Raw genomic sequence first — 106,790 nt, forward strand, 5'->3', positions numbered from 1 at the left:
ACCATAACTTCCCGCCGGGACTGAAGACTCATCCATCCAACCCACTCCCCCGTCCGCCGTCTTACAGAGGCGTCCTCGCATCTCAACTAAATCCCCATATTCACAGGCACTTCAGGTATCCTTCAACGCATCCCCCTGCTAACTGCAGCACCGTTTTTCAAATGAAACAACGAAAAGCACGCTTCGCGAACTTCTCATTGCCACTCAATAAAACCAAAGAGAGTATCCGACTATAACATGAAATCAAAACAGATTCATATCAGGTCCGATACTCTCTTTTCAAGAAAACGATTAACTGGCAATCATTGACGCCAGACAATTTGTAATAAACTATCCTGAAACACTAACTTTAAAATAACTTTAACCGACACCATTTATATGTTCCGGAACAGACAACCGCTCAGGCGCATTCCAGCCATAGACTCAATCGCGCCAGGCCCCGTCATATCTTCTCAGAACCATACCGGCCGCATCAAAGCTTCCACAATTCCGTATTCGTCGTAGAGATCGCATCCGCTCCGGCGTCAATCGCCTCTAAAATATCCCCCTTACTTCTCAAAAGGCCGCCCGCAATAATCGGCATATCGGTATAACTGCGTATTTCCTTCATCACGCGGGGCATAATCCCGGGCATTACTTCCACGAAATCCGGCCGGAATGTTTCCAACTGCTTTTTCATGTTGCTAAGCGCGATGGAATCAATCATAAAAGTCCTGAAAACACCGTAGAGGCCGTTATCCATTGCATGCTTGACCAAGACAGGCCTGGTGCTGATAATTCCATCGGCCTCCGTGTTCTTTTTCACAAAATCCACAGAAACTTCCCTGGAGCTTAAACCCACTACTAAATCGAGATGGACGATGGCCAACTTATTTCTCCGCTTGATCCGTTCTACAATTTTCGCTATATTGCAGACCGTTCCGTACAGGATGAAAATAATCGCGCAATCCGTCTCCAGAGCCTCTTCCAGGGTACCCTCCTCTTTAACAGCCGCTATCACAGGAGAGCGTTCCAGTAAATCCCTCGTTTTCATACTCATTTTTTTCTTCTCCAAAGCCAGTTGATAAAACGCACAATAGGAATGCTGCTTCGTCGGATTGTCTGTCGGGTCCTTTCTTCCAGAAAATCTCGAAAGGCATCCGTACTATCGCCTAAAGCTGCCTTGGGTATCATATATCCACCATATTCATCGCGAAAAATATAGAAATAGCTTCCGTCCTCCGCTATCCCGCGCACCTCGGAGTATAACTCAGAACCGTCTCTGTTACCCTCCGGCAGGCAGTAAATATCCATTTCCTTTTCACCGAAAACATAGCGTGATGAAGGGAAAGGCCTGCCCGCTTTCCTAAGCTGTTCCGACAGTTTATGCGCGGTCCGGTTGCTGGAGACATAGGTGCTGGTGGCCAGATAACCGCCATATGCCACCAGCAGGATCCCCCACCATTCAGAGAAGCAGACCACGCCGGTCATCATCAGCATCAGACTGAAAGCGGTCCGCCACATGCGGTTGCTTTTGCAGAACATATCATACTGCATATGGGCGAGAGCCTTGAAGCTCTCCTCCGAATGCTGCATTTCAATCTCGTAAAAAGAAGCCATAAATTTCTCCGTTTCAAACTGGAATCAGCCGCCACTCCTCCCCAGAGCCATATCAGCCCGGCGCCGTGCCGTAAAGCAGATCCGGTACACAGGTGATAAGGAACGGACAAAAGGTAAGCAGCAGTAAAACAATGAAGAGGCATAGGATAAACGGCCATACCTCCTTTAGGAAATCTCCGATTGGACACTTCGTAATACCGCAGGTGGTGAACATCATGGAACCAAACGGAGGCGTAATTCCGCCAATCATGATATTTACAATTGCAACCAGTCCGAAATGGTAATCATTGATTCCAAGCTGTCTTGATACGGGCAGCAGTAACGGAGTGATAATCATCAGCGCCGCTCCGCCTTCCAGGAACATACCCATAACCAGAAGAATCAGGTTACAGAGCAGAAGGAAAATATATTTATTGTCGGTCAGTCCCAGCATTCCTCCTGCCACAATTTTCGGCAGATTGATCCATGTCATATAGTAACCGAATACCTTAGCCGCCACCATGATCAGGACAACGCTGGAGGTACCCGCAATCGTATCAAGCACAATAGGAATCAGATGCTTTCTCAGGGAGAGCCGTTTGTATACCAGCCCGCCGATAATAAAGCAGTAAAGCACGGCAACGGCGCCGCCCTCGGATGGAGTAAACATACCAAGACGCATACCGATGATGATTCCGAATGGGAAGAAAAGTCCCCAGAAGGAAATGAACGCCTGCTTCAGGATCTCTTTTGCAGCCGGACGTCTGTCACGGGTTTTCGGGTAATTTCTCTTTTTTGCAATAATAGCCACGGTAATCATCATGGAAACCGCCATGAGAATACCGGGAACATATCCGGCCGCAAAGGTCCGCCCCAGTGAAATCTGGGCAATCAACGTAAATACAATCAGATTGACTCCCGGAGGAATAACAGGGGTGGCAGCCGAAGAGGCAGCCGTGATAGCCGCCGAAAAGGCTTTGGAATAGCCGCGCCGTTCCATCTCGGGAACCAGCATCTTACTCTGCATCGCGCAGTCCGCATTGGCTGAACCGGAGCAGCCGCCCATCAGCATACTGAGCAGTACGTTAACCTGGGCAAGCCCGCCTTTCATATGGCCGGTCACCATCTCGGCAAAGTCCATCATCTTCTCACTGATTCCACCGTAGTTCATGACGGAACCCGACATGATAAAGAATGGGATAGCCAGCATGGAGAATGACTGCGTAGACTTCATTACCGTCTGCAGAATCAGCCAGCTCTGTGAGGTTGTATCAATAAATGTAAAGTAGAAAAATGTGGCGCCGAATAGAGCGTAAACAATGGGCATACCTAAAAAGTAGAAAATAAACACAAGGAAAACAGGGATCAATTGAACTATGCTAATCATGCAGTTTTTCCTCCTTTCCCTGCCATTGCAAATTTCATTAAATCTTTAACTATAAAGTAAATACAGTAAATCAGAGATAATCCAAAACCAATGGGTACGGCGATTGAAATGTACCAGCTCGGCACACGAAGTGTGTTGGTCAGTTTGCCCCATGTATTGACAACGTACTGCACGCTGATATTGGTCAGCATAATCAGAACGCCCAGCTCCAGAATCTGAACAATTACGGTTACAACTTTTTTCATTTTTGCCGGCATCATATTGACTAAAATATCTACGCCCAAATGAGCGTGCGTACGGTAAGCATACGCACTACCGATAAAAACAGTCCAGACAAAAAGCCCCGTCACGACCTCCTCACACCAAAACAGCGGACTTCTCATGATATAACGCATAAGAACATTGATGTTAACCAATAGAGTACACATAACCAGGCTCGTGCCGGTAACAATCGCATCAAGATTCTTCAATATTGATTTAAAAGAATACTTTTTCGATTTTTCTTCCATACCTACCTCCACTTTATTCTGTATCAGGGAAGCAAAATGTTCCCTGTGTATTCCGGCCCTGCCGTTTAACAGAGACTGCCCGAGGAATCGGGCAGTCTGCTTGAGCGGTAATTATACCATTTCGTACAATCACCGGTACACTTACTTATTCTTTGAACGATAGTCGGTAAGGAACTCAACAAGCTTTCCGTGCAGTTCCGGATCTGCCTTATACTCCTCTACGATCCAGTCGTAAACAGGTGTACATGCTTCTGTAAAAGCGTCGATGTCAACATCGTTCCACTTAACGCCCTGCTGCTCCAGGAATGTAATCATATCGGCTTCATCTTCCTCTGCATGCTCCTGCTCCCAGATACCGGCCTCTACACAGCACTCATCCAGAATGTCTCTCCATTTTTTAGGAATTGACTGATAAACATCCTCTGCCATAAACAGCCAGCGTGTAGCGATAAAGTGGTTGGTATTGGCTACATTCTTTGTGTACTCATATGCGCCCGTATCTTTCAGAGTTGAAATGGAGCCCTCAAAACCGTTAACAACGCCGCTGGACATCGCGGAGATACACTCGGTAAAGCTCATTGGAGAAGGTGTTGCTCCCAGGGCGGTAATCGTCTGGATAAACAACGGAGACTCGGTGGAACGAAGGATCAGACCACTTAAATCTGCCGGTTTTTCAACAACCTTGTTCGTACAAACGCTTCTGAAACCAAAGGAGTAATGGGTATCCAGCACGTGGATGTTGAACTCTTTGGCAAGACGGTCATTTAAAGCTTTTACAATATCGGTTTCCATAACAGCATTGTACTCTTTGTTGGATGTGTAAAGCATCGGTCCTACCAGTACATTAAAGTCACCTATGTAATCGGCGAAGTATGACGGCTCCTCAAGACCCATCCAGATAGCGCCGTTATGCGCCTGCTCTACGGATTCTCCGTAACAGTCGAGCTGGTTCTGTCCGTAATATTCAAGGACAATGTGGCCTTCCGTCCGCTCCTTTACTATCTCGGCGAGGTACTCGCTGGCCTTGTAGTTCCACTCTGCCGGCTGGAACACGTTTGAAAACTTAATTGTAATCTGATAGTCATCGGCTTCTTCATCCGAAACTTCCGCTTTTGGGGCCTCAGCCTCAGCTCCTCCTGTAGTTGGTGTACTGGCCGCCTGTTTTCCACTGCCGCCGCATGCGCTCAGCGAAAGCGCCATTGTAGATGCGAGAAGTATCGCAATTGCTTTTTTCATAACAACCTCCTTGAGATATTTGATTAAATTCAGGAACCCTGAACCTCCGTTTTTCAAAGACAGGGGCACTTTAAGCCATTGGTTTCGCCTCCTTTTTTGCATAATAAAATGCAGCTCCTTCATAACAGTCTCTACCTCTGTGTAGACTGTCCCGAAGCTGCATTGCTCATCTCTCATTTGCAGAATATTTAGTTGCCTGTCTTCTAATAAATTAATTCTATCACTTTTTTAACTCGCAATCAAGTGTTTTTTATCTATTTTCCACATTTTTTTCGAGTTTCCATCGCATGTTATGTGTATTTTATACAAATTGTGTGGAAATTTATGTCAGATGACATCACAGCTTGTCTCTAACTTCTTCACGTAACATGGAAAGCCCGTCCACATCGTGCCTATCAGAAAAAGAACATATCCTTTCCCATAAAGAAGCGTGCAGGCCAAGTCATATTAACTGCCTGCACGCTCCGGATAAATAGCCGCGGATAAAACTGACATTACTTATCCGGGCTGTATATTGTAAAACCATTTTTTCCTTTCTTCTTTGTCTGATAAAGTGCGGTATCCGCGCTTTGATAGAGCAAATCAAACCGGCTCCCTTCCCTCGGAAATATGGAAATCCCAATGCTGGCTGATATATGGCAGCTCGCTTGCTGCCTGATACAAACCATATCCAACGCTTTCGTTAGTTCTGCCGCTTTTTCCTCAAGCCAGGTTTCGTCAGGAAACGGAATAAAAGCAACAAATTCATCACCGCCGATTCTTCCCAGAATATCCCCGCTGCGGAAGTGTTCCCGTATGATCGCTGTAAAACTGTGAATGCAATAATCACCAAACAAATGACCAAAGCGGTCGTTCACCTGTTTAAAATTATCAATATCAAAAATAAAAAATGCGTGCAGAACCTCCGGCTTTTCTATCAAGAGATTTTCTATCGTCCGTTCTGTAGCGGCTTTTGTAAGGAACCCCGTCATTTCATCTGTCTGCGCCTGCAATTCTTTTTTCTTTTCCATGTCGATATTTTTTCGATAGGAAAACATATGTATACAACGGTCTTCCTCAGAATAAAACAGATAGGTTTCAACTCTCATCCAATAATAATCCGTCCCGTTCTGCGTAATCATAAAATCGTATCTTAAATGATTATTTCCCGATTCATATTCCCGAATTGCGTTTTCAGGAGTAAACATCGTTATATAACCTTCCCGGTACTCCGCCTTGATTTGCTTTTCTGCAATAATTCTCAGTCCCTGGTCAAAGGGAACCCCGCCTGCGCCAAGGCTTGTAAAATACTCCTCCGTCGTTTTTCCAACATAACAGTTTTTTGTAAGATTCAATTCATAGATACCCTCATAAAGCTCTTCTGTTGCTACTTTGAAAACTGCCTGCCGTTCTTCCATCAGGTCTGTGATTTGCCGGTTGAATTTCCGGATTACCGAAGTGACGATAATTAAAATTGTAATGACAACAAGCGCAAGAACGAAACAGGTCCTGTATAACTGTATATACATCTCATGAACAATCTTTCCTGTGTCCTGCTCCACGATCAGATTCCATGATAATTCCGGTATGTAACGGCTTACTACAAACCGCTTTTCCTGATCATTTAAACCGTTATCGGTCCAAATCTCCAGGTTCTTTATTGGCTCCTTCCAGTTTAATACCTGTTTGCGAATACTATCCTGATTATAAACCTCAAACCAGTCGGCTGCCTCGTATCCTGTATACGTTGTAGAGATTTCAATTTCTCCATTTTCATTGATTAGACTGGCTTTTACGTTATAAGTATCTTCATACTCCTGAAGCAGCTCCTTTATATAATCCATCCTGATTCCGACACCCACTATCCCAATTACGCCGCCGTCTGATCCCTGTACCTTACAGTTGACAAATGTCGTAATTTTATTGTCGGCGCCGTTCACTTCGTCATTGTCTACGTTTAAAGAATACTCTGTATTATTGTCAAGCATATCAAAGTACCATGTATTTTCCGGATTGTCTCTTTCCATTACGCGGTCAAACCCATTAAAGTTGTAATATCTGCCTGAAACAGTTGAAACCAGAAAAACGGAGTCAAATCCGTATTTTTCCTGGTAGGCTTTTAAATATTCTTTGGTTGTCTCAACATATGCTTCGTCATTCATTGATTTTGATTCTTTTTCCAAGTGCTCCACCAACAGGCTGTCGTGGGACATTGTCAATGAAATGTTGACAGGTTTGGAAAACAGCGACGACAATTGATAGTAAATTCCCCCGGCAGATAATGAAGATACCTGCTCTATGTTATTTAGGGATACCTGATAATTTGCCCGATAGCTGAATACAGCCGTGGCAACGAACCCTGCAATTAGAATAATGCTAATGATCAGGTTTGTTTTTAAAAGTTTATTGTTCTTCACATTTTCCCTCCAATCCTGAGTAAGGCGTATCGATAAGCAGCCCTGTCCCGTCCGTGGTTTCCCTACTGCGTTATCAGATGAAATATGCTGTCTCTTTCACCATTATACAACCCCATCCTGACAGCCCGCTGACAAATCTGTTGTTTTTTCGCCCTATTAAAACTTTTCTCCAGGTCTTCCGCTGTCTTTCACCATGTCTGCATGGAGTTTCCCGAGCAGCCGGGTGGTTGTCCGTAATCACATAACAACGGTTATGTTATCAGTCACATGCAAAATGGTAAATGGTAATGGCCGACATTTTGTAATTCCCGAAAACAGGTATGAGAAACAGACCGGGCTGCAGCAAAATTTTTGCTCCGGTCTGTTTGCCGCGCACATATGTAAAAAGGAAGTCCTCCCGGCTTCAGTTTGAGCGCGGAATATTGTATTTTACCTATCCCTGTGCTATACTTTTTATGTATTAATCCGCCCCGTGTCCATTCTTTTGACTGCATAACCGTTGTTATGTGGTCTTTATTTTTTTGCCCAAAACCAGCCCCATGCGTTCAAGCTGTTTTATATGCTCCGTGCCGGATTCCATCGTGTAGATCCGAGTAGTCGTTACGCTGGTGTGGCCCAATAAATCCGCAAGGCGGGACAGGTCTTTTTCCAGTGTGTAATAGATTCTGGCAAACAGGTGACGGAGATTGTGGGGGAAAACCTTGCTCCGCTCCACACCTGCGCTTTCACAGAGCTTTTTCATATCCCGCCAGATGTTGCACCGGTCAAGCGGCGTGCCGCCGGCTGTACGGAACACCAAACCATCCGTGATGTTTTGCGCTCTGCAATACCGGGTCAGGGCCTTACAAAGCTCTTTCGTCAGAAAAACCGTACGTGTCTTACCCTTGCAGTCTACCGTCGCCCTGCCGGTCCGCACAGCCTCCGCCGTGATGAACCGCAGTTCACTCACCCGGATTCCCGTGGCACAAATGGTTTGGAGCAGCAGTGCAAGGCGGTCATTGTGTTTGGCTTGTGCAGCCCGTACAAGGCAGTTGTATTCCTGCTTTGTCAGCTCTTTCTCGGGCTGGATAAAGATTTCCCGTTGAATTTTAAGGGGCTTCACCTTAAATTGCGTCAGGTTCATCCACTCGAAAAAACTATTGACCGCCGCCAGCATACTGTTCACGCTCGCAGGAGCATATCCCTTAGTCAGTGCGTCTTTCCAGGCCAGGACCGCCTCTTTGGAAATTTCACCGCAGCCCAGAAAAGAAAAAAATGCCCGAAGATCACGGACATACTTTGTGACAGTATTCTCACTTCGTTCCTCGCTGCGCAGATAAATTGCATATTCACTTATTTTGAATAACAGGTTTTCATTGTCCATTCTGTTTTCCCTCGCTTTAAAATAATAAATATTATTGTTCCGTATTTTTGCAAACCCATTCATGAGCCGCACATACTCAAAAGCTGGTTTCAGCAGGGAACAGACCCGGGAAGTCATCTGGAAAAGCACGCTTCGCGAACGTTTCATCGTCACTCAACAACGAAAAGCACGCCTCGTGAACGTTTTTCCCACTCAATAAAAAGCGCCGCGGATTTAAATACCGCAGCGCTTTCCCTTATAATTTCATGTTACTTCTTTGAATTTTTATGAGTTCCCCCAGCGTAAATTCCGCCCAACTGTAATTGCTCATGTACTCACCGGTAAATGTGTTCATCCATGCCATATCGCCTTGGATGGCTGAATAGTAATCACAGTCCACTTTTGATGTATCAATTGCGATCTCTAAGCGGCTTCGGAAAACAATCTCTGCCGCGCCTGCTTCTCTCAGTGTTTTCATAAGATCGGAAACCACCTTGTTTGTGCTGTTCCGCACATTGCCGCCGGCAGGCTGGCTCTCCCAAAGCACGGAGGACAGCTGCGCGTAGGTAACGCCTGCCCCCTTTCGGTCAGTCAGATAAGCAAGGCATTCCTTACACTTTGACCGGGGGAATTTTAACGGCCTGCCATCAACAAATATCTCAAAATCTCCAAAGGCCTGTATGCGCACACGCCTGGAGGACAAAGAAATCGGAGGATGGCGCAGGTTTTCCAACTCCACAATCAAATCATCTTCCCTTACAGGTTTCATCAGATAGCCGCTGGCATGGAGCCTCAGCGCGTCCATTGTATATTGGGAGTAGCCTGTCGCGAAAATAATATTGACCGTTGGGCAGCAGTCCTTGCATTTTTTCGCAAGTGCGATTCCTGAAAGCTCCCCCATCTCAATATCCAGAAAGGCAATATCCACCGGATGGACAGACAGATAATCAAAAGCATCCATCGGCTTTAAAAAAGTGGCAATCTCCGACTCCGGAAGAACCTTTTGAATTACTTGGACAAGGCTTTCCACAGCCAATTTTTCATCGTCAACCACCAAAAGTTTCATTTTTCTCCTCTTTTCCCGGCAATGTAATCCGCACCACAGTTCCCACGCCCTTTTCGCTCTGTATTTTAATGGAACCGCCGCACTGGACTTCTAAGCGGCTTCTGACATTTTCAATTCCCGTATGAGTGCGCCCGTCCTCTTTGGGAGCGCCCACATCAAAACCCACACCGTCATCCCGGATTATGATTTGTATCTGTCCGTCCTGCTTTTCACTTTTGATTGTAACTGTTCCGCCGTTGTCCTTTTTCGTGATGCCGTACCGTACCGCGTTCTCCACAATCGGCTGTAATGTAAGGGGCGGCAGCATAAAATCCTGAAAATCAAGTTCCATTTTTAGATTTACCCTGTCCCCGAAACGCATTTTTTCCAGATAGAAATAGTCTTTGACATGGCCGATTTCCTTTGTAAACAGAATGAGCCGTGTATCAGTAAGTGAATCCAGATTACTGCGCAGGAAATAAGAAAAATGCTCCATCGCATCCATTGCCTTTTGCGGGTCACTGCCGCACAGTGCTTTAATTCCCGTCAGGGCATTATAGAGGAAATGAGGCTGTATCTGGGAGAGCATAATGGCGGTTTTTGCTTTTTCCAGCTCCAGTTCCTTTCGGCTGACTTCCCGGGACAACGCTATCTGTATGTTAATATAGATGCAGATTAGGCAAATGGTAGTGGCGAGGTAGAGCACGGCGATACTGTAAAACAGGATTTGAAACAGCAGTGCGGTAACGGGAAGACAAATATAAATACTAAACGCCCAGAACTCTGTTCGTTTCATTTTGCTGCGATGATAGAACAGCAGGCAGGCATTCAGAATCATTCCGGCAATTCCAAACATCTGGGACATCCAAAACCAGCCTTGACGGTGATAAATGTTTTGTTCATCAATGAAATAATACATATGATTGAAATGAGAAATTACAGTTAGGCACACAGCCAGAAACATCAAGCCGCACATAAGGTATAACGGGATTTTTGAAATATATCTGTCCTTTGTTTCCAGAAAACTGACAAGGTAATGGGTGAACAGCAAAAGCATAAGGTATCCCAATGTGAATACAAGGAAATTAGATATATGTACGATATAACGGCTGAAAATTTCGGGCTTTCCTTTAAAAAGCCATGCGGCGGCGTCACAAAAAAGGAGAATGGTATTGCAGGACAACAGCCGGATATAGAGCCGGTCCAGAGGCTCATTTTGTGAGCGGCCAATGCGTAAGCAGATAATAAAGATCAATGAAAGCAGCCCTCCGAATGTCTCCAGAGAAACATTGATATATCCGATGGTACTCATATTGGTCCTCCTTTCACCGGTATACACAGCACCGCAAATACGAATTTGTGGATTTGCACTGGAATCAGTATATCATATCAGGTAAAAAACACATACATTTTTTGACGGCATGAAAACGGTACTTTTTTCATGTCGTCCACGCTAAAAAAGGACGCTCGTTCTGAACGTCCTAATCGCTGCTATTTATTCGTAACAGTAGTATTTTACCAACAGGAATGGAAAACCTATCAAAATTCTTCCCGTGAACGCAGTCAAACCTTATTTCATCAGCGTAACCATAACCGCCTTCTGCGCATGGAGCCGGTTCTCGGCCTCCTCAAAGATTTCATCCGCATGTTCCTCAAATATCTGATCCGTTATCTCCTGGCCGCGGTAAGCGGGCAGGCAGTGCTGTACCATGGCTCCCGGTTTTGCGGCGGCCATCAGTTTATCGTTCAACTGATATCCCTGGAAGGCCTTCATACGCACTTCCTTCTCTTCCTCCTGGCCCATGGAGGCCCAGGTATCCGTAATCACAATATCGGCATTTTCCACGGCCTTCACCGGATCATCGGTCAATGTAAACGCATCGCCGCAGCCGTTTGCAAAATCCAGAACCCGCTGATCCGGTCTGTAACCTTCCGGAGCTGCGATGGAGACGTTCATCTTCATCTTTAGCCCTCCCACGATCAGGGAGTTTGCCATATTGTTGCCGTCACCGATATAGCAGAGTTTCAAGCCTTCCAGCACACCGTACTTTTCGCGGATAGTCATCAGATCGGCCAGTACCTGGCAGGGATGGCAGAAATCGGTCAGGCCGTTGATGATCGGGATGGAACCGTATTTTGCAAGATCCTCCACCTCTTTCTGTTCATAGGTGCGGATCATGATTCCGTCCAGGTATCTCGACAGGACGCGTGCCGTGTCCTGAACCGGTTCGCCGCGGCCAATCTGCAGATCTCTGGAAGATAAAAACAGCGCCTGGCCTCCCAGCTGGAAGATTCCCGTTTCAAAGGAAACCCTGGTTCTTGTGGAGGATTTCTGGAAAATCAGGCCGATGGATTTTCCCTCCAGAAGACGGTGGGTGATATTGTGTTTTCTTTCATATTTAAGCTGATCCGCCAAGTCGAGAATGGAAGTAATCTCCTCCGGCTGTAAGTCCAGCAGTTTTAATAAATGGTTCATGCTCCGAATACCTCCTTCATAACTGCAACTGCGCTGTCCATCTCCTCATAGCTGATAACGAGAGGCGGAAGAAGGCGGATTGCCTCCTCGCCGGCCGTGAGCGCCAGCACGCCCTTTTCAAGCAGCTGATTGACCAGAGAAGCGCGTATTTCTTTATCCACAACGATTCCGAGCATCAGTCCCATGCCTCTGACCGTCTTCACTTTTGAAGAGCCGAGTGACTGGATGGAATCTTTCAGATATTCGCCTTTATCACGTACCTCTTTCAAAAATTCCGGTTTATTTACAATGGAAAGCACCGTCTGTGCCGCCGTACAGCAGAAAGGGTTGCCTCCGAATGTCGTTCCGTGGGTGCCTGCGCCCAGTACATCCGCACATTTCTCCGACGCCATAACCGCGCCGACCGGCACGCCGCCGCCGAGTCCTTTTGCCATGCTCACCGCATCCGGTTTGATCCCGTACTGCTCATAACAGAACAGGCTGCCGGTACGGCCGATTCCGGTCTGGACCTCATCGATTAAGAAGAGAATGTCTTTTTCCTTACAGATGGCTGCCGCCTGCTCAACATATTCCGAATCCAGAGGAAGAACTCCGCCCTCTCCCTGAATCATCTCCATCATAACAGCGCAGACGGAATCATCGATTTTTGACTTCAAATCCTCTATGTCATTGGCAGCAGCGTAATCGAATCCTTCGGTAAACGGGAAGAAATACTGGTGGAATTTTTCCTGTCCGGTTGCCTTAAGTGTTGTCACAGTACGCCCGTGGAAGGACTGTTTGAGTGTGATAATCTTGTTTCTTCCCTCCCCGTATTTATCAAAGGAATATTTCCTGGCAAGTTTGATCATTCCTTCGTTGGCCTCCGCCCCGGAGTTGGAAAAGAATATTTTTCCCATTTCGCAGGAGGTAACCAGTTCTTTCGCCACCTGCACCATCGGTTCCGTCAGATAAAGGTTGGAGGCGTGCATCAGCTTATGCGCCTGGACGGTTAATGCATCCACCAGCGCCGCGTTGTCATGGCCCAGGCTGTTGACACCGATTCCGGATGTCATGTCGATGTATTTTTTTCCTTCGGTATCCCAGAGAGTGGCTCCTTTTCCATGGTCAAGCGCAACCGGAAAACGTCCGTATGTATGCATTAAATAGAGCTGTTCCTCGTCTTTTAGTTCCTGATATGTCATAATCTGTTCTTCCTCCTGCCTTTTCATGCCTTCCCCGTCCTATGAGAACATGGTCCCTACGCCGTCTTTGCTGAGCAGCTCGATGAGAATCGAGTGCGGAACACGTCCGTCCTGGATATTGGCTCTCTCAACTCCTTGGCGCACCGCCTCGACGCAGCAGTCCACCTTGGGGATCATGCCTCCCGATATGATGCCCGATTTAACGAGTGCCGGAACCTCCGATACCTTAAGTTTGGGAATCAACGTACTGTCGTCCCCCGGCTCCCTCATCAGTCCCCTCACATCGGTCAGCAGAATCAGTTTTTTCGCTTTCAGCGCTACGGCCAGCTTCTCCGCCGCCGTATCCGCGTTGATATTGTAATTGGTCTCCTCATCGACTCCGGCCGCCACCGATGAGACAACGGGGATATATCCTTCCGCCAGCATATCGAGAACCAGTTTTTCATTCACCTCGGTTATCTCGCCCACATATCCATATTCCGTGCCGTCGGAATCCTGCAGACGCACCGCCTTAAACAGGCCGCCGTCCATTCCTCCGAGACCGACGCCTTTGCCGCCCGCTTTTTCAAGCAGGGACACAAGGTTTTTGTTGACCTTGCCGCAGAGGATCATCTGGACAATATCCATCGTCTCCCCGTCCGTATAACGGAGTCCTTTGACGAATTTAGACTCTTTTCCGATTTTCTTCAGCATATCGGATATCTCCGGGCCTCCTCCGTGGACGAGAACCACCTTGATTCCCACCAGATTTAAAAGGACGATATCCTGGATCACCGCTTCCTTCAGCTCTTCATTGATCATCGCATTGCCGCCGTATTTTACAACAATGACCTGACCGGCGTATTCCTGGATGTACGGCAGCGCTTCCACCAGGATTCCGGCTCTTGTTTCAGGGGTTAAATTCATCATGTCCGATAATCTCCGTTTATTTTCACATAGTCATAAGTCAGGTCGCAGCCCCAGCATGTTACCTTGCCGTCGCCTTCCTTCAGCGTCACATTAATTTCCACTTCCTCTTCACTCAGTATCTTTTTCGCCGTCTCTTCACTGAAATCAAGCCCTCTGCCTTTTTCACAGACAGCAATGCTGCCCGCTTTGGAGGCAAATTCCACCGTCACCTCTTCGGTGTTAAACGGTGCGCCCGAGTATCCCATGGCGCATAGCACGCGGCCCCAGTTGGCGTCGGAACCGAACATTGCGGCCTTCACCAGTGAGGAAGAACAGATGGATTTGCTGAGCAGTTCCGCCGTTTCTTCATCTAAAGCCCCGGCAACGGTACAGGTCATCAGTTTGCTGGCGCCCTCTCCGTCCCCCGCAATCTTGCGGGCCAGGTCTTCCGTTACCGCATGGAGGGCCTCACAGAACGCATCGAAGTTTTTGCCCTCCTGTGTGATTGTTTCATTGCCCGCCATTCCGTTTGCCAGGACGGTGCACATATCGTTAGTGGAGGTGTCTCCGTCAACCGTGACACGGTTAAATGTCTTTTTCACATCCGCTTTCAGCGCTTTCTGTATCATCTCCGGTGAAATGGCGCAGTCGGTTGTGATGAAGGACAGCATGGTCCCCATATTCGGATGGATCATGCCGGAACCCTTGCAGATTCCGCCGATACGGCAGGCCGTTCCCTCTAATTCAAATTCCACCGAGGCGGTTTTTACCTTGGTGTCCGTCGTCATGATCGCCTCTGCGGCGGTCAGAGAATTGTCGTATTTCATTTCCATATTTCCGGCATTTTCTTCAATGCATTCCACATTCAGCGTCTGGCCGATTACACCGGTGGATGCCACAATAACGTCCTCTAACGGAACATTAAGCGCTCTGGCCGCGGCCATTGCCTCTCTTCTGGCATTCTCAATTCCAAACGGTGCACAGGCGTTGGCATTGCCGGAATTGACAATCACCGCCCTGGCCTTACCGTTTTTAAGATGCTCCATTGTCAGAAGAATCGGGGCCGCTTTGACGCGGTTTGTCGTATATACCGCCGCAGCGCTGCATTCGCAGTCGGAAAGAATCATCGCCAGGTCCTTCTTGGTCTGGGACTTTCTGATTCCGCAGCGCATTGCCCCCGCTTTAAATCCCTTTGCCGCGCAAACGCCGCCATCTATGATTTTCATATTCTAAGCTCCTCCTCATAACACTAAAAAGTTAATTAATCCGGCTGTTTCAGATTCAGCCCCCTTATCTCTTCGAATCCCAGCATCAGGTTCATGTTCTGTACGGCCGCTCCCGAGGCTCCCTTTCCCAGATTGTCGAACAGGGCCGTGATGATCGTCTGGTCATCGTGGCCGTTCACAATCAGTTCCAGGCTGTCAAAACCCGCCATCGTTCCGGCTGCAATCATGCCGTCGTATCCGAAGGGATGCACTTTTATCATCTTCTGCCCTGCATAGTGGGCGGAAAGCGCCGCATGGATCTCCTCCGCCGTCACCTTCCCGTTCAGCATCCCGTTCTGAAGCATCACGGTCACAGCCATTCCCTTATAGTAATCGTCAACGACGGGACAGAAAACCGGGGGACTGTCAAGTTCACATATCTTCTGCATCTCCGGCAGATGTTTATGTTTCAGGTTCAGGCCGTATACTCTTGGGGTACCGTAAAGCTCCGGTTTCCCGGGTGACTCATACTCCGCTATCATCTTCTTTCCGCCGCCGGAGTATCCGGTCAGTGAAAACGCGGTCAGAGGATAACCGGACGGAATGATTCCCATAGCCGTCAGAGGATAGACCGCCGTGATAAAACCCGTCGCATGGCAGCCAGGATTGGCAACCCGTTTTGAAACTTCCACCAGTTTCCGGTGGCCCTGCGAAAGCTCCGGCAGGCCATAGGCCCATCCGGGCGCCGTCCTGTGGGCAGTGGAGGCGTCGATGATACGGGTATCCGGACTGTCGGCCAGTTCCACCGCCTGCACCGCGGCCGCATCCGGCAGGCACAGGAAAACGATGTCGGCCCTGTTAATCAGCTTTTTTCTCTCTTCCGTATCTTTCCTCTTCTCCTCATCTATCAGAAGAAGTTCAATATCATCACGGTCCGTGAGGCGGTCATAAATCTGAAGTCCTGTCGTTCCTTCTTTTCCGTCTATATATACTTTTGGCTTACACATAAATCCTTTTTCCTTCCTCATGCCTGTAATCCTTTAAACGGTCCGTCAGTTTTCACGCTCCGTAATAAAACGTTCAATCACCGCAATCTGGCGCGACACTTCCTCCGGTGAAGGCCCTCCCGTCACATTTCTGCCTTTCACGCATGTTTTCAGGTCGATGGCCATATAGATATCTTCTGCAAACAGTTCCGAATGTTCCCTGTACTCTTCCAGGGTCAAATCCATCAGTGACTTCTCCTGTTTTACGCATTCCGCCACCAGGCAGCCGACCGTCTTGTAGGCATCCCTAAACGGCATTCCCTTCTTGGTCAGGTAATCGGCGCAGTCCGTGGCATTGATAAATCCCCGGAGGGCCGCTTTCTTCATATTATCCTTACAGAGTTCCATTGTTGCAAACATCGGAGTCAGGACTCTCAGGCACTGTTTCACGGTGTCGATGGCGTCAAATACGGCCTCCTTGTCTTCCTGCATGTCTTTGTTGTATGCCAGGGGAATTCCCTTTAACACCGTAAGGAGTGTCATAAGAGAACCGTAAACGCGGCCCGTCTTGCCCCTTACCAGTTCGCAGACATCGGGATTCTTCTTCTGCGGCATAATCGAGGAGCCTGTGGAAAACGCATCATCCAGCTCTACAAATTTAAATTCCCAGGAGCACCATGCGATAATCTCCTCCGAAAACCGGGACAGATGCATCATCAGGATGGAAAGTGCCCCGCAAAGCTCCACACAGTAATCGCGGTCGGACACGCCGTCCAGGGAGTTATCCGTCACTCCGGCAAATCCCAGCTGTTCCCGCACAAAATCGCGGTCGATAGGGTAGGTCGTAGAGGCCAGCGCTCCGGAACCAAGGGGCATATCGTCCATTCCTTCCAGACAGTTTTCCAGGCGGATGACATCGCGCTTCATCATATTGGCGTAAGCCATCATGTAATGGCCGAATGTCACCGGCTGCGCCCTCTGGAGATGGGTGTATCCCGGCATTACCGTGTCCAGGTTCTTTTTGGAACTGTCACAGAGCGCTTCCATAAAGTTCAGGATCAGTTTCTTTATCTCGCCGATCTCTTTTTTTACGTAGAGACGCATGTCGAGCGCTACCTGGTCGTTCCGGGAACGGGCGGTGTGGAGACGTTTTCCCGCATCCCCGATCCGCTCCGTTAAAATCTGTTCCATCGCCATATGTATATCTTCATATTCCGCCGTGAACTGGACTTTTCCCGCCTCAATATCTTTTAGAATTTCTTTTAAACCTTCTATTATTTTGTCTGATTCCTCTTTCGCAATGATTCCCTGCTTTCCCAGCATGGCCGCATGGGCCATGGAGCCGGTGATGTCTTCTTTATAAAGACGGCAGTCAAAGGAAATGGAGGAATTGAAATCATTTACTTCCAGATCCGTCTCTTTCCCGAAACGCCCTGCCCATAACTTTGCCATTGTAAGTTTGACTCCCTTCATCGAATTGCCGCCGTCTTAAGCTTCAGCGGAAACTGCTGCGCCTCAGACGGCAGTCAATGATTTTTTACTCTAAATCTTTTTACTCTACATCCGGAAAATGTTTTCCTGTCTTTGCGGCCAATGCCTGATCGTTCAGCGCCCGCACCTTGATGGGAAGTCCGAAAAGGTTGATAAATCCGGCGGAATCTGCCTGATTGTAGCAGTCATCCTCGTCAAATGTCGCCATATCGGCGGAATAGAGTGTATAGGGCGAGGTTACGGAAGCCGGAATGATATTTCCTTTATAGAGTTTCAACTTCACATCTCCCGTCACCGTCTCCTGTGTGGAATCCACAAAAGCACTCATGGCCTTGCGGAGCGGCGTGTACCACTGGCCGTTGTATACCAGGTCTGCAAATTTCAGGGCAAGCTGCTGTTTGTAGTGCTGTGTTTCTTTATCTAATGTGATCTCCTCCAGCTTTTCATGCGCCTTATAAAGAATCGTTCCGCCCGGTGTCTCATAGACGCCGCGGCTCTTCATTCCTACCAGACGGTTCTCCACCAGATCGAGAATGCCGCAGCCGTTCTCTCCGCCCAGCTTGTTCAGGACTTCAATGACCTTCTCGCAGTCCATCTCCTCGCCGTTTACTGAAGTCGGAATGCCTTTTTCAAAATGGATTTCCACATAGGTTGGGGTATCAGGCGCCTGCTCCGGTGAAACGCCGAGCTCTAAGAATCCCGGTTTGCTGATGGGGGCCTCGTTGGCCGGATCTTCCAGATCCAGTCCCTCGTGGGAAAGATGCCACAGGTTTTTGTCTTTGGAATAATTTGTTTCTTTTGTAATCTTCAGCGGGATGTTGTGCTGCTCTGCATATTCAATCTCTTTTTCACGGGAATTCAGTTCCCAGAAACGCCATGGCGCGATCACATCCATCTGAGGCGCAAATGCCTTGATTGCCAGTTCAAAACGTACCTGGTCGTTGCCTTTTCCCGTACATCCGTGACAGATTGCGTCGGCTCCTTCTTTTTTGGCAATTTCCACGATCCGTTTTGCGATAATTGGACGTGCGAAGGAAGTTCCCAGCAGATAATGCTCATAGGCGGCTCCCGCTTTCATCGTCGGGATAATGTATTCGTCTACAAATTCTTTTTTCAAATCTTCTATGTATAATTTGGAGGCTCCCGTCTTTAACGCTTTCTCCTCCAGTCCGTCCAGCTCTGCACCCTGGCCCACATCGGCTGAAACTGCGATGACTTCACAGCCGTAATTTTCTTTTAACCACGGAATTAAGACAGATGTGTCAAGGCCTCCTGAGTATGCCAGTACGATTTTGTTGTATTTCTTTTCCATAATAATTTTCCTCCATTTGCTTTACTGTTTTATTTTTCTTTTCTGCTATTCTGCGAAACAGCTACGGTCCCTTCGAAAGGCCCGCTGTGAAATTGGCATAATTATACCTCTACAAGAATAATTATGCAATACCTTTTTTGAATTTTTATTAAAAAATATTGTATATATAGTGTATATTTCTTTTTATTATGCATAAATGTGATAAACCATTCAATTTTATGCATAATTCTGTGCATTTTTTATGTGTCTGCCCCGCCACTTTTCTATAATTTTAAAAAAGGCCGCCGCAAAATGCGTTTTCCGGCAGGAATTTGAGGCCGTACGGTGTATTCCGGACGTTATCCTGTTGGAAGCCTGCATTCTGTGGCAGTCTCTTCTTTTATTTCTTTATTTTCTTAAATTGTATCTTTCCGAAACTCATCAAAATTAACAACCGGGTTTCCATTTTCATCCCGGCCGACCTCATATAAACCGGCCGACTGTGACTCCGGCTGCGGTTCGAATGTATCATACCGCTGCTTATCACCGGAATATTGTTCCGGCAAATCCGCCTCCTGCTCTTTCTGAATCCGGTCCGCCTGAACAGCGTCAGTGACTTCCTCACTGACTTCTCCGCCGTCCGCCTTCTCTTTGAGCCGTTCGATCTGGTTCTCAAGATTCTCAATTCGTTTTTCCCGCTCATCGGGTGATAATTTGTGGTTGGTTTTTACTTGTTTCAACTGTTCTTCTAACTGTTTAATTCTCCGCTCGATGGAAGAAGGCGATTCCTTACCGCCCTGCTGGATGTTTGACGCTCCCCCGCTGTTTCCAATTAAGTTGACACTCATCGGTGTTTCCCCCTTTGTTCAATTCCAATTATAAGGATTGCGTCTTATCCTCCCAAGGCGTAGATCCCTGTGCTTTCTCAATTGTAATCTTTTAACATCTGTCTGTCAATTGTGCCGCAATTTAACTCCTGTTTCTAAGACACGCTGGTTACTGTTCACTCCGTGCCCAGCAACCCGCTTCGCGATGCACAGAAACGGCTAAAAACTCCGTTGATTGTAATGAAAAGTCCACATCGCGCACTTTTCGTTGCGTCGCGCCGCTTAACTCGGGATTTTCACGAAAAACGCGTGAAAACACCTCGCGGGATACATCCGTGTGAACAGTAACACATGCTGTTACCCTTCACTTCGTGCCAGTAACACGCTCCAACACACCGGCTTTTTCCTCAAGCCTCTCCTTTCCCTGATAATCAATAACCAGAACCTTCTTTCCCATCTTTGCCACAAGAATCTGGTTTTCTCCGTCTTCCATCAGAGAATAGTGTTCATACCCCTCTTTGGAAAGACGGCTGTATGCTTCTCCGTACTTAGAGAGGTGCTCCCGTTCCAGGTCACTGTACAGAAGCTCGGCCAGCCAGTTAAAACGCGCGTCGTACAGATCAACTTTCAGCAAAGAAACACTGCTTTCCCCGGTCTCCTTCTCTCTCACGGAGGCCTGCTGGCTGATTTCGTATCTTTCATTCAGCAGCAGGCTGAAGTAATAGATCACATCACTGTCCTTATCAGGATTCTCTTCCACGGTTCCCGTTTCCAGAGCCTGAAGCACCGGGAGGGGTCTGTCCTGTATCTCCTGGTGAATCGGTCCGCCTGTCCCTATCGTCAAAAACAGCGAAGCGAAAACCGCCACAATTAATATGGTAACGATGTGGTTGGTCAGAGAGCTGTAGCGTTTCTTCTTCCCCGTCTCCACGGGCAGCTCCTCATCCTCGCCTGAGCCCAGTTTCTCACGCCATTTTTTTATCCTTCTGAATGCCGATATATTCTGATACCCAAAAATGATAAGCAGCAGGATGCCGAGTGCATAGTACAGAAAGAACGGATTTGCAATGAAAAGTCCGATTCCCCTTGCTTCCCTGGATATCGTCTTGTAACAAATAACGAAGAAACTGGAGAAAGCGACAATGCTTGAAATTCCCAGGCTCCGGAGTTTCTTTTCATATCCCTTCAGCGCAAGATTCCTGACAAGAGGATCCGTGTGGAATTCTTCGGTTTCCTCCGATTCTGCCAGAAATATGTGATACATGCTCTTGTGGCTTGTCACATACTTCCATCCCATCGTCTCATAATCCTCTTTTTTCTGAGGATCCAGTTTCCCATTCTTTTCATCGTTCGGTTCGATGCGGTACCGGACATTGGCCGGCTCGCCGATGTTAAAATACCACCATGACCAGGCGGTCTCATCCAGGAAGTATCCCTTACCGGCCATCTGTCCGAGCCAGTCTTCCACCGCTCTTAAATCCATTTCGTTGACCGGCAGTTTTTCCAGATGCTGCCCATTTGAATGTTTTACGTTCAAAATCCCCGCCTCCTCTCCGAAACCAGAATCTCTTCTATCAGCGATACCTTATCGTTTAACTTAACGCCTCCGGAATACTCTGCCAGAAGCAGCCGGCCATCCAGCATCGCTGCCGCAACCTGGGTTCCGTCTTCACGGGTTCCCGTCACAATGTGAAAATCTCCCGCCCCGCCCGGCAGCTCCCGTATTTCCATGACACAGCCGGCCAGATACTTTTTCTGCAGCTCCGAGTATAATTGAGGCGCCATAATCCCGAAGCGGGGACGGTAGTATATCACGTGGAGGGAAGAGGAATTGCCGCCCTTCTTCCCGCTTTCCCCGGCAGCTTCGTCTCCCTGATCATAAATCTCATAATTGTTTCCAGCGAACAGGCTGAACCGCCTCCACATGATATTGTCGCCTTCCCCATCTATGCTTTGTTCTTCTTCCCGGACGTTCTGTAAAGTCTCGTCTTTGTCTCCCTCCAGCTTTTCCAGGGTCAGCACGGTCCTGACTTGTTCCTCCATGGAAACCGTCTGGCCGCTCTTATCCGGAAACAGGGACAGGACCAGCCCTGCAATCAGAAGAATTACACTGAGCCTCTCCAGGGAGTGCCAGAGTCTTTTCTTTTTGCTCTCCCGGTTTGTATGTACGGTTTCGCCATCCGGCATGATTCCTGCTGCCAGGCATTTTCTCCGTCTGCATATTTTTATGCAAACACTGATCCAGCCCACAAACCAGATAATATAGAATATCTGATAAAATATCATAGCCGGCCTCATTTCAATTAAGGTCAGCACCGGATAGCGGATCAGAGCCTTCAGCACGGAGAAACCGTTGAGCGCCATCAGCGCCACTACCAGTACCCCCTCCATCAGCTCATTTCTGAGCCTCTTTTCCAGCATCCTGACGGAAAAGCTCTCCACCACCGCATCGGTATGCAGTTCTTCCGTCTCCGGGTTATCGGACATAAATATATGGTAGAAATCCCGTTGGGTTGCCGCATAGCGCCAGCCCATCGCCTCATAATCCAGCCGTTTTTCTTCGTCCAGCTTTCCCTTCTTCTCCGTCGCCGGATCGATTCGGTAGCGGACATTCTCCGGCTCCCCGGCTTCAAAGAGCCAGGCATAAGGCCCCGCTTCTTTCAGGAACCATCCCTCTGCAGCCATTTCTTCCAGCCAGTTTTCTATCTCTTTGATATCAAACGTACTGACGGGAGGATATTTATAACGTTCCGTCTTCATTGTCCGCACCTCATTCCCTGCTTTCCAGGACATCCTTTACTATCTCTGTCTTTTCCCGGAGATCGCTCTGTCCCTCATATTCGAGAACCAGTATTTTCTTTCCCTCCAGAACAGCCAGCACCTGCTTTCCTTCTCTCTCTGTAAAAGCGCAGGAATCGAAGCCCGTGTCGGCTATCAGATGATTTTCCAGATCCTCCCCGTGAATGCCCGCATATTTTTTCACCGCATCGCGGTACATGGCCTCTGAAAAGGAAGCAAACCTTGGTTCAAAATAGTAACCGGACAGGGAGGTTTCTTTCCCTTCCCCGTCTCCTGTTTCCAGTACCTCCCGTGTCTCATGCAGCTCATAATTGTCGTCCATCAGCAGATTTCTGCGTTTTCTGTAGTAATTCATGTCACCTTCTGAATACCAGAACTTCATTTCCCTTACTTCCCCTGTCTCAAGCGTTTCAAGGACAGGTAGTTTTTCCGTCAGGAGGGCTTCATCGATCCCGACTCTGTACGGACGGAACAGGAAACTGAGCGCAATGTATACCAGGAAGCAGACCGGCATATAAAACCGCCTGAACTTCTCGTTTGGATATGCCGCAAGGGGTTTTGTCTCCAGTTCCCCGGTCCTTCCCTCCGCAATGCAGACCCGCATCTTCTTTACTTCCTGAAAAGAGGAATATCCGTTCCAGATGCACCCGGCCGTCCAGAACAGCATGAAAATAAACCGCAAATCGGGCGTCATCAAGGTGAGCACCGGGTAGTTGAAAAGGCCATGACCCAATCTCACATAGAGGAGAAACCAGAAAGACGCGGCAACCGCCACGAGAATCAAATCCACCCCTAAGGATTTCTCAAGCTGTTTCAGGGACAGGCTCTCGACAAGGCCGTCCGAGTGAAGTTCCGCAGCCTCGGGGTCATCCGCCCGAAAGATATGGTACATCCTCCGATGGGTGAGCACATAGTTCCATCCCATTGCCTGATAGTCTTCTCTCTTCTCGGGAGACGGCATTGCCCCCTTCTCCGTGACGGCATCCAGCCTGTAACGGATATTTTTCGGTTCACCCTCTACAAAATACCATGATGTCCCGGCCGTGTCGATTAAGAAATATCCCTCCAGCGCCATCTGATCCAGCCAGGCTTCAATCCCCGGTATATTGATCTCTGTAAATGGAAGCCGCTTCATAATCTCCTTTTTCATAGATATCCCTCGCTTTCCGCATCGGCTATACACTGTCTCAGCCGCAGCACTTCCTCCCGGTAGGCCTGCAGCCCCTTCTCCGTGATCCGGTAGGTTCTCTTTCTGCCCTCCACCTGAATCTCTTCGATGAACTTCTCTTCCTCAAACTTGCCCAGGATTGTGTAAAGAGTTCCCGGTCCGATTTTTAACCGGCTCCCCGTCCTCTTCTCCACAAATTCGGCTATCTCAATTCCGCACATCTCTTTTCCAATAAAAGACATCAGTACATAAAACATGGATTCCGTCAATATTTCAAGCGTTTTCTTCGCCATAATGCATGCACCTTCTTTTCCTGCAAATCCACTTAACCGGCCAATCCACTAAACCTTTAAATCCGGCTGAATTTCCCTCATCTGTGAATCCGTCAAATCCAATATCGTTTCTCAATATCGATAGTCGATATCGTATATTGATATTATAATACAGGAGACTCTTTCTTTCAATAGCCGTTCCTGACAATTTTCTTACGGAAAACCGGCTAAATTGATTACCGGAAATTATTTCCCGGCATGTAAGAAGCCGGAGACGCGCATAAATCCCGCATGTCTCCGGCTTTTCAAACCAAAGAAACTCAATCCATCGAAATACTGAAATAACCGCTCTCCCGTTTACGCCAGTTCAAACATTCCATTATACAACTGGTAATAAACGCCTCTTTGTCCGATCAGGTCCTCATGGTCGCCTCTCTCGATAATCTTTCCCTGTTCCAGTACCATAATTGCATTGGAATTGCGTACCGTGGACAGGCGGTGGGCAATTACGAATACGGTCCTGCCCTCCATGAGGCGGTCCATTCCCTTCTCGATCAGCCGCTCCGTTCTCGTATCGATCGAGCTGGTCGCCTCATCCAGGATGAGGACGGGCGGGTCGGCCACGGCCGCCCTGGCGATGGCCAGGAGCTGCCTCTGTCCCTGGGACAGGTTGCTTCCATCCGCCGTCACCATCGTGTCATAGCCCTTCGGCAGACGGCTGATAAAGGAATCGGCGTTGGCCAGCTTTGCGGCCTCCACCACCTCCTCCATCGTGGCGTCCAGCCTGCCATAGCGGATATTGTCCGCGATTGTGCCGGTAAACAGGTGGGTATCCTGAAGAACCATCCCCAGGGAGGAGCGCAGAGCATCCTTTTTGATATTTCTCACATCGATCCCGTCATAGGTAAGACTTCCTCCATCAATGTCGTAAAAACGGTTAATCAGGTTGGTGATCGTCGTCTTCCCGGCGCCGGTGGAACCGACAAAGGCAATCTTCTGCCCCGGTTTTGCATAGAGGCTGATTTTCTTAAGTATCAGGTGATCCCGGTTATAACCAAAATCCACATCCTTAAACTGTACGTCACCCCGGAGCCGGGTTAACGCCCCGTCCTCCGCTTTCCAGGCCCAGATTCCCGTCTTTCGGCCGCATTCCTTTAAAGAGCCGTCTTCCGTCTCCTCCGCATATACAAGAGTAACCTTTCCCTCGTCGGTCTCCGGCTCCTCCTCCATCGTCTCAAAGACACGTTCCGCTCCGGCAAGAGCCGCCAGAAGGAAATTCGACTGCATGGTAAACTGGTTGATTGGCATTGCGGTCTGTCTTACAAATACAAGATAGCTTGCAAGACTTCCGATATCGGTCCACCCCTTCAGAGCCATAAACGCCCCGATCATGGTGACAATCGTATAATTGATATAGGAAATACTGACCACCATCGGTATCATGGTGCCGGAATAAGTCAGGGCGCTGACAGCCGCCCGCCTAAGCTTGCCGTTTTTCTGCCGGAACTGTTCGATGTTTTCCCCTTCGTGATTAAACACCTTTACCACTTTCTGGCCCGCCGTCATCTCCTCAAGATATCCGTTCAGTTCCCCCAGGTATTTCTGCTGGTAATTGAAATAGTATTTGCTCTTCTTCCCACTGTAACGGATGTAGGCGAACATCAGGATATAGCAGGCGAACACGATCAGCGAAAGGCGCCAGTTGAGAATAAAAATCAGGGTGAGCGTCCCCACGATCTGGATGAAGCTCTGGATGACCATTGCAAAGCTGTTGTTTAAGGCATCCGAAACCGTGTCGACGTCGTTGGTAAACCGGCTCATAATATCGCCGTGGGTCCTTGTGTCAAAATATTTCAGCGGCAGCTTCTGGATATGCCGGAATAAATCCTCCCTGATCTCGGCCGTAATCTTCTGGGCCGCCCTTACCATGAGCTGCGTATAGCCGAACGACGATAAAACACCGGCCAGATAGACGACGCCCATAAACAGGACCGCATAAAAGAGGCCCTTCATGTTACCCGGCACAATATAGTTATTGACGATTGGTTTCAGCATATAGGTACCGAACAGGCCCGAAAGGGCGCTGATTGTCGTGAGTATGGCGACGAGCAGGAAGAGGAACTTGTGGTTTCCCATATACCCCAGGAGCTTCTTTATCGTTCCCTTCAGGTTCTCGGGCCGTTTTGCGCTAAGCTGTCTTGCCATTTTCATCCGCTCCTTTCTGCTGGGAATTGTAAAGCTCCTGATAAATCGGATCCGACGCCAGAAGACTCTCATGGGTTCCCGTGGCATGGACTTTTCCGTCCTCCAGGATGATAATCTGGTCGGCATCCATGACCGAAGTGATTCTCTGCGCAATGATGAGCTTTGTCGTATCGGTCAGCTCACTGAGCTGTTTTCTTATCTTCGCGTCGGTGGCCGTATCCACGGCGCTGGTGGAATCATCGAAAATCAGTACTTTGGGCCTCTTTAGAAGCGTCCTGGCAATACAGAGCCTCTGCTTCTGTCCGCCCGACACATTAACGCCCCCCTGCCCCAGATCCGTATCATATCCGTCCGGGAAACGCCCGATAAACTCATCGACACAGGCGGCACGGCAGGCCCATTCTATCTCTTTCTCATCCGCATCCCGATTTCCCCACAGCAGGTTTTCACGTATCGTCCCGGAAAAGAGCACGTTTTTCTGGAGCACAATGCCGATGGCATCGCGCAGATGGATCAGGGAGTATTCGCGGACGTCTCTCCCGTCCACCTTCACGCTGCCCTCCGTGACATCATAGAGACGCGGTATCAGCGAGACAAGGGTGCTCTTCGCTGAACCCGTTCCTCCGATTATGCCCACCGTCTGTCCTTCTTCTATATGAATATTAATGTCCGTCAGAACTCTGCGTTTCGCTTCCTTCTTATATTTAAAGGAAACGTGTTCAAAATCGATTGTGCCATGTTCGATCCGCGCCTCCTTCTCACTGCCGTCCATCAGATCCAGGGGCTCGTCGAATACTTCCCCGATTCGTCTTGCACTGGCCAGGGAGCGGGTCAGCATCAGGAATACGTTGGATATCATCATCAGGGAATTCATGATCTGCATGACATAGCTAAGAAATCCCGTCAGTTCGCCGACCTGCATTCCTCCCACCTGGATCATCTGCCCGCCGAACCACAGAATCAGGATAATGGCCGCATACATTGTGAGCAGAAACGAGGGCATGTTGAGAACGGCGAAATGAAAGGTCCTCTCGCTGTTTCTCTTCAGATTATCATTCACCCCGGCAAATTTTTCTTCCTCGTATTCCCCTCTGACAAAGGCCTTCACTACGCGGATTGCCGTCAGGTTCTCCTGGACGACCGCGTTCACATGGTCGACTGCCTTCTGCAGTCTGCCGTACATCGGGGCAACCTTTAAGATGATTCCAATCAGAATAGCCGCCAGCACGGGCATGCATACCGCAAACACCAGAGCCAGCCGCGCGTTCAGATAACAGGCCATCAGAAGGCCCAGCACCATCATGACCGGTCCGCGGATCATCGGTCTCATTCCACCCACGATTGCATTCTGCATTACAGTCACATCGGTGGTGAGCCGTGTAATCAGGGAAGAGGTTTCATAGTGATCCAGGTTTCCGAAGGAGTATTCCTGCAGCTTCTCATACTCCGCCTCCCGCAGTCCCGCGCCGAATCCCCCCGCGGCCCTGGCCGAATAGCGGGCATACAAAAGGCCGGTGCACAGAGAAATGAGCGAACATACCACCATCAGTCCCCCTTTGGAGTATATGTAGTTCAAATCCCTCCCGGCTACGCCCACGTCCAGAATCCCCGCCATAATCATTGGGATAATCAGTTCAAAGCTGGTCTCTATCACAACGAAAAAGATGGCCAGAAGAAAATCCGGCCGGCATGGCTTTGCAAATTGTAAAATACGTTTGATATCTTTCATTATTAATGCCTCCGCTGAGTTGTTGTCGCGCATTCATTTAGCCGTCTTATAGTTAGAATACTAACTATTGTCTAAAATTATTTTATGACGGCTCTGCCAAAATGTCAACCTGTCAAATGAAGAGGATGCCCAAAAGTCTGTTTCCACCGGAAACCTTCTTTCAGAACATCCTCTTTATCCCTCATCTTTATATTGTTTCGGAGACACTCCCGTCATATTCTTAAAAACGGTGCAGAAATAACTGACACTGCTGAATCCCGTCTGCATGGCAACCTCATTTAACGCCATTTTCTGTGACAGCAGCTCCTTGGCCCTCTCAATCCGGTAAATCGATATATACCGGTTAAACGCCACCTGATACAGCCGTTTGAACAGGCGTCCGAAGTGGTATGGGCTGTAGTGGAAAATCTGTGCGGCTTTCTCAAGGTTAAACTGGCTGTCGGAGTAATTCTGTTCAATTGCCTCGTCAATGTAGCGCACCAGCAGTTTATCCCCGTTCTGCATATCTGTGCCGACACAGCTCATCACGCTTTTACAGTACTGCCAAAGGAGATTTTTGATCTCTTCTATGAATCTGCAGTTTGTGATATTCCTGGCAGATTTAAAATAGATATTTTCCAGCTCCCCTTCTTCCGAGGCCATCTCCACAAAACGGCTCTTGATCAGCCCCAGCATCTCTATAAATACAAATCTCACATCCACCGGATCCATCAAAACGGTCTGCATATAGCCGACGCTTTCATCCGCCAGGCGCCCTATCTCCTCTTCATTGCCTTCCAGCATTGCGGTGATCACTTTTCCGGAACAGGTGCGTATCACATCGGGTTCGTAGAGCACCCTCGGCATTTTTAATTCTCTGAAGTAGGCGTACTGGTTTTTCTTTCCCCTGAAGCCGTCGAGAAGCGCGCTCTTGCACTCCGCATAGGCCTGCGGAAAGTGATCAAGGCCGCTGCAGTAGGAGCTGATGCCGATGGTAATGTCTTCCCCATCCTCCTCATTCACCTGGGCTATGATCGTTTCTGCCAGTTTTTTCAGTTTATCCGCATACTCCTTCTCCTCGCTGTAGCGTTTTTGGGGAGTACATAAAAATATACCGATAATTCCCCGTCCCAGATAGTCCGCAACAAGCCCTTCCACCTGATTGCGCAGAAGGCTCCTCTGAATCGACTGGATGATATGGAACATCCTCGGAAAATGGTTAAAATCGGGATAGACCCAGAAAACGTCCTTGTGATCGGTCTGTACGAGCATCATGCGGTTCGGAACTTTGGACAGGCCGATAACCCCCAGAATGTTCTGGAGGTTATCGGAATTTAAGTTTCCATAGATTATGCTGTATGCAAATTCCTGGCAATATAAATCGTAATTGCCGTTTTTCGTATTTCCACAGAATTTGCGGAAGAAATGGGGAATATCACTGACATTCGTAAGCTCATTCTTTTCATCTGATTTCGCCAATTGTGCCACCTCGTTCAAATCCTGCAGCCCGCATATTATATTAATTTGCGGGCTTTTACAGCACCCAGGATATTATATCACACTTTTTCTGCCTTTTAAATATGAATCTCCGTCTTCTTATTTCCTCTCCAGGCATAAAGGCCCAGCGCCAGTCCGATGACTCCGTACACCATAAAGGTTCTGAAATATTCACCGAGCAGCGGCTGGCCGAATACGGCCTGGCCTACCTCGGGCGACATGATGAACATCGCGTTAAACAGCAGTGTTCCAATCATCGCCTGTTTTATCGTGGCCTTTGAGATGGATGCCCCGCCCACTAAGAGCGCTGCAACCGAGAACATGCCAATCTGTGTATGGGCGCCGTAACTGTTTAAGGTACCCGTGTTCTGCAGGAAAATAATCTGTCCCCAGGCGGCCAGGACGGTGGATAAAATGACTGCAATCATCCTCGTTCTGTCCACATTGATTCCGGAAGCTTCCGCAATATGCTGGTTTTGTCCCACACTTCTGAAGTCCTGCCCCAGCTTCGTCTTCATGATGGCCTGCGTAAATACGCACAGAGCCACGATAAACAGCCCGGTTGCCATCGGAACCTTGATAAGAATCAGTCCGGAGCGTGTTGTGATTGCCCATGCGCTGAAAGCGATGGCCGCAACGCATGCCAGTGCATTTCCGATAAAGGCATTTCTGTCTTTCTTCTTTAAATAGCGGAAAACAAGATATGCAAGGATTAGAACCGCACTGATGAGTATTACCCACATTAACGGCACTTTCCACACATTATCCAGCGCGTATTTAAGTCCGCCCTCTTCCACCGGCACCAAATCCACCGTTGTCCTGATTCCCGTTCCGGTCGGTCTGATTAACGGGTTTGTGGCCGATACATGGATGATATAACCAATGACAAACAGGAAGAGAAACTGATATAAACCGTTTGCAAAGTATCCGACGATCAGGCCGGAAATCATTTCCTGTCCTTTTGTATTATTGTACAGTTTACCTGTGAAAAATCCGAACAGAACCGCCAGAGGCGTTGCTACCAGAAGGCAGAGGAAGAAACCGCCCAGCCCTCCTATGTAAAAATACCTGACTGCGACAATGGCAATCTGGCCCGCCATCGCTCCGATAACAATACCGAAGTTGAGGCCCAGGCCTGCCAGTACCGGAATAATCAGAGACAGCACGAGGAATGCGTTTCTGAAAAACCGGGAGCTCAGTTCCGAAATCAGGAACGTGAATCCTTCACCGTTTGAGAGCATCAGGCCGACGATTGTGAACGCCAGGAAAATAACCATGACAATGTTGTCCATCAGCCAGTTCTTCCAGTTAATTTTCTGTTTCATGAACGGGCGCCTCCTTTCACCTGGCATAAAGCGTATAAAATAATGCCGTTCTGAATTACCATACGAATCATTTCAGACAAATCGGTTCCCGCGAACACCACGTTGGCCACGGGGAGGGCTGATGCCAGCAGTCCCTGGAATAACAGTGTACCGATAAATACATGGGATACCTTTGCCGCATTGGGAGTTGCGCCTCCAATCAGGATTCCTGCTACCGCGGGGAATGCCATCATTAACGGAGCCGTATATAACTGGACAAAACCATAACTCTGCGCATAGATAATGATTCCCACCGCGCCCAGGACCGTTGACAGGATATTTCCGATAATCCTGTTTTTGTTGATATCCATGCCCGAGGCCACGGCAAATTTGTTGCTTTTTCCACATGCAACCACCGCCATGCCCGATTTGCTCTTAAAGAACAGCCAGATCAGGAAGCAGAAGAAGCCAAGCACGAGAAGAAGTCCGGTCGGAACGGTAAAGTTTCCGATTGTGATTCTGAGGAAATCGTTAAAAAGGCCGTCGGCTCCTATGTTTTCAAGCTGAATGGTTTCCCTGAGTCCGTCTCCCAAAAACCATTTCATGTTGGGGCTCTGGAACGGGAGCATCAGCCATACGAGACACATTACCGCTACTGCGGCAAAACCCGTATAGGTTGCGATCGCCATCTCGGAACCCTTGATGCTGTTTAAAAGTTTTCCGTATAATATGCCTACGACGACGGCAATCAAGGTAGCGATAATCATGGCAACAAGCAGAAATCCAAGGCCCGTCAGGCCGATTTCAATCGAAATGACCATGCCCAAAAGTCCGCAGCAGATTCCCAGGGGCAGGGCGAAATTGGGTCCCATACCCGCCTGGATGGACGGCACCATCGCAAGAACCAGGACGCCGTTCATGCCGATTCGCTTTATGATATCGGAAAGCGTCATCGGAAGTGAAATATCGAGAAAGCAGCTCATTACAAGCGTAATCAGGAAAAATGTCCCGATAATCAGCCTGGGGGTACCGACTTTACTGACCACTTCGTTCACAAGACTTTTTTGTCTATTTTCGTTTTCAGATAATTTCTTTGTCATTCACTCAGCACCTCTTCCTGTATTTTTTTGCTTCCCGACATCATCAGGCCGAATTCCGCCTCCGGCGCGAGCGGTGAAAGAATTCCGTTCACCTTTCCGTCACAGATGATTGCAATCTCGTCACAGACGCTCCGCAGTTCCGCCAGTTCGGAGGAAGTGATAATGATCGTCATGCCGAATTCCTTGTTAAGCTGCACCAGTAAATCCAGAATCAGCTTTTTGGCGCCGATGTCGATTCCTCTGGTCGGTTCCGAGACGAGCAGCAGCTTCGGGTTCAGCGTCAGCGCCCTTGCCACACAGACTTTCTGCTGGTTGCCGCCGCTTAACTCGCCCGCATCTTCCTGGGAGGAGGTGCAGCGGATATCCAGATCCTGGATCATTTTCTCCGCATGCTTGCGGATGGCGGAGGGATCCTTGAAGCTGAAGGGACCCACTTTTCTTAAAAACTGGTTTGTAATCTCAATTGCCGTTATTACGATGTTCATCTCTATGGATTCATCCAGGAGCAGGCCAATCCCCTTTCTGTCCTCGCTCACAAAGCCGAGTCCTTCCTGAATCGACAGGCGGGGATTGTTCAGTTCCAGTTTCCGTCCTTCAAAAAGCACTTCCCCCCTGGATGGATAAATTCCCATTAATCCGTTTGCAATGCCGAGTTTTCCCTGTCCGGCCAGTCCGCCGATGCCGAGAATTTCTCCCTTTCGGACCTGCAAATCGACGCCTTTGACACGCTCTCCCGGCATTCCTACTTCAAAATTTTTTATTGAGAGTATGACTTCATCCGAGATGCTGCGTTTTTCATCACCCACGCGGCTTATCTCGACCTTACGGCCTATCATAAGCTCTGCGATTTCTTTTGCATTTGTATCCTTGATATCTTTGGTGGCCACCCACTCGCCGTCCCGGAGGACCGTGACACGGTCGGCGAGACTCACGATCTCATCCAGCCTGTGGCTGATAAATATAATTCCGATTCCAAGCTTCGACAATTTGCGCACCGCATCCATCATGTTCTCCGCTTCTTTTTCGGTCAGAACAGCGGTCGGCTCGTCAAACACCAGGAGCTTGACTCCCTTTTTATCAATTTCTCTGGCAATCTCAATAAACTGCATGTATCCAACGGGAAGACCTTCCACAAGCACCTCTTCATCGAGTGACATTTCCAGCGTGTCCAGCGCTCTTCTGGCGTCCTGGTTCATCGTCTTCATGTCAAGCGTCTCCAGCCTCTGGCCGAATACGCCGCTGAATGCGTTCTTTTTCGTAATTTCCCTGTTGATTTTAATATTCTCGGTGATTGTAAATCCGGGAAGCAGCATAAACTCCTGATGCACCATACCGATGCCGTAATCCATCGCCTCATGAGGAGATTTGATGACCGCCTCTTTTCCGTCGATTATCACTTTCCCCCCGAATCCTCCCGTAGAGTGTATCACCGGCATTCCGAACAAAATGTTCATCAGGGTTGATTTACCTGCGCCATTCTCTCCTATCAGCGCATGAATCTCACCCTTTTTAACTTCCAGGCTAACATCTTTCAAAACCTGGTTCCCATAAAAATCTTTTGAAATGTTTTTCATTTCGAGAAAGCATTCACTCACAAGTCTCCCTCCCGCCTGCATAATAATATCAGCAACGAAAAGCACGCTTCGCGAACTTTTCATTGTCACTCAATAAAAGAGGGGCACGGCGGCCTCCCGCTGTGCCCCCAGGTTCCAATCAGAAATGGCAAATCATATTAATACTCCAGGAATGGCATGGTAATAAGCTGGATCTTGTCGTAAGTTTCTCCGTTTTCCGTATAGGGAGCCAGTGTAATCTCTACGCCCGCATACTCTTCCATACATTTCTTAAGAGCCGCAACGTCGCTTCTCTCTGTTATTTCGCCGTCGATCCATTTAATTGCATAATTGGTGCAGGCGGCTGTGGCCATCATGGAGTTTGGTACCGGCCATGTTGCAAAACGTCCTGCGCAGCCGGCCTCTTTCAGTTTCTCTTTTGTCTGTTCGATAATATAGCTTACGTCACCCTTCTGGTCGTCGGATAATTCCAGGCCGAGTGCGGTCGGATAACCGTGCAGAGGAGACGGACAGCACTGAAGTGACATGATTGCGTGTTTTTCCATAACTGTTTTGATGATCGGCACCTGCATTCCGCACTGTGCGCCCCAGATACATGTATTCTCGCCGTATTTTTCAATCTGCTTCGGGATATCTTCAAACATAAACTGCTGCATGCCGGACACGCCCGCATCACCGGCAGGATCCGGAGCCGTAAGCTCTACGAATGTCATGCCCAGTTTTTCGCTTGTTGCTTTCATGTCGTCTCTCTTGCGGATCATAATCGGGTCGGAGAGGAATCGTGGGAATGAATAGTATAAAAATGTGTCGGCGCCCATTTTCTGAGCTTCTTCCACCGTCAGGTGCCCTAATTCCAGTTCGTTCGGCATCATTCCGAAATCCACTCGCTTCGCCACGTCGGGAGGATTCTCACCCATTCCTGCAACCAGGAGGAGGATTTCATCGCCGCGGAGCTCTTTCAGTTTGTCAATCGCCGCGTTGGTTCCAGGGAATCCCGGGATAAATACAATGGCTTTTACATCCGGGTCGGAAGCGACTTTGGTAACTACGCTTATCATCTGCTCCTGCTCGGTGCTGTAGTTCTCAGGCCAGGTCACATGCGTTACACGGCCGGGGAATTTCTCAACCATCTGATCGGCAATGCGGTACTCTTCCTCGTTTGAGGATACGGTAGATGAGATAATAACCACTTTTCCTTTACCGGAATCGGCAGCAGCGGATTCACCCGCGCCCGAACCGGAAGTGCCCTTTGCTCCGCAGCCGGCCAGCCCCATACTCAAAGAAAGTGCCAACAAAACCGCCATCATTTTTTTCATACATTCTACCTCCTGATTTTCAATTTTTCTTTGAAACGCCAATCTCTACTTTTCTTCAATGAGTTATCTGAATATAATATTTTTTTATGTAATTATTTTCAAAACTCATACCATTATAATACACAGGATGTTTTCTAAAGTCATTCAAAAAAGTGGACAGTTAATTTTAATATTAGAATAACAATTTCTTAAATGGTATAGTGTACTAAAAAGGATCCAGGCGGAGGGATTCTCCGCATCCGGCTGGCCTCCCAAACACCGTAATTCCCTTACACCGCCTGGTTTTCCTGCCCGTAGAGCTTTTATCCCGCCGGGTATTTTTTTAGCGTTCCGGTAAAATAAAAATGCCGTCCGCCAGATAAACGGACAGCATTTTTATTATAATTTTTGACAGAAGCGCGCAGTTTTTCTAGAAAAACCGCCCAAACTGATGGGTTAAAGGCGGATATGACAGGTTTTTGCCCGCATAGTATCCGTCTTTCACGGCCTCCAGCACTTTTCCCGCCTTCTTGCAGTCTCCTACCTCAATAAACTGGGACACACAGTTTCTGAATTCTTCACTGGCCGATTTTCTGGCTTTCATGCCGGCAGACAGCAGCACCAGCTCCGCGGTGTAGGAGCACTCTTTTCCGTCTTTTTCCACGTAAACAGCGCCGTTTTCATCCACACGCGTGCACTTCGCCTCCGTCGCCGTATGAAGATTCGGATATTTTGCAAATTCCAGTAAAAGCCCGTTGCGGTGCGGTACGGGTGCATCCTTGGCCATTTCGTCACGCATCTCGATGATCGTCACGTCCACGCCGGCCATCGCCATGGCAAGCCCTTCCTCACATCCGGCCAGTCCTCCTCCGATCACAACCGCCTTCTGTCCGGGAAGAAGTTCCTTCTTTCTGTCATGAAGCTCCGTTACCGTGACAACCTTTTCGTGATCGATGCCGGGGATCGGCGGAATTAACGGCTCTGCGCCGACGGCCGAAATAATTACGTCGGCTCCCGACTCTGCGGCATACTCGGGCGTTACCTCCGTATTGCAGCATATTTTTACATTCTTCCGCTCCGTCATCCGGATCAGGTACTGCATGAAATCATACAAATCTTTTTTAAACGGAATATCCTCCGATGCCGTGATCAGCATACCGCCGAGCCTTGAAGACTTTTCGCACAGCGTTACGTCATGGCCCGCTTCCGCCGCCGTGATCGCGGCCTGCATTCCTCCCGGGCCGCCTCCGATTACAAGGACCTTTTTCGGTACAGGAGCCGGGCGGTAGGCAAACTCATAGAGTTCTTTCCCAAACGTAGGGTTGACCGAGCATCTTACATTGCCGTTTGCAATCCCGGTATAGGATGGGAAGTCCAGGCTCATACAATGATTGCAGCGGATACATGGACGGACTTCGTCCTCTTTCCCCTCCTGTATTTTTCTCGGGAAAAACGGGTCGGCTAAAAACTGTCTGGCCACGGCAATAACGTCCGCCTGGCCCGATGCCAGAAACTCTTCCATCATCTCGGGGGAATTAAATCCTCCCACCGTTGCCACCGGCGTTTTCACATGTTTTTTGATTTCCGCCGCCAGAAAGGCATTGCAGCCCCTCGGCAAAAAGGAGCACGGGAACATTCTCGCATCTGCATTCGGATCGTGGAACGTCATGGCCGATACATGGATTAAATCCACCTTCCCGTCTATCATCTTTGCGAACTCGATTCCTTCCTCCTGGGTGAAACCGCCCTCGATAAATTCCGAGCCGGACATCCTGTATTCGATCGGGAAATCTTTTCCCACGGCCTGTCTGATACGGTCGATGACCATAAGCGGGAACCTGGCGCGGTTTTCAAGGGAGCCGCCGTAACGATCCGTCCTGTGGTTATAAAGCCCGGATAAAAATTCACTGAATATCCAGCCATGCCCTCCATGGAGCATGACCATGTCAAAACCGGCGCATTTTGCCACATAGGCGCCGTGGGCAAAGGCATCCGCAATGCTGTTCATCATATCCTCGTCGAGCGGAAGCACATCGGTTCCCCGCTCGCCCTTCTGGGCGCTCGGTCCGTACACCAGGCCGCCCTTTGTAAGCGCCGGATTGGCATGCATTCCGCAGTGGGCGATCTCAATGCTTGCCAGCGCATTGTGCTGATGGATGCGGTCCACAAAATCAAGATGGGTCGGCATGAATTTTTCCTGATCCAGGTTGGCGGAACCAAAGTGGGCGCCACCCGTCTCTATATGTACGACGGTTTCTCCGTGGGTCACAATCGCCGCTCCTCCTATGGCTCTCGCTTCATAAGTCGCCAGCACGGCATCCGTCAGATATCCCGTGGGGCTGCTGTCCCCGTTCATCGGTGAAGCCTCAATGCGGTTTTTCAGAGTGATGCCGCCAATCTTCAGCGGGCTGAATAAATGGGGGTATTTCTGCATATGCGTTACCTCGCTTTCCAATACTTTTATCGCTTAATTGCTGCTTTATAAGCTGTATCATACACAAAAAAACGGGGTAAGTCATTTCAAATAATTTGCCGCTTATTCAAATATCACACGCTCCTGCCCTGAAATGTATAGTTCATTTTAGGGTCTTTTTTCCAGCATGATCTCCCCGGCCATCAGGATGATTTCCTCTTTTGTCATATGCATTCCCGCCAGTTCCTCAACCAGCTCCTCCGCATTTTTGTAAAAGGATTCCCCTTCCCCCTTCTCTCTCACATATGTCCCGCTCCCTCTCGCCTGTTCCAGAAGGCCCATCTGTTTTAAATGGGATATGGCCGCTTTCAGCGTTCCGCGCGCAACGTCATAGCGTCTGCACAGCTCCCTTTCACTCGGCAGTTTCTGGCCCGGTTTTAAAATGCCGTTCTCAATCTCCTGCCTGATCTCGTTGACAATCACTTTGTAAATCGGTGTGTTTTCTTTCATTTACTCCTCCTGCAGATACTGCTCCAACGCTTTGTATGAGTCCGGAAGTATCGTGTAATAAAATTCCAGGACGTTCGGGTAGTCCTCCCGGATTTCCTTCACCAACTGCTCTTCGCAGTGCGCCGGCACGACCCAGCAGACAGCCTCCGGGGCAACTACATGGCGTTTCTTCTTCCATTCATCCCTGTGACAGAGAAAGTATGTATTGTGTTTGCAGAGAGAAGCCAGCGAGTGGCTGATGTGTTTGATAAAGTCCTGGCTATCGTAGATAATCCCTATCATCCGCGTGTCGCTCAGCCCGGACAGCGCCTCGGCCACCTCGCCGGCCACCGTAATTTTAAGCGCCACCAGTATTTTATTGTTGGCCTTCGCCAGATTCTGCAGTTCATGATAGTGTGCCTTCGTCGTAATCCAGAGCGGTTCCTCCGGGACCACTTCCCCGAATGCCTCAAGGACCTCATAAACATTATAGTAAGCGGGAAGGAATTTGTACCGCTCCCGGATGTTCCAGCACATATCCGCCGCAATCTCGGGCGTGCAGTCGAACAGGGCGGCTCTCACCTCTTCTTTTTTCCTGAATTTCAGCCGGCAGGCCTCCTCAATGAGATGAAACGCCTCCTCGGCCGAAATCCCGGCCAGCAGGGCTTTCTCTTTATATTCCTGGATTTTCTGCCGCTCCGTCCCCCAATCCAGCACATAGGTGCCGCTTCCCCTGTTCCGTTTGACGCAGCCTTTGTTCTCCAGCTCCTCGTATGCCATCCTTATGGTCCCCTTGGAAAGTCCCGTCGTCTCATAAAGCGCGGCCTCGGAGGGAAGCTTGTCCCCCGGCTTCAGTTCCCCATTCACAATCGCCCGGGTAATCTGATCACTGAGTTGTTTATAGGCAGGCTCGTTATTATCAAGAAATTCGAATTTCATCCCATTCTCCTATCTTTTGTATTTGGGGAGAACACCTGCTGAACTCGGGTTTTCATATGGTTCATAAAAACTCCTCGCGGAACACATCCTCCCAACACTTATAAGCGAATTATACTATATTCGCAATAAAAAGAAAAGCAGGTGCAAATTTCAAATTTTTTGTATTAATAAACTATATCAATTTTTTTTCTTTCTTTAATTCTTAAAATAAACTGTCTACTTTTTTGAATGACTACTCCTGCTTTTTTGTGTATGATGCAAGTAGTTATATAGCAGACCATTGCCGGACCTGACAGCAACTGTAGAAAATCTGCAAAAACCATAGAAAGGATGCAACCATATGATGTACTCTCATTTATTTTCTCCAATTAAAATTGGCCCCCTCACGATCCGCAACAGAATTGAAACCGCCCCCATGGGTGTCTCGGATTTGACTCCGGAAGGCTATCTCACCCCGGCCAATATTGCGCTCTACGGAGAGCGGGCCAAAGGCGGAGCCGGCATCGTGACAATCGGAGAAAGCCTGGTGGACTCCGCCACAGGAAAGGCCCATGGGCGTATGATTCCGCTTGATACGGAAGAAATCCTTCCCTATCTGATCGACTGTACGGACGAGATAAAACGTCATGGCGCCGTTGCTTCCATTGAGCTGATACATGCAGGCAGGCGCTCCCATCCCAAATATACGGACGGCGTGGTATACGGCCCAAGCGCGGGTGACTGCATCTACGGCGGACCCGTCACCGAGATGGACGAGGCTATGATAGAACATATTGTTGAAAAATTCGGTGATGCGGCCGAGATGGCAAAGCTGGGCGGTGTCGACATGTGCATGGTGCACGGCGGCCATGGCTGGCTTCTGGGGCAGTTTCTTTCCCCTGTTAACAACCAGAGAACCGACCGTTTCGGCGGCAGCCTGGAAAACCGCGCCCGGATTTCATTTATGGTAATAGAAAATATCCGCAGAAAATGCGGTAAGGATTTTCCGATCGAATTCCGCCTGAGCGGAGACGAATTCATGCCCGGCGGTTTTAACGTGGATGAAGCGGTCGAACTGGCCAGGATGCTGGACGGTAAGGTGGATCTGCTCCACGTATCCGCAACCAGTTTTCACGACAAGGACGCCGCCCAGAGAATGTTCCCGAACACCTTCCTGCCAAGAGGGTGTAACGTCTATCTGGCCGAAGCGGTAAAAAAAGCCGTTACCATGACGCCGGTTGTCACCGTAGGCGCACTCGACGAACCGGGGGCAATGGAAGAGATTATCCGCTCCGGTAAAGCCGATATGGTCGCCATGGCTAGAGGGATTGTAGCGGATCCCTACTTTCCCATAAAGGCAAAGACAGGCCAGGAGGAAGACATCACCCCCTGCATCCGCTGTAATTACTGCTTAAGCGGAAGCTTTGTGCCCTATATCAAATATCCCACAAGGGTCAGCCGGTGCACGGTCAACCCGCTCTGCGGCCGGGAACTGGAAATGCGCCTTCCGAAGAAGGCGGATACCCGCAAGAAAATAGTGATTATCGGAGGAGGCCCGGCCGGAATGGAAGCTGCCGTTGTCGCCTCGGATCGCGGCCACGATGTCACGCTGATTGAAAAAAACGGAAAACTCGGCGGCGCCCTCAATTACGCCACCCGTCCCGCATTCAAAAAAGACATAGAAAAACTGGAGCAGGTTCTCATAAACAGGGTAAAAGCAAGGCCCATACGGCTGCTGCTTGACACGGCCGCCACACCGGCGCTTGTCTCTTCCTTATCCCCTGAAGCTGTAATTATTGCCGTCGGAGCAGAACCGGCCACACCGCCGATCCCGGGAATTGACAAACCATTCGTCCATTATGCCGCCCACCTGGAACCCGATACACCTCTTGCCGAGCCGGTCGTCATCATTGGCGGAGGTCTTGTCGGATGTGAGGAAGGCCTTCATTTGGCCAGAAAACACGGCTTTGACGTAACGGTTCTAGAAATGAAAGACGCGGCCGCGACGGACGCCCCCTTCCTCCACTGGAGAGCCCTGATGCTCGAACTGGAAAAGGAAGAAAAAGTTCATTTAAATACACAGATTCAATGCACCTCCATCGCCGATGACGGCGTATACGGTACGGACGGCGACGGAAACAAAGTGTTCTATCCGGCAAAGACGGTTCTCAACGCCGTGGGTATGGAACCACTCTCCGATTTGGCCGACGGTTTCCGGAACTGTGCAGATGAATGTTATGTAATTGGGGACTGCAAAAAACCGGCGAAACTGCTTGAAGCGATTCATTACGGATACTTTACCGCGATGACCCTGTAAGTCACCGCCCGGCGCCGGATGGATTCCGGCAGCAATAAAGCGGCATTGTCCGTACAGAACACAATGATAGATTGTTCTGTACGGATAATGCCGCTTCTTCCACTATTCCGCTTCTTCTACTATCCCACTTGTTTACCTTGCTTCTTTTCCGCTCATATTCTTATAAGCCCTGCTCAGAAAATTGGTGAACTGCGCCGTCTCCTCCGCCGTAAAACCGGTCAGCATCGATGCTTCGACCTCACGGCAGCGCTCCTCCCATTTATGCGAGGCCTCAAGGCCCTTTTCCGTGATATGGAGACTTCCTGCGCGGCGGTTGCCTTCCATCGTTTTCCTGACAATAAAACCGTTCTTTTCCAGCGTGTCCAGCACACGGCTTGTGGTTGCCGGTTCAATATCACAGTGCTCCGCCACATCCTTCTGCATACATCCTTCATGCTCGGCCAGATACAGCAGCACCTTCGGCTGCCCCGAAGCCAGGCCGATTTCCGCCATAAAGGGCCTTAAGCATTTGCGCTGGGCGTGAAAGGCGCGGTACAGCAGCATATAAAACGACATTTTCATCTTATTCTTCTCCTCACATTTCCGGTAATTGGGACATCCTGGGCTGTATCACTCTTATTGTTAGACAGCTAACTTATATTCCATCCTTATTTTATGCCCTGCCTTCGGAAAAGTCAATCAGAATTCTGTCTTCCAGCGACCGGTAAAACGAAGCCAGGTGTGCGCCGTCGACCAATCCGTGATGGCACAGGACCGATACGGGCATCAGGTATTTTCCGTTGTCCTCGAAGTATTTTCCCCATGTAATCCTGGGATTGCTGTCGGCGGGCATGGGAACCGGCTGGATCAGGGAAGTAAACGAAAACCACGGCAGTGTTGAAATAAAAAGGAGCTCGTCCGTATCTTCTTTCTCCTCCTCAATGCTGTTCTGCATCCTGGCCGTCTCCTGCGCCCGGACGGCATAAGGAAGATAATCCTCAAACGCCATGCTGCTGTCGAGTGTGCAGTAACAGTATGTCCCGTCCTCCTGGGCCACCGTGTGGGAAGTTTTGCAGTTGTCAAACTCGATAATCCGATTGTCACGAATCCGCTGCCGAAGTTCGGGGACACTGTTGGCCGCCCTCGCGATGCAGTAGCAGAATGTAAGAAAGAAGGGGAGTTTTTTCTGCTTTACCACCCCAACAAAATCGGTAACGTCGACATTGACCGTTGTCCCCATGTAAGGAAACCCAAGACCGTTAAAATACTCAAAATGGCTTTTCCTTTTATAGGAATCCATATCCAGATACGTGTAACTCATATCATATCCTCCTTTATTTTATCATTCCCGCCGGTAATTAAAAAACTGCCGCAAACGGAAGACTATAACCATGGGTCATAATCAACTATTTACGGCAGTTGGTAGAAACGCTCAACCATATTATGAGCTTATATAACTAATTGAATTATAAATGATTTTATAAATCTATGCAATAGCCCAAAATGAATTTTCAAACACGCTCTAGGGGTAATCTTTATAATAATCCAGAATATGATTCACAAATTCCCGGGCCGTTCTGCGGCGTTCCTCCAGTTCTTTCGGAACAATCAGAACGGTATTGCGGGTGATCGGCTCTTCCATCGGGACGGGAACCACCTGATAACGGCTATCGGCAATCCGGCTGGAGAGGATTGCAACCCCGAAGCCCTTTTCCACCATGCTGAGAAGCGTGTCTACCTGATCGCATTCAAAGGCAATGGCCAGCGGCAGGGTCTTGTGCCGGAAAGAATCCCGGATCATCATACTTAGGCTGTATGTTTTATCCAGCAGAATCAGTTTTTCGGAGGCAAGCTCCTCCCATGAGACTGTGCTCCTTCCCGCAAAACGGTGGTTTTTGCTGACAATCGCATGGTATTCGTCCTTAACAAGGGTGTAGAGATGGTAGGGTTCCAACTGGTAGGCGTCGATGTTGGAGGTTCCGGTTATGGGCGAAACGAGGTGCGCAATAAATGCCATATCGATTTTCTTTCCCATAATCTGATTCATAAGCTCCAGCGTATTTCCCTTTTTCATCTCAATGGAACAGCGGCTGTCCGCCGTCCGGCTTAGAAAGGAGGCAATGGGGATGGTGACGCCAACCCGTCCCATATGGTCGACGCTTCCAATTAAAAGATGGTCCGAGTTAGAAAAACGGCGGATCGAATCGGTCATTTCCTCATAATCCTGCAAAAGTTTCCCGGCATGGATTAGAAATTCGCTTCCCGCGGGAGTCAATGTTGCGGAGCGTTTACTCCGGTCAAAAAGCCGGACATTCAGTTCATCCTCTAACTTGCTGATGTGCTTGGATAAAGAGGACTGGGATATGGAAACCTCGTAGGCCGCATCAGAAAAACTTTTCAGTTCCACAACTGCAATAAAACATTGAAGCTGGAATATCTCCATCGCTATCACCTTTCATGAAAAATCAGGCTGTACAAATATCGTTTTTTATTATAGCACGATAAAAAAAGAATTTTCAACCATAAAATCTGAATTTTAAAATAATTCTTGTAGAAATTCTAAGAATTATAATTGTTTCCTTTTTGGAATCTTATGTTTCCGAATCGAAATTGATTTCCCATTTTTTATCTGTTTAAATGGAGGAAGAAACAGAAAAAGGAGGTACTAACTATTTATGCAAACCAGAGAACCATTTGATCTGATTGTGGCCGGGGGAGGAACTGCCGGAACACTAAGTGCACTGGCTGCCGCCAGGGAAGGGCTGAGGGTCGCCGTGGTCGAACGCGGTACATGTCTTGGCGGTACGGCGGTCAATTCCGGGCTGACGGAAATGAATGCGGCCGGTTTTCAGGGAAAGCCTCTGTACCGTGGGATCGAACGGGAAATCTTTGAAAACATGATCCAAAACGGATATGCGCAGTATCATGATGCGGTCCCCATGTCCTCCAATCAGAGTGTGAAAATCGACCGTCTGCGCTATAATCCGGAGATGCTGAAGCTGCTTTTGGAGGAATTGGCGGTAGAGGCAGGCGTTTCACTTTTTTACGGCTCCGAACTTATCTCGGCAAAGGAAAACGAAAATATCTGCAGGCTCAGGGTGAGGGGCGAATCCCAGTCCATAGACCTGACGGGCCGCTATCTGATTGACGCCACGGGAAATGCCTCACTCGTTCAGGCCCTGGGAAGTGAAACGGTCGGGGTCAGGGACGGTAACCGGATGATCGCCACCCTGATGTTCCGGGTTTCGAATATCGACATGGCCCGGCTGATGCCATTCCTGGGCAGCGGGCAAATGGGGGAAGTAATCCGGGAAGGACGGGAAACCGGAATTCTGAAGGGCGGCATACTGGCCGTCACCCCCGTTCCGGGTACCGGCGATGCCAGTATCAACGTCACCAGAGTCCGCTGTGACAGCGAGGATATCTGCGACAGCTCCCGCGGAATGGTGGAGGCCCGGACGCAGATTTTACCGGTGCTCCGTTTTATGCGCGGCCGTATTCCCGGTATGGAACAGATCTATCTGTCCGGTATTTCCACGGTGATGGGCGTGAGGGATGCGAGGCGCATCTGCGGCCGGTACAGGCTGACCATCGAGGATCTGGAATCCATGAAAGAATTCGATGATTCCGTTGCCTGCGGCTGTTATCCGATGGATATTCACGATCCGGCCACCGGTACCGTAATCTGGAAAATGCTTCCGGGCGTGTATCATATACCGCTTCGGAGCCTGCTGCCGAAGGGCCTCCACCGCACAATGGCGGCCGGGAAATGCCTGTGTGCCGATGACGGGGCCTTTGGGGCGGTCCGCGTCATGCCGATCATGATGAATGTGGGGGAATCCGCCGGCTATGCGGCAGCGCTCGCAAAGCGGAACGGATATAAACTGGATGAGATACCTGCGGATGAACTGCGGCAGTATCTCTCCCTGAAATACGAAGATTAAAAAATGGAGAAGATGACAAATGGAGAAGAAAAAGACAAAAACAGTGATGGCTCTGATTGCTTCGGCATTCATCCTTTTATTCCGGTTTATCCCGGCTCCGGCCGGTCTGACCGCGGACAGTATGCAGGTAATTGGTATTTTTATCGGAATCATGCTGATGTGGAACTTCGTGGGCACCGACTGGCCCAGTTTTCTCTGCATGGCGGTGCTGGCCGTATTCCAGATCATGAAACCCGCCGACATTTTTAAAAGCGGATTCGGCAACGCGACTATCGCATTCCTGCTGGTGTTTTTCATGATGAGCCATGTACTGTCTCAGGTAGGGTTTTCGCGGCGCATGGCCATCTGGTTTTTTACCAATAAGCTGGCCGGAAAGAGCCCGTGGATGTTTGTGATCATGTTCCTGTTCGGTGCGATGTTTATGGCGTCCTTTATGTCACAGACCGCGGCGCTCCTGATTTTCCTGCCAATCGCAGAGCAGATCTTCAAGGAACTCGATTACAGGAAGGGCGACCGTTTTCCGCAGATGCTCGTGCTCGGTCTGGGCATTGCCGTCGGGATCGGTTCGGCGAACACGCCTCTTGGACATGCAATCGTCCTGATTCCAATCCAGCTTCTTAAAGAGCAGACAGGTCTGGATGTAAATATCATGTCCTACAGCGCCTTTGGAATCGCCAGCGGCATCCTGATTTTCGCCGCACTGATTCTGATATACCGCCTGCTCTACCGGCCCGACCTAAGCAGACTTGCCGCCTACGATGCGGGGAAAATGCGCAGCGGGCTGAAACCCATGAGCAAGCAGGAAAAAATATCCTCCGGCTTATTTGCGGCAGTGATCATTATCTGGATCCTGCAGGGATTTCTGAAGGACATTGCGCCGGTGTTGGGCGGATATCTGGCCGGACTCGGCAATGCGGTGCCGGTTCTCATCGCCATTATTATCCTGTGCGTGATAGAGGTGGACGGCAAACCCATTATGGACTATAAGGACGCAGCAACCCACGGAGTGCCGTGGAGCGCCCTGATATTCAACTCGGCGGTTCTGGTGCTCAGCGGCGCGTTGGTGCTTGATAAGGTGGGAATCTCCGATTTCCTGATTCAGACGGTTACACCCCTTGTTTCGGGAATGAACCAGAGTGTGTTCATCCTTGCCATTGCATCACTCTGCGTTATCGCGACGAATTTTTCTTCCAACACGGTCTGTGCAACGGTATTTTATACCATTTCCGCACCGATTGCCATGGCAATGGGAAACATCAACATGGTTGCTCTGGCATCCGTCATCGCGGCAGCGGCCTCTTATGCGTTTGCAACACCGCCGTCCACGATGCCGATGGCCGTTGTCGCCGGAACCGGCTGGGTGGATGTCAAGGTCATGTTTAAATACGGAGGCCTGATTGCGGCAGTCAGCATTCTGGTTCTGGCATTTGTCGGATACCCTATCGCGGCGGCGCTGCTTTAAGAAAAAGGTAACACAGGGCCGTCCGGCGGGACTCGGCCGGAAAGAATCCCCGGGGAACTTCCGCTCCCCGGGGATTCTTATCCGTTTATGGTACCTGTCATCTATACTGATATACTATTTTTCCCCCGCACATCGTCATCAGAACCTTCACGTGTTCAATCTCATCCGCAGGAATCTCAAAAATATTCCGTTCCAGGACCTGCAGATCGGCGCATTTCCCTACTTCCAGAGAACCGCAGAAGTCTTCCGCATGGTTCTGCCAGGCCGGATAAATCGTGTACATCCTGACGGCCTCACGGATGTCAATGGCCATCTCCGGGTGGTAAACCTTCCCGTCCTTCGCCTTTCTGCTCACCAAAAAGTGCAGTCCCTTCATCCAGTTCATCGGAAGCGCCGGAGCATCGGATCCTTCCGCCACCAGCATTCCTCCGTCCAGAAGAACTTTGTAATCCGTCTCTCCGCCGAACTCATAACCTCCCACGGCCTGGGCCCCGCAGCCGATCCCATGTCTCACGCACTTTTTGATGTTCTCCCTGCTGGAACCGCTGGCATGAAGGATAAAGTGGCGCAGATCGCGTCCCGGCTCTTCCTCCTCCGCCTCCGAAAGGGCATCCACCGCTACGTCGATTCCACGTCCTCCGGTGAGGTGTGTGGCCGTCTGCCAGCCCCTGTGGTGAAGTTCTTTGAGTGTTTTGGCAAGCTCTTTTCCCTGTTCCTCCGGCGTTTCGCCCGGGAACATGCAGTATCCGTTCTGTTCGGGAGGCAGCTCTCTCTCCCATCCGTCGTCTCCGAACACCTTGACGGCATCCGCCCTCACCCACTCCTTGTCTCCGAATTCCGGCAGCCTCATTTCTCCGATTCCTTCAAATATGGTATCGTAGCTCTGGACACCGCCCTTTCCGGCCAGAATATTGACGAATACGCGGGCCGTCAGTTTTCCCGACCTTCTCAGCCTCTCATATCCGTGGATGGCCTCCTCGCCGTAGGTTCCGAAACACATGTCGTTTCCGCCTATGCCGACTATATCGTTATGGGAGGTAATGCCGTAGCTGTTCATCTGCCGCTGCATCCGCATCAGGCACTCGTCCATCTCATCTCCCACAAGATGATGGGCCGCGCGTCCTACCGCCGCCTGGGTTCCGAAATCGGTAAACAGCCCCGTTGGGCTGCCGTCCTCAAACCGGAACATGGCGCCTTCCTCTTTTTTAAACACAGTATCTTTCGTGATTCCGGCAAGCTCCAGGGCACGTCTGCTCACGAGCATCGTGTGGAGGCCGCCGTCATTTAAAATGACGGGATGCCCCATGGACCCCTCCTCGATATCCTTCCAGGTGGGAAGACGGTCTTCTTTGGCCCACTCCTCCACCTGCCATGTTTTAAATCCCCAGCCGATGATCCATGTATCTTCCGGCAGTTTTTCCGCCTTTTCCCGTATTCTTTCGTTAAATTCCTTTAAGTTGCATGCATCCTCCGGCTCCACCTTGACAAAGTCGGGTGACAGGCTCAGTCCGGCAAAAGCCGCATGGATATGGGCGTCAAAGGTTCCCGGAAGCACCAGTTTCCCCTCCAGATCGATGATTTTCGTCTCTTCCCCCTGGTATTTAAGGGCCTGGCTTGTATTTCCGCAGTAAAGAATTCTACCGCCGTCAACCACAAGAGCCTGTACAAACCGGAATGCAGGGTCGACTGTACAAATGACTCCATTGATAAAAATTGTATCTGCCTTGTGCATCTTTTTTCCGCCTTTCCTATAAACCGCGATTACACGGCGTGAAACATTATTTTTGAGGGCTGAAGCTCAGTCCGTCATCAATACGCCAGGATTCTGGCCGGGTTCTTCACCATGATCTGGTCGATGGCAAAGGGTGACACGCCCACGATATCGCGGAGCGTCGGAATGGCGTATCGCGTCAAACGGCCGTATCCCTCGCCGCCATAGTATCTGGCCATATGTTTCGCGCATGTATCCGTCGCAAGGACGAGCTGCTTTGCATATTCCTCCTGGATGAGCTGGTAGACGGCCGCCAGACGCATCCATCCCGGAAGGCTTGTGGAGCCTGTGGCCTCCCTGTCCGAGGTGTTGCAGATTTCGATGCAGATGTTGATTCCTGTATCCAGGACGCGGTGCAGATAGTCGAGGCTGATCCCCCAGCTCTTCTGGTTGGTAATCAGCGTCTTTAAACTGCCCTCTCCAAGAAACGCACCCATATGCGCAATCACGGTCCGCTCCATGTCCACGTTTTCTTCCTTCAGGATCTTTGCGATTTCCAGAGGACCTCCTCCCATCGTAAAGCAGGGATGAACCGTCAGCGGAAGCCCTGTTTCGTTGGCTGTCCTGGCCGCTGCACGCAGTAAGAGTTCTTCCCTTGGACGGAACCCGGACGAAATTCCCACCTTGATCATTCCCGGTTTGATGCCCGTATCCTCAATTCCATATTCGATCTCATGCTTCATAAAGTCCATGAAGTCTTCTATCTCCGCATTGTGACACCACTCCGGCCATGATTCGTAGATGTAAATTCCCGTCGTACCGACTACATTGACGCCCGTATTTTCCGCAATCTTTTTCACTTCCCTGATATCACTGCGGATTCCCGGGACGCTCATCTCCACCAGGGACCGGCCTCCGGCCTCCTTAAAGTCGGCCACTTCCTTTTCCATGACCGCCGGGTCATCCAAATCCTGGGTATCCCAGGTAAACATGTTGTTTCTGCGGATGATACCGATATTTTCCAGCGTATTCTTTTCGTTTTCCCCTACGGATTCCTTAAAGCCCGGATGTTCCTCCACAAACTGCTCCCGGAACACGCGCCCCTTCATCAGGATGTGCTCATGCATATCGGTAAAGCCGAGCTCTTCCGGCTTGATTTCCCCTGTAACCGTTACAACCTTTTTCATAGTTAAACACCTCTCCTTTAAAATCACTAATCTTACTCTGCCGTCTATTGCGAAGCGTGTTACTGCGCACAAAGTAAGCAGTAACTGTAATGTCCTTCCGAGACTTTGTGGCGCTTCATCTCCCCGCTCTTACACTCCTCCGTAGCAAACTGGCATCTTGGATGGAACGGACAGCCTGCGGGCATGTTGGATAAGTCGGGGACATTGCCCTCAATTACATTCAGATCCTCGTCGCCGGCCGCCAGGCTGGGAACACAGGCAATCAGCCCTCTTGTATACGGATGAGTCGGGTTTTTAAAAATCGCCCTCGTATCCGCCTCTTCCACAACCTTGCCTCCGTAGAAAACAGCGATCCGCTGTGCCAGCGTCGCCACGACGCCCAGGTCGTGTGTTACAATGATGATGCTCGTTCCGAACTGATCCCGGATATCCCTGAGAAGCCCCAGAATCTGGGCCTGTATCGTCACATCCAGGGCCGTTGTCGGCTCGTCGGCCAGTAAAAGCTTCGGTTTGCAGGCCAGCGCTATCGCTATCATCACCCTCTGGCACATGCCGCCGGAGAGCTGGTGGGGATAACTGTTCATCCGGATTTCCGGATCCGGGATTCCTACGACCTTTAAAAGGTTTACAGCCTCCTCATAAGCCTGTTTTTTATCCATTTTCTCATGTTCCAGAATCATTTCCATGATCTGCTTACCGATACGGATGACCGGATCCAGACAGTTCATCGGATCCTGGAAAATCATGGCGATCTCTTTTCCTCTTATCTTCCGGAATTCCTTGTCGTTCTTATATAAAATGTTTTCACCGTTAAATGTAATCTCACCGCTTATAATTGCGGGCGGCGCCTCCACAAGTCCCAGGATATTGGACAGCGTCACGCTCTTTCCGCAGCCCGATTCCCCTACGACGCCCAGGATTTCTCCCTTATCCACATACATGTTTACGCCGTTTACCGCGTGGATATTGCCAGCTTTCGACGGGAATTCCACTTTTAAATCCTTTATTTCAAGCAAATGCTCCATATCCGCTCTCCTTTTCGCTTCGTTACGCCGCCTCCGTCAATTACTTCTCAGTCTCGGATCCAGCACGTCCCTCAGGCCGTCTCCCAGAAGATTGAATGCAAGCGTCGTCAGCGTGATCATCAGACCGCCGAATATGGCGACCCAGGGGGCGTCGATAAACACATCCTTGCCCTCGTTGATAATCATTCCCCAGGACGGCGTCGGCGGCGCTATTCCAAGACCCAGAAATCCAAGGGAAGATTCCGCCATGATACAGCCGCCGATTGTCCCCGATAAGGTGATGAAAATCTGAGGCAGGGCATTGGGAATAATGTGTTTAAAAATCGTGTAGCCGCTCCCCGCGCCCATTGTTTTCGACGCCATGATGAAGGTACGCTCCCTGATGGACAGCGTCTCGCTCCGCGCAATACGGTAAAAGCCCGGAATAACCGGAATTCCGATTGCCAGGCACATCCTGGTCTCCGTCGAACCGAAGCAGATGGCGATAATCATCGAAAGCAGCATGGATGGGAATGCCATCATGATATCCATCATCCTGCCTACAAAGAAATCCATTTTTCCCCTGAAGTAACCGCAGATAAAACCAATGGTGCTTCCAATGGAGAGAGCCAGCATTACGGACAGAAATGAAACCTTTAAGGACACTCTTGCCCCGTATATCAGCCTCGTCCACACGTCCTTCCCGTAATCATCCGTTCCCATGATGTGAAGCATCGACGGAGCCAGAAGACGGTCGCCCAGGTGATTCGTCTTATAATCATAGGGTGTCAGCAAGGGGGCCGCCACTGCCAGAAACATCATTGCAAGTATGACAACTGCCCCGAACACGACCATTTTATTATGCAGCAGCCGTTTTATCATCTGCCTTCCCCTCCTTTTCCAAAGCCGGAGCTGTAGTCCAGCTTTAATGTAAGCTCTTTATACCGGTGACAAGCCACCTGGTGGCAAGCCGTCACACTCTCAAGCACGGGGGCCTCCCTCCCGCACCTCTCCTGTTTGTACGGGCATCTCTCATGGAAAATGCAGCCGGACGGCGGATTTAAGAGGCTCGGCACATCGCCGGTCAGCGCTCCCGTATTGACCTGATAATCCGGATCCGGAAGCGGCACCGCCGACAAAAGCGCATGGGTGTAGGGATGCTTTACGGCGGCAAACAGTTCGTTTTTCGGCGCCACTTCAACCAGATGGCCGAAATACATTACGCCGATTGTATCAGATATGTATTTAACAACGGAAAGGTTATGGGAAATAAAAAGATAGGTAAGTCCCAGTTCCTTCTGCAGATGCCTGAGCAGATTCAGAATCTGAGCCTGGACCGATACGTCCAGGGCGGACACCGCCTCGTCGCAGATGACAAATTCCGGATTAAGCGCCAGGCTTCTGGCGATATTCACCCTCTGCCTCTGGCCGCCGGACAGCTGATGGGGCATTCTCGTAAGAAGGTTCACCGGCAGTCCGACCAGGCTGCACATCTCTTCCACCTTTTCGCGTTTCTCCTGTTTGGTGCCGTACTGGTGGATATCTAACGGCTCCATAATAATCTCTTCAATGGTAAGATACGGATCCAGCGCCTCGTAAGGATCCTGGAAAATAACCTGCATTTCCCGGCGAACTTCGCGAAGCTGTCTGGCATTCATCTTATAGATCGGTTTCCCGTGGAAAAATACATCCCCGGCCGTCGCTTTGTACAGACTGAGAATCAGTCTTGCAAGAGTGCTTTTCCCGCAGCCAGATTCCCCCACCAGGCCGAAAGTCTCCCCTTTTCTTATGGAAAGTGATACTCCGTCAACAGCCTTGATAAACTCCTTGCTCTTCGCGGTGTTGGGAAACCATTTTTTTACGTCTCTCACTTCCAGAATTACTTCTTTTTCCACTTCTTTTTCTGTGTCTGTTTCTTTGTTATCTATTTCTTTGTTATCTATTTCTTTGTTATCTATTTCTCTGTTATCTTTCTCTCTGTTTTGCTCAGCCATAAGTCAACCTTCCAATTCCAGCTTGCGTTATTTTGCTTATTTTGCAGAATCCTGAACACGAATACGCGGATCGAACACGCCGTATAAGATATCCGTAACCAGAATTACAAGAATCATAAATACTGCCAGAAATACCGCCGTCCCCTGAATTACCGTGTAATCCCTGGCGTTAATGGCATCGACCAGAAGTTTTCCGATTCCCGGTCTTGCAAAAACCGTCTCCGTTACAACCGCGCCGCCCAGATATGCGGCAAAGGTTCCGCCTACCACCGTGATAATCGGTGTCAGTGCATTTCTCAGGGCGTGTTTTAAAATGATGGCGCTCTTTGCAATTCCCTTGGACTTACAGACCTTAATAAAGTCATTTCCCAGAATCTTGAGCATCGAGGTTCTCGTCGTCCTGGCAATGGATGCCGCCGAACCGAGGCCAACCGTGATGACCGGTCCGATAAGGCCCAGGAAATGCTCTTCCGGCGCCAGGTTCAGGCCGATTACCGGAATCAGCTTAAGCTGAACGCCGAATACGATGATGAGAATCAGGCCCAGGAAAAACGAGGGCATCGACATCAGGAGCGTATTCAGGCTGAGTATCGCCATATCAAATGCACTGCCGCGGTACAATGCCGCAAATATCCCCGACGTCACTCCCAGCACAATGGCTAACAGCACCCCGAATATCGTCAGTTCCAGCGTGTTTGGAAGACAGTCCAGTATCATGCCGAATACCGGCTGGTTATTCGCCATCGAATATCCCAAATCTCCCCGCAGCGTATCAAATACGGAATCTACCAGCTGTACTGCCATCGGACGGTTATATCCGTGCTCTTCCCTGTACTCCTCTATCTCTTGGACGGTGGCCGATTTGCCGAACTTCATCGCCACCGGATCACCCGGAATGGAACGGATAATCAGGAATACCACGATCATACTTCCAAGAATCGTGGGAATGGCAAATAACAGACGTTTTAATATGTAACGTTTCATGTTTCCCCTCCTTCAACCTGTGAAGCGTTATCATTCACGGTACGGCCGCTCCTCTTTCGAAAAACAGCCGTACCGTGAACAGCAGCTCTTTTACAGGTCCACTACTGCAGATCCATGTTCTTAAACTGGAACAGAAGTTCAGCGTTCAGTGAGAAGCCTTTTACTGTATCCTTAACCAGGATATCACCGCAGGATTCAGCGATCGGAATGGAAGGAATGCTCTCAACAAGAATCTTCTGTGCATCGCCGAAATACTTATCTTTCTCGGCTTTATCGATGGAATCAAAACCTTTGGCTACAAGCTCGTCAAATTCTTCATTTCTAAACTGGCACCAGTTACTTCCCGGAATCTTGGCGCTTGTGAAGGAAGTCAGCCACTGGTCACCGCGGTATCCGTCTCCGTTTACCAGGAACCACATGTCATGGCGTCCGTTTCTCACATCGTCGAGGAAGGTTGCAAACTCGGTAAGATTCAACTGCATGTCGATGCCGATGTCGGCCATATACTCCTGGATGACAAGCAGCGGTCCTTTGGAAAGGGTGTCGTTCGGTGAGGCAACCGATGTGGAGAAGCCGTCCGGATAGCCTGCTTCCGCCAGAAGCTGTTTGGCCTTCTCAGGGTTGTATTCATATGTATAACCGCTCTGCTCCGGTGTGCTGGCATAAATACAGTAGGACTGAACATAGCCTGTCGGCGGGAACAGCGTTCCTCTCCAGTAATCATTGAGCATTTCATCGTAATTGATTGCATATTTAAGGGCTTCCCTGACTTTCGGATTGTTGAACGGCTCCTTTTCCAGGTTCATACCGAGGTAATAACATCCGGCTCCCGCAACTTTCTTTACTTCGCAGCCTTCCGTATTCTCGAATTTAAGAATGCTGTTGGCATCGTTCAGGGTCATGATATCTACTTCGCCCGCATTGTAGAGGTTGATTCTGCTTGACTCATCGGCCAGCATCGTAATTTCCACTTTGTCTAAAAGGGCTTTTTCACCCCAGTAATCTTCAAAACGTTTAATCACATATGCCTCTGCCGGTTTGCCGGATTCGTATTCGAAAGGCCCTGTACCGACCGGTTTTGCACCAAATCCGGAAGGTTTCAGTTCTTCATATGCCTTTTTACAGATGATATTGCTGTACCATGATGCGAAATCCATCAGGATTTCATTGTCCGCCTCTTTTAAATGAAGTACAAACACGTAAGGGTCGGAGGTGTCCATGGATTCGATGTTGTCTACCTTGCACTTTGATTTTGTATCCGTGGCTCCTACGTCGGGATCACTCAAACGTTCCAGTGTGTATGCCACATCCTCGGATGTGAATTCACCGTATCCGGCATGGAACTGTACGCCCTTTCTCAGATTGAAGGTGTAAGTTTTCCTGTCGTCGGAAACCTCCCAGCTCTCTGCCAGGCTGGGAACCAGATTTCTGTCTTCATCAAAGGCCAGCAATGTCTCAAAAATAGAGATACCGGCTTTAACACTTCCTCCGTCGCCCCAGAGCGCCGGATCAAAAGTGGATTTTTCCCAGTGTGTCGCAACCTTCAGCACCTTTTCCCCATTTTCGGCTGAACTCTGCTCTGCAGCGGAACTGCCGCCTGTGGCCGCCTGCTTATTTCCTCCGCAGCCGGTTATTATCATCGATACGGAGAGCGCTAACGCTGCCGCCGTTGTCAGTAATCTTATTTTTTTCATATTCTGGCTCCTTTCAACCCTCGTTCACTTTTTAAGAAACAGAAGAATTTTACATCTCAATCTTTTTCATCTTTTTGCCGCCGGCTTCCATGTCATATGGCTGTTGTTCCCCGCTTCAGACGGACTTGCATGAAATCAGTATTCATTCACGCTAATCAGGAAAATCCGAATATAAAAAATAATCCAAATTATTTTCTCCTGTTTCCTTCTAACTACTTATATCCTTATTTTCCCGGAATTTTTGGATATTTTAGTGTAACTTTATTTCCATGCCTGAATATTAACACATTGTTACTTAATTGTCATTACAAAAACAGGAGGGTCCTCTTTAAAAAAAGCCTCGTTTTTTATGTGTGGTATATAACAGTTGGGGAAAAAACAGGGTTAGGGGCTTCCCCAACTGCCTGCGGAGAAGCCTCTAACCCTGTTTCTTATTTTGTGTCATCAAACTCACGACAACATATCCTATCGCGGAAGGAAGCAGCGGGAATACGCTGCCATAGGGAAGATCTGCTATCCCTAAGCCATCCAGGAGCACAAAACCAATCCCAAGTACCGCGCTTGCTATGGCTCCCCGGGAATTTCCTTTTTTCCAGAATACTCCGCCAACAAACGCCGGCAGACAGCCAGCACTGATAAAGGTATAACTGAGTGCCAGCAATTCAATTATATTATTCATAGACAAGGCCAGGACTACACTAAATATACATACAAGCGCATTGACAATAAACATCAGCTGTCTGCATTCCTTTTCGTCCGCATCCGGTTTTATCATTCCCCTGTATATATCATGTACTATATTTGTCGACACGCCTGCAAAAATGGAATTACAGGCCGACATCACCGCACAAATTATAGCTGCCAGAAGTATCGCTCCGGCCAGCGGAGGCAGTTTTTCCAGAATCAGCAGCATAAAAACCTCGTCTCCGTTTTTTCCCGGATAAAGGCATCTTCCATACATTCCGAGAAGAACCGGCACAAAAGCCACCGGCAGTAAAAGAATTCCTCCAAATAGATTGCCGTAAACTGCTGCGCTCTCACTCTTAGCCGAGGCGCACCGCTGAAACAATCCCTGACTGACGAATACCGCAGCAATGGTCGGCACCGTATTCATGACAAATGTTTCGCCGTCATACGGAAACATTGAGAAGCAGGATTCAGGCAGCCCAGACTGAAGAAATGATACCCCATTTCCAGAAACCATCAGGAAAAGAGCCGCCATCATGCCCACAAAGATGACCGAACTCTGTAGGAAAGAAGCCACAAGCGCTCCCCAATAGCCACTGACAGCCGCATAGCAAAATGAAGCGGCCGCAGTGATAATTACTCCCATATTTCCATTGAGACCTGCGGAATAGAAAACAGCTTTTCCGGCCAGAAGCTGTCCGGCAAACAGAGCTATGCAGCTTAAAGGCGTGACGGTACTATAAATCAGCCTGCTGGAATACCCACCGTAGCGTTCTTTGAAATAGTCGGACAGGGATACATATCCATGGCGGTAGATAAATTTTGTCACAATCATTCCGGCCGCAATAAATGAAAGACCGCACCCTAAACCGTACCATGCTCCCCCCAATCCATATAAAGCCCCATATTCGGCTCCTCCAATTACAAAACCGCTGCCGATTTGCATCCCGACCGCACTGCCTGTAAGCAGGAGAAGAGACGACTGTCCTCCGGCCGTTATGCTGTCCTTAAACGTTTTTACATATTTCCTTCCCCTCAGGCCTATAAAACCTGTCATTATCATATACACGAACAGGATTCCAACCATCATCCCCGATGTACTCATGCTTTCCCCTTTCCAGATGGCTGCCAGCATAAACGCAGCCTGCAAGAATGAGTTACGACATTAACCGCTCAGAGCACGGGGAACACTTTTAATTCCGCTGTTTCTGTCCACGGCACATCCTCCGGAGTCCCAAAGTTTTTAACCAGTTCTATGCGCAGATATCTTGCCTTGACCGGCCGCTCCAGAAAGTAGGTGTTCCACTTTTCTTTCATCTCCATGTGCACATCCAGAATTTTCTCCCAGCTTACAATGTCAATCTCTTCATCTTCCCGTCCAAAACGTGAGCATCGTTCATCATTGCTGATATAAAGACGGATATGTTCCGCCATCTCCTCCTCAATACTGATGGTGGAACCTACGTTATGGAAAATACGTACTGTTCCAATTGTCTGCTCCTCCCCGAAAAAGTCCAGAATCGCATTGGCAGGCCCCATTGTATTTGCTCCCCAGGTTCCTCCGTGCCTCTCCACGTCATCGTCAATCAGGTTACAAACCCAGTAATAAGGATTCTTCTCGGTTGTGCTGGCCCATTGGATCCTGGAATAAAGACTGCCGTCCCTCCTTACGCCTGATGGCAGAAAGCCTCTTTCAACATCTCCAATCAGGATTTTACCGTCCTCTACTTTACATGTGTAATATCCCGGAAGGAATCCATATAAGGTCTCTACCTGTATAATTCTGATATCACCCTCTGTATATTCCAGTTCCCCTGCATCGGTAATGACCGTATTGATACCTACCGCCCCAAGAAAATCAGCCGCCTCTTTTGTTAAAACAGGTCCTGCATATTCCCGTTCCGGGCAAACTGTAAGCTGTCTCGATTTCCTGCTCTTGATTATAAGAATCTCAAACGGCGGCAGATTTTTCAAATGTTCCAGGTTCCATGCCCGGATCTCTCCGTCTATTCTATAAAAATCCTCCGTATAGGCAATACGGCCTCCTGATACCGGTTCATAATTTCTTTTAAGCTCCACTGCTTTTTACCTCCTTTCATTTATTTTCTCAATCCTTTATGGCATCCAGAATCTCAAATGCCCGGCTGCTGCACACAATATCTGCCCCGGCCTCCAACAAATCCCTTACCTCTTTTTCAGTTTCGACAAGACCTTCCGCCTTAACCAGCAGATCCCGCTTCAAGGCACTTTTTATCTTCTTAACATCCCCGGCAACTGTTTTTCTGGGTATGACCAGGTCACCGGAGGTCGTCTTCAGTCCGTCGACACCACAGTCTTCACAAAACATCACGAGTTCTTCGAGTTCCTGTTCACCGAGCTGATATGTATTCAGGACTGCAAATAACGCGGTTCCCTCCATATGAATTAATTTAACCGTCTCTGTCAATTCCAAGGCCAATGTCTCTTTATCACCCGATTTAAATGCCGACAGGTTAACTCCCATATCAATTTCGGCAGCACCTGTTTTAGCGGAGAAAAAAGCATCCGCTATCTTCGTTTCAGGTACATCGATGCCGGATGGATAACCACTTACCGTGCAGACCTTCACCTTTTCTTTGGATGCATCAATCGCCGTCTTTACCATATTCTGGAAGACGCAGACACCATACAAATCATAACGGATTGCTCTTCTTACAAATTCACTTATCTGCTCTTTCGTATGTCCGATTGACAGGTCGGTCGCTATCATCTTTTTCGCTAACTCTGCTTTTTTCATGTGTCCCTCTCCTTATTCAAAGGTGTCTAAAATCTGAAACGGCGCACTTGTTGCAATCCTGTCACAACCGGCAAGAATCATCTCCTTTGCCTGCTGCCCGTTTCTGACACCTCCCGAAACCATGACCTTAATTGCATCACCGAAATGGGATTTGATATTCCGCACCTCCTCCGGAGTACTTCTGCATCCATGTCCCGTATTGGTTTTCAGAAACGGCACTTTTGATTCAATACACAGTTCAGCCGCCTTAAGCTGTTGGTCCGGTGTGAGCAGAGTCGCAAAATAAATAATTTTAATCAGTTTATCTTCTCCTGCCAGTTCAAGCACCGCCTTAATTTCATCCTTGACCGTTTCATACTCTCCGGCCATAAATGCACTAATGTTCATAGATACATCCAGTTCGTCCGCCCCAGCCTTAAATGCCTCCTGTGCCGCCTTCAGACGGATCGCATTGACCGCGCCGCCCATCGGATAATCCACGACGGAAACAACTTTTCTTCCCGCTTCATGGGCGATATCGGCAACATGCCTGATAAAATAAGCCGAGGCCAGTATTCCGGCAAATTCGTACTGCGCCGCCCGCTTTGTAAACGCGACTGCCTCTTCAATTGTAGGATTCGCCGCTGCCATGGACCCGTCCAGCATATGTTCTACATTTCTTTTCGTTATTTCCATTCTTTCCGTTCGCGCTCCTTTCCCGTTTTCCGGCGGGCAGAGTCTCTGTCTGCCCACCTTACTCCGGCTGTCTTTTTCCACTACAGCAGTTTTCTATAGTCTGCCTTCATTTTCTCCAGTTCCTCTTTCTCCGGGAAAAATTCAAAGATTGACTCCTGCGGACCTCTCTTCACTGCACAGGCGGCAATGCATCCTGCGTGGATCACTGCTTCCGTCAGCTCCATTCCGGAGGCAATCCCCGCAACAAAGGCCCCTGCGAAGGTATCTCCCGCACTGGTGGTATCCCGCACGATGACGGGAACACATGGAAACACCCTTTCTCTGTCCTTCTCCACCAGAACGGAACCCTTGCCTCCCATCGTGATAACTACAGCTTTATTTACTCCTTTTTCAAGAAGAATTCTTCCCGCCTGAACAGCCGTATCATAATCTACCACCTGGATACCGCTGAGTAAGGATGCCTCATGCTCATTCGGTTTCATATATGTAATAAACTGATACAGTTCCTCATCAAATTCCACGACTGGAGCCGGATCTACCATTGTCTCCACTCCAAGTGCATGGGCCTTCCTGATTGCATACTCAATCGCGTCAAAGTTATTTTCAAACTGGAAACCGGCCACAGCGCATTCCCGAATCATCGGTTCTGCGTTGTCAATATCCTGTGTTGTAATTTCCGCATTAGCTCCTGGTACCACAATAATGATGTTTTCACCTTTCTCATTCAGCATAACTCCGGCTGCGCCGGTCGCATGTTCCTTATCAATTTTTACATGCGTACAGTCGATACCGGCTCTCTCAAAATCATGGATACACATATGGCCGTATTCATCATCCCCTACTCTCATGATTCCACTTATTTCTGCGCCTGCCAATGCAGCCGCCAGCATCTGGCCATGTCCTTTTGCTCCCCCCGACATCTTAAACCGGTAGCCCATAACAGTTTCTCCCATGGAGGGCATTTCTTTTGCTGTAAACGAATAGCAGCAATGGTAACTTCCGAGTATAAACGCCTTATTATTTTTTGTCATATTATCCCTCCAAACTTTTCTGCTGGGTACAAAGACTTACCACCACATACACGATGAATGCCGGAAGAATCGGAAATACACTTGCATACGGCAGCGGCAGAAGTCCCACCATGTTTAAAATAACTACGATCATACCGACTACTGAGCTTGATACAGACCCCTTAGCCGTTCCCTTTTTCCACAGGAGGCCGCCCAAAAACGGAACGAGACAGGAGGAGGCGAGGAATGTATAGGTAGATGACAGAAGTCCCACGATACTCGTAAAGCTCAGCGATATCAGGAGTGCAAAACAGGCAACGATAATATTTAAAACCACATTCATCTTCTTAATCGCTTCTTCCGATACATTGGGATTGATAAAACCTTTATACAAATCGTGAAGCACTACTGCTGATACGCCTATAAACAGCGTGTCTATCGTTGACATAACCGCTGCCACTACCGCCGCCACAAGAACCGCGGCAAGGAGAGCCGGAAGGCTGCCCAAAACAACTGCAAAAAATGCGGATGTGTCTCGTACACCGAATTTAGCCGCTCCATACATTCCTATAAATACGGGCATCACAGCCAGAGGAATCATGACAACTGTAGAAAGCAGGTGAGCTGTTTTGGAGGTAAGTGCGCTCCTTGCCGAGCTGACACGCTGGAATACACATTGATCCGTAAATATGGCAAGACAGGTCGGAACAATCAGCATGATTAATGTAGCTTTATCAAAAGGCACGGCGGTAAAGAAGCTCTGTGGAAGGGCGCCTGTTTCCACCGCTTCCAGGATGATTCCTATTCCCCCCTGCATCATAACAAAAACGGTAGTACCGATTAAACCGATAAGTATGATTGCCGTCTGGACAACGGAAGTAGCGAAGGCTCCCCATAAACCTGCGATCTGCGAATACAGGAGCACTACGATTGTAATAACGACAGCCCCCACATTTCCGTCAAGGCCAAGAGCGATGAACAGAGCCTTGCCTGCCATAATCTGTGCAGCCATATTGCCAATAAACGAAAATGCCGTACTCAAACTGTATACAAGTGTGGTAACCCGGTCCCCATAACGTTCTCTCAGGAAATCCGAGAGCGAGATATACCCCTTTTTATAAAGAAAATCATTAATCGTAAATGATAAAACTACATATGAGAGGGCGCAGCCAATTCCATACCATATACCGCCGATTCCCATCTCGGCTCCAGATCCGGCTCCGCCCACCACGAATCCGTTTCCTATATGGCCGCCGATGGCTCCGCCCATAATCAGCAGAACGCCTGCATTGCGGCCGATATTCAGATAACTGTCATATGTTTTAGCATATTTTCTTCCCACAACACTGATTGCGATCATTAACAAAAAATAAACTCCCAAAACTGCCATCAATAACGTCAAATTCATATTCAAACTCCCTTCTCCTAAAGCGTATATGGACCCCATATATTTGTTCAGCGCCCTCACAGCTACCACATTTCAATGTGCACATTTTCCTACATACGTTACCTTCCCCCTTTTTTACAGCGCCATCTTATAAATTTCGTAAACATCTTTTTCTTCCAGATGGAAGGTACAGCCAATTTCCCATTTATCCCCGTTTTTGTCATAAGGAATTCTGGCCGCCAGCTTCTTCAGGGTCCCGCTTGATACTTCACCGGCAAATTCCTGAATTCTGCCCGGCAGGCCCAGGTCTCTGAAAAATCCTCTGACTTTGCGGATTCCTTCCCTTGCCGTCCATTCCGGATTATCAAAGTCGTACTCGCAGTTAAAAGCTTCTACCGCAAATCTGGCAAACAGTTCTACATCTCTCCTGTACACATACTCCATCCAGCAGGGTGTAATCACAGCCAGTCCCGCTCCATGGGGTATATCCCATTCTGTCGACATCTCATGTTCAATCAGGTGGCAGGCCCAGTCCCCCACCAGCCCCAGGCGCATAATTCCATTTACCGCCAGGGGAGCCGTCATCATCAGGGCGCTTCTTGCCGCATAATTATCCGGATCCCTGACCGCGGCGGGCGCATTTTTCAGGACTGTTTTCATCCCTGCCGTCAGAAGCTGGCGGCTCAGGTAAATATCTTTCGTAGCAGAAAAGTAATTTTCACACAGATGCGAAAAGATGTCGGCCGCACCGGATGCCGTCTGAAACGGAGGAATACTCTGCGTCAGCTCCGGATTCAATATTGCAAAATCCGGTCTCATCAAATCAAAATCATCGGCCGATCTCTTGAGCTGCGTCTTGTCATTCGTAACCACCGAGGCTCTGCTGGATTCACTACCTGTGCCTGCAAAGGTGGAAACCACTCCCAGCACCAGCATTCTCTCAGGCACCGCCTTCTGACAGTAAAAATCCCAGACGTCTCCGTCGTATGCGCAGCCCATTGCAATGCCTTTGGCACTGTCGATAACACTTCCTCCTCCAACAGCCAGCACACAGTCAATCTTCTCTCGTTTTCCCAGCTCGATACCCTCATAGATTTTTGAAAGCCTCGGATTCGGCACCACTCCCCCGAGTTCGATAGTGGTAAGCCCGGCCCGCTCTATGTCTTTTTTCAAAAGCTCAATTAACGGCCGTACAAACGCCTCACCCGAATGGTGTATCAATACTCGGCTTCCTCCAAACTCCCTGAGCAGTTCTCCGCATCTTCTTTCCATCCCTTTCCCAAAAAAGAAATCCGGCATATTCCTAAGTTCAAAATTAATCATCTGTAACCTCCTTCTCCCGCTGCGTCCGACTCTATATCAGCCCTGTACACTGTCTGAGAATCCGGACAACATCCGCTTTACGAAGAGGATGTGTCCTGCCCGTCGTCTCATTTCCCCGGTAAAACACCTGTTCAGCCACTTTGTGAATGACCTCTTCCCCAAGTTCCTCCGGTGGAATTCCCAAAGCGCTGAGAGAAGACGGAAGTCCGAGCATATTATAGAGAAAATCCTCATAGGCCTGAATCCCAGCGAGGGCCGTCTTTTCAGGTTCATCCACATCAAGCGGAATCCTGAACATTTCCACGGCAAATTTGATGAATGATTTCATATGGTCTTTATAAACATATCTCATCCATACCGGCATCAATATAGCCAGGCCTGCGCCGTGGGGAATGTTCCACTCTCCGGACATCTCATGCTCGATATCATGGCAGCCCCAGTCTCCCCACCGGCCGACCTTCATGATTCCGTTGATTGCCAGAGGACTTAATACCATCAGCGCTCCTCTTGCTTCATAATTACAGGGATCCTGCATAACAATAGGGGCAAATTTTAAAACGGTCCTGATCCCGGCACAGGCCAGGTGATCGGACAAATCATTATCAGGATCAGCTGTAAAAAAGTTTTCCGTCAGGTGAGTCAGCATATCGGCAATCCCCACCGCTGTCTGAAATTTGGGAATTGTATAGGTGATTTCAGGATTCATAATTACAAACTTCGGCCGGATCAGTACAAAATCGTCAGGATCTTCAATTCCGTGTTTGATCTTGCCTTTGGTGATAACGCTCCCAAACGTCGCCTCACTGCCGGTTCCTGCAAATGTGGAGATGACACCGACCGGCAGGCTCTTTTTTTGTCTGTCTCTCCCTTCATAAATATCCCAGACATCGCCCTCATAGAGGGCTCCGATCCCTATCGCCTTTGCACTGTCGATTACGCTTCCGCCACCGATGGCAAGGATAAAATCCACGTTTTCTTTTCTGCATAATGTGATTCCTTCATAGACCAGTTCAATGTGCGGATTTGGGACAACACCTGCAAGCTCCACCCATGCAAGTCCCTCCTCATCCAGATATCCCTTCACACGCTCTATCAGTTCCAGTACAAAGTCCTCTCCGGAATGATGTATCAAAACCCTGGTTCCTCCAAAATCCCTTATCAGCTTTGCCGTTTTTGTCTCCTGATCTTTTCCGTATATCATGTCCGTATAGTTTCGAAGTACAAAATCAACCATAAAAACCTCCCCTCTCTGCAAAAGTCTCCCCAATATGCAGCTATTCGCAGCGCCCGTTTTCTTCATTAATATCCTTCGGCTGTCTCCCCCTGCAGCAGTTTCACCGCTGAACTTGTTCCGATCCTGTCACAACCCGCAAGAAGGAATCTCTCTAAGTCTTCTCTGCTTTTTACTCCTCCCGCCGCTTTGATTTTTACACAGCTCCCGATATTACGTTTGAACAGCAGAATATCTTCCATCTTTGCTCCATCACTCCCAAAACCGGTCGATGTCTTGATAAAATCGGCCTTGGCGTCTGTCACACAATGGCAGAGCCGTATTTTTTCTTCTTCCGTCAAATAGCAAGTCTCAATAATTACTTTCAGAATCCGGGGCCCTGCGGCTGCTTTCAGAGCTGCGATCTCCTGCGTAACCTTTTCAAACCTCCCTTCCTTTACATCCCCCAGGTTTACAACCATATCAATTTCGTTCGCACCGTTTCTAACTGCCTCCAAAGCTTCTTCCGTCTTAACATAAGTCGTATGATATCCCAGTGGAAAACCGATTACTGTGCAGATATTCAGTTCCGGATATGCTTTATGTACCCGCTCCACAAACGTCGGCGGAATGCAGACAGATGCCGTGCCGAACCGGATTGCATCTTCGCAAATCTCCTTGATTTGCTCCCATGTGGAGGTTGCCTGTAATAATGTGTGATCAATATGTTCCAAAATTTCTTTGTTGTTCATTGTTATCTCCTTGTTGAATGATTATATTTTTATTATTTCAGACCCAATTTTCTCCAGATACCCTTTCTGTATTTTCTCAAGCTGCTCCCTGGAATCAAAGAAGCAGTTGTACATCGACCCGGATCGGGAGACGGTCAGCGCGGCCAGGCAGGATGCCTGAATGACTGCTTCCTTTATGGTTTTTCCCTTTGCTATGGAAGCGATAAAACTTCCGGCAAAGGAATCTCCGGCGCAGGTCGGATCTTCAACCGAAACCTTCGGACAGGGCACGATATATGCCTCATCTCTGCTTACAACAACACATCCTTTTTCTCCCATTGTAATAATTACGCATTCCTTTATACCCTTTTCCAGAAGACAATGTCCGGCTCTCCTGGCGTCCGTGTAATTGCCGACCCGAATGCCCGTCAGAATCGACGCCTCATGTTCGTTCGGCTTGATAAAGCTGATATAGGGATAAAGGTCATCCGGAAGGACAATGGCCGGGGCCGGATCCAGAAATGTCCTTACACCGAGCCCGGCGCTCTCTTTTATTGCATATCCAATTGTTTCCGGATTCACTTCCAATTGGAAACCGCCTGCTTTGCATTTTTTTATATATTCCTTTGCTGCGTCAAAATCCGACTTTGAGAAGTCATCGCAAACGCCCGGTACAATAACAATCGCGTTACCGCCCTCCTCATCACGCAGAATACATCCGCTGCCGGTGGCATGTTCCTCATCCCTTTGAAGATAGAGGCAGCCTATGCCTCCTACCGATGCGCACTCTTTCCTGCACATCTCTCCTGCATAGTCGGCGCCTATGCGCCCGATTACCTCGACATAACACCCCTCATATGCGGCGGCAAATGCCTGGTTCACGCCTTTGCCTCCTCCTGACGGGCGGTATCCTGTGCCAATCAGCGTCTCCCCGTTTCCCGGAAGCGTACTGCTGTAAAAGCTGTGCAGCCAGAAATAACTGTTGATGACAAATACATGTTCCATCATTTTCCTCCCTATGGTACTAATTCCAGCTCCCTCAATCCGTCATGGATCTCTTCTTTCAGGTTTTCAGGAAGAATCAGAAGACTGTCCGGATAACGTGTTCCTCTGATTGGGCACCCCACAAGCTCTGAAGCATATTTATACCCCGCGCTGTTTCCGCCTTTTCTTAAAATATCGCGGATTTTCATAATAAAAGCCTGGCGTTCTCTGGCCCTGTTCAAGTCTCCTGCAAAAAAGGCATCGCACAATTCAATAATCGGTTTTGGAAAAGCAATGCTTATAAAGGATATAATTCCGCAGCCGCCGAGAGCCAACGTCGTAAATATGGTCGAATCGCTCCCTGCAATATAATTGAATTTCTTTTGAACCAAACCCATTGCGGTTTCCAGATGAGTAATACTCTGAGTACTGTCTTTATACCCGTGAACATGGTCGTATGTATTGGCAAGCTTCGACAGAAGTACGGGTGACAGCATATTATGCGTCTGAGGAGCATTATAAATATAGACTGGTAATTTTGACGCCTCTATTAAGGCAGTGAGGTATTCTTCCAGGGCTTTCTCCGAAAAGTCTGTCAGGTAGGGCGGAGTAATACATATTGCGTCGGCTCCTACCGATTCATAGCGCTTTATCATACCGACGGCGTCCCGGTACCCCGGTACCATCACATTACACATAACCGGGATTCTTCCTCCGGCCTCACTGCACATTGTCTTTGCAAGTGCTTCCTGTTCATCATAAGTCATCATATGAGCTTCGCTGGAAATCCCGCCGGCAAACAGGTAAGCAATTCCTTTCTCTATCTGCCAGTCAACCATATGACGGATTGCTCCATGATCGATGGAACCGTCATTCTGATAACTGATTGTAAGTTCCGTACCGGCTCCCCAAAACATTTTCTCTCTCTCCATCCTTATCCTCCTCTTTCATTTCTGACGGACGATGCACCGCTGCAATCCCCGCCTGTTCCGACAAGCTGTCCGCTTTCCATGTGGTAATAATTTTTCCAATGATTCCTCTCAATCTAAAATTCCTGCCCCCGTTTCCTTTCTTCTCCTTTCTTTGTTAGAATCCTTACATTTGTGAATATAGCTTTCAATATTCTGTTATTTCTCAGTTAGTTTTCTTGATATTAGGGTAACATATCATATTTTATCTGTCAATATATATTTTTTCAAAGATTTAGTTGTCAATTGCGCAGTATTTTTTGCTTTATTTTTCCCTGTTTTAACCTTATTTTTATCGTCAGAATAACATTTTCATTTTCTTGCGTTATACTTTTTTCTTTTTTGTCAACCATCGGCAGTATATTCTAATTATTAAACGCAAAAACAAATATATTTTATGTATTTTGTTATTTACAGTATATTTTTGCAATGTTATACTGAAAGAAAAACAACATTTTAGTACTGAAGGACAGGGGTGGATATGAATAACAACAAAAAAAAAACAGTTCGTCTAAAAAACATCATTGCTTTTTTAAAGGATTGCAACGGCGCTTCCCTGAAAAATATTGCCGATTATCTTCAGGTTTCTGAGATGACGGCCCGCCGTGATCTTTATGAATTGCGGGAACAGAATGTAATTCATTACATATCGGGAGTTGCCATTTTTAATCCCGACAGTCAGCGCCACAATGAGCAATGTCCTTATGATCTTGTCGGTGAGAAGCTGGTGAATAACGAGATGAAAGAAAGAATTGGAAAAGCTGCTGCAACACTGCTCACCGCCGGTGATACTGTGATCATTGATACGGGAACCACAACGGAGCATTTCGCCAAGCATATACCGGATCAGGTACCGCTTACGGTTCTCTGCTACAACATCAACATCATGAGTGAGTTAATCCGGCGCTCGCATCTGAATCTTTTGTTCGCCGGAGGGATTTACCATGAAAATACACAGATGTTTGAAAGCCCGGAAGGTTTGAGTCTGATTAACCGGACGCGCGCAACCAAGGTTTTCCTTTCAGCTGCCGGCGTCAGTGAACTGCTTGGAATCACCTGCAGAAATCATTATGAAATTGATACAAAAAGGGCAATTATTAATGCTGCCCTCAAACGGATTTTGCTTGTAGATTCCTCGAAATTCAACCGAATCAGGCCTGCTCTGTTCGCCCAGCTCACAGATATTGATACAATTGTTACGGATGATGGGATTTCTTCCGAATGGATTGAAATTTTAAAAAAGAATGATATTGAAATTTTGATTGCATAAACAAAAAATCAGCGGCATATTACATCTTCACGCGAGAGCGGATCCCCTTGTCTCCACCAGGGAATCCGCCCATTACTTCTTTTATTTACCAGGCATAGCTGTCCGGCGCCTCTCCTCCCGGTCCCGGGAAGATCTCGTCCAGACGTTTCATCGCGCTGTCGTCCAGTTTCACATCCAGTGCATGAATAATATTGTCAAGATGCTCCGGCGTCCTCGGCCCGATGAGAGGGCTGGTGACTACAGGGTTCTTTAAAATCCATGCCATTGCTACATCCGACTGTTTCTCACCAAGGTCGTGGCAGAAGTCGGCAAAGTCGGTCAGTGTTTTAAGCATTTCCTCCGAATAGTGGCGGTTCTCGCTGCGTGAGCCGCTGAGCCGTTTCAGGGCGTTCTCCCCGAGCATACCGCCGGCCAGCGGTGAGTAGGTAACGAGGCCTAACCCAAGTTCCCTGGCTGCCGGAATCACTTCCAGTTCGGGCAGTCTGGAAAGCAGATGATACTGATGCTGCTCCGCTACCAGGCCGAGGAAATGACGTTTGTCGGCCTCCCACTGTGCCCTGACGAGATCGTGGGCCGCAAAGTTGGAGGACGCAATGTAAGTGGCCTTTCCGCTGTTTACAAGAGGCTCCATTGCCCCCCACATCTCAGGCCATGTCACATGGCGGTCGATATGGTGCATATAGTAAAGATCAATATGATCGGTCTGAAGACGTTTTAATGATTCCTCCATATGCCTGCGTACCTTCCAGGCGGACAGTCCGTCTTCATCATTCGGTCCCTCATACGGATCCTCCATTGTGGCAAATACTTTTGTAGCCAGGATTACGCGCTCTCTTCTTCCGCCGCCCTGGGCAAACCATCTGCCGATAATTTTCTCCGTCAGACCGTGCTCGCCTTCTCCGGCAAAACCGCCGTAAGCGTCCGCCGTATCAAAGAAGTTGATGCCGGCATCCAGTGCCTTATCCATGATGTAAAATGCGTCCTTCTCCTCTGTGGATGTTCCAAAATTCATTGTTCCCAGGCAAAAACGGCTGACCTTCAGTCCGGTGCGTCCCAAATATGTATATTCCATGATTTATTTCTCCTATTATTTTTTAGTTCTTCTAAACGGTAATGGAGTGGACGATCCGTCCGCCCACTACGGTCATTACAACCCTCACCTCATCAAACTCATCCGGTGATATTTCAAATATATCGGTATCGAGAACCTGAAGATCCGCCAGTTTGTCAACCTCTATGCTGCCGGTCACATTCTCCCTGTGGTTCTGATATGCTCCGTTAATCGTGTACATTCTGATTCCGTCTTCAATCGTGCAGCCGTTGCCCTTGTTATAGCAGGTGCCCGAAACGGTTGTTCTCGTCATCGCGAATTTAAGCCCCATCAGCCAGTTAACCGTCATGCAGGGAGCGTCGGACCCCTGGCTCACCACGACGCCGTTGTCCATAAAACGCTGGTAATCAAACATTTTGGACGGATCCTCCGGGTCCACGCTGTTCACCAGAGATTCCATGAATCCCCACGGAGCCACTGCCTGCGAGGAAAGCACGATATGGTGCTTTGCACATTTTCTCATATTCTCATCCGAAAAATCGTCACCGTGAATGACAAAATGGCGCAGATCTTTTCCGGGGTACAGTTCCATTGCTTTCACGTAGGCATCCACAATGGTGTCGATTCCGCATCCTCCTGTGGAATGGATTCCTATCTGGTATCCCATACGGTGAAGTTCCACAATGGTTCTCGTAATCTCTTCCCTCTGTTCCTCTATCGTATCTCCCGGGAAATAGCTGCTTCCGCCCGTCTTTCTTCCGTCTGGGCGCAGCCACATGCTGTCTCCGAACAGTTTAACGGCGCAGGCATCGACCCAGTTTCTGTCTTTTAATTCCGGAACCCTTCCGGCTCCCGCTCCCCCGATGATGGCGTCATAGGTGGAAAGGCCGTTAAGCCCCGCCATGATATTGACCGAAACACGGGCCGTGAGCTCGCCCGCCTCCCCCATTGCTTCATACACATCGATTACCCGGGAACCTCCGGCGCCGGCAAACAGATGATCTCCGCCGATTCCGACCATGTCGGTATGGGTAGTGACGCCGTTCTCGTTCATCTCTCTCTGCAGCAGGATAATACAGTCACGAATCTGTTCGTCGCTCAGAAGCGTGGACACTTTTCCAACCGCATCCATCAGCATAAAGTCGTCGAGATACCCGGTCGGTTCCCCGTCTTCCCGTCTCTGGATTTTGCCCTCATGGCGTTTAAGCTCCGGCGTGTCCTTTGTAATTCCCACCAGTTCAAGCGCCCTGGTGTTTACAAGTACATGGTGAAGCCCGCTATTGGCAAGCCATACCGGATGATCCGGCACCGCCTCATCGATATCCCAGCGGGTAATCTGCCGATGTTCCACTGCGCACTCCCGGATACAGCCGGAACTCAGGCCGGAACCCATGATCCACTGTCCTTTCGGCGTCTTTTCCGCCGCATCCCTTAATATCTTCTTAATGTCATCCAGGCAGGAAACATGCTCCTCTCCCACATCCAGGAACCAGGGCATTTTATAAAGTCCTGCCAGGCAGGCATGCGTATGGCAGTCCTGAGCGCCTGGAAGCATCAGCTTCCCTTTCAAATCAATTACTTCCGTTCCTTCTCCGATATGGCATTTTATCTCTTCATCACTTCCGGTATCGATGATCCATCCGTCTTTTACCGCAATTGCGGTACAGAAATTAAAATCCGTATCGACTTTTGCGATCTTTCCATTCATAAAAACAAGATCTGCCAAAACTGACATTCCTTTGTCCTCCATCATTGGCTAATTATTTTATAAAGTTCTCCTGATACTGTTTCGGTGAAATACCGGTCAGGCTTTTGAAGACCGTGCAAAAATAGCTGATACTGTTAAACCCGGTCTGAAATGCGACTTCATTCGGCTTGCCGCCCTTGGCCAGAAACTCCTTTGCCCTCTCTATCCTGTATTTCGCCAGGTACTGTCTGAAAGACTCTCCCCGCATATTTTTGAAAAGGCGTCCGAAATGGTAAGAGCTGTAGTGAAAAAGGGTCGCCATAACGTCCAGATTAAACTCGCTGTTGGGATAATATTTTTCTATTACCTCGTCGATCTTATGTAACAGCAGTTCCTCGGAACTCTGTGCTTCCGCTCCCAGTTCCTTTATTAATTTACTGCAGAACTGTTCCATCGCCTTTTCGATATCGTCTGCAAACATGCTGTTGATAATCTGTTTCGATGTGTTCAAATATGCTTTTTCCAGTGTATCAATCGGTATTCTGGAACCGCAGAACCGTTCTCTCAGCGAGTCGGTGAAACTTACCAGTATCAGACGGATATTGGTCGGTGACATCGCGACGGACAGCATGTACTGCATCATCCTGCCCACCTGCTCTTTCACCGCGTTCTGTTCTCCCGCCGTGATCCCGGAGACAATTTCAGAACCGAAATTTTTGAGTTCATCCCTGGAAAAGACCGTCTTAGGCTCTTTAATATCCTTGTAAAATACCATATGGTTCTTCCCCAGCCTGAAACAGTGGAATAACCCTTCCTTGCCCTCGGCATAGGCCTGCGGAAATCTTGAAAGGCTGCTGCAGTATCTGCTGATTCCGATTGCAACGCCCTCTCCGATTTCTTCATTGACCCTGACAATCATCTCCGATGCCAGTTCCCTGATTTTCTCCGTGACCTCTTTTTCTTCCGAGGAAGATTCCTGGCCGGTGCATAAAAATACGCCGATTACGCCTCTTCCCGTATAGGATGCCACCAACCCCTCTATACCACTTCGCTTCACACACCGCTGAAGAATCTGGGTTATGTTGAAACGTCTCGGAAACTGGTTAAACTCCGGATAAAACTGAAACACGTCGTTGTAATCCGTCTGTATCAGCAGCAGCCGGTCGGGAACGCAGCTCAGTCCGACTAACTGCAGAATCTCATCCACATGGCTGCTGTTCAGGTTTCCATATATGATACTATAGGCGAACTCCTGACAGTACAAATCATATTGTCCGTCTTTTGTACTGCCTTTAAATTTTCTGAAAAATGCAGGAATATCTTTAATAATAATCTCGTTTGAATCCATTTTGCAGCACTCCTTGTAGTCTTTTTTAAATCAAGTGTACCACAAAGCTTTCCTGTTTTTCCATATTTCCAACAAAAAAACCGACAGACAATAACCATACCATATCTGATATGCAGTCTCCCGGTGTACACCATTTTTTTAATATGTGAGCTCACACTGTGTTCAGAAGAATTACTGAATAGAATTGTTTTAAAATAAGTAAGGAAATTTGTGTGTGTGGAATTTCTTTATGTTTAAAGGATAACATTTCTGAAAAGTAAAGTCATTAAAGAAACCTGCTTTTTTACACAATAATTATACATACACTTTACAAAGTGGTATAGCCCTGCCCGGCGGATATGGTGGAATCCCGGCATCTGCTCCTTTCAACACACCGCTTCCGGACAGTCTGAATTAAATATTTTCCCGGCTTCCTGTCACAATCTGATTCCGGCACTGTCTAATCTCTTAGAAGGGCCGATCCGGAGAACCGGAGAACCGGTCCGGCAGCAATCGAACATCACAGGAGGAACTATATGAATACATCTGTAATACTGGATTATCTTTCAGAATTAAGCGCCAATAATAACCGCGAATGGTACCATGCCCATAAGCAGGAATACCGGGACGCAAATGAACAGTTTGAGTCACTTTTACAGGAACTGATTTTAAAAATAGGGGAGACGGACAGCAGTATTTTACACAACCGGCCAAAGGATTTGACATTCAAGCTGGTGCGGGATACCCGTTTCAGCAACGACAAATCGCCTTATAATCCGGCCTTTCGCGCCCACATTTCTTCGGGAGGGAAGCTCCCTGTTCCGGTCGGCTATTTTCTGATGATACGGCCCGGGGGCAAATCGTTTTTGGGAGGAGGACTGTTTGCGGATGTATTTAAGGATGCGACGGCGATGATCCGCAGTTATATTGCAGAACATCCAGATGAATGGGGTGAAATTATCGAAGCAGACGGATTTTGTGACTGCTTCAAGGTGCAGGGGACCTCATTGAAACGGGTTCCCGAAGGTTTTGATAAGGAGCATCCCCAGGCTGATTACCTGAAATATAAGAGCTGGTATCTGGAATATCCCGTCGCCGACGAGGTCGTCAAAGACGCGGAACATTTTCCGGAATTTGCAAAAGATATTTTTATCAAAATGAAGCCCTTTAATGATTACTTAAACCGGGCTCTGGCCGGGTTCCAGATGCCGCGGCGCTAAAGGCGGAACGGTAAGCGACGTCCCAGTATAGTCCCATAACGCAATAAACTCCCTTCCGGGTAAGCAGCCTTATGTTTTTTACCGTCTGCCCGGAAGGGGGTTTCCTTTTTGTATAGTAAAACCTTATTTCTTGCTAAAAGCATGCGGTCTCCCCTTACTGAGGACTGGTCTGCCGTTATCGGAGCAGAGGCATGCTGCCGGTGAGCTTATTGACCTTTTTCTTTGCGCCGCAGATGGCCAGCCCAAAATACTGCAAAGTACTTTCAGGGGCATTTCCCATCTTCTCCGTAAAATCGCCATAGTCGTTGCAGCTCTGCGCCAAGTCCGAAAAATCCACCACCGTCAGTTCCTGAAAATCGGGCTGATAGAGTTTTTCCCTGATTTCCTTGATTGTTTCCGGTGAACCCTTTAAAATCGGCACAGGAACACCGATAATTCCCAGATGCTCGTTGCCGTTTTGGTCGGTTACATTCTCTCCAACCACATCCGGCATCTCTTTTCCCAATGTGATTCCCATAATCGCTGTGGTATTTGCAATGATTCCCAGCGGAAGCTGATCGTCGATGATCATGACACATTTCTCGTTTTGTAAATCCATTTTCTGTTCCTCCTGTACTCAATCGCAGCATTCCTGCAGCTCTTTTATAATCCAGCCTGCTGCCCTGCTTTCTCTGTTTCAAATGCTTATCGATTACCTTATCATATCGGAGAGGAAAAATCTTGTAAGATATTCTCATTTTGGGACTGCTCTGCGGTTGACAGCAGGATTCTTACCGGAATCGGCTCCGTGTTCTCACCATAAAGGTACAATTTAAAAATCCGCTCCTCCCATATTGAAGGGAGAAACGGATTTTTAATCATCGTAATGTTTAAAATTGAAATCCTAAAAGTATTTAAATATCCTATACCTGTTTGATTTTCACATATACCACTTTCAGCAGTTTATTATTTGGATTCTTCATTGTCCTTGTCTCAAGATAATCAAAACTCTCAATAAACTGGCCCAGTTTTTTGCACTTGTAGTTACGCGGATCAAAGCCGGGAACTCTCTTTGGAAGAACGGTTCCAATCTCGGACTGGTTGATCCAGCCGTTTTCATCGGATCTCGATTCGATGATTGAGACAATCTCCGCACCAATCTCTTCTTTTGTCGGCACATTATTCAGTCTCAAATCGCCCTTGGCATTATCCGTTTTTTCCTCCTGGTTGTCCGGGGCTTCAACCTGGTGGGCCTTCTGTCTTCCTTCGGAAGGTTTCTTCGTATCCCGTTCCTCCGAAGGCCGGTAGGCTGCCGGCGGTTCCGCGATTTTAGCGGTCTTCTCCGCTGTTGCCTTATTATCCTCCGCCTGCTCCTCCAGACTCTCCTGGTACAGTAGATCGAGGAATTTAAACGTCTCACAGGCGGAAACAAGGGAATTCGGAGTTTTCTGCTCTCCCATTCCAATAACGATCATTCCGGCCTCCCGGAGACGGATTGCCAGCTTTGTAAAATCACTGTCCGAGGTCACCAGACAGAACCCGTTCACCTTTCCCGAATACAGGATGTCCATTGCATCTATAATCAGAGCAGAGTCCGAAGCATTCTTCCCCTTTGTATAATTAAACTGGAAAACCGGCGTCAGCGCAAAGTCACGCAGCGCATCCTGCCATGCCATAACACTGGGGTTGGTAAAGTCGCCGTAAATACGCTTATATGTAGCAATTCCGTAATCACTTACTTCATCCATAATCAATTTAATGTACTTTTTCGATACGTTCTCTGCGTCTATCAATACTGCAATCTTGTCCTGTTTATCCATAAATGCCTCCAACATTTTATCAACTGGGGAAATTATATCATATAGGGGGGTTTTATTCAAATAGAAATGGGGATTGTCTTCAGTCCCGGGGAAAGGGGAACGCTGGGTGGGGATTCCGGAAGAAAGAAATCTCCTGCGGGACCGCTCCCGCTTATGGAGTGCATAACGGTACTAGGACGCCTGAAAAACGCCGTCCAAGTGCCGATGGACTCCAACGTCCCCTTCGGAGATTTTTTCTTCCTCCATCCCCACCGGGTAGACTATGGCCGGGACTGAAGACGCGAAGGTTGTCGGTTATCCCTGACCCTGATTGCGGATAGTGACGGTTCTTTCTTTTCTAAAATAGGGAATCAGGGATTTTTAACTCTAGATTCCGGGTTCTTTGAATCGTACAGTTGATTTGTTCCAGTATTCTTTGTATACTCTCCCGTTCTGTCCGTCGAGATTGAGTTGGTACATGCGAAAGGTTACCAGGATGTTTTTGGGCTGCCACTGTTCTTCGTAGCTGTACTCGTAATGCATGCCAAGCTGCCTCATTACGCCGCCGCTTCGGGGGTTTTTGACGTCATGGGTGGCTGTGATATAGGGCATGCCGTCTTTTTTCAACTGTTCAATCATCGCTCTGCCTGCCTCGGTGACTATCCCACGATGCCAGAATCCTTTCCGAAGTCCATAACCTAAATCATGATTGTCCTCAACACTGACCTTGATATATCCGATTGGGATATTATCCTCTTTCAGGCAAATAGCATATTGATAACCTCTGGACTGCCGATAGGCTGAAATGTACTTTTCCTTTAAAAAGTCCTCGGATTCCTCCACCGATTTTAACGGAAACCAGGGCAAAAAGGTATTCACATCCTCATCACTGTAAATTGCAAACAGAGCATTAACATCACCCTCTGTAAATTTTCTCAATATAAGCCTCTCCGTCTCAAGCGCCGGGGTATTCTCATAATTCATAATCCAATATTCCTTTCCGTTACCAGTTATCACATCATAGCGACCGTCTATTTTAATATACAACATTCCCCAGACTATGTCACGCCATATCCCATACCGAATCCACGCACCCCCAGTACCACATCCCCAGGATATATCCGCGTATATGGATACCCAGCACAACGCCCAACAACGAAAAGCACGCTTCGCGAACTTTTCATTGCCACTCAATAAAAAAGTACTTTATCCCGCTTGTAATGATATGACACCTGCAGGAGGTGTCATATCATCCACTCGGAATAAAGTACTATCACAATTCTATAAACTACCAGACGCGTAAACAGAATCCTTCGCGGCACAAGCCGTGGCTGCAACAATACCGGCCCTGCCGTCCGCGTCCTCTTTCCTCAACTTAATTTAATTTAAAGATCAAAAGGCTGAACTTCATCTCTCTCAATTAAAAACGTTACCGGTCTCAGTCCGTCTGTACAGCAGCCTACCTCAACTCCGTCTTCTTTCGTCCAGGGTGCGTAGGAACCGCCTCGGCTGATTGTCAGCATCTGTGGGTAAAGAGCAGCCCATGCCTGAGGACAGAAACCCTCCGGACATGTCATAAATGCATCTACGATAATTTCCTGGCCCTCTTTAAAGCCTCCGCATGGTTTCAGTTCTTTTCCGATTGATAAATATTTCTCTGCCAGTTCCGGATAGATTGCTGTCTTTAATACTGTTAATTTTACTTTATACATTTCTGCCATGATTATATACCCCTTTTTTCTTTCATTGATTTTTGTGTAATAGTTAAATTCTTTATCTCAGCATATTCTTTACATTTACGTTATCATCTGTTCCGGGCGGCAGACCGCCCGTCTGCGGCGCTCGTTTTCCCACCGATTCCGGCTATAAGCTTTACGGCAGCCGGATGACGCCCGGCTATCCGGTACCCCTGTCAATACGCCAGAATTCTGGCCGGGTTATCGATCATGATACTCCTGATTGCATAGTCGGACACACCGCCGTATTGTTTGAGCGCCGGTACTGCAAATTTGGTAAGACGGCAGTAGCCTTCCCCGCCACATCGTCTGGCCATTGTTTTGACGCACATATCGGTGCCCAGTACCATCTGCCGGCAGTGGCCTTCATTAATCAGTTTAACAAGGCCGGCCAGTTTCATATAATCCGGATTTGACTGGGAACCCAGGGCCTCCAAGTCAATCTGGCCCGACATGAACTCCACGGATACGTTGGCGCCCGCTGAAAGGATTGCTTTCGCCACATCCAGGTTAAGAGCCCAAAGCTCCGGATACCGTATCATCTCCGACAGTCCCCTGTTGTTTGCCATCGGAACATGGGCAATGACAATCTTCTCCGCCGGAACGCCTTCCTCCCTCAGGACTTCCACAATCTTCCTTGGATCGCCTCCTCCCTGGCCGCAGGGATGAACCGTAATCGACATTCCCGTATCCTTTGCCATCTGGCCTCCGGCCCGCAGGGACATCTCCTCTCTCCTTGTGAAGCTTGAAAGCGCTATTTTTACACAGCCGGGTTTCACTCCGGTATCCTCGATGCCGTTTTCAAACTCCTCCATCATACGCTGATAGAAATCGGCTGTCTTCCAGTCGTCAAAACGTCCCATCCAGGATGATTCAATATAAAAGCCGGTGGCCGTGATAATATTGACCCCTGTCTTTTCTGAAATTCTTTTAATAGCCGCCACATCCAGGCGGATTCCCGGAACGCTCAGTTCCAGCAGGGAATCTCCTCCCGATTCTTTATAATCGGCAACTTCTCCCGTCATGACTTCCTCATCGTCAAGATTCATTGCATCCTGGCACAGAGTAAAGTTGCGTTTTAAAAGGCCGATATTTTCCAGTGAAATCTTGTCTTCCCATTGAATAGGGAGATTCTTCGGCATCGAAGGGCGGCAAATCTCTCCCATATCGGTCCCGTCAAACATCACATGTTCATGCATATCGGTATATCCTAATTCCTCCGGTGCAATGTCACCGCACACAGTTGTAATTCTGGGCATAGTATCCTCCTTAAATTAAACATAATGATTCCGTACTTTCATAGCTGCCTCATTGCTCTCAGCCGTTGCCCTCCATTAAATGGCAGGCCGTAAGATGTCCGTCTCCGCATGGGTGGAGCTTCGGATTTTCTTTTTTGCACCGCTCCGTCGCATACTGACATCTCGGATGGAAGGGACAGCCGCTCGGGCGGTTGGCCGGGTCGGCAATATTTCCTTCTATTACCTGCAGACGGCTTGCCTTGGTCTGAAGCGTCGGAATACAGGTGAGAAGCCCCTTCGTGTAGGGATGCTTCGGGTGTTTAAACAGGTCGGACGTATAGGCCTCCTCCACAATCTGGCCGCTGTAAAATACAACAACGCGGTCGGCGACGTCGGAGATTACGCCCAAATCATGCGTCACAATCATAATGCTCATTCCGTAATCGCCGCGGAGCTTTTTAATCAAATCCATAATCTGTGCCTGGATTGTCACATCCAGAGCCGTGGTCGGCTCGTCCGCCAGCAGAATCTGCGGTTTACAGGCCAGGGCCATGGCAATCATAACCCTCTGGCGCATTCCTCCGGAAAGCTGGTGGGGATAGTCATTGATCCTCTTTTCCGCATTGGGAATCTCCACCTGTTTGAGAAGTTCCAGGGCCTTTGCCATCGCCGCATTTTTCAGCATTCTCTCATGCAGCATCAGGCTCTCTGCAATCTGCGGTCCGATTTTGATAACCGGATCCAGACTGGTCATCGGTTCCTGGAATATCATGGAAATCTCTTTTCCCCTGATTCTGGTGAAATCCCTCATCGGCATATCCAGAATGTTCTGGCCTTTGTAATAGATTTCCCCTTCTATCTGTGCGGGCGGCGTTTTGACAAGGCGCAGAATCGTCGACATCGTAACGCTCTTACCGCATCCCGACTCTCCTACAATGCCCAGAGTCTCACCTTTGCCCAGTGACAGGTTCACGCCGTTTACAGCATGGATTGCTCCGCCGTCCATTGGAAATTTTACGAACAGATTTTTTATTTCCAAAATTTTATCATTATCCAACTTCGTACCTCCTAAAGCGTTACTGCCGTTATTTTAATTTGGGGTCCAGATAATCTCTGATACCATCGCCCAAAAGATTGAATGCAAAGATTGTCAGTGCAATCATCAGTCCGGCGAAACCTGCAATCCAGGGCGCGTTGAATATGTAGCTCTTGCCTTCGCTGATAACAAGTCCCCAGGACGGTGTCGGCTTCGGAATGCCGAATCCCAGATATCCCAGTGAGGACTCCGCCATTATGGAACCGCCGACGCTGAATGAAAGAATAACGAAAATCTGAGGCAGCGTATTCGGAAGGATATGGCGGAACAGAATCTTGCTGCTCTTTGTGCCCATGGATTTCGCCGCCATAACATAGGTTCTCTCCCCCACGTTCAGGGCCGCGCCTCTCGTGACACGGTAAAATGCCGGTATTAACGGTATTCCCAGTGACAGACACATGTTGAGAACGGACGGCCCCAGAGCGATTCCGATCAGCAGTGAAAGCAAAATCGACGGGAACGACATGAACACGTCCATGACACGGCCCAGGGCAAAGTCAAAGGGACCTTTAAAATATCCGCCCATCAGACCGAGAACGGAACCGAGCACCAGGCCCAGCGCCACCGCCGCCAGGGATACGGTCAGGGAAATCCTGGCTCCGTAAATAACTCTTGTCCAGACATCGCGCCCAAAGTTGTCGGTGCCCATAATATGTTTGGCGCTGGGCGGCTGCAGCTTATCGGAAAGCGTTATCGTATCAAATGCATAAGGGGTCAGAAAATTGGCAAAAACCGCCAGACAGACGATGACAGCCAGGATAAGCAGGCCGGCCGCAATCCCCTTATTTTTCTTTAAAAATTTAATCATAGCTTTATCCTCCTGCCTATTCCTGTACAATGCTTAAATCCAGTTCCCCGGCCCTGTGGCAGGCGACCTGATGGCCCGGTGAAAACTCGGTAAGCTCCGGCTCCTCACAGCGGCATACATCCTTAACAAATGGACATCTGTCCTGGAAAATGCAGCCCTTTGGAGGGTTCATGAGGTTCGGAAGATCCCCCTGCAGAATCAGGCGTTTCGTCTTCACGTCGGGATCCGGAATCGGCACTGCCGAGAGAAGGGCGCAGCTGTATGGATGGAGACAGTTTTCAAACAGCTCATCCTTATCAGCAACCTCTACCAGCTTACCAAAATACATAACCCCAATCTTATCGGAAACAAATTTTACCACTGCCAGGTTGTGGGAAATAAATACATAGGTCAGGCCGTTTTTCTCCTTTAAATCCAGAAGAAGGTTCAGTATCTGCGCCTGGATGGAAACGTCCAGCGCCGATACGACTTCATCACAGAGCAGCAGTTTCGGCGACAGGGCAAGGCTTCTGGCGATACAGAGCCTCTGTCTCTGTCCTCCCGATAACTGGTGGGGATAGCGGACCATCAGTTTCTCGGGCAGTCCCACTTCCTGAAACAGCTCTTTTACACGTTCGTTTATCTGCTCCCTGCTGTAGCCGAAATTCTCCATCGGCTCGGCAACAATCTGTTTTAAATTAAACCGTGGATTCAGGGAGTCGTAAGGATCCTGGAAAACGATCTGCATGTCCTTGCGGATTGCATCCAGCTGCCGCTTCGGCATGTTTGTAATATCCTGGCCGTCGAAAACGACCTTTCCCCCCGATGCTTCCATCAGTTTCATAACCAGCTTCGCCAGCGTGCTCTTCCCGCAGCCGGATTCTCCAACGAGTCCAAAGGTTTCTCCGCGTTTTACAGAAAAGGACACCTGATTGACAGCCTTGAATACTGTTTTATCAAATAATTTTCCACTGCTTGCTTTATAATATTTGCATATATTTTCTACCTGCAGGATATCGTCGTTATCCTGCACACATTCCTGCATTACACTCATTGTCCCAACTGCCTTTCTTCACTATTTATCCGACTGAACACGAATTCTCGGATCGATGATGCTGTACATGACATCCGTCAACAGGTTTACGACGATCAGCAGGATGGCAATAAATACAGCCGTTCCCTGTACGACGGGATAATCCCTCTTAGTCACCGCATCCATCAGAAGCTTTCCGATACCGGGCCTGTTGAAGACAGTTTCAATGACGATTGAACCGCCAAAACTGGACGCCAGGTTATAGCCGATGATCGTGGCGATGGGGATTGCCGCGTTTCTCAGGGCATGTTTGAATAAAACGGCTTTCTCGCTGAGTCCCTTTGCCCTTGCGGTCCTGATAAAGTCCTCTCCCATTACCTCCAGCATGCTGGAACGCGTCGTACGTATGGTCAGGGCGCTTCCGCCGAGCACCATGGTAAGCACGGGAGCCACAATAGTCTGGAAATAGTTGGCGCTTTCACTCTGGATGCCGATAACCGGTATCAGCTTCAGCTTCACGGCAAGCACGACCAGAACGATAATCGCCACATAGAACGAGGGCAGAGACATTCCTATCGTGCTCATGCCGCTGATAACGTAGTCGGGCCATTTGCCCCTGTGTACGCTGGCCACTACTCCCCAGATGATTCCCAGAATCGAGTTCAGTATCATTCCCCAGAGCACCAGCTCCAGTGTACGCGGAAAACGTTCTTTCAAAAGCACCGTCACTTTTTTGTGGGACGACAGGGATTCACCCAGGTCACCTGTGAGGAATTTCTTTACGGCAATTCCCATCTGTGTAAGCATCGGTTCATCCAGGCCGTTCTGCGCCCGGAAGAGTGTGATCTCTTCCGGGGTTGCAGTCTTTCCAAGCATGACGGAGGCCGGATCTCCGGGAACCATCCTGATAATCAGAAATACCGCCAGGAACACGCCTAAAATGGTCGGAATCGCCATCAAAACACGCATACCAAAATATTTTTTCATAGACTACTCCTTAACATAGTAACTGCACAACCGTTATTCCTCGATGTATGCCTCCCGGCATGTCAGCATCAGACCCGTTGTAATCTTTAAATCTTTTACTTTCGGATTCACAACCTGGTGGATGGAATAGGTGGTCATCGAGTAAAGGCAGCCTGAATCCATGATATTCTTCTGTGCCTCATTGTAGAGTTCCGCTTTCTTGGTCAAATCGTTCTCTTCCACTGCCGCTGCAACGAGTCTGTCGTATTCCGGATCGTTGTATGCAATATAGTTGATGGTGCTTTCGCTTGTAAACTGTTTTAATACGTTGTCAGGAATAACAGGGCAGGAATCCCAGAACAGGTAAATCGGGATTTCTCCGGCTTTTGCCTTATCCAGCCATACACCGAAGTCTACCGTCTGAAGGTTTACTTTCAGGCCAATCTGTGTCAGGAACTGCTGTACCAGTGTGGCCGGGCCGGAGCTCAGTGTATCGTTCGGGGAGTACATGTCAATCTCAAAGCCGTTTGGATATCCCGCTTCTGCGAGGAGTTCTTTGGCTTTTTCCGGGTTGTATTCCGGATTCCAGTAATCTTCCAGTGCGTAACGGCAGAATGTCGGAAGGAAACCTTTGGACACCTCTTCCGTTCCCTTGAAATATTCGTTGCAGACCATTTCGCGGTCGATGCTGAGTGCAATTGCCTCACGGACCTTCGGATCATTTAACGGTTCAAAGTTGGCATTGATTCCGATAAAGGACTGCGCGGAGTCTCTGGCGTTAAGAAGTACATAAGTGTCTGGATTTGCCATGTATTCTTCAACTTTTTCCAGGTTATTTACGTCATATGTATCGATTTCTCCCGCCTCCATTGCATTGGCGAGTGTTACATCGTCCGGAATTACATAGTATTCCACGCGATCCAGTTTGGCTTTCTGTCCCCAGTATCCGTCGAATTTAACCGTGCTGTATTTCTCTCCCGGCACACCGCCGTCTTCCAGCATGAATGGGCCTGTTCCAATCGGGCGTTTCTGGTATTCTTCCAGTCCCATCTCTTCCACTGCCTTCTGGCTTGTGATGGTGAGGTAAGATCTGGCAACCTTATCAGGGAAGAACACATCTCCTTCTTTTAAGGTAAATACTACGGTGTAATCATCCGGGGCCTCCACCTTATCAATGTTCGTGAGGCCGAGATTCGTCGCATTGGTCGCCGTGTTGTTGATGGCCGGATCCGAGAGGCGGCCGACTGAAAATACTACATCGGAAGCTTTCATCTCGCCGTAATCATAGTGGAACTGCACACCCTGGCGGAGTTTAAAGGTATAGGTCTTTAAATCATCGGAAGTTTCCCATGATTCTGCAAGAAACGGAGCCGGTTCCTGATTCTCGTCATACTGAAGAAGTGACTCGAATACGTCCGGGCCGAACTGGAAGGAAATGCCTGAGAAGGTAGCCGGATCAAAATTGCCGTTACCGGAATCCCAGGTTCTGCCTACACGAAGTACGGAGCCGCCTGAACTGCTCCCGCCATTTTCTGTTTTTGCTGATGAGGATTGTGCCGCATCCCCGGACGTACTGCCGGAACATGCGCTTAAAGAAGCTGCTGCCGTAACTGCGGCCATAAGCAGCGCAAGATATTTCCTGTTAGATTTTTTCAAACTCTTGATTTCCTTCATTTGCCTCTCTCCTTTTCCACTTAAATCGTTAGCAGGAACGGAAGCAATGACTGAAATACTGATATCCTTACTGTAAAGCCTTAGAATTGCTTTCATAAAGCAACGAAAAGCACGCTTCGCGAACTTTTCATTGCCACTCAACAACAAAAAGCACGCTTCGCGAACTTTTCATTGCCACTCAACAATAAAAAATATGCCCGGCATATTTCTCACTGCCAATCAACGATATAAGGCGCAATACTCCGGCCTTATACTATCGTCAATTAAAGGTAAGCAAAACGTTCCGAAATTCCACACACATTCGATATTTCAGATTGCTTCACTACCAATCCTGACTAGAGCTTTCATCACATGAATTTTAATCTGTTATTTAAGCTCTCCATCAGTAACTTGTCCAAAGTTTACTATTTTTTTTGTAAATTGTCAATATATATTTGCATTTTCTTCGCAAGTTTATTTTCCGTCTTTGGCTTCTGTCGTTGATTTCTGTAAAATGAATGTTTTTCCAAGTGTCAGTATTTCGTCCTCGCCCAACTTCAGGGAAGCCAGAAAAGCGACGAGATCATCGGCCTGTTTCTCCAGATCTTCCACACCTTTCTCCCTGCTCTCCACATAAGTTCCGCTCCCACGCACCTGCCTGATAAGACCTGCTTTCTGAAGTTCGGAAAACGCCGCCTTTAAGGTTCCGCGCGCCACCCCGTAAAGATTACAGAGTTCTCTTTCCCCGGGAAGTTTCTGGCCTTCCTGCCACTGCCCGGACTCGATTCTTCTCCTGACATCATCCACAATCTTTCCATAGACCGGTGTTTCTTTTCTCTCCGTCATCGCTTTCTCCGCTCCATAAATCCCTTAATCTGCTCCAAAGATTCCTTTGTCACTCCGTAATTAAACACAATATAGCGGCTTCCCATCATCCTCATCTGCCCGATGATCTCTTCTTCCTGCACGGACACAAGCCATATGATGTCATCGGAACGGATGGCCTTTTTCTTATCCGCCCACTCTTCCTTCTGGCAGAGGTAAAAGGTATTATGCCTTCCCAAAAGGGCAAGGGTATGACTGATGTGCATCAGAAAATCCTGGCTGTCATAGACGATGCCCAGCAGACAGTCGTCATCAAGCTCCCTAATCTCTTCCTCCTCCGTGTCGGGTACGGCCAGCCTCACCTGCAAAAGTTGTTTCCCGGCCAGTTCCGCCACGGGCAGCACCTCTTCGAAGTGGGTTTTCGTAGTAATCCAGAGAGCCTCCTTCGGAATCACCTCTCCGGCCCTCACACCGCCGACTTCATAGTAGGTAATGTTAAACTTCCACACCTTCAGCAGATCTCTGATTATATCGCCTGCAATCTCCGGCGTGCAGTCGATCATGGCCGCCTCCTCCGGGACATCGGCCACAAAAAAGCGGCTGCAGGCTTCACTGAGCAGCCGGTAAGTTTCCTCGGGACCAAGTCCCTCTTTTGCGCACTTGTCTCCAAACAGAACCATGTGTCTGAGACCGGGCTGCCAGCCCTGCACATAAGTGCCGCTGCCATGGACTCTCCGTATGTATCCTTCCGCCTCCAGCTTATCAAATGTCTTCCTGACCGTACCCTTAGCCAGCCCCGTCTCGCTGCAGAATTCGGCCTCCGACGGCAGCCTGTCCCCCTGTCCGTACTCCCCTGCCTTTATGGCTCCTATAATCTGTTCGGACATCTGCATATATGCAGGCTTGCTGCCCTTCATATCAATTTTTATCCTCATAAATCAATCCCACCTTATGTTTTGAATTATACTATATTTTCGTAAAAAAATATACCTTTTCCGACATTGGGCTAGATCATTTTCTGTTTCTATGCACAAATATTAAAACAAGCTGTCTGTTTTCTGAAATGACTTAACACGCTTTTTTGTGTATGATCCGATCAACAGCATATTTCTGATAATTTACAAAATAATTTAATGTTATCAAAAACAATGAGAAGTACGCACTGCAGACTTTTTATCGTCAATCAATCATTGCATGACGGCATGCAGAAATTTATTTATGAAAGGATGTAGCAGACTTATGATGTATCCAAATTTATTTTCACCTATCAAAATTGGCTCTCTTACAATTCGAAATAGAATTGAAGTGGCACCCATGGGCGTCTCCGATCTCACGCCGGAAGGTTATCTTACTCCGGCTAATATAGCCCTCTATGGAGAACGCGCAAAAGGCGGCGCCGGCATTGTAACCATTGGAGAAAGCCTCGTAGACACAGTTACGGGCAAAGCACACGGACGCATGGTTCCCCTCGATTCAGAAGAGATACTCCCCTATCTTATCGACTGTACCGACGAGATTAAACGCCACGGCGCCGTAGCCTCCATTGAACTGATTCATGCCGGACGCCGCGCACACCCTCAGTATACGAACGGCAAGGTCTACGGCCCCAGTGCGGGTGACTGCATTTACGGCGGCCAGGTCATCGAGATGGATGAAGCCATGATCGAATACATCGTGGAAAAATTCGGTGATGCCGCAGAGATGGCAAAACTGGGCGGTGTCGATATGTGTATGGTACACGGCGGCCACGGCTGGCTTTTGGGACAGTTCTTATCTCCCGTCAACAACCAGCGTACCGACCGTTTCGGAGGCAGCCTTGAAAACAGGGCCAGAATCTCCATGATGGTCATTGATAATATCCGTAAAAAATGCGGCAAAGATTTCCCGATTGAATACCGTATCAGCGGCGACGAATTTATGCCGGGCGGTTTCAACCTGGATGAGGCTATTGAACTTTCAAAAATGCTGGACGGCAAGGTGGATTTGATTCACGTATCCGCAACCAGCTTCCATGATAAGGACGCCGCACAGAGAATGTTCCCCAACACCTTCCTTCCGAGGGGCTGTAACGTTTATCTGGCGGAGGCGGTTAAAAAAGCAGTGAAGAACACACCGGTAACGACCGTAGGCGCGCTCGACGATCCGGAAGAGCTTGAGAAAATCATCAGCTCCGGCACCGCTGACATGGTGGCCATGGCCAGAGGCATCGTAGCCGATCCCTATTTCCCGGTAAAAGCCAAAACAGGCCATGCGGACGACATCACACCATGTATCCGCTGCAACTACTGCCTGAGCGGCAACTTTGTTCCTTACATAAAATACCCGACCAGGGTCAGCCGCTGTACCGTTAATCCGCTCTGCGGCAGGGAACTGGAAAGCAGACAGCCGAAAAAAGCTCCTGTCAGCAAAAAAGTTGTCATTGTAGGCGGAGGCCCATCGGGCATGCAGGCTGCCGTAACGGCCAGCGACAGAGGCCACGACGTAACACTTGTTGAAAAATCTTCCGTTCTCGGCGGCGCTTTAAACTACGCTGTCCGCCCTGACTTTAAAAAAGATATTAAAAAGCTGATGCAGGTACTGGAAAACCGTGTAAAGAACCGCCCAATCGAGGTTCTGATGAATACGGAGGCAACCCCGGAACTGATAAGCACCATCAAACCGGACGCACTGATTATCGCCGTCGGCGCCGCTCCCGCCGCTCCTCCGATTCCCGGCATGGATAAACCCTTTGTCCATCTTGCCGCCCATTTAGAGGATGACGTAAAGATCGAGGGACCGGTTGTCGTAATCGGAGGCGGACTTGTCGGCTGTGAGGAAGGCCTTCACCTGGCAAAGGAAAAAGGATATGACGTCACAATCCTTGAGATGAAGGACGCCGCCGCCACCGATGCCCCGTTCCTGCACTGGAGAGCTCTGATGATCGAGCTTGAAAAGGAAGAAAAACTCACGCTGCGGACTCAGATTACATGTTCTGAAATTGCAGACGACGGAGTACACGGAACAGACGCAGAAGGAAACGCAGTGGTATTCCCTGCAGGAACCGTTCTCGTCGCTGCCGGAATGAAGGCATTAAACGACGTAACCGACAGTCTGCGCGGCTGTGTCGATGAATATTATGTAGTCGGCGACTGCAAGAAACCGGCCAAGATTCTGGAAGCGCTTCATTACGGCTACTTTGCAGCCATGGACTTATAAAGGTCTCAATCCATCATTTTTATATCAGGCGGTGAAAAGCATGTATTACGGCTTTTTACCGCCTCAAACACGAATAATCCGTACGCACCGCGCGCGGGTTACATCACCATAATTAAAGGAAAAGGAGTTTCACCTCATGCAGATTGGACACAGTCTCACCGAGGGCAGCGTAAGAAAACAGCTGATACTCTTCAGCTTCCCCTTCTTCCTGTCCAGCCTGATTCAAAATCTGTACATGACTGCTGACATGCTGATCGTTCAGTGGGTAGGCGGAGCCGCCGCCAGTTCGGCAGTCGGCATCGGCGGCGAGGTTGTATCTGCTTTTACATTTTTAATTATCGGTTTCGCTTCGGGCGGAACCGTCTTAATATCCCAGTATGTCGGAGCACAGCGCAGGGAGGATGTAGAAGAGACCATTGGAACCTTGCTTACTTTGTTTGCCCTTTGTGCCGTGCTTATGACATCCGTCATGTACCTTGCAGCCCGCCCTTTCCTGATACTCCTGAAAACTCCTGCCGAATCATTTGACAACGCCTGCAGCTATATGCGCATTTGTATGCTTGGCAATTTCTTTGTCTTCGAATACAATGCCATCAGCTCGGTTTTAAATGGAACCGGCGACTCCAAAAGGCCCCTGTTCTTTGTGGCCGTTTCGGGAACGCTCAACGTGTTCCTGGATTTGCTGTTTGTCGCCGGATTCAGGATGGGACCGGACGGTTCCGCCTGGGCCACGGTTATCTCCCAGGCAGTCAGTTTTTTTATCTCCGCAGTATACCTTGTCAAAAAGAGCAATATTTTCCGGCTGTCACGCAGGAATTTACGGCTCAGGCGGGCAAAAGTCTTTCTCATTATCAAGATTGGCTTTCCGGCCGCCGTCCAGAACAGCATCTCCTCCGTCTCTTTCATGTTTTTGACGGCCCTGATCAACCAGTACGGGTACGCCGCTTCGGCAGCCGCACAACTGGCAAGCAAATTCAACAACATTGCCATGCTGCCCAGCTCCGCAATGTCGGGAGCCATGGCCGTCATGACGGGACAGAATATCGGCGCAAAGAAACCGGAGCGCGCCCTCTCCTGCCTGAAAGAGGGAATCGGTCTTTCCCTCCTTATCGGTATCCCTCTCTTTCTGGCAACCATTTGTTTCACACCGCAGTTCATGAGTGTACTTGCCCGGGGTGAACCGGACGTGATACGTTACGGCACCCTGTACATCCGTGGCTTCTGTGCGGACTATCTTCTGACTGCATTCGTGTTCTCGGCCAACGGTTTCATCAACGGAACCGGCCACACGCTGATTACACTGTGCAGCAACACGCTCCAGGGACTCATTATCCGGGTCCCGGTCGCCTACCTGCTCGCCCTTGGATTTCATATGGGGATCCTGGGGATTGGAATTGCAGTCCCGGCGGCCACCCTTGGAGGGGGAATTCTTGTATTTTTCTACATCCTTTCCGGGAGATGGAGACAGCATGTGACGGTAGACTGAGGTTACAAAAATATTGCAAAAGGCGGTGGAAGCAGATGCTCTCCCACCGCCTTTTGATTCTGTATCTTTATTTTCCTCTTTTATCTTGAATGAATATCATTCATTGACTTTCCATAAAATCTGCGCTATACTCTATCTTATAAAGAATCAATTAAACGGCATGGAGGGACCATATGGAAGAATTCATTTTATCGCGCTGCGGCACGGAACTGGGTGAGAAAATCATTGCGGACGCCGGTAAAAGGCGGCAGGACTTAGAACGCTTCTGCGGGGGAAAAAGCGCTTCCCAGCAGGATACCATGAAAACGGCAATCCTTCCCAGGATAGCGCTTTACCAGGCTTTACAGGAATTTATGACCGCCCGCGAAGCCTATGACGTTACCTGGACTTATACCAGGACGGTGCTGTGTCCTCAAAAAAACAGGCAGTATTTAAAAATGGAACGCATCCCCGGATTCTATCATCTCTTTAAGCGCGTATTCCTTTTTTCCATGTCGCACAGCGAAAACTGGCGGACGGAGCCAGACCCTCCTTCCAGGAACGGCTTCGGATTTACGATCCATAAGTGCCTCTGGTACGACACCTGTGTGGAATGCGGCTGTCCCGAACTCTGCAAAATCTTTTGCGACAGTGACTGGGAGAATTTCAGAGGGCTGGCAAAGGTCCAATTTAAGAGAACACAGTCTCTCGGTACGGGTGGGGAGCTCTGTGACTTCCATTTTGAGAAAAAGCATAAATAAACCGTGGGACGTGTTATAATAGAGACTATATGGTATCTGAAAAGGAGAAAAACAATGAAGAAAACAATTTTATTTGTGATTCTGGAACAATATGCGGACTGGGAGGCGGCTTATCTGTCTTCCGCCCTCTATATGCTCGGCCAGGCAGAATATGAAGTCAAAACGGTATCCCTGGCCGACGGGGCCGTCCGGTCTATCGGAGGATTCCGCGCCCTGCCCGACTATACGGTAAACTCCGTCCCCGACGATTATGAGGCCCTCGTTTTAGTCGGCGGCTTATCATGGAGAGAAGAATCGGCGCTGCGGGTTAAGCCGCTCGTCAAACAGTGCCGTGAAAAAGGCAGGGTATTAGCCGGTATCTGCGATGCCTCCGTTTTCTTAGGCGCCTGCGGTGTATTAAATGACGGAAAGCATACCAGCAATGATCTGAATGATTTGAAAGCATGGTCGAAAGAAGCATATACGGGAGAGAAAAACTACGTACTTCAACCGGCAGTGAGCGATCGGAATATCATTACCGCAAACGGCACGGCGCCTCTGGAATTTGCAAAAGAAGTTCTCCTCACCCTGAAAGCCGCTCCCGAAGATAAAATTATGGAATGGTTCCAGTTTCATAAACAAGGACTGTACAATGCTCCGCTGCCAAAAGATGTAAGTTTTGATTAACTGAGAAGCCATTGCAAAAGCAGATTATCCGGCTGTTTTTACAATGGCTTCTCTTTTTATGCTCTCCTCTCTCTTCCCGTCCGGCTGCTGCCGTACCCTCTTTCGTCTGCCCCATTCCTCTCCTGTCCACCTTCCCCCCATCCGGTCCGTATCCCATAGGCTGCACTAAAATAATATTTCCGGCAGCCCGCGACAATTTCCTCATCCGCGAATTATGGACTATATTAATTTAAAATTATGGTATATACTAATCAAAAATATATTTTTTCTTTTTATACAATTCTTCTAAAAATCCAAAGGAAAATAGAGTAAAACCACGAAAATAATGATGGATATTGAAAATTATTATGCAAAATGCTATCATAAGGATATACCAAACAAATCAACGCCTTCCCGGGAAAAAGGTAAATTCCAAAATTAATGTATACCAAAAAAAGGAGAAGTATTATGACATCACAATATCCACATTTGTTCAGCCCGCTTCGAATCGGCAACATCACACTGAAAAACCGTATTGAAGCCGCCCCCATGGGAACAGATCCCAATAAAACGGGTTATCTGTCTCAGGAGAACCTGGCGGCCTATGAAAGAAGGGCAAAGGGAGGAGCCGCCGTCGTGACGAGGGGAGAAACTCTGGTACACGCCCATACAGGAAGCGCCCATGGAAATTTATGCAATCTGGACAACGAAGACTTTATGTGTTCCCATCTGCAGCTTACGGATCGGATCCATCAGCATAACGCACTGGCAAATATTGAAATTCTTCACGCCGGCGCCCGTGCACATCCTCAGTTTACGAACGGGGTTATCTACGGTCCCAGTGCCCAGCCGGGCGTTTACGGCGTCGATGTAACTCCGATGGATGAAGATTTTATGAATGAGATAGCCGATGCCTTTGCCCACGGCGCCTTCGTGGCAAAATACGGCGGTTTCGATATGGTAATGGTCCACGGCGGCCACGGATGGCTGCTCAGCCAGTTCCTGTCACCGCTTTACAATACGCGAACCGACCGGTACGGCGGTTCGATTGAGAACAGGGCAAGATTCCCTCTCATGGTCATCGACCGTATCCGCAAGGCCGTAGGACCTGATTTCCCAATTGAATTCCGCATGTCCGGCGACGAATTCATACCGGGTGGTTACGGGCTTGACGAGGCCGTGGAATTCGCCAGAATGCTGGACGGCAGGGTAGATTTAATTCATGTCTCCGCCACCTCCTTCCGGGATGTAAACTCCGGCTGCCGGATGTTCCCATCCGCATTTCTGGACCATGGATGCAATGTCTATCTGGCTGAGGCAGTCAAGAAAGCGGTGAAGACCCCGGTCGCCACGGTCGGCGCACTGGCCGACCCGGCTTACATGGAGGACATTATCGCATCCGGCAAAGCCGACATCGTGGTAGTGGGACGTCAGATCCAGGCGGATCCTGATTTCCCGAACAAGGTAAGGGCAGGGCGTTTTAACGAGGTAAGGCCCTGTGTCCGCTGCAACCACTGCCTCTCTCTCGACTTCGTGCCTTATGTGGATATGTGCTCCGGCATTTCCGAATGTACGGTTAATCCGGAAATAGGCCGGGAACTGCAATCATCCATGTATGAGCCGAAACCGCTGCCGAAAAAGGTGCTTGTCATCGGCGGAGGCCCGGGCGGCATGGAAGCTGCGTTAAAAGCGGAGTCCCAGGGGCATGAGGTAATTCTCGTGGAGAAGAACAGCCGCCTCGGAGGAATGCTGCATGTCGCTGCGAGAGAAATCCCGTTCAAACAGGATTTGAAACGGTTTACGGAATACATGATCCGCATGGTGGAACAGAAATCCATCCTTGTCATGCTGAACACAGAGGCCACACCGGAGCTGATAGAAAAAATCTCGCCGGACACCGTAATCTGCGCGGTGGGCGCGGAACCGGTGATCCCGAATATTCCGGGACTCGACAGAAAAGAAGTATTCAAAGTGACGGACCTGGACCGCCCGGACCTCCGCTTCGGCGATAAAATCGTTGTGATCGGCGGCGGGCTGCTGGGCTGTGAGGAAGCGCTCTCTCTTGCAATGGAGGGAAAAGATGCAACCGTCCTGGAGATGATGGATGATGTGGCGAAGGATTCCGATATTCTCCACAAAAAAGCCATGATGCTGGAATACGGCAAACGGAAGGACCGCCTGCATGTTGTGACAGGCGTAAGATGCACCCTGGTTGACGATGACGGCGTCCATGTTACGGACGGGAATGGGAATGAAACGGTTTATAAAGCCGATTCCGTTATCCTGGCAACGGGAATGAAGGCAAAAATCGGGGAAGTGGAAAAACTGCGGACCATGGATGCTGAATTTATTCCTGTCGGAGACTGCGTGAAAGCCGGCCAGGTCCGCCAGGCCATCTGCGGCGGATATTTTGCAGGCAGGAACGCATAACGGCGCATAACAAAGAGAAGGTATCGAACCAACACATATTAAGGGGGAAATAATATGTCTGAAATGACATCGACCAAAGAGCTCAAGAGAGTGCTCGGAAGAAAGGAACTTTTATCAATTGGAGTTGGCCAGACCATCGGCTCGGGGATCTTCGCCATGGTCGGCATCGGAATTGCAATGACCGGCAGATCCGCCAGTATCTCCATGCTGATCGCGGCTGTATTTACCATTCTCACCGATTTACCGCTGCTGTTCGTTGCCGGAACGGTGCGGCTGCGAGGCGGCTTTTACACCCAGCTTGCTCTTCTTGCCAACAATGTGAGCGCGGGATTCTTCGTAATCGTACATATTTTGTCCTGGACCGCTCTGGCGATTTACGCTATCAGCTTTTCCGATTATATGCTCGGTCTGCTTCCGGCCGTGGCGCCTTACAAAACCCTCATCGCCGTTGTCGTAATGACGATATTTTATGTAACGAACATGATGGGAATTGAGGGGGCTGCAAAGCTTCAGAACGCGATGATGGCAATCCTGGTGGTAGCGCTGACGGTATTTATCGCCTACGGACTTCCGCGGGTGACGCCCGATTACTTCGCACAGCCGGAGTTCATGACCGGAGGCATCAGGTCCGTTCTTTCGACCGGCGCCCTGTTTACCTGGGCGGTTGGCGGCGCCAATGTAGTCATCCATCTGGGCGCGGAGTGTAAAAATCCGACCAGGGATATCCCGTTTGTCATCATTGCCGCAACATCAATTATCGCCTTATTCTATGCAGGACTCGTGGTAGTGGCTTCCGGCGTCCTGCCCGTATCGGTAGTGGCGGGCCAGCCCCTCACACTCGTATCGGCGGAGGTTCTTCCCTACCCGCTCCATGTATTCTTTATCGTGGGCGGCGCCATGTTTGCCCTCTCCACCACGCTCAACTCGGCCCTGAGCTGGGTGACAAAGCCAATACTCCAGGCCTCTGTCGACGGCTGGTTCCCGGCAAAAATGGCTACGATCAGCAAAAAATACAAGACACCCGTCGTGATCCTCACCATGTTCTACATTGAATGCATTGTCGTGATTCTGTTTAAGGTGCCGATCTCCACGCTCGGAAACCTGGCGGTTATCCTCAGTAACGTATTCTTTGCAATCCTTGCCTGGAGCGCGGGAAATCTTCCTGACAGGATCCCGGAGCTCTGGGAAAAATCGAGATTCCATGTGAGCCGGAAAGTACTCAAAACCTTTTCAACCATCGGATTTATCTCCCTGGTGGCACAGACATTCCTGCTCTTCAGCGACCTGACTCCCTGGGAAATCGTCGGTAACGTTGCGGTTCTGATCTTCGGCGTCGGATATGCGTATTTCCGTGAGAAGTCGGGAAAGGTACACATGGAGGTCAGCTACGAGGAGGCATAGAAGCCCGCACTTCCGGCGGCGCTGTCTATGCGTCAGTGCAATACATACAAAATGAGATCGTAACAGCCGCCCGTAACAGGGCGGCTGTCTTTAAAAGGAGTTTACTATTATGAATAATCGTTTTAAGGGCCTCGTCTGTGCGCTCAGCTCCGCCGTCCTGTTCGGCCTGTGCCCGGTATTTTGCAAGTATTCTTATGAAGAAGGGGGCACACCGCTCTCCGTAACCTTTTTCCGGGCCTTCGCCGCCATCCCGTTTCTGTTTGCTTTCATCCGGTACCGGCGCATGACATTCCGTGTGAAATTTAATGAATGCCGGGACCTGCTGCTTGCGGGCGCCATGGGAATGACCGCCACCGCTCTCCTGCTCAGCGGCTCCTACGCCCGTATCGGAAGCGGGCTTGCCACAACGCTGCATTTTACCTATCCCGCCCTGACATCGCTGTGCGGCGCCATAATCTTTCGCGAACGCTTAAACGGAGGCGCCAGGGCCGCGCTTCTGCTTGTGACCGCAGGCGTGGTATGTTTCTCCTGGAACACCGCCTCGGCCGCTCCCCTTGGTGTGGCTCTCGCCCTGCTCTCCGGCATGACCTACACCTTTTATATCATGTTTTTAAGCCACTCCTCACTTCAGGAGATGGACACCTGCCGGCTCCTGTTTTTCTTTTCTATTATAATGGGCATTATCGTCGGAGTTTACGGCCTCCTGTCGGGCGGCTTCTCGCTCACAATGACTGCCGCGGGTTACGTTTTTACGGTGATCAACTCCCTCTGCGCCATGATTGCGGGACTTCTGTTTCAGGAAGGCGTGCGGCTTGCAGGCGGCGCTGCGGCCGCCATGGCCTCGGCTCTCGAACCCGCCACCAGTGTGCTGTTCGGCGTCCTCCTCTTTCACGAACCGATGCACCTGCCGGAACTGTTCGGTTCGCTCTCCGTACTGGCCGGGATCCTGCTGCTGATTTCTCCCAAAAAGGGAAAAGAACCGGAGACGGCGTAAATTTAGTCTTCCCGGTCCTTTTCCCCTTCTCCGCTCCACTTCTGCTGAATCCGCTTCTTCAGATGCGCCAGAGACCCGTTGTCGATAATCTGCTGAAACGTCAGGCAAAAAATATTGTGATCCATGCAGTATTCAAAAATGCGCCTTACTTCCCCCTCCTGATACGATAAATCCTGAGGCAGGATCACCGCCCTACGTCCGGTATTCTGTTCTAAATAAATTCCCGCCTCCTCAAGAGGCACATAGACGATTTTCCCCTGTACTGCAAATTCCTCCAGGTAACACTGAAGGCTGAATCGGTACAGTTCGCTTTTGTAGACTGCAATAACCTGCATATCCGGCTCCAGCCTGGCGATCCGGCTGATTGTCTCCCGGCTGATCGTCAGGACCACCGTATCTATCTCAAACCGGGGCGGCTCCCCCTTTTCGCGCTCCCATAACTGCATCACTTCGTCATAGTGGTTAATTGTGGTTGCCACAATATCATATCCCCCTTCCGACAAAAGATCGGGGTTTTGTTCCAGGTCATCCATGAGCAGGGGAGTGACGAGAACATTGCAGCTTTTCTCAATCTTCTCGGCCGTATCCTTTAATATCTCGTCGCTGCAGTCGATCCATACCAGTCGGAGCTTTTCCGACGCCGGAAGGTGCTCCCAAATCTGTTCCAGAAACAGATATTCCGTTTTGTGCCAGGAAAGTCCGCATTCCTTAAGTCTCACGATGTACTCCCGCGCCTTTTTTTCCGCGTCTTTCTCCCGGAGCTTTGTATCGCGGCTCTTCACGTAGATTCTGCCGTTTTTACCGTTCCCGGCAATCCCGCGGCGCGATAGCTCCTCGTAAGCCCGCTTTACCGTATTTCTGGCCGTTCCTGTCATCTCACACATTTTCCGCTCCGAGGGGAGATGCTCCCCCTCCTTTAAAAAACCGGTTTCGAGCTGTCTTTCCACCCAGTCGGCAATCTGGCCGTAAACCGGGATTCCGGAGCTCTTATCAATTTCAAATGTCATATGATAAACTTTGCCTCCCTGGTCTGTATTCGTTCCAGCGTCTGCTTCAGATGGATAAGGGAACCTTTATCGATCTTAATCTCAAAGGGAATCGACAGACAGCCGACCTTCTGCGCCCTCACAATGAGCTGTAGAATTCCCGGCCCGCTGTAATCCATGTAATCGGGCGGAATGATGAGCGGAAACTTCTCATAAATATAGCGTTCATCCTCGCTCGTGAAACGCTCCTCACTGATGCAGATCAGTTTATTCTTTTTGCCGAATTCCTTCAGCACATACCGTACCTCTTCCAAAAATTCACGGCTCCTGTAGATGACGCAGATATCCTGCCTGTCGGGCAGAACCGCCAGACGGGCGATTGTCTCACGGCTTTCTCTGAGCGATATCCTCTCCGTCCTCAGGCGGATGGAATCCGCGTAGCTGATGAATTCATCATAATACTTATGCGATACAAGGGCCAGGTCAAAATCGGCCCCCGGCACCGTTTCCCCCGAGAGAAGTCCGCCGATTTGGTACGGTGTTACGTCCAAAAAGGGAAACTGCTTCAGCTCCGTCATCACATAATGCATGACCTCCGGATTACTGTCCACAAGCGCTGCCCGGATCCTCCGGTCGCTGCAAAACACCTGTCCGCTCTGTTCCCGGATAATGGAAAAAATCCGGTTCATCTTAAGTCCGCACTGGGACAGCTCCCTGACCGCTTCCGCGATAATCTCCTCCGGCGTTCCGCTCTCCGGCAGCGCCTCTTTTGCCTTCCCCGAAACATAGGCTCCGCCACCGCGCACCTTATAGATATAACCCAGTTTTTCCAGCTCCGCATAAGCTTTCTTTACCGTGCCGACCGACACTCCTTTTTGTCCGGACATGGCGGCTTCGGACAAAAGGCGCATACCGCTTTCTAACTCCCCCGCCTCAATCTGTTTCCTGATCTCATCGGATATCTGTCTGTATAACGGGATTTTTTCATCCCCTGTCTCTCTATGTTCCATAAGCTTCCGTTCTCCAAATAACGCCTGATATAACAATTCTATGATAATTTACCGGTTCCCGCAAGACTTCTTTTTAAGTGGAATTCTTCCATAACTAAAAGATACCATTTTAATAAGGTAAAGTCATTAAAGAAATGTGACTTATTGATGCAGGATTCATCTGTGTATTTGATAAAATGATGTAGTCCAAAGAATTGGATGGCCGTATTCCGCATTTGTTTCGCAGATTCCCGATAGTAACAACGAAAGTTACGCTTCTCGAACTTTTCATTTCCACTCAGTAAAAGGGACGCCCGAAAAGCGTCCCTTTTTAATATTCTTTTAGTCATTCCTGATTGCCGCTAACGGACTCAGCTTCATCGCCCTGAGAGCCGGGAAGAATCCGGCAATCATACCGATCAATACGGCAAATCCAATTGATGCAAAGCCCAGCCACGGCGGAATCATCGACAGCTTGCTGGTCATTCCGTTTAACAGGGCTCCTGCCAGAAATTTATTAATCAGGAAAGAGACACCATAGCTTAAGAGCACTCCGGCCACGCCCCCGACAAAACCGATAAACCCGGCCTCAATCAGGAACATACTTCTGATATTTCCCATTGCGCATCCAAGCACCTTGATAACGCCGATCTCCTTCGTCCTCTCGTAGATGGACATCATCATCGTATTGGCAATACCGATAGCCGCTACAAAGAGAGAAACCGCTCCGATGCCGCCGAGCACGGCCTGCACCATGTTGGACTGCTTCTGGGACTGCTCCAGCCACTCCATCTGGCTGTTTGCCTCGTATCCCATGTTGTTGATGGCCTTCTGGACCTCCACAACATTCTTCATATCATCGACATTCACGGTGGCCTGTTCGTAGACAAAATAGTTGTAAGGTTTGCCTTTTTTGTTGGTCGGCTGTCCCGGGATCGGATTTTTCTTAAAAATCTGCTTGAGCTGTGTTTTCAGCTTCTCGATATCGACGTAAATGCCGTAGCTGTATTCATTCCAGTCCTCCGGTCCGCCTTCCACCATTCCGGCGGTCTTCAGCATATATTTTTTCGGCGGCTTTGCCGGAGATGTCCCATCCCCTCCGGACGGATATTTCGACTGGTAATAGGCATCGGTATCAAAGATCGTAAAGAGCGGTTTATTCATGAAATCCACATCGGGGCCTTCGCCCGTGCTGTAGTCATATCCGTCCCCAGTCTTTGAGTTATAGAAGTTCTGCGAAGCCATATTGCCGACCACCATCTCCATATCCTGGGAGTCGGCGTCGGGAAGTTCTCCCTCACCCAATTTGATATCTTTCATGGCCGATAAGGGAATTCCGACCAACTGGACATTCCCCTCGTAGACTCCCTGTTTCATAATCACATACATATTGAGTTTCGGGTAGGCAGAAACCACATGCGGGATCCGCTCAAACACTTTCATCGTATCATCCGTCATAAAGCTGTCTTCCGGATTGGTCTTATCGCTGGAATTGCCGCGATCGTAATTGTAGATCCGTATCGCGGTCAGGCTCCCCGACGATTCGTACTGCTCCATCGTGAACTTGTTCAGTCCAATTCCCAGAGAAATCATAACCACAATGGAAGCCGTACCAATCACAACCCCCAGAACCGTAAGAAACGTCCTGAGTTTTCTCCGAAGCAGGCTGTTGACACTCATTGACAAAAGATCAAAGAATCTCATCGTCCATTCCTTCTTCCTGCGCCGCCTTCTTCTTTTTCCTGATTACAATTACCGTTGTGGCTGCAATGATAATAATAAGGGCTGCGGCCGGGAAAATCACCATCTTATACTTGCCGAAGAAGGTCTGTTCCCCTTCCATGCCGTCCATTCCCTCCATGCCGTCGATGTTTCCCGCCTCCATATCTCCGAAGTCGTCCGACGCCTCATTGACATAGAGCATCATCTCCTTCTCGATCTCAGTCGCCAGTCCGTTCTCATCTTCATATGAAATGATGATCTTCACTTTCCCGTCATCCTCAGTCGGAGCCACGCCGGTCACCATGGTATCCACGTTGCCCGTCTCGCCCGGCTTGATATTGCCCACATAGGCGTCGGTCGTCTGGATGGAATCGGCCTCAAAACGCGCCATGACATTGTAAAGCAGCACCTTGCCGGTATTATTAATTCCAAACATAACGTTCGTCTCGGAACCCACGTTAATACTGTCCGGCATGACCTCAATCGTACCTGTATTGAGTCTCGGTTCCTGTTTGATCGGAATCGATATCTTGACTTCTTCCTTGGCATTCTTGAACTCCGGGCTGTCATACTGTTCTTTAATTGTCATCGTATAGGATTTCTGACCGGCCGTCGGTGATGATTTAAAAGTCATCTTTAAATCTGTCGTTGCACCGGGGGCCAATTGGTTTACCACCACGGAGGTGGAACCCGTATCCGATGTGAAAACAGGACTGCTCTCCACTTCCTCCGAAGCAAATGTAAACATGATGTTGCTGGATGTTACATTGGATGAGGCATTCTTCATTGTGACATGGAGTTCAAAGGGCTGGCCCGCAAAAACGACATCCGGAACCGTGGAAAAGCTGTCCACGATGATTCTGGCCTTGGTTCTGTCCTCTTCCCCTGCGTCGGCGGAAAGTTCATCCTCATCCTTGCCCACTACCCTGACATAAAATACTTTATCGACCGGATCGATGAAATCGCCTCCGCTCTCTTCCCTGTACGAAATCTTATAATGGATTGGGAAGAAACCCGATTTGACTTCCTCTCTCACCGCCATGCTGTACGGCACGGTGACCGTCTGCTCCGGATCCATGTCTCCCATATACCGCAGGTAATTCCCCTCATTGATATCGAACGGGAACTTCGTAATGTCGGGATCCAGCTGCATGTCTACGCGGACATCATAAACCTTTTTCAGGCCGCTGTTCCTTAAGTTCACTCCAAAGTTCATCACCTGGGAATAGGATGCGGACGGGGTGAACTGGTTTTCACCGATTGCAAAATCATAGTCCAGCTTTGTATTGTCATCCTCTTCCGTGGAACCGTCATAGGCGGAAACCCAGATGTTGACACCCACTTCGATACTGTCGTCAATGATAAAAAACGCCTGGTAATAGCCTGCCGTCAAATCCCGTCTTAATTTATAGCTCAACGTGACACTCTTGGAGGAGCCCGGCTTTACATTGATATCTTTCTCTTTAAACGTGGTGGAGTCAGCCTCGAAGGGGAATGATTTGTCATACCACCGGAGTTCTCCCTCGTCCGAGTCGTCGGCCTCACCGAACTGCCGCTCCATGATCCGCTCATATTCATAGGAATTGGCCAGCCTGATCTTCTTTAAATCGTTATCTCCCTTTGTGCCCTTATTATGGATTGTCATCTTGATGGAAATCTTATTACCCGCTTTTCCCTTCGGCACTTTACTCACTGTGATTGTATCGTCGTTAAACTGGTTCATATCCAGCATCTCCGCCGTCGCCACCTGCGTTCCCATCATTGCCAGCAGTACGACAATCAATGCAATCACCGGCACTCTCTTCCACTTTTTCATTCAGTCTCTTCCTCCCCGTCTTCCGTATCACCACCGGCACGCTGGTGATTTTCTTCTATCTTCACGATTTTTCCGTCGATAATATGAAATATTCTGTCTGCATATGTAGCCAGATGGTCGTCGTGGGTAACCATGACCAGCGTCTGGTTGTGCTCCCGCACGATTTTCTGCATCAGCTTCAGCACCTCCATCGTTGTCCTGGAATCCAGGTTTCCCGTCGGCTCATCGGCAAAGATGATCTGGGGATGCACCACCAGCGCCCTGGCAATTCCGACCCGCTGCTGCTGGCCGCCCGACATCTGGTTCGGCATATGGTTGCCCACCTTATCAAGGCCTACCAGATCGAGGTACTTCTTCGCCCGCTCAATTCTCTTCTTTTTGCCGATTCCCTGAAAGGAAAGGGGCAGCGCGATGTTCTCCACCGCATTCATCGTATTTAAAAGGTTGTAGGACTGGAAGATAAATCCGACCCGCTCCCGTCTGAAGGATACCAACTGGTTTTCATTCAGCTTCTCGATGTGCTTTCCCGCGATGACTATCTCGCCTTTCGTCGGCTTCTCAAGACCCGCCAGCATATTTAACAGAGTCGATTTACCGGAACCGGACGTTCCGACTATCGCGCAGAATTCTCCTTTATACATTGTAAAATCCACACCGTTCAGGGCGTATACTTTCGTCTCACCAACGCGGTAGACCTTGTATAAATTCTTCACCTGTATGGCGGGAACCTTCTCTTTTACAAGCTCTTCATGGCTAAGTTCCACATTGTTTCCTCCCGTGTCATATCCTGGTTTTGCTGCTCTATCTTATTATACATAATAGACTCCCATTGTCCCACCTCATTTTTCTTAAAGTTCCTTAAAGATTTCTTACGCGGGACAGGAGTACAAATCAATTAAAACCGTTGGGTTTGTTATTAACATATTACTGACCCAATTTAACAAAAATGAATTTTAATTAAGCTTTTCAAGCAAAAAAGCAGGCGGCCGAATCACCCTGTTCATCAACAAAAAACGCCTTGATTTCTGCATTTCATACAGAAGCTCAGGACGTTTTAATTTGATTTTTCATCTGACACATACCGGCCAATCACATAACTCAAATCACCTATAATATTATCGTTCCTCTAATTTTGATTCAACCCATGTCTTCTCGTAATAGTTCCTTACTTTCTCAAAATTATATGCCCATTTAATAATACAAAAAACTATCATAGTACATAAAATTGCAACACCAAAATATAAAACGTCTAAAATGTTAAAATCGATTAAAGTCTTAGGATATTTAAGAATACATACCATTAAACAGGCTATTGATAAAAACAACATCTCAAAATTAACAAGGACTGCAATCAAATTATAGGTTCTTCCTCTTGATTCCTTTACCACTCTATTATATTTTTTAATCGTTTGCCTTCTCCCGCTTTTCTCTAATAAGACAATAATGCGCGCTTCCTCATTTCGATAATAAACAATCCTTCCTGTAAAAGGAACTATCAAAAAAACGGTAATAAGTAGATTGCTGCAATGTTATCAACGTCTTTAGTAAAAGCTAGCCCCAATATTGCCAAAACAGCAGTAAACGAAAACGTAAGTAAATTATTTCTGAACAGAAAAATCATAGAGGCGGTTCTGCGCTCGCTTGCTTATATCTGGATCACCCGCTAAAAAGATATCTCCTCGGATGCCCAGCATGTATATGAACCAGAGCTTGATATGCAGACTAGAAAAAGTCCGCCGGTAGGCAACTCTCAATTCTTTGTGTTCAAGTTCTCCATGCAGAAACACGTAATATTCTTTTCAGTATTTTTCATCTTTTCAATCGTGTTTTTCTTAAATTCACCAATCCTTACATAATCTATTTTATTTAAATTTTCCGGTTCTGTTTTTAAATATTTTACAATATGATAAAGCATATGTGTAAACAATCCAATACTATTTTTTAAGGCATTAACTTCAACATAATTAGAATCATTTTCTTTTATTGACAACTGAATATTTAAAATAACACTTATTCGTTTAACCTTGCCGGCATAATTCTTTGCTCGAAGACAAATTTCAATATTGCCTGTTTTAATGTAGTCAAAGGTCTCGTCTATAAGTCTATCTGTACATTCCTCTAACTCAGCAAACAAACTTACTATGTAGTTACAAAATTCTATTTTTTCTTTGACGATTTGTTCCGAACGTTCTCTTTCAAATATTTTATCTTGACTTTTTTTATTTTCTCTTAAGGATTTAAACATAACATACAGTGTAATAATTCCACCAATAATCGCACCTGCATATCCGCCCCAAAATCCAGTCCAATCATTATTGGCCCCCGCAGGAAATAAAGGTATCATCACCAACAAATACACAAATGATGGAACACCAACAAGAATAATAATTCCCACAGCAATTAACCATACTTTATTCTCTTCTATCCATTTTCTCACGCTATTGAACTCATTTCGTTTGCTTTTTTTATCATTATACTGCTTCTTATTACACCGGCAATATAACGAAATATTTCTAAATATTTTTTCTCATTCTTCCCACATATGCTTACTTCTTAATTAACATTTTTTACATTATAACATATACATTATCAGAAATAAACTTAAAAACCCCCCCGAAAGAGAATGCCCCAACATCTTTTAAAACAACATTATCGGTACAATGTCATTCAAATAAGATACATAGATAAGACGGCAGGAAAATACCCGCCGCCTTATCTATTCTATCTTCCCATGCTGCTTCTCATGTTCCGCAATCGCCTGTCTGATCAGATACAGGACTTCTCCGTTGATGGAACGTCCCTCGTATTCCGCCAGTATGGCCAGCTTCCGATGTGTGTTTTCATCTATTCTCAATCCAAGATGTTTATTCTTTTCCATATTTTTTCCTCCGAAGTTTAATATCAAGTACATTTTAAGTACGTTTTGTGATACAATGTTGCAAATGGACTTATTTTAAGTACACAATATTTTCCCCGAATTAGCCACAAAAAAATTTCCAATATTTACCAGTGGAAATAAGGGAACACAGTGATATTCTTTAAAGTAGGGAGGAAAAGAGTATGAAGAGGAACCATATAAAAAATAATCTTATTTATTATTGGTCTGTCCTTGATGTTTTTTTAACCGGACTCTCCGGCTATATCATTCATTTTATTAAAACGGGAAAATTACCAAAAAAAAGAACGAAATATAGCCAAAATGAAATACTGGATGAACTGAGAAAAATTGCAGAGGAAACAGATATGCAATAACCGCCTGCCCTGTTGTCCTTATTTTTTTCAGGTTTCATACTTTCCCAACTGCCTGTGCTGAAATTTCAGGCCGGAAGCTCGTAAATCCTAGCACATACAAATGAAAAGGGGGTAACATTATGAATATAGAGGAAATCTACTCCTGGTACGCAACCGGACCGCGCGAAGAGATCGCCGGTAACCATACGCCTACCAAAGCAGAAAAAAAACTGATAGAAATGATGCGCACCCATCCTGATGGGGAAGTCCTGGAGACGCTCCTGGTGGATGTAATCGCCGACTGGGAGGAGTACGGCTTCAGGGGCGGCTACCTGATGGCTTTAGGACTCCTCACAGCTAAATAAACAGGGGCGGGGAGCGCCGCAAACCGGCAGACGCGGGTTTGCGGCGCTCCTTAAAATTTATCTTCTCTATTCATTTCATTCTGCAATGCAGATATCTCAGCTCCTCTTTCATCATCAAACGGTCCAAACTGGAATCTGCCTGCTAAAAAGGCAGCCCATTCTTCAGACTGCCCTACTTTTTTCCTCTGCCTAAGATATAATCCGCACTCACCCCATACAAATCACACAGCTTCAGCAGATGCCTGATCGGCAGCTCCGATGCTCCTCTCTCATACCGCGCGTACATTGTCTGACTGGTGCCCAGATAATCGGCAACCGTCTGCTGTGTCATGTCACAGTCTTCTCTCAGGTCTTTGATGATTTTCACATATTCCATAATTACATTATCCCCTTTAGTGAAAAAAGGATAACATAGTAAACATATTTACTATTGATTTTAGTACATATATTTACTAAACTATTTTCTAAAGGAGGGCATAAGCTGACAGCGGTTAATTGCGGACTGCAATTTTGCCGCATCATTCATTTACATATCGTATTTACGAAAAACAGGAGGAGGAAAAATGAAACGTAAATGGCACCAGTTTAAAAACAACATTCTGTATTATCTGTCGGTCGCTGATGTTGTTGTAACCGGGTTTGTTTTTCACATTATTCACACCGTGACAAAGCGGAAACGGCCCACAATGATGTCTAAAGAAATGCTGGAAGAATTAGAAAGGCTTGTGGATGAAGACCGGCAGACCAGAAAGAAACATGCCCCTGCCGGGAAGTCTGAGCCGAAAGGATAGGACGCCAAAGCGCCTCTGAAAAACGGTTGCCCTGAGGCGCTGCCGGGTGGCTGCCCGCAAACCGAGTTACCACTGCGGCCGGACTTTCCGAACACGCCGCGGCGGCTTATAAAATGCTTTGTTTTCCTGTTCTTCTCCTCCCTGCCCATTTTTTCAATCATACTACAGAACCTTTCAAAAAGAAATGCTCCAAAAAAGGACCCGGAATCAATGTATTCCGGGCGCAGTGCCGCACTGTGTTCCATTTTTTTTACAAAACCTATGGTAATCTGACCTGAAATGCTATATAATACTTTTCAAAAAGCACAAAAAGGAGAGCCAAATGAGACATTTGTTAAATCCCTTAGATTTTTCTGTCGAGGAGATCGAGCTGCTGCTTGACCTGGCTTCTGATATTGAGAAGAACCCCGGCAGGTACGCCCACGTATGTGACGGCAAAAAGATAGCAACCCTGTTTTACGAGCCAAGCACCAGAACACGTTTAAGCTTTGAAGCGGCAATGTTAAACCTGGGAGGCAGCGTATTAGGTTTTGCCTCCGCCGATTCCAGTTCTGCTGCAAAGGGCGAAAGTGTTTCTGATACAATCCGGGTTATTTCCTGCTTTGCAGATATATGCGCCATGCGTCATCCCAAAGAGGGCGCCCCTATGGTAGCTTCTACCAAATCTTCTATTCCAGTTATCAATGCCGGCGACGGCGGCCATCAGCATCCCACCCAGACATTAACCGATCTCATGACAATCCGCTCTTTAAAAGGAAGAATTGACAATCTGACGGTCGGACTCTGCGGTGACCTGAAGTTCGGACGTACGGTCCATTCACTGATTAACGCCCTGGTGCGCTATACCGGAATCCGCTTCGTGCTGATTTCCCCGCCGGAGCTGCGCGTGCCGGAATACATCCGCGAGGATGTGCTGGACGCCAACCATGTTGAATACACGGAGCTGGAGAACCTGGACGATGCGATGCCGGAGCTGGACATCCTCTATATGACCAGAGTCCAGAAGGAGCGCTTCTTCAATGAGGAAGATTACATCCGCATGAAGGACTGCTATATCCTCGACAAGAAGAAGATGGACCTGGCAAAAGACGATATGTTTGTCCTGCACCCTCTTCCCAGGGTAAATGAAATCTCCGTAGAAGTAGACGACGATCCGCGCGCCGCTTATTTTAAGCAGGTGCAGTACGGAGTGTATGTGAGGATGGCATTGATTATGACATTACTGGAGGTGGAGAAACCATGTTAAATATCAGCGGATTAACAGAAGGCATTGTCCTGGATCATATCCAGGCCGGAAAAAGCATGGATATTTATTTTAAACTGGGTCTGGAAAAACTGGAATGCCAGACCGCCATTATCAAGAATGCCAAAAGCCGGAAGATGGGCAAAAAAGACATTATCAAGATCGACGGCGGACTCGACCTGGTAAATCTGGATATCCTGGGCTATATCGACCACAATATCACGATCAACATCATCAAAGACGGCCATATCGCAGAGAAAAAGAGGGTGAAGATGCCGAAGAAGATTACCAACGTAATCTACTGCAAAAACCCACGCTGCATCACCTCCATCGAGCAGGAGCTCCCGCACATCTTCTATCTCGCCGATGAGAAAAAAGAAATCTACAGGTGTCAGTACTGTGAGGAGAAATATTCAAAATAAGGATTTAGTTGAGATGCGAGGACGCCTCTGTAAGACGGCGGACGGGGTAGTGGGAGGTTG

At 48.6% G+C, this 106,790-nt stretch carries 93 protein-coding genes and 1 riboswitch; of the genes, 18 read left to right on the forward strand and 75 right to left on the reverse strand.

What is annotated here, in order from left to right; translation table 11 throughout:
* Nucleotides 1–472: 472 nt before the first annotated feature.
* The 9 genes from QZT18_RS02515 to QZT18_RS02555 all read right to left on the reverse strand — a co-directional run bounded on the left by QZT18_RS02515 (nt 473) and on the right by QZT18_RS02555 (nt 10,358).
* Nucleotides 473–1,039 (reverse strand): glycerol-3-phosphate responsive antiterminator, encoded by a 567-nt coding sequence (locus QZT18_RS02515; protein WP_294143903.1) that lies wholly within the window; start codon nt 1,037–1,039, stop codon nt 473–475.
* Complete coding sequence (locus QZT18_RS02520; RefSeq protein ID WP_294143904.1) at nt 1,036–1,599, reverse strand: YcxB family protein; 564 nt, start codon at nt 1,597–1,599, stop codon at nt 1,036–1,038. The genes QZT18_RS02515 and QZT18_RS02520 overlap by 4 nt, the downstream gene beginning before the upstream one ends.
* Nucleotides 1,600–1,651: 52 nt before the next feature.
* Entirely contained in the window at nt 1,652–2,965 is a 1,314-nt protein-coding gene (locus tag QZT18_RS02525) for a TRAP transporter large permease (protein ID WP_294143905.1), read from the reverse strand.
* Nucleotides 2,962–3,474: a TRAP transporter small permease gene (locus QZT18_RS02530; protein ID WP_294143906.1), complete on the reverse strand. Its 513-nt coding sequence runs from the start codon at nt 3,472–3,474 to the stop codon at nt 2,962–2,964. The genes QZT18_RS02525 and QZT18_RS02530 overlap by 4 nt, the downstream gene beginning before the upstream one ends.
* A 141-nt stretch (nt 3,475–3,615) precedes the next feature.
* Nucleotides 3,616–4,710 carry a TRAP transporter substrate-binding protein DctP gene (gene dctP, locus QZT18_RS02535; protein ID WP_294143907.1) on the reverse strand — a complete coding sequence of 365 codons (1,095 nt, stop codon included), beginning with the start codon at nt 4,708–4,710 and terminating at the stop codon, nt 3,616–3,618.
* A 494-nt stretch (nt 4,711–5,204) separates the two neighbouring features.
* Nucleotides 5,205–7,106 (reverse strand): sensor domain-containing diguanylate cyclase, encoded by a 1,902-nt coding sequence (locus QZT18_RS02540; protein WP_294143908.1) that lies wholly within the window; start codon nt 7,104–7,106, stop codon nt 5,205–5,207.
* A gap of 502 nt (nt 7,107–7,608) precedes the next feature.
* Nucleotides 7,609–8,469 (reverse strand): tyrosine-type recombinase/integrase, encoded by an 861-nt coding sequence (locus tag QZT18_RS02545; RefSeq protein WP_294143909.1) that lies wholly within the window; start codon nt 8,467–8,469, stop codon nt 7,609–7,611.
* Nucleotides 8,470–8,704: 235 nt separating this feature from the next.
* Nucleotides 8,705–9,514 (reverse strand): response regulator, encoded by an 810-nt coding sequence (locus tag QZT18_RS02550; protein ID WP_294143910.1) that lies wholly within the window; start codon nt 9,512–9,514, stop codon nt 8,705–8,707.
* Complete coding sequence (locus tag QZT18_RS02555) at nt 9,495–10,358, reverse strand: sensor histidine kinase (protein WP_294143911.1); 864 nt, start codon at nt 10,356–10,358, stop codon at nt 9,495–9,497. The genes QZT18_RS02550 and QZT18_RS02555 overlap by 20 nt, the downstream gene beginning before the upstream one ends.
* Before the next feature lie 228 nt (nt 10,359–10,586).
* Between QZT18_RS02555 and QZT18_RS02560 the strand changes: the two genes are divergently transcribed.
* Entirely contained in the window at nt 10,587–10,715 is a 129-nt protein-coding gene (locus tag QZT18_RS02560) for a hypothetical protein (protein ID WP_294143912.1), read from the forward strand.
* 348 nt (nt 10,716–11,063) lie between these two features.
* Here the strand turns inward: QZT18_RS02560 and argF are convergent, their stop codons facing one another.
* The 22 genes from argF to QZT18_RS02670 all read right to left on the reverse strand — a co-directional run bounded on the left by argF (nt 11,064) and on the right by QZT18_RS02670 (nt 38,601).
* Nucleotides 11,064–11,969: an ornithine carbamoyltransferase gene (gene argF / locus QZT18_RS02565; RefSeq protein WP_294143913.1), complete on the reverse strand. Its 906-nt coding sequence runs from the start codon at nt 11,967–11,969 to the stop codon at nt 11,064–11,066.
* Nucleotides 11,966–13,177: an aspartate aminotransferase family protein gene (locus tag QZT18_RS02570; protein WP_366925782.1), complete on the reverse strand. Its 1,212-nt coding sequence runs from the start codon at nt 13,175–13,177 to the stop codon at nt 11,966–11,968. Before QZT18_RS02570 ends, argF begins: the two co-directional genes overlap by 4 nt.
* Before the next feature lie 12 nt (nt 13,178–13,189).
* Nucleotides 13,190–14,059 (reverse strand): acetylglutamate kinase, encoded by an 870-nt coding sequence (argB, locus tag QZT18_RS02575; RefSeq protein ID WP_294143914.1) that lies wholly within the window; start codon nt 14,057–14,059, stop codon nt 13,190–13,192.
* Complete coding sequence (gene argJ / locus QZT18_RS02580) at nt 14,056–15,264, reverse strand: bifunctional glutamate N-acetyltransferase/amino-acid acetyltransferase ArgJ (protein WP_294143915.1); 1,209 nt, start codon at nt 15,262–15,264, stop codon at nt 14,056–14,058. Before argJ ends, argB begins: the two co-directional genes overlap by 4 nt.
* A gap of 35 nt (nt 15,265–15,299) precedes the next feature.
* Complete coding sequence (gene argC, locus QZT18_RS02585; protein WP_294143916.1) at nt 15,300–16,250, reverse strand: N-acetyl-gamma-glutamyl-phosphate reductase; 951 nt, start codon at nt 16,248–16,250, stop codon at nt 15,300–15,302.
* Nucleotides 16,251–16,295: 45 nt separating this feature from the next.
* On the reverse strand, nt 16,296–17,681 hold the full coding sequence (gene argH / locus QZT18_RS02590) for an argininosuccinate lyase (RefSeq protein ID WP_294143917.1): 1,386 nt from the start codon (nt 17,679–17,681) through the stop codon (nt 16,296–16,298).
* A 100-nt stretch (nt 17,682–17,781) separates the two neighbouring features.
* Nucleotides 17,782–19,032, reverse strand: coding sequence for an argininosuccinate synthase (locus tag QZT18_RS02595; RefSeq protein ID WP_227033332.1), 1,251 nt, complete (start codon nt 19,030–19,032; stop codon nt 17,782–17,784).
* A gap of 395 nt (nt 19,033–19,427) precedes the next feature.
* Nucleotides 19,428–19,859: a hypothetical protein gene (locus tag QZT18_RS02600; protein WP_294143918.1), complete on the reverse strand. Its 432-nt coding sequence runs from the start codon at nt 19,857–19,859 to the stop codon at nt 19,428–19,430.
* Nucleotides 19,860–20,202: 343 nt separating this feature from the next.
* The gene (locus QZT18_RS02605) at nt 20,203–21,375 is read right to left on the reverse strand and encodes a DUF2812 domain-containing protein (RefSeq protein ID WP_294143919.1); all 1,173 of its coding nucleotides are present in this window, start codon (nt 21,373–21,375) and stop codon (nt 20,203–20,205) included.
* Nucleotides 21,372–22,598 carry a DUF2812 domain-containing protein gene (locus QZT18_RS02610; protein WP_294143920.1) on the reverse strand — a complete coding sequence of 409 codons (1,227 nt, stop codon included), beginning with the start codon at nt 22,596–22,598 and terminating at the stop codon, nt 21,372–21,374. The genes QZT18_RS02605 and QZT18_RS02610 overlap by 4 nt, the downstream gene beginning before the upstream one ends.
* Nucleotides 22,599–22,608: 10 nt before the next feature.
* Nucleotides 22,609–23,787 carry a DUF2812 domain-containing protein gene (locus QZT18_RS02615; RefSeq protein WP_294143921.1) on the reverse strand — a complete coding sequence of 393 codons (1,179 nt, stop codon included), beginning with the start codon at nt 23,785–23,787 and terminating at the stop codon, nt 22,609–22,611.
* Nucleotides 23,784–24,098, reverse strand: a complete 315-nt coding sequence (locus QZT18_RS02620; protein ID WP_294143922.1) for a PadR family transcriptional regulator — start codon at nt 24,096–24,098, stop codon at nt 23,784–23,786. The genes QZT18_RS02615 and QZT18_RS02620 overlap by 4 nt, the downstream gene beginning before the upstream one ends.
* Before the next feature lie 336 nt (nt 24,099–24,434).
* Nucleotides 24,435–26,282 carry an ABC transporter ATP-binding protein gene (locus QZT18_RS02625; protein ID WP_294143923.1) on the reverse strand — a complete coding sequence of 616 codons (1,848 nt, stop codon included), beginning with the start codon at nt 26,280–26,282 and terminating at the stop codon, nt 24,435–24,437.
* A complete protein-coding gene (locus tag QZT18_RS02630; protein WP_294143924.1) occupies nt 26,266–28,011 on the reverse strand; it encodes an ABC transporter ATP-binding protein in 1,746 nt (581 codons plus the stop codon). The genes QZT18_RS02625 and QZT18_RS02630 overlap by 17 nt, the downstream gene beginning before the upstream one ends.
* A gap of 174 nt (nt 28,012–28,185) precedes the next feature.
* Nucleotides 28,186–29,469, reverse strand: coding sequence for a helix-turn-helix domain-containing protein (locus QZT18_RS02635; protein WP_294143925.1), 1,284 nt, complete (start codon nt 29,467–29,469; stop codon nt 28,186–28,188).
* 95 nt (nt 29,470–29,564) lie between these two features.
* Nucleotides 29,565–30,812, reverse strand: coding sequence for an ABC transporter permease (locus tag QZT18_RS02640; RefSeq protein ID WP_294143926.1), 1,248 nt, complete (start codon nt 30,810–30,812; stop codon nt 29,565–29,567).
* Nucleotides 30,809–31,891, reverse strand: coding sequence for an ABC transporter permease (locus QZT18_RS02645; protein ID WP_294143927.1), 1,083 nt, complete (start codon nt 31,889–31,891; stop codon nt 30,809–30,811). The genes QZT18_RS02640 and QZT18_RS02645 overlap by 4 nt, the downstream gene beginning before the upstream one ends.
* Nucleotides 31,888–33,486: a sugar ABC transporter ATP-binding protein gene (locus QZT18_RS02650; protein ID WP_366925783.1), complete on the reverse strand. Its 1,599-nt coding sequence runs from the start codon at nt 33,484–33,486 to the stop codon at nt 31,888–31,890. The genes QZT18_RS02645 and QZT18_RS02650 overlap by 4 nt, the downstream gene beginning before the upstream one ends.
* Before the next feature lie 137 nt (nt 33,487–33,623).
* Nucleotides 33,624–34,781 carry a DUF3798 domain-containing protein gene (locus QZT18_RS02655; RefSeq protein ID WP_294143928.1) on the reverse strand — a complete coding sequence of 386 codons (1,158 nt, stop codon included), beginning with the start codon at nt 34,779–34,781 and terminating at the stop codon, nt 33,624–33,626.
* A 409-nt stretch (nt 34,782–35,190) separates the two neighbouring features.
* Complete coding sequence (locus tag QZT18_RS02660) at nt 35,191–37,194, reverse strand: NAD(P)/FAD-dependent oxidoreductase (protein WP_294143929.1); 2,004 nt, start codon at nt 37,192–37,194, stop codon at nt 35,191–35,193.
* A gap of 147 nt (nt 37,195–37,341) precedes the next feature.
* Nucleotides 37,342–37,683: a GntR family transcriptional regulator gene (locus QZT18_RS02665; RefSeq protein ID WP_294143930.1), complete on the reverse strand. Its 342-nt coding sequence runs from the start codon at nt 37,681–37,683 to the stop codon at nt 37,342–37,344.
* Nucleotides 37,684–38,601: a GntR family transcriptional regulator gene (locus QZT18_RS02670; protein WP_294143931.1), complete on the reverse strand. Its 918-nt coding sequence runs from the start codon at nt 38,599–38,601 to the stop codon at nt 37,684–37,686.
* A gap of 340 nt (nt 38,602–38,941) precedes the next feature.
* Here QZT18_RS02670 and QZT18_RS02675 point away from each other — a divergent pair, with 340 nt between their 5' ends.
* A complete protein-coding gene (locus QZT18_RS02675) occupies nt 38,942–40,897 on the forward strand; it encodes an FAD-dependent oxidoreductase (protein WP_294143932.1) in 1,956 nt (651 codons plus the stop codon).
* 132 nt (nt 40,898–41,029) lie between these two features.
* Here QZT18_RS02675 and QZT18_RS02680 read toward each other — a convergent pair whose 3' ends face one another.
* The 3 genes from QZT18_RS02680 to QZT18_RS02690 all read right to left on the reverse strand — a co-directional run bounded on the left by QZT18_RS02680 (nt 41,030) and on the right by QZT18_RS02690 (nt 43,319).
* Complete coding sequence (locus tag QZT18_RS02680) at nt 41,030–41,458, reverse strand: MarR family winged helix-turn-helix transcriptional regulator (protein WP_125140683.1); 429 nt, start codon at nt 41,456–41,458, stop codon at nt 41,030–41,032.
* 91 nt (nt 41,459–41,549) lie between these two features.
* Complete coding sequence (locus QZT18_RS02685) at nt 41,550–42,197, reverse strand: CatA-like O-acetyltransferase (protein WP_294143933.1); 648 nt, start codon at nt 42,195–42,197, stop codon at nt 41,550–41,552.
* 58 nt (nt 42,198–42,255) lie between these two features.
* Nucleotides 42,256–42,353: riboswitch (purine riboswitch) on the reverse strand.
* A 45-nt stretch (nt 42,354–42,398) separates the two neighbouring features.
* On the reverse strand, nt 42,399–43,319 hold the full coding sequence (locus QZT18_RS02690; protein ID WP_294143934.1) for a LysR family transcriptional regulator: 921 nt from the start codon (nt 43,317–43,319) through the stop codon (nt 42,399–42,401).
* 232 nt (nt 43,320–43,551) lie between these two features.
* On the opposite strand from QZT18_RS02690, the gene QZT18_RS02695 reads away from it, so the two are divergent.
* Complete coding sequence (locus QZT18_RS02695; protein WP_294143935.1) at nt 43,552–44,820, forward strand: FAD-dependent oxidoreductase; 1,269 nt, start codon at nt 43,552–43,554, stop codon at nt 44,818–44,820.
* 19 nt (nt 44,821–44,839) lie between these two features.
* Nucleotides 44,840–46,282 carry an SLC13 family permease gene (locus QZT18_RS02700; RefSeq protein ID WP_294143936.1) on the forward strand — a complete coding sequence of 481 codons (1,443 nt, stop codon included), beginning with the start codon at nt 44,840–44,842 and terminating at the stop codon, nt 46,280–46,282.
* A 97-nt stretch (nt 46,283–46,379) separates the two neighbouring features.
* Here the strand turns inward: QZT18_RS02700 and QZT18_RS02705 are convergent, their stop codons facing one another.
* The 18 genes from QZT18_RS02705 to QZT18_RS02790 form a co-directional block, all read right to left on the reverse strand.
* Entirely contained in the window at nt 46,380–48,014 is a 1,635-nt protein-coding gene (locus tag QZT18_RS02705) for an amidohydrolase (RefSeq protein WP_294143937.1), read from the reverse strand.
* A gap of 77 nt (nt 48,015–48,091) precedes the next feature.
* Nucleotides 48,092–49,180: a phosphotriesterase gene (locus tag QZT18_RS02710; protein ID WP_294143938.1), complete on the reverse strand. Its 1,089-nt coding sequence runs from the start codon at nt 49,178–49,180 to the stop codon at nt 48,092–48,094.
* Between the two features lie 59 nt (nt 49,181–49,239).
* Nucleotides 49,240–50,205: an ABC transporter ATP-binding protein gene (locus QZT18_RS02715; RefSeq protein ID WP_294143940.1), complete on the reverse strand. Its 966-nt coding sequence runs from the start codon at nt 50,203–50,205 to the stop codon at nt 49,240–49,242.
* 36 nt (nt 50,206–50,241) lie between these two features.
* Entirely contained in the window at nt 50,242–51,066 is an 825-nt protein-coding gene (locus tag QZT18_RS02720) for an ABC transporter permease (protein WP_294143943.1), read from the reverse strand.
* Nucleotides 51,063–52,178 (reverse strand): ABC transporter ATP-binding protein, encoded by a 1,116-nt coding sequence (locus QZT18_RS02725; RefSeq protein WP_294143945.1) that lies wholly within the window; start codon nt 52,176–52,178, stop codon nt 51,063–51,065. Before QZT18_RS02725 ends, QZT18_RS02720 begins: the two co-directional genes overlap by 4 nt.
* A gap of 36 nt (nt 52,179–52,214) precedes the next feature.
* A complete protein-coding gene (locus tag QZT18_RS02730; RefSeq protein WP_294143948.1) occupies nt 52,215–53,162 on the reverse strand; it encodes an ABC transporter permease in 948 nt (315 codons plus the stop codon).
* 101 nt (nt 53,163–53,263) lie between these two features.
* Nucleotides 53,264–54,856, reverse strand: coding sequence for an ABC transporter substrate-binding protein (locus QZT18_RS02735; protein WP_294143950.1), 1,593 nt, complete (start codon nt 54,854–54,856; stop codon nt 53,264–53,266).
* Nucleotides 54,857–55,274: 418 nt separating this feature from the next.
* Nucleotides 55,275–56,678 (reverse strand): sodium:solute symporter, encoded by a 1,404-nt coding sequence (locus QZT18_RS02740; RefSeq protein ID WP_294143952.1) that lies wholly within the window; start codon nt 56,676–56,678, stop codon nt 55,275–55,277.
* A gap of 38 nt (nt 56,679–56,716) precedes the next feature.
* On the reverse strand, nt 56,717–57,622 hold the full coding sequence (locus tag QZT18_RS02745) for a hypothetical protein (RefSeq protein ID WP_294143954.1): 906 nt from the start codon (nt 57,620–57,622) through the stop codon (nt 56,717–56,719).
* A 28-nt stretch (nt 57,623–57,650) separates the two neighbouring features.
* Nucleotides 57,651–58,319 (reverse strand): hypothetical protein, encoded by a 669-nt coding sequence (locus QZT18_RS02750; protein ID WP_294143956.1) that lies wholly within the window; start codon nt 58,317–58,319, stop codon nt 57,651–57,653.
* Between the two features lie 12 nt (nt 58,320–58,331).
* Nucleotides 58,332–58,994: a deoxyribose-phosphate aldolase gene (gene deoC / locus QZT18_RS02755; protein ID WP_294143958.1), complete on the reverse strand. Its 663-nt coding sequence runs from the start codon at nt 58,992–58,994 to the stop codon at nt 58,332–58,334.
* An 80-nt stretch (nt 58,995–59,074) separates the two neighbouring features.
* The gene (locus QZT18_RS02760) at nt 59,075–60,025 is read right to left on the reverse strand and encodes a ribokinase (RefSeq protein WP_294143960.1); all 951 of its coding nucleotides are present in this window, start codon (nt 60,023–60,025) and stop codon (nt 59,075–59,077) included.
* 1 nt (nt 60,026) lies between these two features.
* Nucleotides 60,027–61,412, reverse strand: a complete 1,386-nt coding sequence (locus tag QZT18_RS02765; protein ID WP_294143962.1) for a sodium:solute symporter — start codon at nt 61,410–61,412, stop codon at nt 60,027–60,029.
* 114 nt (nt 61,413–61,526) lie between these two features.
* Entirely contained in the window at nt 61,527–62,714 is a 1,188-nt protein-coding gene (locus QZT18_RS02770) for an iron-containing alcohol dehydrogenase (protein WP_294143964.1), read from the reverse strand.
* A 31-nt stretch (nt 62,715–62,745) separates the two neighbouring features.
* Nucleotides 62,746–63,948 carry an iron-containing alcohol dehydrogenase gene (locus QZT18_RS02775; RefSeq protein ID WP_294143966.1) on the reverse strand — a complete coding sequence of 401 codons (1,203 nt, stop codon included), beginning with the start codon at nt 63,946–63,948 and terminating at the stop codon, nt 62,746–62,748.
* A gap of 65 nt (nt 63,949–64,013) precedes the next feature.
* A complete protein-coding gene (gene deoC, locus QZT18_RS02780; RefSeq protein WP_294143968.1) occupies nt 64,014–64,676 on the reverse strand; it encodes a deoxyribose-phosphate aldolase in 663 nt (220 codons plus the stop codon).
* A gap of 21 nt (nt 64,677–64,697) precedes the next feature.
* Complete coding sequence (locus QZT18_RS02785; protein WP_294143970.1) at nt 64,698–65,660, reverse strand: ribokinase; 963 nt, start codon at nt 65,658–65,660, stop codon at nt 64,698–64,700.
* Between the two features lie 11 nt (nt 65,661–65,671).
* Nucleotides 65,672–66,571 (reverse strand): dihydrodipicolinate synthase family protein, encoded by a 900-nt coding sequence (locus QZT18_RS02790; RefSeq protein WP_294143972.1) that lies wholly within the window; start codon nt 66,569–66,571, stop codon nt 65,672–65,674.
* Between the two features lie 517 nt (nt 66,572–67,088).
* Here QZT18_RS02790 and QZT18_RS02795 point away from each other — a divergent pair.
* Nucleotides 67,089–67,877, forward strand: a complete 789-nt coding sequence (locus QZT18_RS02795) for a DeoR/GlpR family DNA-binding transcription regulator (RefSeq protein WP_294143974.1) — start codon at nt 67,089–67,091, stop codon at nt 67,875–67,877.
* An 85-nt stretch (nt 67,878–67,962) separates the two neighbouring features.
* Here the strand turns inward: QZT18_RS02795 and QZT18_RS02800 are convergent, their stop codons facing one another.
* The 3 genes from QZT18_RS02800 to QZT18_RS02810 are packed head-to-tail and all read right to left on the reverse strand — an operon-like array spanning nt 67,963 to nt 71,963.
* Complete coding sequence (locus tag QZT18_RS02800) at nt 67,963–68,949, reverse strand: aldo/keto reductase (protein ID WP_294143976.1); 987 nt, start codon at nt 68,947–68,949, stop codon at nt 67,963–67,965.
* 31 nt (nt 68,950–68,980) lie between these two features.
* Nucleotides 68,981–70,663 carry an amidohydrolase gene (locus QZT18_RS02805; protein WP_294143978.1) on the reverse strand — a complete coding sequence of 561 codons (1,683 nt, stop codon included), beginning with the start codon at nt 70,661–70,663 and terminating at the stop codon, nt 68,981–68,983.
* A 25-nt stretch (nt 70,664–70,688) separates the two neighbouring features.
* Nucleotides 70,689–71,963 (reverse strand): helix-turn-helix domain-containing protein, encoded by a 1,275-nt coding sequence (locus QZT18_RS02810; RefSeq protein WP_294143980.1) that lies wholly within the window; start codon nt 71,961–71,963, stop codon nt 70,689–70,691.
* A gap of 515 nt (nt 71,964–72,478) precedes the next feature.
* Here QZT18_RS02810 and QZT18_RS02815 point away from each other — a divergent pair.
* Nucleotides 72,479–73,162, forward strand: a complete 684-nt coding sequence (locus tag QZT18_RS02815) for a DUF2461 domain-containing protein (protein WP_294143982.1) — start codon at nt 72,479–72,481, stop codon at nt 73,160–73,162.
* Between the two features lie 175 nt (nt 73,163–73,337).
* Here the strand turns inward: QZT18_RS02815 and QZT18_RS02820 are convergent, their stop codons facing one another.
* The 12 genes from QZT18_RS02820 to QZT18_RS02875 form a co-directional block, all read right to left on the reverse strand.
* The gene (locus QZT18_RS02820; RefSeq protein WP_294143984.1) at nt 73,338–73,760 is read right to left on the reverse strand and encodes a DUF2000 domain-containing protein; all 423 of its coding nucleotides are present in this window, start codon (nt 73,758–73,760) and stop codon (nt 73,338–73,340) included.
* A gap of 304 nt (nt 73,761–74,064) precedes the next feature.
* Nucleotides 74,065–74,961: an NYN domain-containing protein gene (locus QZT18_RS02825; protein ID WP_294143986.1), complete on the reverse strand. Its 897-nt coding sequence runs from the start codon at nt 74,959–74,961 to the stop codon at nt 74,065–74,067.
* A 366-nt stretch (nt 74,962–75,327) separates the two neighbouring features.
* Nucleotides 75,328–75,924 carry a GNAT family N-acetyltransferase gene (locus QZT18_RS02830; RefSeq protein WP_294143989.1) on the reverse strand — a complete coding sequence of 199 codons (597 nt, stop codon included), beginning with the start codon at nt 75,922–75,924 and terminating at the stop codon, nt 75,328–75,330.
* 401 nt (nt 75,925–76,325) lie between these two features.
* Nucleotides 76,326–76,661, reverse strand: a complete 336-nt coding sequence (locus QZT18_RS02835; protein WP_227033299.1) for a TIGR04076 family protein — start codon at nt 76,659–76,661, stop codon at nt 76,326–76,328.
* 191 nt (nt 76,662–76,852) lie between these two features.
* Nucleotides 76,853–77,935, reverse strand: coding sequence for a phosphotriesterase (locus QZT18_RS02840; protein WP_294143992.1), 1,083 nt, complete (start codon nt 77,933–77,935; stop codon nt 76,853–76,855).
* 58 nt (nt 77,936–77,993) lie between these two features.
* A complete protein-coding gene (locus QZT18_RS02845) occupies nt 77,994–78,971 on the reverse strand; it encodes an ABC transporter ATP-binding protein (protein WP_294143994.1) in 978 nt (325 codons plus the stop codon).
* Between the two features lie 28 nt (nt 78,972–78,999).
* Entirely contained in the window at nt 79,000–79,818 is an 819-nt protein-coding gene (locus QZT18_RS02850) for an ABC transporter permease (protein ID WP_294143996.1), read from the reverse strand.
* Between the two features lie 16 nt (nt 79,819–79,834).
* Nucleotides 79,835–80,851, reverse strand: a complete 1,017-nt coding sequence (locus QZT18_RS02855) for an ABC transporter ATP-binding protein (RefSeq protein WP_294143998.1) — start codon at nt 80,849–80,851, stop codon at nt 79,835–79,837.
* 21 nt (nt 80,852–80,872) lie between these two features.
* Nucleotides 80,873–81,817: an ABC transporter permease gene (locus QZT18_RS02860; protein WP_294144000.1), complete on the reverse strand. Its 945-nt coding sequence runs from the start codon at nt 81,815–81,817 to the stop codon at nt 80,873–80,875.
* A gap of 33 nt (nt 81,818–81,850) precedes the next feature.
* Nucleotides 81,851–83,470: an ABC transporter substrate-binding protein gene (locus QZT18_RS02865; protein ID WP_294144002.1), complete on the reverse strand. Its 1,620-nt coding sequence runs from the start codon at nt 83,468–83,470 to the stop codon at nt 81,851–81,853.
* A 453-nt stretch (nt 83,471–83,923) separates the two neighbouring features.
* Nucleotides 83,924–84,295 carry a GntR family transcriptional regulator gene (locus QZT18_RS02870; protein WP_294144004.1) on the reverse strand — a complete coding sequence of 124 codons (372 nt, stop codon included), beginning with the start codon at nt 84,293–84,295 and terminating at the stop codon, nt 83,924–83,926.
* Nucleotides 84,292–85,209 (reverse strand): GntR family transcriptional regulator, encoded by a 918-nt coding sequence (locus tag QZT18_RS02875; RefSeq protein ID WP_294144006.1) that lies wholly within the window; start codon nt 85,207–85,209, stop codon nt 84,292–84,294. The genes QZT18_RS02870 and QZT18_RS02875 overlap by 4 nt, the downstream gene beginning before the upstream one ends.
* 304 nt (nt 85,210–85,513) lie before the next feature.
* Between QZT18_RS02875 and QZT18_RS02880 the strand changes: the two genes are divergently transcribed.
* The 7 genes from QZT18_RS02880 (at nt 85,514) to QZT18_RS02910 (ending at nt 95,165) form a co-directional block, all read left to right on the forward strand.
* Nucleotides 85,514–87,469, forward strand: a complete 1,956-nt coding sequence (locus tag QZT18_RS02880) for an FAD-dependent oxidoreductase (RefSeq protein ID WP_294144008.1) — start codon at nt 85,514–85,516, stop codon at nt 87,467–87,469.
* Between the two features lie 136 nt (nt 87,470–87,605).
* Nucleotides 87,606–88,955 (forward strand): MATE family efflux transporter, encoded by a 1,350-nt coding sequence (locus tag QZT18_RS02885; RefSeq protein ID WP_294144010.1) that lies wholly within the window; start codon nt 87,606–87,608, stop codon nt 88,953–88,955.
* A 173-nt stretch (nt 88,956–89,128) separates the two neighbouring features.
* Complete coding sequence (locus tag QZT18_RS02890; protein ID WP_294144012.1) at nt 89,129–89,695, forward strand: L-2-amino-thiazoline-4-carboxylic acid hydrolase; 567 nt, start codon at nt 89,129–89,131, stop codon at nt 89,693–89,695.
* A gap of 54 nt (nt 89,696–89,749) precedes the next feature.
* Nucleotides 89,750–90,361 (forward strand): DJ-1/PfpI family protein, encoded by a 612-nt coding sequence (locus tag QZT18_RS02895; protein WP_294144014.1) that lies wholly within the window; start codon nt 89,750–89,752, stop codon nt 90,359–90,361.
* Between the two features lie 447 nt (nt 90,362–90,808).
* Complete coding sequence (locus QZT18_RS02900) at nt 90,809–92,770, forward strand: FAD-dependent oxidoreductase (RefSeq protein ID WP_294144016.1); 1,962 nt, start codon at nt 90,809–90,811, stop codon at nt 92,768–92,770.
* 54 nt (nt 92,771–92,824) lie between these two features.
* A complete protein-coding gene (locus tag QZT18_RS02905) occupies nt 92,825–94,171 on the forward strand; it encodes an APC family permease (RefSeq protein WP_294144018.1) in 1,347 nt (448 codons plus the stop codon).
* Nucleotides 94,172–94,280: 109 nt separating this feature from the next.
* On the forward strand, nt 94,281–95,165 hold the full coding sequence (locus QZT18_RS02910) for a DMT family transporter (protein ID WP_294144020.1): 885 nt from the start codon (nt 94,281–94,283) through the stop codon (nt 95,163–95,165).
* A 2-nt stretch (nt 95,166–95,167) separates the two neighbouring features.
* On the opposite strand, the gene QZT18_RS02915 is transcribed toward QZT18_RS02910, so the two are convergent.
* The 7 genes from QZT18_RS02915 to QZT18_RS02945 all read right to left on the reverse strand — a co-directional run bounded on the left by QZT18_RS02915 (nt 95,168) and on the right by QZT18_RS02945 (nt 103,556).
* Entirely contained in the window at nt 95,168–96,172 is a 1,005-nt protein-coding gene (locus tag QZT18_RS02915) for a GntR family transcriptional regulator (protein ID WP_294144022.1), read from the reverse strand.
* Nucleotides 96,169–97,161, reverse strand: coding sequence for a GntR family transcriptional regulator (locus QZT18_RS02920; RefSeq protein ID WP_294144025.1), 993 nt, complete (start codon nt 97,159–97,161; stop codon nt 96,169–96,171). The genes QZT18_RS02915 and QZT18_RS02920 overlap by 4 nt, the downstream gene beginning before the upstream one ends.
* A 321-nt stretch (nt 97,162–97,482) precedes the next feature.
* A complete protein-coding gene (locus tag QZT18_RS02925; RefSeq protein WP_294144027.1) occupies nt 97,483–98,844 on the reverse strand; it encodes an ABC transporter permease in 1,362 nt (453 codons plus the stop codon).
* Complete coding sequence (locus QZT18_RS02930; RefSeq protein ID WP_294144029.1) at nt 98,831–100,678, reverse strand: CARDB domain-containing protein; 1,848 nt, start codon at nt 100,676–100,678, stop codon at nt 98,831–98,833. The genes QZT18_RS02925 and QZT18_RS02930 overlap by 14 nt, the downstream gene beginning before the upstream one ends.
* Nucleotides 100,675–101,442, reverse strand: a complete 768-nt coding sequence (locus tag QZT18_RS02935) for an ABC transporter ATP-binding protein (RefSeq protein ID WP_294144031.1) — start codon at nt 101,440–101,442, stop codon at nt 100,675–100,677. The genes QZT18_RS02930 and QZT18_RS02935 overlap by 4 nt, the downstream gene beginning before the upstream one ends.
* A 986-nt stretch (nt 101,443–102,428) precedes the next feature.
* The gene (locus tag QZT18_RS02940; protein ID WP_294144033.1) at nt 102,429–103,115 is read right to left on the reverse strand and encodes a hypothetical protein; all 687 of its coding nucleotides are present in this window, start codon (nt 103,113–103,115) and stop codon (nt 102,429–102,431) included.
* A 279-nt stretch (nt 103,116–103,394) separates the two neighbouring features.
* Nucleotides 103,395–103,556, reverse strand: a complete 162-nt coding sequence (locus tag QZT18_RS02945; protein ID WP_294144035.1) for an Arc family DNA-binding protein — start codon at nt 103,554–103,556, stop codon at nt 103,395–103,397.
* A 182-nt stretch (nt 103,557–103,738) separates the two neighbouring features.
* Here QZT18_RS02945 and QZT18_RS02950 point away from each other — a divergent pair, with 182 nt between their 5' ends.
* Nucleotides 103,739–103,930 (forward strand): hypothetical protein, encoded by a 192-nt coding sequence (locus tag QZT18_RS02950; protein WP_294144039.1) that lies wholly within the window; start codon nt 103,739–103,741, stop codon nt 103,928–103,930.
* Between the two features lie 119 nt (nt 103,931–104,049).
* Nucleotides 104,050–104,274 carry a hypothetical protein gene (locus tag QZT18_RS02955; RefSeq protein WP_294144041.1) on the forward strand — a complete coding sequence of 75 codons (225 nt, stop codon included), beginning with the start codon at nt 104,050–104,052 and terminating at the stop codon, nt 104,272–104,274.
* A 172-nt stretch (nt 104,275–104,446) separates the two neighbouring features.
* Here QZT18_RS02955 and QZT18_RS02960 read toward each other — a convergent pair whose 3' ends face one another.
* A complete protein-coding gene (locus QZT18_RS02960; RefSeq protein WP_125140715.1) occupies nt 104,447–104,650 on the reverse strand; it encodes a helix-turn-helix domain-containing protein in 204 nt (67 codons plus the stop codon).
* A 187-nt stretch (nt 104,651–104,837) separates the two neighbouring features.
* On the opposite strand from QZT18_RS02960, the gene QZT18_RS02965 reads away from it, so the two are divergent.
* The 3 genes from QZT18_RS02965 (at nt 104,838) to QZT18_RS02975 (ending at nt 106,730) form a co-directional block, all read left to right on the forward strand.
* Nucleotides 104,838–105,065 carry a hypothetical protein gene (locus QZT18_RS02965; RefSeq protein WP_294144046.1) on the forward strand — a complete coding sequence of 76 codons (228 nt, stop codon included), beginning with the start codon at nt 104,838–104,840 and terminating at the stop codon, nt 105,063–105,065.
* A 322-nt stretch (nt 105,066–105,387) separates the two neighbouring features.
* Nucleotides 105,388–106,311 carry an aspartate carbamoyltransferase gene (gene pyrB / locus QZT18_RS02970; RefSeq protein WP_294144050.1) on the forward strand — a complete coding sequence of 308 codons (924 nt, stop codon included), beginning with the start codon at nt 105,388–105,390 and terminating at the stop codon, nt 106,309–106,311.
* The gene (locus QZT18_RS02975) at nt 106,305–106,730 is read left to right on the forward strand and encodes an aspartate carbamoyltransferase regulatory subunit (protein ID WP_294144052.1); all 426 of its coding nucleotides are present in this window, start codon (nt 106,305–106,307) and stop codon (nt 106,728–106,730) included. Before pyrB ends, QZT18_RS02975 begins: the two co-directional genes overlap by 7 nt.
* Nucleotides 106,731–106,790: the final 60 nt, after the last annotated feature.

The organism is uncultured Clostridium sp. (genome assembly GCF_900547735.1).
Classification (GTDB): Bacteria; Bacillota; Clostridia; order Lachnospirales; family Lachnospiraceae; genus Otoolea.

What these genes read in the sequence shown, in the direction of transcription:
- QZT18_RS02725 (WP_294143945.1), bottom strand. Translation starts at nt 52,178, where the DNA reads ATGGCTGAGCAAAACAGAGAGAAAGATAACAGAGAAATAGATAACAAA.
- QZT18_RS02825 (WP_294143986.1), bottom strand. Translation starts at nt 74,961, where the DNA reads ATGGATAAACAGGACAAGATTGCAGTATTGATAGACGCAGAGAACGTA.
- QZT18_RS02785 (WP_294143970.1), bottom strand. Translation starts at nt 65,660, where the DNA reads ATGGAACATGTATTTGTCATCAACAGTTATTTCTGGCTGCACAGCTTT.
- QZT18_RS02770 (WP_294143964.1), bottom strand. Translation starts at nt 62,714, where the DNA reads ATGATTAATTTTGAACTTAGGAATATGCCGGATTTCTTTTTTGGGAAA.
- QZT18_RS02715 (WP_294143940.1), bottom strand. Translation starts at nt 50,205, where the DNA reads ATGGAGCATTTGCTTGAAATAAAGGATTTAAAAGTGGAATTCCCGTCG.
- deoC (WP_294143958.1), bottom strand. Translation starts at nt 58,994, where the DNA reads ATGGAAATAACGAAAAGAAATGTAGAACATATGCTGGACGGGTCCATG.
- QZT18_RS02920 (WP_294144025.1), bottom strand. Translation starts at nt 97,161, where the DNA reads ATGGAACATAGAGAGACAGGGGATGAAAAAATCCCGTTATACAGACAG.
- QZT18_RS02695 (WP_294143935.1), top strand. Translation starts at nt 43,552, where the DNA reads ATGCAAACCAGAGAACCATTTGATCTGATTGTGGCCGGGGGAGGAACT.
- QZT18_RS02960 (WP_125140715.1), bottom strand. Translation starts at nt 104,650, where the DNA reads ATGGAATATGTGAAAATCATCAAAGACCTGAGAGAAGACTGTGACATG.
- QZT18_RS02530 (WP_294143906.1), bottom strand. Translation starts at nt 3,474, where the DNA reads ATGGAAGAAAAATCGAAAAAGTATTCTTTTAAATCAATATTGAAGAAT.
- QZT18_RS02915 (WP_294144022.1), bottom strand. Translation starts at nt 96,172, where the DNA reads ATGACATTTGAAATTGATAAGAGCTCCGGAATCCCGGTTTACGGCCAG.
- QZT18_RS02880 (WP_294144008.1), top strand. Translation starts at nt 85,514, where the DNA reads ATGATGTATCCAAATTTATTTTCACCTATCAAAATTGGCTCTCTTACA.
- QZT18_RS02900 (WP_294144016.1), top strand. Translation starts at nt 90,809, where the DNA reads ATGACATCACAATATCCACATTTGTTCAGCCCGCTTCGAATCGGCAAC.
- QZT18_RS02830 (WP_294143989.1), bottom strand. Translation starts at nt 75,924, where the DNA reads ATGAATTATGAGAATACCCCGGCGCTTGAGACGGAGAGGCTTATATTG.
- pyrB (WP_294144050.1), top strand. Translation starts at nt 105,388, where the DNA reads ATGAGACATTTGTTAAATCCCTTAGATTTTTCTGTCGAGGAGATCGAG.
- argF (WP_294143913.1), bottom strand. Translation starts at nt 11,969, where the DNA reads ATGAACCATTTATTAAAACTGCTGGACTTACAGCCGGAGGAGATTACT.
- QZT18_RS02630 (WP_294143924.1), bottom strand. Translation starts at nt 28,011, where the DNA reads ATGAAAGATATCAAACGTATTTTACAATTTGCAAAGCCATGCCGGCCG.
- QZT18_RS02925 (WP_294144027.1), bottom strand. Translation starts at nt 98,844, where the DNA reads ATGAGATTCTTTGATCTTTTGTCAATGAGTGTCAACAGCCTGCTTCGG.
- QZT18_RS02555 (WP_294143911.1), bottom strand. Translation starts at nt 10,358, where the DNA reads ATGTCCCAGATGTTTGGAATTGCCGGAATGATTCTGAATGCCTGCCTG.
- QZT18_RS02950 (WP_294144039.1), top strand. Translation starts at nt 103,739, where the DNA reads ATGAAGAGGAACCATATAAAAAATAATCTTATTTATTATTGGTCTGTC.
- QZT18_RS02775 (WP_294143966.1), bottom strand. Translation starts at nt 63,948, where the DNA reads ATGGTTGATTTTGTACTTCGAAACTATACGGACATGATATACGGAAAA.
- QZT18_RS02515 (WP_294143903.1), bottom strand. Translation starts at nt 1,039, where the DNA reads ATGAGTATGAAAACGAGGGATTTACTGGAACGCTCTCCTGTGATAGCG.
- dctP (WP_294143907.1), bottom strand. Translation starts at nt 4,710, where the DNA reads ATGAAAAAAGCAATTGCGATACTTCTCGCATCTACAATGGCGCTTTCG.
- QZT18_RS02685 (WP_294143933.1), bottom strand. Translation starts at nt 42,197, where the DNA reads ATGAGTTACACGTATCTGGATATGGATTCCTATAAAAGGAAAAGCCAT.
- QZT18_RS02525 (WP_294143905.1), bottom strand. Translation starts at nt 2,965, where the DNA reads ATGATTAGCATAGTTCAATTGATCCCTGTTTTCCTTGTGTTTATTTTC.
- QZT18_RS02815 (WP_294143982.1), top strand. Translation starts at nt 72,479, where the DNA reads ATGAATACATCTGTAATACTGGATTATCTTTCAGAATTAAGCGCCAAT.
- QZT18_RS02660 (WP_294143929.1), bottom strand. Translation starts at nt 37,194, where the DNA reads ATGCAGAAATACCCCCATTTATTCAGCCCGCTGAAGATTGGCGGCATC.
- QZT18_RS02800 (WP_294143976.1), bottom strand. Translation starts at nt 68,949, where the DNA reads ATGGAATATACATATTTGGGACGCACCGGACTGAAGGTCAGCCGTTTT.
- QZT18_RS02675 (WP_294143932.1), top strand. Translation starts at nt 38,942, where the DNA reads ATGATGTACTCTCATTTATTTTCTCCAATTAAAATTGGCCCCCTCACG.
- QZT18_RS02910 (WP_294144020.1), top strand. Translation starts at nt 94,281, where the DNA reads ATGAATAATCGTTTTAAGGGCCTCGTCTGTGCGCTCAGCTCCGCCGTC.
- QZT18_RS02795 (WP_294143974.1), top strand. Translation starts at nt 67,089, where the DNA reads ATGAATAACAACAAAAAAAAAACAGTTCGTCTAAAAAACATCATTGCT.
- QZT18_RS02905 (WP_294144018.1), top strand. Translation starts at nt 92,825, where the DNA reads ATGTCTGAAATGACATCGACCAAAGAGCTCAAGAGAGTGCTCGGAAGA.
- QZT18_RS02560 (WP_294143912.1), top strand. Translation starts at nt 10,587, where the DNA reads ATGTACGATATAACGGCTGAAAATTTCGGGCTTTCCTTTAAAAAGCCA.
- QZT18_RS02895 (WP_294144014.1), top strand. Translation starts at nt 89,750, where the DNA reads ATGAAGAAAACAATTTTATTTGTGATTCTGGAACAATATGCGGACTGG.
- QZT18_RS02810 (WP_294143980.1), bottom strand. Translation starts at nt 71,963, where the DNA reads ATGGATTCAAACGAGATTATTATTAAAGATATTCCTGCATTTTTCAGA.
- QZT18_RS02835 (WP_227033299.1), bottom strand. Translation starts at nt 76,661, where the DNA reads ATGGCAGAAATGTATAAAGTAAAATTAACAGTATTAAAGACAGCAATC.
- QZT18_RS02640 (WP_294143926.1), bottom strand. Translation starts at nt 30,812, where the DNA reads ATGAAACAGAAAATTAACTGGAAGAACTGGCTGATGGACAACATTGTC.
- QZT18_RS02550 (WP_294143910.1), bottom strand. Translation starts at nt 9,514, where the DNA reads ATGAAACTTTTGGTGGTTGACGATGAAAAATTGGCTGTGGAAAGCCTT.
- QZT18_RS02665 (WP_294143930.1), bottom strand. Translation starts at nt 37,683, where the DNA reads ATGAAAGAAAACACACCGATTTACAAAGTGATTGTCAACGAGATCAGG.
- QZT18_RS02965 (WP_294144046.1), top strand. Translation starts at nt 104,838, where the DNA reads ATGAAACGTAAATGGCACCAGTTTAAAAACAACATTCTGTATTATCTG.
- QZT18_RS02620 (WP_294143922.1), bottom strand. Translation starts at nt 24,098, where the DNA reads ATGGCGAAGAAAACGCTTGAAATATTGACGGAATCCATGTTTTATGTA.
- QZT18_RS02730 (WP_294143948.1), bottom strand. Translation starts at nt 53,162, where the DNA reads ATGAAACGTTACATATTAAAACGTCTGTTATTTGCCATTCCCACGATT.
- QZT18_RS02820 (WP_294143984.1), bottom strand. Translation starts at nt 73,760, where the DNA reads ATGGATTTACAAAACGAGAAATGTGTCATGATCATCGACGATCAGCTT.
- QZT18_RS02885 (WP_294144010.1), top strand. Translation starts at nt 87,606, where the DNA reads ATGCAGATTGGACACAGTCTCACCGAGGGCAGCGTAAGAAAACAGCTG.
- QZT18_RS02840 (WP_294143992.1), bottom strand. Translation starts at nt 77,935, where the DNA reads ATGCCCAGAATTACAACTGTGTGCGGTGACATTGCACCGGAGGAATTA.
- argC (WP_294143916.1), bottom strand. Translation starts at nt 16,250, where the DNA reads ATGTGTAAGCCAAAAGTATATATAGACGGAAAAGAAGGAACGACAGGA.
- QZT18_RS02855 (WP_294143998.1), bottom strand. Translation starts at nt 80,851, where the DNA reads ATGAGTGTAATGCAGGAATGTGTGCAGGATAACGACGATATCCTGCAG.
- QZT18_RS02790 (WP_294143972.1), bottom strand. Translation starts at nt 66,571, where the DNA reads ATGGAGAGAGAGAAAATGTTTTGGGGAGCCGGTACGGAACTTACAATC.
- QZT18_RS02930 (WP_294144029.1), bottom strand. Translation starts at nt 100,678, where the DNA reads ATGAAAAAGTGGAAGAGAGTGCCGGTGATTGCATTGATTGTCGTACTG.
- QZT18_RS02765 (WP_294143962.1), bottom strand. Translation starts at nt 61,412, where the DNA reads ATGAATTTGACGTTATTGATGGCAGTTTTGGGAGTTTATTTTTTGTTA.
- deoC (WP_294143968.1), bottom strand. Translation starts at nt 64,676, where the DNA reads ATGAACAACAAAGAAATTTTGGAACATATTGATCACACATTATTACAG.
- QZT18_RS02625 (WP_294143923.1), bottom strand. Translation starts at nt 26,282, where the DNA reads ATGGCAAGACAGCTTAGCGCAAAACGGCCCGAGAACCTGAAGGGAACG.
- QZT18_RS02740 (WP_294143952.1), bottom strand. Translation starts at nt 56,678, where the DNA reads ATGCTGGCAGCCATCTGGAAAGGGGAAAGCATGAGTACATCGGGGATG.
- QZT18_RS02720 (WP_294143943.1), bottom strand. Translation starts at nt 51,066, where the DNA reads ATGATAAAACGGCTGCTGCATAATAAAATGGTCGTGTTCGGGGCAGTT.
- QZT18_RS02865 (WP_294144002.1), bottom strand. Translation starts at nt 83,470, where the DNA reads ATGAAGGAAATCAAGAGTTTGAAAAAATCTAACAGGAAATATCTTGCG.
- QZT18_RS02805 (WP_294143978.1), bottom strand. Translation starts at nt 70,663, where the DNA reads ATGTCAGTTTTGGCAGATCTTGTTTTTATGAATGGAAAGATCGCAAAA.
- QZT18_RS02870 (WP_294144004.1), bottom strand. Translation starts at nt 84,295, where the DNA reads ATGACGGAGAGAAAAGAAACACCGGTCTATGGAAAGATTGTGGATGAT.
- argH (WP_294143917.1), bottom strand. Translation starts at nt 17,681, where the DNA reads ATGGCAAAGTTATGGGCAGGGCGTTTCGGGAAAGAGACGGATCTGGAA.
- QZT18_RS02705 (WP_294143937.1), bottom strand. Translation starts at nt 48,014, where the DNA reads ATGCACAAGGCAGATACAATTTTTATCAATGGAGTCATTTGTACAGTC.
- QZT18_RS02670 (WP_294143931.1), bottom strand. Translation starts at nt 38,601, where the DNA reads ATGAAATTCGAATTTCTTGATAATAACGAGCCTGCCTATAAACAACTC.
- QZT18_RS02850 (WP_294143996.1), bottom strand. Translation starts at nt 79,818, where the DNA reads ATGATTAAATTTTTAAAGAAAAATAAGGGGATTGCGGCCGGCCTGCTT.
- QZT18_RS02610 (WP_294143920.1), bottom strand. Translation starts at nt 22,598, where the DNA reads ATGAAGACGGAACGTTATAAATATCCTCCCGTCAGTACGTTTGATATC.
- QZT18_RS02700 (WP_294143936.1), top strand. Translation starts at nt 44,840, where the DNA reads ATGGAGAAGAAAAAGACAAAAACAGTGATGGCTCTGATTGCTTCGGCA.
- QZT18_RS02655 (WP_294143928.1), bottom strand. Translation starts at nt 34,781, where the DNA reads ATGAAAAAAATGATGGCGGTTTTGTTGGCACTTTCTTTGAGTATGGGG.
- QZT18_RS02890 (WP_294144012.1), top strand. Translation starts at nt 89,129, where the DNA reads ATGGAAGAATTCATTTTATCGCGCTGCGGCACGGAACTGGGTGAGAAA.
- QZT18_RS02710 (WP_294143938.1), bottom strand. Translation starts at nt 49,180, where the DNA reads ATGAAAAAGGTTGTAACGGTTACAGGGGAAATCAAGCCGGAAGAGCTC.
- QZT18_RS02955 (WP_294144041.1), top strand. Translation starts at nt 104,050, where the DNA reads ATGAATATAGAGGAAATCTACTCCTGGTACGCAACCGGACCGCGCGAA.
- QZT18_RS02570 (WP_366925782.1), bottom strand. Translation starts at nt 13,177, where the DNA reads ATGAAAAGGCAGGAGGAAGAACAGATTATGACATATCAGGAACTAAAA.
- QZT18_RS02595 (WP_227033332.1), bottom strand. Translation starts at nt 19,032, where the DNA reads ATGGAAAAGAAATACAACAAAATCGTACTGGCATACTCAGGAGGCCTT.
- QZT18_RS02975 (WP_294144052.1), top strand. Translation starts at nt 106,305, where the DNA reads ATGTTAAATATCAGCGGATTAACAGAAGGCATTGTCCTGGATCATATC.
- QZT18_RS02615 (WP_294143921.1), bottom strand. Translation starts at nt 23,787, where the DNA reads ATGAAAAAGGAGATTATGAAGCGGCTTCCATTTACAGAGATCAATATA.
- QZT18_RS02545 (WP_294143909.1), bottom strand. Translation starts at nt 8,469, where the DNA reads ATGGACAATGAAAACCTGTTATTCAAAATAAGTGAATATGCAATTTAT.
- argJ (WP_294143915.1), bottom strand. Translation starts at nt 15,264, where the DNA reads ATGAAAATCATAGATGGCGGCGTTTGCGCGGCAAAGGGATTTAAAGCG.
- argB (WP_294143914.1), bottom strand. Translation starts at nt 14,059, where the DNA reads ATGATGAATTTAACCCCTGAAACAAGAGCCGGAATCCTGGTGGAAGCG.
- QZT18_RS02690 (WP_294143934.1), bottom strand. Translation starts at nt 43,319, where the DNA reads ATGGAGATATTCCAGCTTCAATGTTTTATTGCAGTTGTGGAACTGAAA.
- QZT18_RS02600 (WP_294143918.1), bottom strand. Translation starts at nt 19,859, where the DNA reads ATGAGTGTCAACTTAATTGGAAACAGCGGGGGAGCGTCAAACATCCAG.
- QZT18_RS02680 (WP_125140683.1), bottom strand. Translation starts at nt 41,458, where the DNA reads ATGAAAATGTCGTTTTATATGCTGCTGTACCGCGCCTTTCACGCCCAG.
- QZT18_RS02860 (WP_294144000.1), bottom strand. Translation starts at nt 81,817, where the DNA reads ATGAAAAAATATTTTGGTATGCGTGTTTTGATGGCGATTCCGACCATT.
- QZT18_RS02875 (WP_294144006.1), bottom strand. Translation starts at nt 85,209, where the DNA reads ATGAGGATAAAAATTGATATGAAGGGCAGCAAGCCTGCATATATGCAG.
- QZT18_RS02945 (WP_294144035.1), bottom strand. Translation starts at nt 103,556, where the DNA reads ATGGAAAAGAATAAACATCTTGGATTGAGAATAGATGAAAACACACAT.
- QZT18_RS02760 (WP_294143960.1), bottom strand. Translation starts at nt 60,025, where the DNA reads ATGACAAAAAATAATAAGGCGTTTATACTCGGAAGTTACCATTGCTGC.
- QZT18_RS02645 (WP_294143927.1), bottom strand. Translation starts at nt 31,891, where the DNA reads ATGACAAAGAAATTATCTGAAAACGAAAATAGACAAAAAAGTCTTGTG.
- QZT18_RS02520 (WP_294143904.1), bottom strand. Translation starts at nt 1,599, where the DNA reads ATGGCTTCTTTTTACGAGATTGAAATGCAGCATTCGGAGGAGAGCTTC.
- QZT18_RS02750 (WP_294143956.1), bottom strand. Translation starts at nt 58,319, where the DNA reads ATGAAAAAAGCAGAGTTAGCGAAAAAGATGATAGCGACCGACCTGTCA.
- QZT18_RS02735 (WP_294143950.1), bottom strand. Translation starts at nt 54,856, where the DNA reads ATGAAAAAAATAAGATTACTGACAACGGCGGCAGCGTTAGCGCTCTCC.